Here is a 115,343-nt window from a genome sequence, read left to right as displayed (position 1 = left end):
GGTTCATCAGCGCTACATGGCGTACTCCCTGGATCAGGAGAGCTTCAAATTCCTGATGGATCCGATGCTCACGCACGGAGCCGAGAAGGTATCGGCCATGGGTTACGGCAACGCCATCAACGCGTTTTCCGATCGTGAAGGCGGTGTGGCACGCTACTTCTCGCAGCGATTCGCGCAGGTCACCAACCCTCCGCTGGACAGCATCCGGGAAGCGGACGGCATGACCCTCCGGGTCGCGTTGGGCGCGAAGATGACCGCCGGACAGGGCAAGCAGATCGTCATTTCGTCGCCGATCCTCGGGCATCTGGACATGCTCAAGATCCGTGAACAGAAGCACACCCCGCATCGCCGCTTCGAAATGCTCTACCCCGCCGCGGGTGACGCGCAGGCGATGGTTGACGCGATGACCGCGCTCGGCGACGCCGTTGTCGCCTTCGCGGCCGAACAGGGCGGAATCGCAGTCCTGACCGACCGGCACGTATCTCATGAGCGCGCAACGCTTCCCGCGATCATGGTCGTCGGAGCACTGAACCAACGCCTCATCGACGCAGGCCTGCGATTGCGTGTCTCTCTCATCGTGGAGAGTGGCCAGATCGAGTCCTCGCACCACGTTGCCGCTGCGCTCGGATTCGGTGCTTCCGCTGTCTACCCCTTGTCCGTTCAGTTGCGAGCCGAGGAGAAGTTCGCTGCGGACCCGGATGCCGCCTTCCGACGCTTCGCGAAGGCTGCCGAGAAGTCCCTCATGAAGACGATGGGACGCGTCGGCCTGTGCACTGTCGAGAGCTACATCGGCGGAGAATTCTTCGAACCCAACTTCCTCGATACGTCCGACCCTGTTCTGCGCCAGTGGTTCCCCAACATGAAGTCACCGGTGGGTGGCGTCGGTTTCGACACCGTCGCGGTGACCTCGAAGCAGTGGCACGAGCGTGCAAGCGAAGTCGAGGGTGAAAAGGACCTGCCACTGCTCGGCCTGTTCAAGGAGCGCGCAGACGGCGCAGGGCATTCGTTCGGTACCACCGCAGTCCGCAAGTACGTCGAGCTCACCGAAGAGAAGATCGCGTTCGACAGTCCCTCAGGTACCGAACAATTCGATGCTCTACGCCTGCTTCCGCTCGGGCGACTCGACGATGCATTCCGCCTCGATGCCGGGGCCTACCGGGCGACGAGTTTCGACCGGTTGACCACCGAACAGATCGACGACTTCGACATCACTGCCGGGTACCGTGATTTTTCGACTGTGATGGCCGCGGAACGATCGCGTCGGCCCGCAGCGTTGCGCGACGTCATCTCTGTTCCCGGCGACGTCACGTTTGCGGTCACGACAGCCGAGTTCGCCGAGCAGATCAGCCGATTCTCGGTGCACGGCAACACAACGATCGTGATGCGCGGAGTCCAGTGTGAATCCGCCGCAGACGACCGGTACACGCTTAGCCTGGACGGTCCACTGGCCGGTGACAGCGCGCGAGCAAAAGCGCTCGGCGACGCTCTCTGCGCCACCTTTGCCGCCGATATCACCATTGAAGCCATCACACCGGATCTTGCGCTGAGGGCAACCGGCATCGGGGCAGAGTTCCTGTCCAAGCTGAGGGTCGCACCGGCAGGTGTTCCTCTCTCCGCGGTACAGAGCGCCAGCGACATCACCCCGAAGTTGGCGTCGGGTGCCATGAGTCATGGCGCACTGAACGCTCCGGCGCACGAAGCCGTCGCACACGGCACGAACATGGTCGGCGCGATGTCCAACAGCGGCGAAGGCGGCGAACACCTTTCGCGCTACAACACGATTCGTGCGTCGCGCATCAAGCAGTTTGCATCCGGACGCTTCGGAATCTGGGCGGGATACCTCGCCGACCCGATGCTCGAAGAGATCGAGATCAAACTCGGCCAGGGCGCAAAACCCGGTGAGGGCGGGCAGCTTCCGGCCGCCAAGGTCACCGTCGACATTGCTGCTGCCCGCGGCGGAACGCCCGGCGTCGAACTGGTATCGCCGCCGCCGCACCACGACACCTACTCCATCGAGGACCTCGCTCAGCTCATCCACGACTGCAAGGCAGCGCGCATCCGGGTGATCGTGAAGTTGGTGTCCTCGGAAGGAATCGGCACCATCGCCGTCGGTGTCGCCAAGGCCGGCGCCGACGTCATCAACGTCGCCGGAAACACCGGTGGCACCGGCGCCGCTTCGGTGACCAGCCTCAAGTACGCGGGTCGTGCGGCCGAGGTCGGTATCGCGGAGGTCCATCAAGCTTTGTGTGCCAACGGGCTTCGCCAGAAAGTCGTTCTGCGATGCTCGGGCGCGCATCAGACCGGCAGCGACATCATCACTTCCGCGCTACTGGGCGCAGACAGCTTCGAGTTCGGTACGTCTGCGCTGATGATGATGGGCTGCGTCATGGCCAAGAACTGCAACATCAAGTGTCCGGCCGGTCTGACCACCAACCCGGAACTGTTCGACGGCGATCCCCGCGCCATGGCGCAGTACCTTCTCAACATCGCTCACGAAACTCGGGAACTGCTCGCGAATCTGGGAATGCGATCCCTTCAGGAAGCGCGGGGTCGAACTGATCTCCTGCATCTGCTCGATCACCCGTCCATCGTCGGCAATCTGAAACTGGACGCGATGTTCGAGTCCGCCCCGAACATCACCGTCGACAATCCCGTGTACCTCGAGCGTGAGTACGCGCTCGACGAGAAGATCATGGACGAGGTTCGTACGGTGCTCTTCAACCGTGGCGAGGCCTCGGTCGCCGTGTCCGGACCTGAATTCGCCGAAGGTGCACTGCACCTGGGTAACCGGAACAAGAGCGTCGGTGGGCAGTTGGCGATCGACCTCGAACGCGAACTCAACTACGGAGCGGCCGGCCTTCTCGCTCCGGGGGTACTGACTGACGAGCGTGGGCGACGATATCTGGCTCCGGGCAGCGTGCGCGTCCTGACGACCGGATCTGCTGGCTTGTCGTTCGGCGCATTCTGCAACGACGGCATGCACCTGGAACACACCGGGACATGTAACGACGGTGTGGGAAAGAGCATGAGCGGCGGCGTGATTGCCGTGCGCAGCCCAGGCGGCGGCTCCAGTGACGCCGGCGGAAACGTGTTGATCGGCAACTTCGCGCTCTTCGGCGCCACCGGCGGACGAGTGTTCGTCGAAGGTGAAGCAGGCGATCGCTTTGCAGTTCGCAACTCCGGCGCCAGTGCTGTCGTCGAAGGTGTCGGCGACTTCGCCGGCGAGTACATGACCAACGGTGCTGTCGTGAATCTCGGCGAGTTCGGCAAGGGTGTCGGCAACGGCATGAGCGGCGGGTTCTTCTACCAGTACGACCCTCGCGGCGAACTGGCACTGCGAGCAAGTACCGATTCCGTACTGCTGGGTTCGATCACCGCTGCGACCGATCCTCTGGCCGCCGTCCACAACCACGCGGTACAACTCCTGCTCGAACTGCATGTGGAAGCAACGGGATCCGCGCTCGGAACCCGACTACTCGAGAACTGGGAAGTCGAACAGCACTCGTTCGTCTACGCCATGCCCAAGGCATTGATGCTTTACCAGGACAGCGATGCAATCCTGGCTGCGAAGTCGCACAAAGAGCTTCTCGAAGAATTGGCGTCCGCCATCGCAGCACGTCAGGTCCGCACGTTCAAACTCGCAGTGCGCGATGGGCGCCCCGCACTGAACGGAGCAGTCCCCGCCTACGGCGAGACCGATACCGCGACGATGTATGCGCTGCTCAGTGCGTACACCGTGCTTCACTTCGCACAACAACTCGCCGCCGCCCGCACGCCGGGTGCGTCCGGACCCGACGATCCAGCAGTGCAGAAGGCGGCCCGAAACCTGGTGCTGACCGAGGACTTCGCCCTCGTCCAGCACTTGGTCAAGTACTCGAAAGAGATTCTCGCCGGCTACGACGACGAACAGTTGGCTGCGTTGATTGCAGCCAAGCGCGTCGACGACTACAAGCAGGCGCTGAGCCTGCGCAACGTGTTGGCCATGGACAGCCCGGCGACGTACGGCTGGATTCTGTTTCAAGACAACAAGAATCGGGACAAGCTCGGATCACTGCCGAACTTCGACGAACTGTTCGCTTCGCGCACGATCCCCGACCTGGTGTCCTGACCTCCTCCCCCGAACGTAGGTGAGCTTCAAAATGGAAATCCCGTACATCCCCGAATACGCACCGTTCAACGGCGACCAACGCGCGTGGCTTTCCGGATTCCTGGCCGGTCTACACTCACGAACTGTCATGCCCGGTCAAACCGGTGCTGCAACAGCGACAGTGGAGAGAACTGCCGGCGCGGCAGTGCACATCCTCTACGGAAGCCAGACCGGCAACGCGGAGTCCGTGGCCGAAGACGCGGCCGCAGCTGCTCGTGCCCACGGTCTCGAACCACTTGTCGCGGGTCTGGACACCGTGGATATCAATGCACTTTCCGCCATGCGCCGGGTGCTCGTCATCACCTCCACCTACGGCGAGGGCGAGATGCCTGACAACGCGCAGCTGTTCTGGGATGCAGTCGAATCCGAGAGTGCGCCCCGGCTGGAGGGTCTCTACTTCGGAGTACTCGCACTCGGTGACACCAGCTACGACGGCTACTGCCAGTCGGGAAAGAACATCGACGCCCGCTTCGAAGCGCTCGGCGGGTCCCGGGTTGTCGACCGCATCGATTGCGACGTCGACTACGAGGATACTGCTGCCGAGTGGATCGTTCGGGCCGTCGCTGCGGTGGCCGGTGTCGACGGTGATGCGGGAGCCGCTGCCGCGCCGGTTACGTCCGCTCCGACGAAGACCAAGTCCCAGTGGACTCGCAAGAACCCTTATCCTGCAACCGTCCTCGCCAACCGACTGTTGTCCGGCGAGGACTCCGCCAAGGAAGTCCGCCACTTCACCTTTGCGCTCGGCGAGGACGGTCTGGACTACGAGGCCGGAGATGGATTGGGCATCCGCCCGATCAACGACCCCGCTCTGGTCGAGGCGATCATCCATCAGCTCGGTGCGAGCAGTGACTACGTCGTCACCGCGAAGGACGGCTCGTCCGCACCGTTGGACCAGGTGTTGACCAGCGACTACGAGATCTCGATTCCCTCGCGCGATTTGATCGAAGACATCGCCCGACGCAGCGGCGACGCCGAACTGCAGCACATTCTCGACACGGAAGATCGGGAAGCGCTCGATGCGTGGCTGTGGGGCAAGGACGTTCTCGATCTCCTGCAGTTGGACAACAGCATTCGATTGAATCCCGAAGATCTGCTTGCACTTCTGCGCCCGCTGCAACATCGGGTCTATTCGATCTCCTCCAGCCCGCTGGCCCACGACGGCACCGTGCATCTGACGGTAGCGAGTGTGCGCTACCGCTCGGGCGAGCGGGACCGCGGCGGCGTCTGCTCGACGTACCTGGCGGACCGCGTCGGCGAGGGAGATCGGGTCGGAGTTTTTGTCTCCAAGAACAATTCGTTCCGCCTACCTGCCGATGACACTGCTCCCGTCGTGATGATCGGACCCGGCACCGGTATCGCACCCTTCCGTGCTTTCCTGCACGAGCGTCGCGCACGCAACGCGTCGGGGCAGAATTGGCTTTTCTTCGGCGATCAGCATCAGTCGAGTGACTTCATCTACGAGGACGAGTTGAACGGTCTGACCCGTGACGGTGTCCTGACGCGTCTCGATCTGGCATTCTCGCGTGATCAGTCCGAGAAGGTCTACGTCCAGACTCGTATGCGCGAGCAGGGCCGAGACTTGTTCGACTGGCTCGAAAACGGTGCGCACGTGTACGTCTGCGGCGACGCTACCCGGATGGCAAAGGACGTCGACGACGCGCTGCACGAGGTGGTCGCCGAGCACGGTGGGTTGGGTGCGGACGCCGCCGAGGATTACGTCAACAACCTCAAACGATCGAAGCGGTATCTACGGGATGTCTACTGAGATGTGCCCGCACCGTGGCGAATGCCGTTGCGCGGCTTTGGCGCGCATGTCGGACCTGGATGCACTGCTTGCGCGTCCGGGTTTCCGCGGCGGACTGATCGACACCGCACCTGAGGTAGTCGGCAAAATGTTGCCGCTCTTGGACGACGCCGTAGCGATCACCGTTGCAGGTCCGGTGGCTGTCAACGACTCGGGCAAGTACGCCGTTCCAACAGTTCCCGGCGATCCGCTGGTCTGCACGCCCGGACTCGTCTCTCTACGTTTGAACCCTTCTACCCTCGGTTCGGTGGTGACCACTGACGCAGAACAGCACCTGCCCCCGACGCTTCGGATGTTCGATACCCACGGATCGAGTTCACACACTACGTATTTGACCCCGACCTCGGATCGTCTCGCCTTCGAAGCGATGCGAACTGCACCGAGCACTGTGAGGGAAACAAGCCCTCCCGCCCAGACATCGAATACTCCCGCCTTTTGGGCCGAGGCCGATCAGCTGACACAGCTCGACTTCATCCTCGCGGACAGCGGCAGCGAACGTCGTAGCGGCTTGGTCGCTCTGGGTGCCCTCGGCTACCGGAGAATCGATCCTCACCTCATGGCTGCCGGGATGGAGCACCTGTCCTACCATCAACTACCCGTCACGACAGTCGTCGCCGGCAACGGCTGCCTGCAGATTCACCGCGGTCACCTCGACGCCGCAGCCATGTTCGGCGGGACATTGACTCTAGCCTCGGACACCTGCCGAACGATGATCGATCTGAACGGCGTCTCGGAGTGTTGGCTGACCCGCACCCACGGAGTGCACGGTTTGACGACGTCTGTCGAGGTGTACGACTTCCGCCGCAAGTGCGTAGCCGTGTTCACTCAGACTGGCCCAACCGAATCCGCGGTCATGAGCGTATGGGAAGACGTCATGAGTTCCATTTCGGCCACATCCTGAAGACCGAAGTACGACCCATTCGGGTGTAAGAAATCGGCGCATCGCGATAACTGGACGTGACGACCGAAGCCTAGCCTTGGGTTTCGGTCATTTGTCGTGTCTGCACCCGGACGCTGATTCAAGGAGTTATCCATGCCCCGCCCTCTCGTCGAACCGTCGCTGGTCCCGGCTTTGCGCCCGGCGCTGCCTGCATTGGCCGCCGGGGTGGTCGCGGCGGCAGCGTCGGGGGTCGCGATGCTCGGTGCGCTCTGGAGCGTCGTGCAACTCATCGGTGAACCGTCGATGACTTGGGCCGGGTGGGCATGTGGGCTGTGGCTCACCGGGGTAACGCTCGCGGCCACGTCGTCGTGGCTCTCGCATCACGCCGAGTCGCTCTTCGAGGCCAGGCTTCGACGCCAGCTCGCAGCTCATCTCGTTCGACTGCCCGCAAGCACGCTGTCCCGCTACAGCGGAGACGCACTGAGGAGGCTCGTTTCGGACGACATCTCGGCGCTGCACCATATGACTGCACACCTACCGGCCGAGTTCGCGACACTGATCGTGGTCCCGGCGGTCACGATCGCGGTACTGGTTGCCTCAGCCGGCCCCGTAGCGCTTCTCGCTCTCGCTCCCGGCATCGTGGCAGCACTGTTCTACTTGTTCGTAATCCCCAGAATGGCCGCTCGGCACAGCGCCGAAAGTGCGGATGTCATGGGCGGCATCGTGACCGCCGTGGACGACTATGCCCGCGGTATCCACGTCTGCCGGATCTACGGCGCGCAGACCGGCGCTGCCGCCGACTATGCAGAATCGACAGCACGGTTCACCCGGGGAATGCAGGAGCGCGTTCGACTCGTGGCTACCCCCGCGGCCGTCGCGGTTGCCCTCATGCAGGCGACGGCGACGTTCGCGATCGCCTATGCCGTCGGATATCGCTGGGATGCAACGACATTGGCCGCCACTATTCTCTTCAGCCTCGCAATCGTGACACCGGCCCTGCGGCTCGGGCACGGCCTCGACTACGTCGCGGCTGGACGCGCTGCTGCAGTCCGGCTCGCCGCTGCCCTGGACGAACCCACCCTCCCTGCCGGTGAAGCACTCACCGTTCCGGCGTCGAGTCCCTCCGACCGCCTGGAGATCGTCGACCTGACTGTCATGATCGCGGACCGCAGAGTCGTCGACGGCGTCACGCATGCATTCCGCCCAGCCGCGATCACTGCGATCACGGGACCGAGTGGAGCGGGCAAGTCGACGCTCCTGAAAGCACTGGCCGGCTTCGAGATCCCGGAACTGGGTACCGTCCGCTACGCGGGCCAGAGCGTCCTCACGATCGACGAGAACCTGCGGCCACAGTCCATTCTGCTCACACCCCAGGGCGCAGACGTGTTGCCGGCCACGGTGCGCGAGAACATCGCACTGGCCGCCCCCGATGCAACGGACGCAGAATACACCGCCGCACTACGCCGGGCACAGATCGACATCAGCCTCGACACCGACGCCACTTCACTCTCCGGCGGAGAACGTCAGCGAGTCGGGCTCGCTCGGGTATTCCTCTCGCCCGCAGCAGTACTGCTGCTCGACGAGCCGACCAGTGCGCTCGACGATCGGACAGCAGCCGAACTGCTGAAGGAACTGCGCCACTTCGCGCACGCTGAAGGGAAGACGATCGTGATCGTCACCCACGACCCTGCTCTTGCAGACGACGCCGACGATCGACTCGACCTCGACAGTCCCAACTCGCACAACGCCGCCTCGCGTAATGCCGCCCTGACTGGAGCCTAATAATGAACAGCGCCAATGCAGCCCGTCGCCGCTTGATCACCATCGGATTCGGTTGGGTGTCCGTTGCTGTCCTCGAGGCGATCGCGTACACCACCCTCGCCCTCTCGATCGCTGATCACCGGTCGCCGGTTCTCGTGCTGGCCACGGCCGCAATCGCTCTCTTCGTGACCGTCCTGGTCTCGCGGGGTGGTTACTTCACCGGGGCTCGACTCGTCGGCGATCTCTACGATGCGCTCGGCGACGCCTTCGCCCGCACCAAGCTGTCGTGGTTCACCGACGACAACCGGGCGCTGCTCGCCACCGTCGCCGGGCGCGGAATCCCGTCACTGATGAGCGTTCCCGCGCACCAACTTCAGACCTTCCTCGTTACGCCACTGATACCGCTGCTCCTACTTCCTGGAGTCGCGGTCGTCGCGGGGCCCGGCGTTATGCTGCTCGTCGGCGGACTGCTCGCCGTGTCGCTCGCGGCTCAGACGCTCGCCCAACGCGCTCTCAGCCGAGCGGACGCGCGCCGGCACGAGGCCGAACTCGCAGCAACGCAGTCGACTCTCGAGCTCACCGATCATCTCGAATTACTGCGCACGGCAGCCGGTCCCACACGTTCCGTCGAACGTATCGAGCGAAGTTGGCGGGATCAGGAAACCGCGCTTGCACGGACCAATCTCGCCGCGGCACCAGCGACATTCATCTCGGCGATCGCCACCATTGTGCCGCTGGCAGGCGCAGTGATCTTCCTCGCCGCCACCGGATTCGACGATCCCGCAGCCGCTCTCGCGCTCGTCATCCTCACCGCCCGCGCCGCTGCCCCGCTCGACGAACTCGCTCTGGCCGGAATCGGAGTCAATGAACTGCGTGCAACGGTTCGCGATTATCGGGCCGCGACTTCGGCTCCCGCACTACCCGAGCCCGCGTCCCAGGACGCCGCGCGCCCTGTTGGAACTGACATCAAGGTCGTCGGAGTGGACCACGCTCCGGTTCTGCGCGGCATCAACGCGGAGATCCCCGCCGGGGAGCGTGTTCTCGTCGCAGGGCGCTCGGGTACGGGGAAGAGCACCCTTCTCGGGCTGCTCATGCGCTTCGACGACCCGGACGAAGGCAGCGTCACTCTCGGCGGAGTTTCATTGCGCGACTTGCCATACGACGACCTGGCTGCTCACATCGGCTATGTGCCGCAGGATCCACTCGTGTTCTCGGGCACGCTCGGCGAGAACATCGGACTGGGAAGACCGGGCGCTACCGAAACCGAGATCGAGGACGCCGCAAGGCGCGCTGCCCTCGGCGCCGTTCTCGACCGCTCGGCGCTCGGCATTCATCAGGACATCGGTCACCAGGGAACCGCTCTCTCCGGTGGCGAACGTCAGCGGGTGGCGATCGCTCGCGCCTTCCTCAAAGACGCTCCCGTCCTGGTACTCGACGAGGCTACTTCGGCTCTCGACGAGGGCACCGAGCGCCGCATCGCTAGCGCTGTGCGGGAATTGGCGGCTACCGTCTTCGTCGTCACCCACCGCGACCCCGCCATCTGGGAGCCCACCCGCACGATCACGCTCTGACATCGCAAGCCCTAGTGCTCGCGTTGCAGTCCTTCTACTTCGGCAGGTGTACGACGGACAACCCTTGCAGGCGATCCAGCAGCAACGACGTGATCGGGAATGTCATGCAACACCACACTTCCGGCACCGATCACGGCGTTATGACCGATCGAAACTCCTGCACCGACGGTGACGGAGGCACCGAGCCACGTGTTCTCGCCGATGACGATCGGAGCGGCTCGCTCCCATCCCTCGCGACGCCGTAGATGGTCATCGACAGGGTGCAACGCTGTCATCAGCTGGGCTCCAGGCCCGATCCTCACGTCCGCACCGATCGTGATCAGCGCATCATCCATGAAGAACCCGTTCGCGTTGACGAATGCGTTGGCTCCGAGCCGAATGTTGTATCCGTAGCTGCATTGGAACCGCGGCACCACCAAAGCTCCGTCACCTACCTCACCAAAAAGACTAGCGAGAGCCCGTGAGCGGACAGCGTCGTCGTCCGCCGCAGCCCCATTGAACGAGTCGAGTCGACGCCAACACTCAAGCCGCCGCTGCCGCAGCTCGTCATCATCGAGATACCACTCACCACGAGCAAGACGATCCGCCTGTTCTCCCACCCGCGGATCGTCGCACACCGCGCCACCGCACTCCGACTGGGCACACCGCACCCCATCGAGCGCTATAACAGGGAGGCTCCAATGCAGCCCGGACGGCGAACGAGATCGCACACCTTTACCGCCGGACCGATCACCCCAGGTTGCGCGGCTTTTTTCGTTCCATCGGTGACCCCAACCCGGGACACCTGCTGTACGAACAACCCGTCGCCACACAATCATGTGGCGACGGGTGAGTGCTTTCCGTTCTCCAGTTGTCCGTCTACAGCTTCGCGCTGATGAGCGGCACGATATGTTCAGCCGCCCACGTCGTTCCGATCGGGCCACCGCTCGTGATTGCCCACAGAACATCCCCGCCGTCGGCGGTGCGAGGAGGCAGGCCAACCCAATGACCGGAGGACACAGCGCCGAGTGCTTGGAAGAGCTTCCCGCCGGTCAGCTTGTCGAAATCCTCTTCGCTGCCGGCGGCACTGCGACCGATCAGCAGGAAATCCGCATCGATGTTCTCGAGAAGTTCCTCTCCGACCGTGCTCTGGGTGACGAACTCCTTCGCACGCGGATTCTCGGCGAAACCAAGCTCACCCAGGAATGTTGCCGGCGCCGAACCTGGCGCTGAAAGATACTGCAGCCCATTGCCGGTGCCGTAGAAGATCGCCCAAGTCGCAGTCAGACCCGCGAGTTGCGGGTTCTCCTCACGCACTTTGGCGAAGTACTGATCATGCTCTGCCACAACCTTTTCAGCCGCATTCGAGAGATCGAGGGTCTCGCCCAGAACACGGATCGACTCCTTCCACGGCACGAGCATCCGCGACTTCGTGTCGGGGCTCGTCACAACCGGTGCGATGGAGGACAAACGCTCGTAGTAGTCGCCCATGGACAAACCACCCAGGCCGTCAGCCCAGCCGACGGCGACGATGAGGTCCGGTTCGCTCGCGGCGATGGCTTCGACGGGAAGTGTTCCGCCCATCGCGAACTCGAAGGTGTCGAGATCCTCTGCGTCGTAAGGCAACAAGTACGACTGGGAAGCCGATTCCTTCACCATCGACGAGGAGAGCACGGGTTTGACGCCGAGCGCGAGGAGGATTTCCGTGTCGACGGCATTGGGCACGATGGCGGCGATCCGCTCCGGTCGCTTCTCGAGAATACTTGTACCGTATGGCGATTCCAGGGTCAGCGGGTAGGTAGTCGTTCCTTCCGCAGCGGGCAGGGCGTTCCCCTCCGAACCGGGAGAGGATGCCGTTTTCGAGTCTTCGGCCGAGGCCGAGCACCCGGTTACGAGTAGCGCTGCGGCGAGCGCGGCCCCGATCAGTCCGGTGATCCGTGATCGTCTGGTGCGCAGGACTGTCATTTCTGCCTTTCGGTGTTATCGAGCACTTTCGGTGTTGCTGAGGTGAAGGGTGTTGGGTGAGCGATGGAGCCAGGTCAGGAATCTGCGCGCACGGCCCCGCCGCGTTTCCAGTAGCCGGTGAAATCGATGTCGGTCTTCGCAATTCCTCGATCACGAATCAAATGACGCCGAAGCGAGCGAACCGTCGCCTGTTCGCCTGCAAGCCAAGCGAATACGCGTCCGTCAGGCCATTCGGCAGCACTGACCGCGTCGAGCAACAAAGTAGTAGCGCCGGGCTCGGCCCCCTCGCGTGGCAACCACGTGACACTCACCCCGGACAACTCGCGCACCGATTGGATGTGAGCCGAGTCCGCAATTTCGACGAACACATGCCCCCTGGCATCGGCGGGCAATTCCTCGAGCAGACGTGCGATCGCCGGCAACGCGGTCTCGTCACCGACGGCCAGCAGATACTCGTGATCTTCCGGGAGTCCCTGCGATACAGAGGGGCCCGCGATGTGCATTCGGTCGCCCGGGCTGGCGTCCCGCGCCCAGGTGGTAGCCACTCCGTCGCCGTGAACGACGAAATCGACGTCGAGTTCCCTTGTTTGCGGATCGTAGCGGCGCACGGTGTATGCGCGGGCAAGCGGACGGCGCCCCGCAGCGAAAGTCACACTGCCGTCGACCATTACCGGCAGGACCGGGTCGGATTCGCCGGGGTAGGTGAACAGCAACCGGATGTCGTCGTCGAAGCCCGTACTCGCGAAGGCGGGTTCGGCAATTCCGTCGGCGTTGGTGAAGGTGTCGAGTTGGGCTCCGGTGAGCGTCACTCTCCGCATGCCCGGCGTCACCTCTGTCACCCGATGTACCTCGAGTTCACGCAAGGTAACGGGGTACGCCGTTGTCGGACGGGTGTTTCGGGGCACGGAAAGTCTCCTCGGAAGCGCACAGACGGGGGTCCGGCCCACGTTCGATCACGACGGGAGGGCCAATAAATAAAGCTAGCCTGCCCTAATCAGTTAGGGTTATCCGTGCGTGCCGACTTCTTACACTCATCGGTCGGCTGGAAGAGAATGCATCGACGTCGGGAGGGCATCGTGGGACCACGGCTGGTGTTCCCCGCAGGCGAAGTCCCCGAGATCCCCGCTGCTCGGCTCGCCGCGATCGCGAATGAACGCGAGCCACTGCTGTTCTGGGTACATACCGGGCGCGCAGAACTGCAGATCGGCGGCCGTACCCGCAGTGTGACTGCGGGGGCGGCAATCTGGGTACCGGCGGGAATCGCGTACAGCATCCGGGTCGATCCGGGCACGGTCGCATTTCCCATCCCACTGCCCGCGGCCGACCTGCCGCCCGCGTTGAACCGGGTCATCGACTTCGAGATCCCAGCAGACTGGCAGGACTGGCTCGTCCACCAATTCGCGCACAACTTGGGATTTCTTCGGGGTGAGACGGCAGCGGGAGCCGGACTGATCGAGCTTGTCGCGGGTGTTCACTCCGACGGGGACGACAACTCCCCGTCATACTCGCCACCGCGCTTGCCACGCTCGGCCGAAACCCTCGAGATCGCACGCACGCTGCTGCGGACGCCATCCGACGACATCGAACTTTCCCGGTTCGCCCAGCAACTCAAGATCGGTGTCCGCACCCTGCAGCGCCGATTCACCGAGGAAACGGGATTGTCATTCGTGCGCTGGCGTACTTCGGCCCGGATCGCGGCAGCGACCTCATATCTGGCCGCCGGCCGCGAAATCGGCTGGACGGGTAGCCAGGTCGGATTCGCGACACCCGCGGGCTTCACCCGCGCCTTCCGAGAACACACCGGCATGACACCCACCGACTACGCACGCGCCAACCGGCGCCCGACGCCGCCCCGTGAAGACGAGACCCTGGCACAGGGCGTTGCATTGTTGTCCGAAGAAGGCGCCCGGTCAGGATCGGCACCAGCACCCCCGACGATCCCCGCAAGTGGAACGTGGGCACGGGTCAACGACTTTCACGTCGTTGTCTGGATCTACCGAGGCTCCGCCCGGGTCACTTTCGGCGACCGAACCTGGAATCTGCGACGGGGTGACGCGATGTGGCTTCCCGCTGGAGTGCGCAACAGCGTCGAGATCGCCGAAGGCTCTTTGTTACTTCCCCTCGGATCCCAGCCGGGTGCCTCTCCAGTTACCGCACCGCCCCCACGTGTGCTGCACTTCGCGCGCGAAGCGCAGGCGTATCTGCTGCACACGGTGGTCGCGAATTACACCCACCTGCGCCCCGAGATCCACGACCCCGCCCGGATCGCGAGGCTGATTCGAAGTGCCGCGGCAGTGCCCCTACCCAGCGGCGATCAGGCCGATCCAGTCGAAACGATCCTTGCCGCACTCCGGAAGAACCCCGCCGATTCGCGCACGCTGCCGGATTGGAGCGCTCGGCTCGGCGTCGACGAGGACATGCTCCTCAAAGACTTCGTAGCGGCCACCGGCCAGAGCTTCCCGCGCTGGCGCGGTCAGTTGCGGATGACCCTCGCCCGCGCTTATCTCGAGGAGGGCCTCGCGGCCGGAGAGACTGCCCGTCGACTCGGCTACGCGCACGCGTCCGGATTCACCAAGGTCTTCATCGCGGCTCACGGCATGTCGCCGCGGGATTACCAACGCCGCGGTTGGCGGGGCGCTCCCGAAGGACTCATCGACCCGTGAACCTCCGTCGGATTCACATCTACCGCTCGTCGCCGCCCTTGGATTCCGGCGACAGGGCCGGGAACCAGATGTCGGTCAGAACCTCGGCCGCCTGCATCCGAGTCACGTCGATCGTCCCCTGCACGGCCCAGCGTGTGAAGAATCGCTCCAGCTGGCTCACGAGCAATTCGACGCGCAACCTCGCCTCGTCATGCTGTTCCACCGGCCACCGACCCAGATACTTGGGCATGGCATTCGGTAGTTCGGTCATACCGTCTCGCGCTGTCTCGCGGAACTCCGGTTCGAGTGCCACGGCCTCGTCCCACGCCGGCAGCAGGCGCTTGTTCTCGTCGAACCAGTCGAAGGCACGCTCCAGCCATGCGGTGAACTCCACGCGAGAGTTCGTGTCGAGGACCCGATCGAGATCGATGTAGAAAGCGAACGCACTCGCCGCCATCCCGGCCGCGCCGATCGTCTTGAGCATCTCCACCTTGCTGGCGAAATGCACGTAGAACGTGGCTCTACTGCATCCGACGACCGAGGAGATGTCGTCGACCGTGACAGCCGCGTATCCCCGTTCCTCGAACAGAGTGCGTGCGGCGTCCACGAGTTTGGCCCGCGTCGCTCGTTTCTGCTCGTCGCGAAGGGTTCCCCGCCTGTTCTTCGGGCCATCGGTAGTCGTGCTCACGTCGCCCACCTTGCTCGCATTTCGACTTCCTGGCAAATCACCGACTCACCGTCATCAAAAAACATTGCGTCATTCATTGACACATCGTCAGCGAATGGCGCACTATGACTCAAGTCACTTCTCGGGCTTCGATTCTTCTTCGCGCACGCCCGAGACAGAACAGAAAGCGATGGCGAATGAGCCCCTCCCCCTTGCCGAGCGTCTGCATCATCGGCGCCGGGCCTACCGGAATCACGACGGCCAAGCGAATGAAGGAATTCGGAATACCCTTCGACTGCTACGAAGCGTCCGACGAGGTCGGCGGAAACTGGTACTACAAGAACCCCAACGGAATGTCGGCCTGCTACCAGAGCCTGCATATCGACACGTCGAAGTGGCGCTTGGCATTCGAGGACTTCCCGGTCTCTGCCGACCTTCCCGATTTCCCCCACCATTCCGAACTCTTCCAGTACTTCAAGGACTACGTCGAGCATTTCGGCCTGCGTGAGTCGATCATCTTCAACACCAGTGTTGTTGCTGCAGAGCGTGATGCAAACGGACTGTGGACCGTCACGCGCTCGGACGGCGAAGTCCGTACCTACGACGTCCTGATGGTCTGCAATGGTCACCACTGGGATCCCAACATCCCGGATTACCCGGGCGAGTTCGACGGCGTCCTCATGCACAGCCACAGCTACAACGACCCGTTCGATCCGATCGACATGCGCGGCAAGAAAGTTGTCGTGGTCGGAATGGGGAACTCCGGCTTGGACATTGCTTCCGAACTGGGGCAGAGATACCTCGCCGACAAGCTCATCGTCTCGGCACGCCGCGGCGTGTGGGTGTTGCCGAAATACCTGGGCGGCGTGCCGGGAGACAAACTGATCACCCCGCCCTGGATGCCTCGGGGGCTGCGCCTGTTCCTGAGTCGTCGATTCCTCGGCAAGAACCTGGGAACCATGGAGGGCTACGGACTACCCAAGCCGGACCACCGCCCCTTCGAGGCACATCCGTCAGCCAGTGGCGAGTTCTTGGGACGCGCCGGGTCCGGCGACATCACCTTCAAGCCGGCGATCACCAAACTCGACGGAAAGCAGGTTCATTTCGCCGACGGCACCGCGGAGGACGTCGACGTGGTCGTCTGCGCCACCGGCTACAACATCAGCTTCCCCTTCTTCGACGACCCGAACCTGCTGCCGGACAAAGACAACCGATTCCCCCTCTTCAAACGCATGATGAAGCCCGGAATCGACAACCTCTTCTTCATGGGACTCGCCCAGCCCATGCCGACGCTCGTCAACTTCGCCGAGCAGCAGAGCAAACTCGTTGCCGCCTACCTGACCGGGAAATACCAACTGCCGTCCGCGAACGAGATGCAGGAGATCACCAAGGCCGACGAGGCGTACTTCCTCGCCCCCTATTACAAGTCACCGCGCCACACCATTCAGCTCGAGTTCGACCCGTACGTCCGCAACATGAACAAGGAAATTGCCAAGGGCACCAAGCGTGCCGCGGCCTCGGGGAACAAGCTACCTGTTGCGGCGCGTGCAGCCGCACACGAACTCGAGAAGGCGGATCGCGCATGAGCACGGTGAACGGTCACTGCAACAACGAGTTCGAAGCCGTCCGCACCGCCTTCGAGGCGCAACTCGAATCCGGTGAGGAGTTGGGTGGCTCCATCGCCATCACCGTCGACGGAGAAGCAGTAGTAGACATCTGGGGCGGATACGCCGACGAATCCCGTACCACTCCTTGGGGTCCGGACACCATCGTCAACACCTTCTCCATCACCAAGACCATGACGGCTCTGTGTGCGCTCCTGCTGGTCGAACGCGGCCAATTGGACGTGTACCAGAAGGTTGCTCACTACTGGCCCGAATTTGCGGTAAACGGCAAGGAGGACATCGAAGTTCGCCACCTCCTATCGCATACGTCTGGCGTCTCCGGTTGGGAGCGCCCGATCGAACTGACGGACATCTACGACCTCGAGACGTCCACCGCTCGCCTCGCTACCCAGAAGCCTTGGTGGACCCCGGGTACGGCGTCGGGCTATCACGCGATCAACTACGGCCATCTCGTCGGTGAAGTCATTCGTCGCATCGACGGTCGGACCCTCGGCAGGTTCTTTGCCGAAGAGCTTGCCGGTCCACTGGGAGCCGACTTCCACATCGGCACGTCCGCAGAGCATTTCGGTCGAATAGCCACCATGGTTCCGCCGCCCGCGTTGGAGTTCGACCTGTCCACGCTCGACCAGGACAGCATCTTCATCAAGACCCTGACCTGCCCACTGCTCGACTACCCCGAGGTCAACACCGCGCCCTGGCGGGAGGCCGAGATCGGCGCAGTCAACGGCCACGGCAACGCACGTTCTATCGCTCGGATCCAATCCGTGATCTCGAACGGTGGTGTGCTCGACGGCCAGAAGCTGCTCTCGCAGAGCACCATCGACCTGATCTTCGAGATCCAAGCCGACGGTATCGACCTCGGGATCATGACTCCGCTCAAGTTCGGCATCGGATACGGACTGCCGCACCCGGATACCGCACCGCTGGTTCCCGACGGACGCGCCTGCTGGTGGGCCGGTATCGGCGGCTCGATGCTGGTCAACGATCTGGACCGTCGGCTAACTTTCGCCTACGTCATGAACAAGATGGCACCGGGTCTGATCGGATCCGACCGCAGCAACGCGTACCTCAGCGCCGCGTACAACTCCGAGATCAGCGAGGCCAGTTCATGAAGGCAGCTCAGCTCATGGGGCCTGGTCTCCTCGAGATCAACGACGTGCCGATCCCCGAGATCAGTCCATCGGAACTGCTGATTCGGGTGGGCGCAGCGGGAATCTGCCACTCCGATCTGCACCTCCTGCACTTTCCGTACAAGATGCGCGAAGAACCGCTGACCATCGGCCACGAAATTGCCGGAACGATCGAAGCCGTCGGGAGTGGCGTCGACGGCTGTTCCGTCGGAGAGCGTGGCGTCGTCTACCTCTGTTGGTCGTGTGGCCAGTGCCGAGAATGCATGAGCGGCAACGAGAACATGTGCCTCGCCGCTGGACGCACCGCGATGCCGCCCTGCCCCGGGCTCGGTCCCGAAGGCGGAATGGCCGAGTACGTCAAGATCCCGGCTCGCTCCTTCGTACCCATCGGAGACCTCGACTTCCTGCAGGCCGCACCACTCGCCGATGCAGCACTGACGAGCTACCACGCCATTCGCGGCGCACGCGAACATCTCCAGCCCGGTGCCACCGCCGTCGTGATCGGCGTCGGCGGACTCGGTCACGTTGCAGTACAGATACTTCGGGCAATCAGTGCCGTGCGCATCATCGCCGTCGACGTCGGACAGGATCAACTCGATCTCGCCAAACGTTGCGGCGCCGACATCATGCTCGAATCGGGACCGGACACCGCGCAGCACATCCTCGACCTCACGTCGGCCAGAGGCGCAGAAGTCATCTTCGACTTCGTCGGTATCGACGCAACTGCACAGATGTCCGTTCAAGCGGTTGCGCCGAACGGCGCGTATCGCATGGTAGGTCTCGGAGGCGGAAACCCGGGAATCACAGCCGAAGCTGCCGGCGGACCGGGCTGGCCGTGGGGCGCATCGATCCGGAAGTCCTATGGCGGCACCAGAAACGACCTCGTCGATTCCATCGCCCTGGCACAGGCCGGTCTGGTAACGGTAGAAGTAGCCCGCTTCGACCTCGCTGATGCCCGCGACGCACTCGACCGTCTCGAACACGGCAAGGTCACCGGACGCGCAGTGCTCGTACCCTAATCTTCGAAAGGCACTTCACGTGACTACTTCCGCTGATACACAAGCATTCATCGCGTCCGTCATGGCCGGGCTGACCGGCCCCGGTGGTCCTTTCGAGATGCAAGTCGAGGATGTACTCGGCAGCTCGATGCCCGTCATGAAGAACCGTGACAAGGCACTCGGCGATGTGCTCGCCGCATCCTTCGATTACGGATCACGCGACTACCTGGTGACCAAGGAACGACGCTTCAGCTACCTCGCGCACGGCGAGGCCGTAGCGGCACTGGCCACGGCGCTGCGCGAGCGTTACGGCGTTCGCAAGGGCGATCGGGTGGGCATCCTCGCCGCCAATACGCCGGAATGGGTGATGACCTTCTGGGCGGCTCAGTCGCTTGGCGCCATCGCCGTCGGGTTCAACTCGTGGTGGGTGGCCCGTGAAGTGCAATACGGCATCGATCACACCACTCCCACCGTGGTGATCGCCGACGCCAAACGCGCACAAGTTCTTTCCGAAGTGAACACCGATGTTCCCGTGCTCACGATGGAAGAGGATCTACCGGCCTTGATGGAGAAGTATTCGGGTTCGGCACTGCCCCGCACGTCCGTCGACGAGGACGATCCGGCCGTCATTCTTTACACGAGCGGAACCAGCGGCCGCCCCAAGGGCGCTGTTCACACTCATCGAAACGTGTTGGCCGTCATCGACTACCACCGCTACAGCGATCGCCTCGCTGCGGCGTTCACCGGCCGACCCAGTGACGGCCGACCCAGTGACTTGCGGTATCTGCTGACCGCGCCGCTGTTTCACATTGCAAGCCTGCATAACCTGGCGATCCCACGACTCGCGACGGGCGGAGCCGTGGTCATCCATCAGGGCGCCTTCGACGTCGACGAAGTCCTTTCCCTTGTCGAACGCGAGAAGGTCACCAACTGGGCGGTGGTCCCCACCATGGCAACCCGTCTCCTCGAACATGGCAGTCTCGAGAAGTACGACCTGACCTCACTGAGCGCCTTTGCACTCGCGTCTGCGCCGTCATCTCCGGCTTTGCAAGACCGCCTGCGCGCACGAATGCCTTTTGCGCAGCACACCTTGGTCGACAGTTACGGGCTCACCGAATCCTCCACCGGCATTTCGGTTGCCACGCCACCAGAACTCGCCGCGTTCCCCGGAACTCTCGGACGGCCCATCATCGGTGTGAGTGTGGAGGTCCGTGATCCATTCGGTGTTGCGGTTCCCGACGGCGAGGAGGGCGAAATCTGCGCTCGCAGTCCGTATGTGATGTCGGGATACTGGAACGACGAGACTGCAACTGCTGCCGCCATCGGTCCCGACCGATGGCTCCGAACCGGCGACTTCGGAGTTCTCGAAGACGGCCGACTCCGCCTGACGGGCCGCCGGTCCGATCTGATCCTGCGCGGCGGCGAGAACGTCTACCCTCTCGAAATCGAGCAGACTATCGACGAGCATCCCGCGGTACTCGAATGCGCTGTGATCGGCATTGATTCGGCAGACCTCGGCCAAGAAGTGGCGGCCGTTGTCGTTCTTCGCAGCGAGGGAGCGGCGACCGAAGAAGAACTACGCGACTATGTCGCCAAACGACTGGCCTACTTCAAGGTGCCGGTGAAGTGGAAACTGAGCACAACTCCTCTGCCTCGCAATGCAACCGGGAAGACGATACGCGCAAAGGTGGCTATCTCATGACCTACGACGCCGTGATCAACAACGGTCTGTGGTTCGACGGCACCGGGGCGAAACCAGCTGTCCGCAATCTGGGTATCAGTGGCGGGCTGGTCACTGCCATCTCCCTCGATCCACTCGACGAAACCGACTGTCCCCGTGTCATCGACGCGCGGCGCAAGTGGGTGATCCCGGGCATCGTGGACATCCACACTCACTACGACGTCGAGATCCTCGAAGGCCCGGCGCTGAGCGAATCTCTCAGACACGGGGTCACGTCGATCTTTGTCGGATCGTGTTCCCTGTCCACCATTCACGCCAGCCCGTCGGACGCCGGCGACCTTTTCGGCCGCGTCGAAGCTATCCCACGCAAGCACGTCGTCGAAGCACTCACGCGGGCCAAGACCTGGAACTCCGCGAGAGAGTATGTTGCTGCACTCGAGGCGCTTCCGCTAGGTCCCAACATTGCAGCCTTCATCGGACACTCCGACATGCGAGCCGCCGAGATGGGACTGGATCGTGCTACCCGGAAGGGCGTGCACCCCACCGACACCGAACTCGCGTCGATGGAAGCACAGTTGACCGAAGCTCTCGACGCAGGATTCGTCGGGATGTCCAGTCAGCAATTGTTGTTCGACAAACTCGACGGTGAGACCTGCCGCTCACGCACGCTGCCGTCGACGTATGCAACCACGAAAGAACGACGCCGACTCAATGCGATCCTGCGCCGCCGAGGACGGGTATTTCAGGCCGGACCTGACCTCTCCAACCCGATGAGTACCGGAGCTATGGCGTTCTCCAGCGCGGGTATCTGGCGTAAGCGACTCAAGACGAGCATGCTTTCGGCGGCCGACATCAAGTCCAACAAGTTGGCCGTGGTGATCCTCGGCCCACTGGCACACTTGGTCAATCGACTCGGCGGCGACCTGCGCTGGCAGCACCTGCCAGTTCCCTTCGAGGTATATGCCGACGGCATCGACCTGGTTGTCTTCGAGGAGTTCGGATCCGGCGCTGCAGCACTGCATCTGACCGACGAGATGGAACGCAACGTTCTGATGCAGAGCGAGAAGTACCGTCGGCAATTCCGCAAGGACTACGATCAAAAATTCGGCGTCAAAGTCTGGCACCGCGACTTCTTCGACGCCGAAATCGTCTCCTGCCCCGATGAATCCCTTGTCGGCAAGAGCTTCGGGCAGGTCGGCGTCGAACGAGGCGGCCTCCACCCTGTCGATGCATTCCTGGATCTGGTCCTCGAACACGGCACGAAAGTGCGTTGGCGCACAACCATCTCGAACCACCGGCCGGAGATTCTGGACAAGTTCGCCCAGGACAACGGCGTCCAACTCGGGTTCTCCGACGCCGGAGCGCATTTGCGCAACATGGCGTTCTACAACTTCGGCTTACGACTGCTACGACGTGTCTACGATGCCCAAAAGGTCGGCCGTCCCTTCATGACCGTCGAGGCAGCGGTGCATCGCCTCACCGGCGAACTGGCCGAGTGGTACGACGTCGATGCCGGGCACCTTCGATTAGGTGACCGCGCCGACCTGGTTGTGATCGATCCCGCCCATCTCGACGATTCACTCGAGGCGTACGCCGAAAGTCCGGTCGTGGAGTACGACAACCTCTCCCGCATGGTCAATCGCAATGATCAGACCGTCACCGCAGTGTTCGTCGGCGGCGAGTACGTCTTCGGCGACGGAGAAGCAGCACCCGTTCTCGGCAACCGCCGAACCGGAAAGTTCTTGAAAGCAGGTGCCCATTAACACGTCCAGATTTGCCGGCAAAACCGCGGTTGTCACCGGCGCAGCATCAGGTATCGGTGCAGCCATCGCACTACGACTTATCGGCGAAGGCGCACAGGTAGCCGGAATCGACATCGATGCAGAGGGTTTGAAGGAGATAGCCTCCCAGCACGGCGCGTCTTTCCTCGCCGTTCCCGCTGACGTCACCAAGGAATCCGATGTTGCCGAGGCAATTGCCGCTGCGGCAGCGGAATTCGGCGGTATCGATCTGGCTTTCAACGTTGCCGGGGCGTCGAGGGTGGGGCAGATCGTCGACCTCGACGAGGCCGACTGGGACTTCACCATCGACCTGGTGCAGAAGGGCGTCTTCCTCTGCACCAAACATGAAGCGCGGCATATCCGAGAGCACGGTCGCGGTGGTGCGATAGTCAACGTGTCCTCATTGAACGCGCACGTACCGAGCCCCTACGGGAGCGCGTACGCGACAGGCAAAGCCGGGGTCGAGATGTTCAGCAAGAATGCCGCGATCGAACTCGCTGCGTCGGGGATCCGGGTCAATGCCGTTCTACCCGGCCTGGTCGACACGCCACTGGTCGCGCCGGTCATGAACTACGAACCCGCCCGCGACATGTTTCTCAGCCGAATCCCCATGTCCCGAGCGGCAACTCCCGACGAGATCGCGGGCCCCTGCCTCTATCTCGCCAGCGACGACGCCTCGTACATCACCGGAACCAGTCTGGTCGTCGACGGCGGCTGGGAGGTCTCGAACTACCCGGATCTGACGACGCTGGGCAACTAGGTTCAGTTGCCGGGCAACACACATTGAGTGTCGAGGCCGAGGACGTGGTTGAGCCGGCCGAAGGCCAACCACGATCCGAGGCACATGCTCAACTCGACGATTTCTCGCTGGGAGTAGTGAGCTGTCATACGTTCCCAGAACTCGTCGTCGAGCCCGTGGTGGTCGAGGGCGTATCTCTCGGCGTATTCGGCAGCGAGGCGCGTCCTATCGTCGAAGGCATCTGTGGTGCGCCAGTCGGTGACAGCCTGATCGAACGTCGACTCCACAGTCTCGCCGTCACGCTCGGTGCGCCAGTCCTGACAGAAGATGCACCCGTTGATCTGAGCGATCCGAAGCCTGGCCGCCTCGAACTCGCGGAGTCCGAGAGTGCCGTCCGTGTAGACCTTTTGGGAGAACCCGGCGGCCGCGGGCCCGATGCCGGGAACCATCTCGCCCCACACGTAGCCGATCGGGTTCTTGCCTTCGGGTATGTCGATATTCATGTGAGTACCTCCGAGTTTCGGGCACCGAGCTTGCCGACGCCGGGTGTGAGCGGAACGTCCAGCGCGTCGTAGAGGCCGGGTTCGGCCTGACGTAGCCACGGAATGGCGTTGACGAGACGTCCTACGGCCGTGGCATTTCCACCGGCCGCGCGGTTTCCACCTTCATCGGTGGCTTCGACGTTGATCTCGATTCGTGGTCGTCCTTCGACGATCACCTTGTGCGCGCCGTCGCCTCCGTCTGGCGGGAGCGGCCAGTCGCGGGCACAGGACGGATGAATACGCGTGACGTGTTCGATCACGATCAGGGGTTCCCCGCCGACGATTCCCTGAACCTCGAATCGCAGTGCGCCTTGGGTGCCGGCCGCGAACTCCCCCATATGTTCGGTCGACACGGTTTCCTCGAGCCGGCGGCGCAGCAAGGTCTCGCGGATCTCGTCGAGTTCCACCCCGAGCGCTCGGGCGATGAGCCGAATCTGCCCGCCCCAGACCATGGTGGGAACACTGGGCGCGACCATCGGAGGTTCGTAGTCCATCGGCTGACCCATCCCGATCAGGTAGCGGACAGAATCCGGCTGTTCGTAGGTCGTGTAGTCGAAGATTTCCTGACACCGGATCTGGTCGATTGTCCCCGCGAGCCCGCTGACGAGAATCGGCAGGATGTCGTTGCCCCAGCCTGGGTCGATACCGGAGACGAACAGAGCGCCGCCGCCCGCCTTGGCGGCAGCTTCGACGGGATCACGAAGTTCGGGAGGCGCAGATTTCGGGTCGTACAGCGCATATACCGACGGCGTGACCACTACAGCTCCGGCGGCCAGCGCCCGCGTGATGTCGGCAACCGCGTCATCGGGCCGAATGTCGCCGGACGCCGCGTAGACCACCGCGCCGGGAGACGCTGCGAGCACGGCATCGGCGTCGTCGGTAGCCGCGACGCCCAGGTGCACTCCCAGATCGGCGAGGTCACCGGCGTCTCGCCCGACCTTTGCGGGGTTGGCAACGATGACGCCGACAAGTTCGAGGGCAGGATTGGCTGTCACAGCGCGAATCGATGCACGCCCGACGTTGCCGGTACCCCACACGACAGTCGGAATCTTGGACTCGGCTTCATTCGAAACTGCACCCATCAATCGGACATTACCCAGCTCAGCGCGTCAGGTCAGCAGAACTGCAAGAATTCGTTTCACTTCATCCGGTCAAAAATGCCATTGCCTGCGCAGCCAGTGCGCCGTCACCCCGCCTCCGGTACGTCTCGGCGGGTCGGCCGTTACCTGGTCTGCTCATCTCGCCGGTACTTTCGATCGCGTCGAACACCTGTCGGCGGAAGCTGTCCTTCTGGAACGGACGATCGAAGATCACCTCGTACAGTCCCCGAAGTTCGGCGACGGTGAACGTCCCGCCCGACAATCCGTCCGGATCCACGTACGACGCATACCTCGCGCGTAGGTCCGTGACCGCGAGTCGCACCATGTCGGCGTGATCGAACGCGAGTCCGCTCACTGCCTCGTCGTCGTACACATCGACGAGAAGCGCCGAATCGGGCAGCGCCGATTCCGGTAGGCAAGCCGTGTGTGCGACCGACAAAACCCATCCACGGTCGTCGCGGTCCGGTCGGTCGAAGATCGCCAACTGGTGAAAGCTCGTCTGGGCCAACTCGGCCTTGACCGACAGGGCACGATCGGCTGCGGCCGTGAGCAATTCGCGTTCGTGCAGAAACGTTCCCGGTAGCGCCAGCGCCCCGAGGCGGTGCCGAACGACCAGAACTTTCAGAGATCCACCGCTGTACGTCAGCACCGCGACGTCCACTGCCACAGACGGACGCGGATAGTCCGTCAATCCCTTGCCGCTCGTGTCTGTCCATTTATTCACCCTTGCATGTTATCTCAAACATGATCTATGGTTAGCGCAAAGTTGATCAAACGATCGTCGCGAACCGAAGAGGTGGCTATGAAACTCACCGCACAGCAGTCCGATCGAGCGGCCGGCGTTCTGCTCGGCACCGCAGCAGGAGACGCACTCGGCGCCGGCTACGAATTCACCTACCCGAAGGCCGAGGTCACGATCGACATGATCGGTGGCGGCCCGTTCGACTGGGCGCCGGGAGAATGGACCGACGACACCTCGATGGCAGTTGCGATCGCCGAGGTGGCCGCCACCGGAATCGACATCGGAAGCTCTGACGGTCTCGATGCCATTGCAGCACAGTTCATCCGGTGGTACGACTCGAAGCCCGCGGACATCGGCAACCAGACGCGAGCAGTGTTGTCCGTCCGCTCCGAAAGCGCAGCGGCGATGGCGGATCGTGCGCGGGCGATCAGCGGCCGCAAGGCCGGCAACGGCTCGCTCATGCGCACCGCTCCCGTCGCCCTCTCCTACTTGGACGATGCAGAAGGTGCCATGGCGGCCGCGCACCGGATCAGTTCACTCACGCACGACGACCCGCGTGCCGGACAGGCGTGCGAGTTGTGGACCCATGCCATCCGCCATGCCGTTGTCGCCGGCAACTTCGACGGCGTTCGAGGCTTCCTCTCCGTTGCCGATCAGGAGGTAGCCGAATACTGGGGCCCGCTGCTCGATCGGGCCGAAACCGGGAACCCGCAGGACTTCTCCAAGAACGGTTGGGTGGTGCATGCACTTCAGACTGCTTGGTGGGCCATCACTTCCACGGACAATGCCGATGCTCGCCACCTCCAGTACGCATTGGAAGCAGCCGTACGAGCCGGCGGGGACACCGACACGACGGCGGCCATCGCGGGTGGCCTTCTCGGCGCCCGTTGGGGAGCGTCGGCGGTTCCCGCCCGCTGGCGCCGAATCATGCACGGCTGGCCGGGATACCGTTCCTCCGATCTGGTTCGCCTGGCGATCAAGACTGCTCGCGGCGGTACCGACGACAAGAACGGATGGCCGTCGACCGCAGAACTCGATTACTCGAAATTCCGCGGAACCCACCACCTGACCACACATCCGCATGACGACGGCGTCACGCTCGGCGGCGTCGATGCGGTGTCCACGGCGGACTACGACGCCGTGGTCAGCCTGTGCCGCATGGGAACACGGCAGGTCAGCTCCGATCACGTCGAGTTCTGGTTGGTCGACGACGGTCACGATTCCAACGCCAACCTCGAGTTCGTTCTCGACGACGCAGCGCGCACCGTCCAGGCGTTGCGGGCCGAGGGAAAGCGCGTACTCCTTCATTGTGTTCAGGCGCACAGTCGCACACCGTCGGTTGCGGCGCGATACTCGATGTTGATCGGACGTGATCCCTACGACGTACGCTCGGCTATGCCGTGGGCTCGCCCGAAGCGTGAACTCTGGAACACAGCAGTCGGACACACAGCCGTCGGACACACGGCCGTCGGACACACAGCCGTCGGGTACCCAGGAGGATCCATGCCCGCTATTACAGTCGTCGAAGGTGACATCACGACGCTGACCGTCGACGCCATCGTCAACGCGGCCAACTCCAGGCTCCTCGGCGGTGGCGGTGTCGACGGCGCGATCCACCGAGCCGGAGGACCGGAGATCCTGAAGGCCTGCGAGGTATTGCGCAACACCAGCCTTCCCGACGGTCTCCCGGTGGGTGCGGCCGTGGCCACCACCGCGGGAAAGCTCCACGCCAAGGCCGTGATTCACACCGTCGGCCCGAGGTATTCGCGCTCCGAGGACCGATCCGGATTGCTTCGGTCGGCGTACACCCGCAGTCTCGCCGTTGCCGACTCGATCGGCGCACGAACCGTCGCCTTTCCGTTGATCTCGGCAGGGGTCTACGGCTGGCCGAAGGAAGATGCGGTCCGACAGGCCGTTTCAGCGATTCGCGCGGCGAAGACCGAGGTCGAGACGGTCACACTGGTCGCATTCAACAAGGAGACGGCAGAACTGATGCGCCGCGCGATCGCCTGACCGTTTACCGGGCCCACTTCACGCCACGTCAAAGCAGTGCAGAGCGGTCAGACAAGTGGAGAAATTTCGCCGGTTGGACGTTTGTCCAACAATTTGTCCGAATCGCATATTTCGCGGCTCGCTCTGTGTTCTACTCCTCTCCAGGGTTTGAGCTGGTGGTGAGCAAACGACGAAGACGTATTCGCTTCTCTGTCAGCTCGAGGCCGGTTCCCGGACCCGGCTTCAAGCCGAGAGCTCGATCTTTTCGAGCGCTACTCAAGGAGAATGTGAATGGTGTCGACGTTGATGCGCCGAGGAGTAGGGGTGGCCGCATCCTTGACCGGATGCGTTGCCCTGGTCGTCGGCGGAGCGGGAGTTTCATCCGCCGCTGATGTGAACCTTCCGTTCACGGCATCGTGTCACGGGTGGCAGTTCCCCGGTCCGATCACACACAACGAGACGCGTGATTCCGGCGTCACGATCAGTGCCCCGACCGTGGTTCCGCCGAACTCGACCTTCACCTACCGACTCGCCCCCAAGCCGATGACGGTCCCCAATGACGGCTACGACCTCAGGTCCGTCGTGAACTGGACACGTCTCAAGTTCGATTTCGACATCCCTGCAGGCACCTCTTACGTGGGGGCGCAGATCGTGGCCGGCACCAGCTCGAATCTGGGTGGGGTCGCCCCGACGATCACGCGGGTGAACGATGCCGGTTCACCCGATCCGAATGGGACGCATCTTCGTATCTCCGGCAACAACATCACGGCGGGCAACGGACCCAACACCGACGACAACGGCGGCGGCGGAATCGAGGTCGGTGGAGGAAAGACGTTCCAGCTCCCGGCAGTCGACGTCACCGTCACGTCAGGGGCTGTGGGAACCCAGATCAAGCCCATGCTCCGCGTTTCCGACACCAACTCCGGTTCCTACGACAGTGCCGCCAACTACCTGACCTTCCTGCAACAGGAAACCCTGCTCGGCGGCGTCAAATACTGGCTGACCACCAATTGCTCACCACGCGACAATCGTTCGGCCGGATTGAACGCAGGCGGCCAGCCGCTCGCCGTGATCAATGTCGACTCCAGCCTCGCTCAGACACAGACGCGAATCGACGCACCCGGTAAAGCTGTCGTCGGTGACTCCGTGGAACTGACGGCGACGGTCACTCCTTGGCCGTCGGGAGGAACAGTGCAGTTCCGTGACGGAGGGGTCGACCTCGGCGCTCCGGTGGCCGTCGTCAACGGCGTCGCGAAGGCCAACCGCACGATGACAACAGTGGGCGACCACAACATCACGGCGTACTACACGGGATCTGCAGGCTTCATGGAGTCGATGTCGGGCGCCGTGACGATCAACGTCGTCGAACCGTCCGAGCCCGAGCCGGGCACCGGTAGCCTCGGCAGCCTTGGTACCCCGGGATTCGGGTCGTGAAAACTGTGAACAGAAACCAGGATTCGTCGATGAACTCGAAACTGTTACGCGGCTCTGCGATTGCAACCGTCTCGGTACTGGCCGGCGGGTTGTTCGCGATCGCCGGCGGCGGGACCGCCTCTGCTGCCCCCGAGACCAAGAGCGTGGCCTTCACAACTGCATGCCATGTGCGCGAGATGGACGGTGCGGCAAGCCCGATCACGTTCAACGAGACGCTCGGCTCGGGGGTCACCATCACCGCGCCGACCACCGCGGCACCAGGTGAGACCGTCACCTACCGCGTGCAGCCGAACGAGATGAAGGCAAACGGCGGCGGCCATGCCAGCCGTGGAGTCGTGCATTGGGCCCGGATCAAGTACGACTTCGACATCCCGTCGGGCGTCGAATTCGTGAGTTCGCAGCTTGTGGCGGACAGTGCGTACGGCCTCGGATCCGACAGTGCCACTCCAACAGTCACACAGATCGACGACGGCGGTAATCCATCGGCATCCGGTACGCACCTGCGTATCTCCGGATCGAATCGGACCATCGGAAACGGTCCGTCCTCCGCGGTTCGATCGAGTGACGGCATCATCGTCGGTGCCAACACCAAGTTCCGACTCCCCGCAGTCGACGTCACAGTCAAAGCCGGTGCGGCTGGTAGCGAGATCAAGCCTTCGCTGCGAGTTTCCGATCCCGGCTCCGCCAACTACGACGACGACCGAAATGCGCTCACATTCGTCCAGCGCGAGAAGGATGTCTTCACAGTCAACTACTGGGAGCGCTACAACTGCTCCCCGCGGGACAACAGGAACTCCGGCCTCAACGCCGGTGGGCAGGCCCTGACCACCATCTACGTCAGCCAACCGACAACCACCACAATCCAGATGCCCGACTCGATCCAAGCCAGCACACCGACAGAGCTTGTCGCAAAGGTGGATCCGGCTCCGGTCAACGGAAACGTGCAGTTCAGGGTGGACGGCGCTGACGTCGGTACACCTGTCACGCCCGGTGCCGACGGCACTGCCCGGCTACCGCATACCTTCTTCACCGCCGGAACCGCGCGGGTCTCCGCAACGTTCCAGGGAGTCAACGGATTCCAGAGTTCCAACTCGACAGAGACGATGGTCACGGTGACTGCCGCACCTGTCGTCAAGCAGACCGACACTGCCGTGAACGTTCCTACCGATGCAAAGACGGGCGTATCGGTGTCGCTGAGGGCGCAGGTCACGCCGACCCCCACTGGTGGCACTCTCCAGTTCAAGGATGGCGCTGCAAACATCGGTGCCCCGATCCCGGTGGGCGCTGACGGAAAAGCCACTCTGGAACACGCATTCACCTCGGCCGGATCTCATGCAGTGTCGGCCTACTACTCCGGCGCAACAGGATTCATGCCGTCGATGGCATCGGCCCAAACGGTCACCGTGTCTGATCCCGCGCCGTCCGATGTCACCACCTCGACCTCACTGGCAGCTCCCGCGACGGCCAAGCAGAATGTCGCGGCAGAACTTTCCGCAACGGTCAGTCCTAATCCGGGCGGGGGTTCGGTTCAGTTCTTCGACGGTGACCAACCCATCGGACAACCCGTTGTCGTCGGAGTCGATGGTGTGGCGCGACTGACGCACACTTTCGCATCGACGGGCGACCATCCGATCAAGGCGGCATACGCCGGGCGAAGCGGATTCACGCAGTCTGCGTCGGACGAATCCGTCGTAAAGGTTTCTGCTGCGCCTGATGATGGCGGAAACGGCGGCTCGGGCAGCCTCGGTTCGCTGGGCGGTCTCTTCGGTTCCTGATCGCATTTCTCTCGACACTGTTGCCGCTGCACCGATTCGGAGCAGCGGCAACAGCATGTCGCGGCCGTAGTCATAGCACTGATTGATTGATCGATGGAGCACAAGTGTCCAGGAATTCCTTTTCTCGACGGTCGTTTCTCGCCGCCGGGGTCGGTGCGACTGCAGTCGCCGCCGCTTCCCTTCTGCCGCCGTCGCTTCAACGTGCACTGGCGAGACCCGCAAACTCCGGCGGGCTCGATTCGATCGAGCATGTTGTCCTCGTCATGCAGGAGAACAGATCTTTCGACCACTACTACGGCGCTCTGAGGGGTGTCCGCGGCTTCGGGGATCCGAATGCGTTGCGTCTACGCAGCGGCCAAAGCGTCTTCGAACAACCCGGACCTACCGGTCCTGTGCTCCCCTTCCCCATCCGCGATTCCGCTGCAGCACAACGCATGGACACCCAGAACGTCACCGGGCTGGATCACAGCTGGGCGGGCGGACATGCCGCACTCGCCGACGGCTGGCACGACGGTTGGATTGCGGCAAAAACCGGTACGACGATGGCGTACTACGACCGGCAAGACATTCCCTTTCATTACGAACTGGCGGACTCGTTCACAATCTGCGACGCCTACCACTGCTCCGTTCCGACGTCGACGAGCCCCAACCGGAACTATTGGGTCTCTGGATACACCGGATACGAGCCACTTTCGCCGAATCCAACCGAGTCCGTCCTGCCTTCGGATCCGCCCGGCCCCGAGGGAAGAGCTGTAACCAATGCGGCCTACAACCCCTGGCACGCCGGCTACGGATGGACGACGGTTCCCGAGCGGTTGCAGTCCGCCGGCATTTCCTGGAAGACCTACCAAGAGTGGGACAACTTCGGAGACAACAACCTCGAATACTTCACTGCCTTCAAGAAAGTGGCGGCAGGGCTGCTTGGTCGGCCAAGCCTGCTCCCCTACGAACTGCAGACCTTGGCCGGGTTCTATCTCGCCCTGCCGTCGATGCCGGCGCCGGTCCAGGACGCAGCGGTACTGGCCCTCGAGAATGCTGCAGACCAACTGTCGCCTGCTGATCGCCAACTCTACGATCGCGCACTGTACCGATCCCGGCCCGGCACACTGGCCGCCGAGTTCAGGAAGGACGTCGAGTCGGGCCGACTGCCGCAAGTCAGTTATCTCGTTCCGTCCGAAGTGGATTCGGAGCACCCATCGGGATCGTCACCTGCGGCGAGCGCAACACTGCTATATCAAGTGCTCGACGCCGTCGCCTCCGATCCCGATCTGTGGGCGAAGACGGCCGTGATCGTCAACTTCGACGAGAACGACGGGTACTTCGACCATGTACCGCCACCTCGACCACCGCGCTCGGTCGAAACCGAATGGGTCGGCAATCAGCCGCTCGGCCTCGGCCCGAGGGTGCCGATGACGATCATCTCGCCGTGGACTGTTGGCGGTTTCGTTTGTTCACAAGTGTTCGACCACACGTCCGTCACACAATTCCTGGAGAAGCGGTTCGGAATCACGCAGCCGGAAATCGACCCGTGGCGACGCACGGTGAGTGGCGACCTGACGTCGGCGTTCGACTTCGCCAACCCGCGTAGCCGACCGACTTTGGCGCGCCCGCAGCCCACTCCGCCTCTGGAACCGCGGTGGACACCGACCCCACCCACCGAACAGAGAATGCCCCTGCAGGAAAGCGGCACTCGACCAGCACGGGCCCTTCCCTATCAGCCCGACGCCTACACGACGGTGAACCCGGAAACCGGCTCGTTGACGGTCCATCTGGTCAATGCCGGTGCCGCATCAACTCACCTGGCCTTGTACCCGTACGCAGGTGAGTTCGACGAGCCACGGCATTACGACCTCCTGGGCGAGGTCGATGACACCGTTGCGCTCAGTGATCGCGTCTACAGCCTGACCCTGGTGGGTCCCAATGGTTTCAGGCGCGAGTTCAGTGGAGCTACAGACAGTGCGGCAGCCTCGCTCGACGTCTCGACAACCATCGACGCAGGGTCGCGCGCGCTTGTACTGACCGCGAACAATTCCGGAAGTCGTGCACTCTCCGTCGACGTCGACGGAGACCGACGGAAGCTCGCTGCCGGCGCACGCGGCCGGTGGGCGGTGGCGTCGGTGGACGGCTGGTATCAGGCCACCGTGACGGTCGACGAAGATCTTGAATTCAAGCGCGTGCTCGTCGGACACATCGAAAACGGGCGTACCAGCGTAAGCCAACCGACGTGAATCGACACCGAGTGATCAAGACCAGGGCTGAATCCTCAGTCGGACAAGTCAATCCATCCACACATCCAGGAGGAGTTTCCGTGCGCCGTATCCCGCTCTCAGCATTGATAGTCGCGGGCTCACTGATACTGGGCGGCGGCATTGCCGCGGCTCAGGGCAGCCTGCCCACGTCGGGGAGCGCCGGTGGCACTTCGATGTCGCCGTCGTACCTGACCGATGACGCCGGCCGCTCCTTGATCCTGCGAGGGTTCAACACGGCGTCGAGCGCAAAAAGCGCACCCGACGGCATTCCGAAGTTCACCGAAGCCGACCTCGAGCGCGAACATGCAGACATGGGAACAAATTTCGTGCGGTTCCTGATCTCCTGGCGTTCGGTCGAACCGGAACCAGGACAGTACGACCAGGAGTATCTCGACCGCGTCGAGGACCGGGTCAGCTGGTATGCCGAGCGCGGCTACAAGGTCATGCTCGACATGCATCAAGACGTCTATTCCGGCGCGATCACACCAGAGGGCAACAGCGGCAACGGCGCAGGCAACATCGGCAACGGCGCACCGGCCTGGGCGACATACATGGACGGCCTTCCGGTCAGCCCTCAAGACCGCTGGGAGCTGTACTACATCCAACCCGGCGTGATGCGCGCATTCGACAACTTCTGGAACACCACCGGCCAACACCCCGAACTGGTCGAGCACTACGCGAACGCATGGCAGGCGGTGGCCGAACGTTTTGCAGGCAATGACACCGTCGTGGCATACGACCTGATGAACGAGCCGTGGGGCGGTTCCCTCCAAGGCCCCGCATTCGAAGGTGGGCCCCTCGCTGCCCTGTATCAGCGAACCACCAACGCCATCAGGGAAGTTGATCAGGACAGCTGGGTGTGTGTGGCCCCGCAGGCCGTCGGCGTCAACCAAGGTGTCCCCAGCGGACTGACGAAGATCAACGACCCACGAGCCGGCGAACAGCGAATCGCCTACTGCCCACACCTGTACCCACTGCCCCTCGACCTCGGTGACGGATACTCCGGCCTCTCACGCACACTCACCGACGCGACCATCGACACCTGGCGCGACAGCGTCGAACACATCGCCGGAAACGTACTCGGCGGCGTCCCGGTCATTCTCGGCGAATTCGGGCTCGACACAACACTGCCCGGCGCAACCGACTACATCGACCGCGTCTACACGACCGCCCGAGAACTCGGCGCGGGTGTCTCGTACTGGTCCAGTGATCCCGGGCCTTGGGGCCCGTACCTGCCGGACGGAACACAGACACTCCTCGTCGACACCCTGAACAAGCCGTATCCGCGTGCCGTCGCGGGCACACCCACCGAATGGTCCTCGAGCGTTGACCGCCTTCAGTTGACGTTCACCCCGAACCCCGCGGTGACGGCGCCGACGGAGATCTACCTACCCGAGAGCGGCTTTCCCGGCGGCGTCGACGTCGCAGGCGCCGACATCGTGAACTGGAACCCCCAAAGTCGTCTTCTCACAGTGGAAACCGCGGACGACGCGGGCCCCGTCACAGTCACGGTGACGCCGGCAGGTTGATCGCGAGCGTCGAAGTTCCTGGATATTTGTCCAGTTCTTTCGTAACGTACAAGCGACGGGTGATCAGCCGACGGAAGGCGAGTATGTCCACGGAGAAGATGTCTGTCCAAGATCGTGTTGCGCGGGTGGTGCTCGATGTCGTTGGCGCCTTACCGACTGGCGCGCAGCGCATTCTCGGTGGCAAGCCGAAGGAGATCGACGGACAGACTCTGCACCCCGAGATCCAGCTTGCACTGCGATTGCTCTCGGCAGTGGAAGGTACGAGCTTCGAGCATCTTCCGGTCGAAGAGGGACGAGCTCAGATCGACGCCGAATCGCGACTGTTCGGCGGTACGCCCATCGACATCGAAACGGTTCGCGACCTCGAGATCCCGGCCGGAGACCACGCGATTTCCGCTCGGCTGTATCGCCCGGCCGGGGTCTCCACGCCCGCTCCACTTTTGGTGTACTTCCACGGCGGCGGGTTCGTCCTCGGCAGCCTCGAGAGCGGCGACAGTGTGTGCCGCTTCCTGGCCCGCCACGGCGAAGTCAGTGTGCTGTCGGTGGACTACCGGCTGGCACCGGAGTTCCCCTTTCCCGCCGGGATCGACGACGCCGTCGCCGCATTCCGGTACTGCGTCGAACATGCCGCGGAACTGGGCGCCGATCCGAAATCCATTGCAGTGGGCGGAGACAGCGCCGGCGGGAACCTGGCTGCCGTCGTCGCGCAGTCCACGACCGAAGACGACGTCAAACCCGCATTCCAACTGCTCTTCTTTCCCTGGGTGGACCTTTCGTCGAAGCGCCCGTCGCACAAGATGTTCGGCACCGACTTCTTTCTCACCGACGCCCAACTCGACTGGTATGCAGCCCATTACCTGTCGGGCGGCACTTCGGCTCTCGACCCGCGAGTCTCACCGCTGCTCACTCCGGACCTGGCCGGCCTACCGCCCGCGTACGTTGCGGTCGCCGGTTTCGACCCACTACGCGACGAGGGCGAAGCGTATGCGAACCGGCTGCGAGAGGCCGGAGTCCCGGTCGCACTGAGGCGTCACAGCGGTTTGATCCATGCCTTCGTCAACACCACCGGCGTCGGCCACACCGGACAAGACGCGATGTTCGAGGCCTGTGGCGCTCTGCGAGTTGGACTTTCGGGCCCGCGCTGAGGGCACCTCAGGAAACGGGGAGTGCCAGATCCGCCCACTCGACCATCGCTTCGAGCACGGAGCGCAGTTCCATCCCCGTCGCGGTGAGTTCGTACTCCACTCGCGGCGGCACCTCGGCGTAAGCAGTCCGGGTCACCAGGTCGAACTCCTCGAAACGTTTGAGCCTGGCCGACAGTGTCCTTGGACTGATGCCGGGCAAAGCGCGTCGTAGTTCCGTGAAGCGCATGGGGCCGTGCGTGAGCTCACGAACGATCAGCGTTGCCCACGGCCCGTCCAGGACCAGCAGGAAGCGCGCGACGCCGCACTCCGGAAGCACGTGACCTGATTCACTCATCGATTCCCCATTAGTTCACTTGAAGTAACTGGTTCCCGATGTGAACTATAGGCGTCATGACTTACACAGTGCATGGCGCCACCGGCGCACAGGGCTCTCCCGTTCTCGCAGGACTGGTCGCGGCTCTCGCCGGATCGGCAGGGGCCGAAGTCCGAGCAATTACCCGTAACCCTGACCAGACGTTCGAGGGTGCGAACACCGTCGTCGCGGACAATGCGTCAGTCGACTCTCTCGCCGACGCTTATCGCGGGGCGGACGGGGTGTTCTTTCACCTGCCACTCGCCGGCGACACCGAGACGCTAGCTGGTTATGCCCACAATGTTCTGGCTGCAGCGAGAGCGGCACGCCCTTCGCGGTTCGTGATCTCTACCAGCGGCACGGTGATCGGCGACGCTACTTCGCCGCTTGCCGGTCCCAACACACCCGTTCTCTCCGAGCTCGTCGACGGACTTCGCGCCGAAGGCATCGCGGTGACCGTTCTGACCCCACGTTTGTTCCTCGAGAATCTTCTTCTGCCCACTGTGCTGTCGGGAGTGAAAGACGAAGGCGTCCTGCGTTACCCACTGCGTGCCGATCTCGCGGTCGCATGGAGTTCACATCTCGACGTCGCTGATGCAGCCGTCGCGGCCCTGACTCTCGACGTAGCACCGGACGCGGTCGACGTCGGACAGATTCCGGCGATCACCGGTATCGAATTGGCCGAGGCATTCGCCGAACACTTCTCGCGCGCGGTAACTTTCGAAGCCGTGACACCCGATGCCTTCGGTGCATCGATTGCGCCGATCATCGGAGCGGGTGCAGCAGCCGGGGTTTCCCAGCTCTACACGGGACTCGAATCTGCCGACAGCGTCGCGTTCGACTCCGCGACGGGTTCTACTGCTGCCTTGGGTATCACTGCCCGCAGCACGCGGGCCTGGCTGGCAGATCTCGGGGTGAACTGACCGGACAACGCAAAAGGCCGGCTCCGCGAAGTATCGCGTGGAGCCGGCCGATTTCCGGGGTTACCGGTGCGTGCGGGTCTTCAACTGGCGGTTAAGCTGCCGACTCCCGAAGTCCAGACCGGCACCGTCACTGGTGGCCAGCACGGTGAGTCCAGCGGCGACCAGCAACGAAATAAGCACAACGCTCATGGTGAGTCACCTTTCTTCCTGTCGTGAAACGGTTTTGCGCCTCCGGGAAATGCCGACATACCCGGCACCCCACTTCAGCTGACCTCAAAGTATCTGTAACTATGGGTTACGCGCAATGTGTGGTCCCTCACCTGAAAGCGCAGGGTGATGCGCAGATCACGCTGCATTCGATGGCGGACTTACCCGGCCAGAACCATGCTCACGAACTCGTCGGCGAGCGCGTGAGCGTCCGCACCGCTGCCAGGAACCACATCTGGCGCACTGTGCACCAATTGCATCTGCCCCAGGTACATCGAATAGGCAAGTACGCCACGATGTTCCGCTTTCTGCCTGTCCATCCCCAGATCGACCAACAACGTCACGATGTAGGCGACTCGACGCTCGGTGACACGTCGAACCGCCGCCGAAACCACAGGATGGTCGATCCCGGCAAGCAGTTCCAACTCCGCACGGCGACCGGGCAGTCCGGTTGTGACCGCGTCGACCAGGCGACGCAACCTCACCTCTGCCGGTTCGCCGGAGGCCTCGACGGAAGAGATCAGTCGCTCGGTTGCCAGAACTTCCCATCGATCGAGCGCAGCCTGCAGCAATTCGTCACGGTTCGCAAAGTGCCAATAGAAGGAACCCTTGGTCGATCCCAGCGTGCGTGCCACCTTCTCCACAGCGACGGCACCTGGCCCGTGGCTGGTCAGAGCCTCGAAAGCAGCATCGATCCACTGATCGCGGGAGAGTCGGGCGCGGGCATTCGTCACCTCCGTACGGTACCGTATGGGTAAGTTCCATACGGCACCGTACGGAGGATGAAATGACACTCGCATTCAAGGCAATGCCTGCACCGGACTGGGCAGAAGCCACCACGATCACCATCCCGTCTGTTCCGACCCATACATCCGAGGAGTGGGCGCAGGCCGTCTTCGACGTCAGGAATGTCCCCGCACCAGTCCTCGCGATGTTCTGGCTCAGGGAGCGGGTAGTCGGACTGCTCGGCATCGCCAAGGGACGCCCGGACACCTTTACCGTCGACAAGATCGCCGACGGCGAGGCCCTCATCGAGGCGGACGAGAAACACCTACGATTCGTCGCCTCGGTTCAGGCCGACAACGACGCCGGTCTCCTGCACGTCGTCACTGCCGTGGAGCTGAAGAACCGCGCGGGCCGAATCTACTTCGCACCAGTTCAGGTACTGCACGGCGTGATCACGCGGGCAATGATGACGTCTGCTCGAAAGAGACTGTGCACGTGATCAACCGTCCGGACCGCCCTTGAGTTCGAGGCTGATCTGATCGGCGTCCAGCGCGGCCAGTGCCGATCCGAGCATCCGTGCGTCGAACAGGCCGTCGTCCCGCGCGTCGAGTAGCGCTTGGCGCTGCGCGTCGATCACGTCGAGCCGGGTCTTCTTCTTCGACTGCCCCTCGGGTGGAACGAAACTCGCAGAAGCATCCTCGAGGAGAGCGAGCAAACGTCGATGTTCGTCGAGTTCGGAATCGGTGAGGTCCTGCGCTCCCGGACCGACCGCCACTACGACGCGCTTCAACGTCCCACCCTGAAGGATCAACGAGCCGGCTGCGACCAGGAACGCCACCAAGATCAGAAGCGATCGACTCGGAGTGTCTTCCGGAAGAGTCTGCGCGGCAGCCAGAGTGACCGCTCCGCGCATACCGGCCCAGATGACGATCGCCCCTTCACGCCATCCCAACGGCGCGGCAAGGTAGTAATCGATATCGGCAACCGTCCGCCGCACCCGAATCTTGAACCGTTCCATCTGATTCGCCGAAGGCGCCCGGCGCCTGCTACGCCGCCCTTCGTCCGGTGGGTAATCCTCTGGATTGTCGAGACGATTCGCGATGTCGGAGAGTCTGGGTTTCATGCGTTCGCGAAAGTTTGCCCGCGCTTGGAGTGCTCGCAGTAGCGGCGCGACGTACAGAGCCCGAACCAAGATCGTGAGGAACAGTGCACCCGCAGCGACGAAGAATGCGGTGGGTATTCCCTCGTGGTCGACCCGGACATCGTCGACTATCGACGAGAGTTCGAGGCCCATCACCAGGAAGATCGCACCTTCGAGGACCAGTTCGACTGTGCGCCAGTTCTGGGAGTCCGACAACCGATGACGCGGCGAGAGCTTCCGAGGAGCGTCGTAGCCGGTGACGAGCCCGGCCACGACGGCAGCAACCAACCCCGATGCACCCAACTCTTCGGCGGGGATCGCGGCCAGAAACGGCACCGTGAACGAGATGACCGTGTTTACCGTCGAGTCGGTGACACGGGCACGAACCATCAGGTTGACCTTGCCGACGACAACACCGATGACCGCGGCCACGACGACGGCAAAAGCGAACTTGCCCAACACACTCCACAGCGATACCGACGCGGCCGCTCCGGCGATGGCAGTACGCAACAGGACCAGAGCGGTGGCGTCGTTGAGCAGGCTTTCGCCTTCGAGGATCGACACCACCCGCGGCGAGACCGGGAGTTTCTTGACGATGGACGTCGCGACGGCATCCGTCGGGCTCACGATCGCGCCGAGTGCAATGCCCCACCAGATGCCGAGTCCTGGTATCACCCACGAGAAGAACACACCGAGAACAAGCGCACTCACCACGACGAGGAGAACTGAGAGCCCACCGATAGCACCGAATTCACGCCGAAACTCCATCGACGGCATCGAGACCGAAGCTGAGTACAGCAGCGGCGGAAGCACACCCGCGAGAATCCATTCCGGATCGATGTCCACCGCTGGGACAAAGGGGAGCACGCTGACAACGATCCCGGCCATCACCAGAATCAGCGGCGCCGCGACTCCGATCCGCGCCCCCAGCGTCGAGGCGGCGACGATTCCGAGTAGTCCCAGCACAACGATGATCAGCGCATCCACAGTTCCCCCGCACTCCGGCTTGTGTACCCCGCTCTTTTTACACCTGTGCCGGCGCCGCGGGCGAGACCCGCCACGCGACGGCGATCAGAAGAACCGTGAATGCCGAAGCAGGCCACAGAGCGTGAAGGCCGATCCACCGATGAACCAGCGCACCGACTACCGCGCCCGCGATCAACCCCGCGCACATCCCGAAGTGCTGCAGCCACGCCCACTTCGGGCCGCCCAGAAAGGCTCCGGTGAGACGCTGGCCCATCTTGACCAGCGCACCGGTCATGTACGTGACACCGATCGTCACCTCACCGTCGCGCTGGAACACCGAGTTGACGGCTCCCATCGCCAGGGCCATCGCCGAGATCGCGCCTGGGGTGACGTCGAGGCTGCTCATCACCGAACCGATGGCCAGCAGTCCAGCCACAACCGCAAGCACTGTTACCTTGCGGGTCCGGACGGAGTACCGCTCCGTGAAGTGGGTGACGACGGTTCCCAGCGCGATTCCCAGGAGGAAGAGCACGATGATGCCGCCTGCCACCCGCGCGGTCGACCACACCCCGTCGGCAAATGCGACGCTCGCCTGCGTCATGTTGCCGCTCATGAACGAAACGAAAGGCCCACCGAGCGTGATGAATCCGAGCGCGTCGACGTAACCGGCCAACCCGGCGAGCGCTGTCGCCAGGCCGATCAGCGACCTGCTGTATCCCGTCACCCGACGAGCTCGGTTCAGCTCAGCTTGCTGGTGCGCAGCTCGTGGCCCTTGGACGTCTTGCACCGGCCGGTCTCGAGATCCCACTGCCAGCCGTGCAGATCGCAGGTGAGGTTGGTGCCGTCGACGACACCGAACTTCGACAGGTCAGCCTTGAGGTGGGGGCAACGACGCTGAATCTCGTAGCCACCCAACTCGATAGACGCGCTGTCGTCGTGCGCCTCGGCGAACCAGCCGTCGGCGTATGCGATGCGTTCGTCGGTGAGGCACTTGAAGAACGTGTAGAGGAACTCGTTGTACCCACCGATGCGCCACGCCGTGAAGCGTGTCGACAGGAAAATGGTGTTGACCCAGTCTGGCTCGTCGTCACGCAGAACGGTGCGAACCAGTTCGGGAGCAATGCGGAAGCCGTAGCGGTACTTACCTTCTCCGTCGATGGGCTCGCGAACGATCCGCTTCGGGAAGTCGAGGACGACAGTCTCCTCTCCCATCACGAGTCCGACGGGGTAGCCGATTCCGTCGCAGATCAGATCGGACTGCGCCATGATCGGCTCGAACTTGGCCTTCAGACCGTCGAGCAGCGGCTCGCCTTCGGTCGGAGCCCACGTAGCCTTCTGCGCGGCGATGACCGGTGCCATCTTCTGCGCCATCTTCTCGATGTACTCGGCCTTGTTCGAGAAGATCTTGTCGACGTCCGCGTCCGGGATGGGATGCGTCAGGGCGACCTTCTCGCTCCCCCGAAGTTCGACGGCCGAGCCGGGGATCATCAGCAGACCACGATCGTTGCCGTTGATGCGCATCTGCTCGAGGAACGTGATCTGGTCGGGGAAGATGTTTCCCTCGTCGCCGTGATCGTCGTTGAGGTAACGCAGGTCGTCGTCGAGGAAGACCGGCGGGCCGGCCGACGGGACAACCCAGGCAGCGTCGACCTGGGCGATGTAGTTGCGGCAACGGTCCATGCCGCGCTGACGCTTCTGCTTCCCGAAGTTGCGCTTGGTGCCCTTCGGGATGTCGTAGACCATCGGGTACCAGATCGCGCCCGAGTACTGCAGCAGATGGATGTCGACCTTCCCGAAGGCGTCGGTCAGCGGGTCCAGGTCGACGGGCCTGGCGTCGTTCATGTTGAAACAGGTGGTCTCCCCGTCCGAGACGACCAGGCCTGAGTCACCGATCGGACCGTCCGCGGGAGCGCGCAAAGCGATGATCATGATGTCGAGATCGCCCTTGGGACCGCTGACTGTGTGCTTGACGGAGTCTTCCGTCTCGAAGAACTTGTGGAAGCCGAGCTTCTCGAGCTCACGTTTGAGGTCCGGCACCGGGTAATCGGGGAGCAGGACGGTGGCGTCCTTGTTGACGTGCGCGATCAGGTTCTTCGGATCGAAGTGATCCTTGTGCAGGTGCGAAACGTAGAGGTAGTCGCAATTGCCCAGCGCGTCCCAGTCCAACTCGGTGTTGTCGGGGAACGGCACCCAGGACGCGAAATACGTCGGGGTCACCCATGGATCACACAGGATGGATCCGGCCTCGGTCTGGATGTGAAATCCTGCGTGGCCGACGCTGGTGATCTGCATTGCAACCTCCGAAATCGTACTGCTGGTGCACCCAGCATAGTCGGCGCCATCAGGGCCAAATCGCGATCGAGGAGGCGGCCGGTTGTGACGTCATGCACGTCAAAGGTCGAAAGTGGGTTGTGATTCAGGCGGGCCGGTGACGCCGACAACACTCTGCGCGCTGGCGTGTTCGCCGTATTTCTTGGCGCTCATGGGAGCTGTTTCGCCATTCCCGAAGGCAGCCCCTAAGGCTAACCTAACAAACATGACTCGACTTCTTTCTCACTCCACGACCGATCGCGACTACTGGGCGATCGTGGACAACCTGACGCGGCGCGGTTTCTTCGGCGTCGGCGCGGGCGTCGCTGCGGCCGCGTTTCTCGCCGCCTGCAGCAGCACGGAGAGTTCGACGCCCGATAACGCGGAGACCTTCGAGTTCACACGCGGCGACGAGAAGCTGACCATTCCGACGGACCCTCAGAACGTCGTTGCCCTCGATCCACGCGACGGCCTCGAATTGTCGATCCTTGCGGGGTACCCGGTGACCGCCTACCCGACCGGCGCCGCCGAACACCTACGCCGCGAGGTCCCGGATGCCACCGGTGTCGAGATTTTCGCCGAAGGTGCTTCGGATCCCAACTTCGAATACATCTCGACCCTCGGCGCGGACCTTCTCGTCCTCAGCGCCGGCTGGTGGGACACCGGGTCGTACGGCAACGACCGGATGCAGCAGATCGCACCGGTCCTGCCCGTCGGCAAGGACTTCACCCCGGAATGGCGGAAGGTCATGTCGGACTTCCTCACCGGCATCGGGCGCAGCGATCGCGCCGAAGAAGTACTCGCCGAGTACGACGCCCATGTAGCTCAGGTCCGCCCGACCGTCGAACCGCTGATGGCCGGCAAGAAGGTTGCCTTCGTTGCCGCCGCGGAGGATCAGATCGCGTGGTTCCAGAACGATTTCCGCACCGCCGTCGCCGAGGACCTCGGGTTCGAGGTGCTCCGTGAAGGCCCCGACCTTCGCGTGATGCTCGGGTCGGAGCAGTTCAACCGTCTCGAAGAAGCCGACGTCATCTTCGCCTTGGATCGCAGCGCCTCCGGCAGCGCGTACACCTCGCCGACGTGGCAGCGCCTGCCCGCCGCACAGGCCGGTCGCGTGATTCCGTTCGACTACTACAAGGCCGCGGGATACGCCTTGACCGCCAAGGTCCTGGTCGACGACTTGGCGGCCGGGGTCAAGCGGTAGAACCCGACCTTCGTCAACCCGACGGGGCCCCGATCATTCGGCACCGGCGGCTCGTCCTGTCACGCGGTCCCGAAACTCGCGGAACGCTTGGAAACCACCGGTGAGCGCCCGCGCCAGTTCCTCGGCGCTTTCGACCCAGACGACGTCCTCCAACTCGGAAACGTCGTCGGGCTCGTGATTGCGCTGGGGAACGAGAAACGTCGGGTCACCCTGAGGGTTGACGATCAGGAACCCAGCGGCCGCGCAGAGGTCGTAGACGAACGCGCACTCGGCAGGCGACAGCGTCGCGTGGAAGATTCCACCACTGAGTGGATCGCTCTGCTCGAGCGAGTCGAGATGAAGGTCGGAGAAGGCCCCGTCGATCGTCAATGCCCTGTCGTCACGGTCGACGATCTCGCCTCCGTACGGGCTCTCGACCACGCGCAGCCCGTGCTGATCGAGGAAAGCGGCGACCGCCGCCCGATCAACATCGAGTTGCACGTCTTTCGTCATACGCATGAAGTGCAGCGAGAAACCCATCGATCCCCCTCGTCCATTCGCGACGCACGTGATGCGCTCGCCAGTACCTCGACAGCCGAGAAGCGTCAAAACTACCTCTCGAGTAGGGTCCGGATCGCCTCGACCACTTCGGCAGGCGCCTCTTCTGCCATGAAGTGACCTGCGGACAGCGTGCGGTGCTCGAGATCGGGCGCCCACGCTTTCCACAGGGCCTCGGCGTCGTAACCGAGCATCGAACCCCAGTCCTGCTGAATGACCGTGACCGGCATGTGCAGTTGGTTGCCCGCCTCCCGATCGACCTGATCGTGTTCGATGTCGATGCCTGCCGACGCCCGGTAATCGGCAACGATCGACGGCACGGCCTCCCGTGAGGCGCGCAGGTATTCCGCCCGCACGTCTACCGGAATCGCTTCGCGGTTCTGCGTCCACACGTCGAGAAAGTACTCGAAGAACGCGTCGGCGCTGGCGCTGATCATCTGCTCGGGGAGACCGGGTGGCTGAGCCATGAGATAGAGATGGAACGCCACAGCAGCATTCGATCCATGCAGGATGTCCCACATATCCAGGGTGGGGAGCACGTCCAGCGAACCGAGCTGTGTGATCACATCCGGGTGGTCCAGCCCAGCTCTGACGGCAACCAGCGCACCACGATCGTGGCCGACGAGGGCGAACTTCTCGTGTCCCAGCTTCTTCGCCACCTCGACAATGTCGGCAGCCATTGTTCTTTTGGAGTAGGTGTCCGGGTTTTCCTCGACCGGTTTGTCGCTGGCTCCGTATCCGCGGAGATCCGGGCAGATGACGGTGTGATCCGACGCCAACGCAGTGGCGACGTGACGCCACATGAGGTGTGTCTGGGGGAAACCGTGAAGAAGGACGAGTGGTGTTCCGTTTCCGCCGACCGCGACGTTGAGCCGCACCCCGTCTGTTGTGGAAATCTGCTGATAGTCGAAGCCTGGAATGGTGATCGTCATCGGTCGCTCTCGTTGGTCGGGGTGATGGCAATCAGCTTCGCCGTAGTCGATGAGCATTCGATGAGCGCGATAACGTGGGGAAATGCGAGACCACATATTTTTCGGAGTTCTCGGACCCGTGGTCGCGTGGAACGATTCGTCAGGGTTGATCGATCTGAAAGGTCCACGACACCGAGCGGTCCTCGCTCGTCTGATCATTGCCCGAGGACGTGTTGTTCCGGTGGACGTGATTGTCGACGACTTCTGGGTCGATCCTCCGGCCGGGGCTACCAGTGCAATACGTACGTTCGTTTCCGCACTGAGGCGCGCGCTCGAACCGGATCGTGCCCCGCGAACGAAGCCGAAAGTCATTGTCACCGAAGGCCCTGGCTACGCCTTTCGCGCTGCACCCGACGCGGTCGACGCTTGGGAATTCGAAAGACTGGTTCGTGAAGCCGCCGATTCGACGCCGGCGCAATCACTCGAACTGCTCCGAACCGCGCTCCAACTGTGGAGAGGGCCGGCCTACGCGGAGTTCGCCGAAGAACCGTGGGCTCGATCTGAGCGGTCACGCCTCGAGGAACTGCGTCTGACTGGCGTCGAACGCTTCGCATCCGCGCAACTCGATCTCGGGCGAACTGCCGAAGCGATTCCCGATCTGGACGCCCACGTCACGGAACACCCTTGGCGCGAGGACGGTTGGCGACTACTCGCTCTCGCGCTGTACCGGTCCAACCGTCAAGGCGATGCTCTGGCAGTCCTACGTCGCGCACGCGAGCTACTCGCCGAAGAGTTGGGCATCGACCCCGGGCCACGACTGACCGACCTCGAGTCCGACATTCTCCGCCGCGAAAACCACCTGGATCCTGTAGCGGCAGAACAGATCTTCACTCAGGTTTCGGCAGCGTACGACCGGACCGTAGCGGCAGGATCGAAATCGAGATTGGAGTCAACCGTCGGTCTCCTCCGAAGTTTGGCAGTTACGGGCGGAAGCGGACTCGAGACTGCCCGAAACCAACGACTGACAATCATCGGTGCCGCTGAACAATTGGACGATGTCGAACTCACCGCACGGATCATCGGCAACTACGACGTGCCCGGAATCTGGACACGATCCGACGATCCTCGGCAGGCTGCGCAGATCGTCGCGGCCGCTCAGCGCACCCTCGATCGACTTCCGGTCGGCAACGAACCCGCTCGGGCCAGACTGTTGGCGACAATTGCACTCGAATCGCGCGGACTGTCCGGTCATCGTGGGCTCGAATGTGCCCGCGCTGCAGTGCAGATCAGTCGTTCTCTCGACGATCCAGGTCTCCTGGCTTTCGCTCTGAACGGATTGTTCATGCAGACGTTCTGGACTACCGGTCTGGCCTCCGAGCGCGACGGCATCGGCCGTGAACTGGTCGACCTCTCCGCTCGACACGGACTGTCCACCTTCGAGATTCTCGGACATCTCATCCGTATGCAAGCCCTCAGCGCACTGGGGCAATTCGACGCAGCCGAGCTACACGCCGAGACAGTTGATCGATTGGCCGGACGTCACGAACGGCCGTTGGCAGCGGTGTTCACCACCTGGTTTCGCGCTATGCGAACGGCCACTACCGGCGCAGAAGCGGCGCACTGCGAGAAGCTGTACGAAGCTGCGGCGGTGAACCTTTCCGGTTCCGGCATGCCGGGTCTCGAGGACGGCATACTCCCTCTCGCAATTCTCGCCCTCCGTGTGTGGCGGGGACTGCCGGCAATTTTCGACCCGGCTACGCAGTGGGGCCCGTACGAACCCTGGGCCCGGCCACACCTGCTCATCGCACAGGGGCAGGCGAACGAAGCTGCGAAGGCCGTCGAGGCATTGCCGGACCCGCCCAAAGACCTACTCTCCGAGGCACTGTGGTGCTTGACTGCCGCGGCGGCCACTGCAGTCGGCGACAGTCGAGTCAAGGAGCGTGCTCGAGCGGCGCTCTTACCTGCCGCCGCCGAAATTGCCGGCGCCGGAAGCGGAATGCTCACAGCGGGACCCGTCTCGCACTATCTCGCCACACTGCAGTAGACCGGAACCATCAGGTGAATGCAATCACCGTGTCGCCCCACGCCTCCCGGATTTCGCAATCCAGATCAGCGACGACGGCATCGTGCTTGTCGATCAACAGTGTCGAGCGTGTGTCGGTGTCGTAAGTTGGCCATCCCGGGTCCGCACCCAGTTCACGATCGGCCCCGGTGCCGTAATCACCTGCAGCTCTGGCGAAATCCAGCCACCTCGCCTGCATGCGCTCTGACACGTGACGCGCCGCGCTCAGCCCACCCAATTTGTAGGTGATGTCCCGCGCTCCGTGATTGATGTTGCCGAAGACGTAGGCAAGTTCGGTCCCGTGGGTCGCACCAATTTTCAGCGCCTTGAGCATCGGCGGCGCGTAGTCGAATCGGTACAACCAGGTCGGTGCAATCTTGCTGTGCGCCTCGGCAATCCACAGCGTGGGCAAACGAAATCCGAAGTCACGGGTCAGCCCGAGACCAGCGCCCAGCTTGGACAGCCCCGAATACGCGCCTTCGATCTGCGAATGATCGGGTAGCTCGAGCCCAGGGTGCTCGTCGGCGATCTCCGCGAACATCGACGTGATCACGACGGGATCGATCGGCATCAACGGCGATTTCATCATCCGGAAGAGCGAAGATTCGTCTTTGTTGGTTCCGATGATCAGCGGAATCGGGTGTGCACTGCCGTGACGGAACGCGCGCACCGGGTAATCAGGGAGCAGATCACCGTCGACGATCGGCGCGAACGCCAAAGTGCCGGGCGTCTCCTGAGGGACGCGAGCAAACAGTTCGTCTGACGGCCCGATCATGTCTTCGGCAGACGTGGACCGCAATAGACCCAGATCGCCACCGCCGCTGAAGATCTCCAGAAACAGCTTCGCGACGATCTCGCCACGTTCACTCCCGTACACCGAAGTGGCGGGGGAACTCTCGGCGATAGCGCGATGAAACAGGCCACGGGCGGACGGCACGGTCATCAGCGTCGTCACAGCGCCGCCACCTGCCGACTCGCCGAACAACGTCACCCGATTCGGATCACCACCGAAGGCCGCGATGTTGCCTTGAACCCATTGCAGCGCTGCAATCATGTCGCGGAGAGCGACATTGGGTTCGAAGGTGTGTTCTTCCGAGTTGAAGGACGAGAAATCGACGAAGCCGAACACACCGATGCGGTAGTTGATCGAGACGACGACAACGTCACCGTTCTCAGCCAATGTGGTTGCGTCGAAAAGTGGTTGGCTGGATGCTCCGCGAAAGTACGCACCGCCGTGAATCCAGACCATGACCGGTTTACCCGGCGCATCAGAGCCGACGGGGCCCGGCGCCCATACGTTGAGAAACAGGCAGTCTTCATCCATCGGAACGTTCTCACCGAGCGGGATCATCGCAAGTCGACTTTGCGGTTCACACGGACCGAATTCTGTTGCGTCTTGAATCTCGGTCCACGGCTGTGGCGGAACGGGTGCGCGGAAACGCAACGACCCGACCGGAGGTGCCGCGTAGCGGATCCCCTTCCAACTCGATACCGCACCTTCCGTGGATCCACGAACCGGCCCGTACGTTGTCTCGACTACCGGCGCTTCGCTGGGTGTGATCGTCATTCGATTGCTCCTCGAGGATCCGTACCGGCCCTCAATGCTGCCAGCATCCGGTGCAAATCGGACATGTTTGCCGGATTCACTCTGCTGGCAGTCATGCAAGGCTATCGCCAGGTCATGCGCCGGATTTCGTGAACTTAGCCAACTCTCGCAATCGGACCAGATCCCAGGCATGCCTGGGCCTACGGACGCCCGGACGGTCTCGGGGGACTCTGACTCTCAGTGCCTGCGGGCTGACCGTGCACCTGACGGGAGTCGGCATCACCAGAGCCTCACCGTCGACGCCGACCGGAATCTCGTCGGTGTCGGCGTCGATGATCACCTCGAATCCGGTGCCCTGAGCCAGGCCTCGTTGATGCGCCCGATGGAGTAACCCGACGGCCTGACGGGCGCTGCCGACGGAGATCGCCACGATCCCGAGAGTGCCCCGGTCCAATCGCGGGCGATGACCGAGCCCCGCCAAGTCGTTCATCTCGTACGGTCCGTTGCTGACCAGAACCGCCTGTGGACCCACCGCGGACACGCTCGGGGAGCGCGCGGTCAGCACCGCTCCGGCGCGTCCGGCGAGCAGATCCGGGAGTTTCTGCAGGAAGGTGCTGGTTTTGGCGTCGCGGTACTCCGGACTCTGGACAACTTCGGCGTATGCCCCGAACGATGCGTTGTTGACGAAGGTTCGACCGCCGACATTACCCAGATCCACCGTCACCTCGACGCCGTCGACAAGAGCGTCGAGGCACCGTGACGGATCGTCGAGGTCGAGACCCAGATCCGCGGCGAAGTGATTGCGCGTCCCGGCGCTGACGACCAGGAAGGGCAGATCGTGTTCGGCCGCGACAGCGGCAACCAACGCCTGAGTTCCGTCGCCACCGGCAACACCGAGTAGGTCGGCGCCGTCCGCGACCGCCTGCCTGGCCAAGGCCGTCACGTCGATCTTCTCCGGCCCCTCGAGCAGTACGACCGTGGCCCCTCGTTCCTCGGCCTTGCGTTTCAAGTCGAACTTCTCGACCTTGCCACCGCCGGAGTTCGGATTCATCACGAAGAACGGTTTGGCGGGCGGCGGCGCCGGTCGCTCGACCACCGGCAGTTCCTTCTCCTCCCCCTCCAAAGCGGCGCGGGCGCAGATACCGGCTATGACGAACAATCCGATCGAGAGCAGCACCACCCACAAGAGGCGTTCTCGGATCAGGAAGGCGAGCACCACGATCGGCGTCAGAACCGCCACAGCCAACGAGATCCAGCGGAGGAATCCGCGGGTGGTCAGAAACCAGTACACCGCTACGACGCACACGACCACCCCACCGATCCCCAGGATCAGCATGGTCAAGGTTTTCAGTCCGGCGAAAATCAGGAGCACCACGACGGCAAGAACCAGCGCAGCAAATGCCGCGCGCGCCAACCAACTCTGTTTCGACGAGGGCCGATCCGTGCGGACAGGGGTCGTCATCGAGCCACCTCCCGCAGTTCGCCTCGTCGGATATTCAACTGTTGATATTGCCGTGTCTGTCTCCTCAGGACTAGCCAATTACCTACCCTCGGAAACCCACTTTTCCAGCGCTGATACTTTATGACGACACCTCGTCATAAAAAGGAGAAGGCCCGTGACAACACCGACGTCCGCAGCATGGGGATCTTCGGAGGAGCCTCTGACCGTGGTGCGGAAAGCCGGTCTTCACGGACTGCGGTGGACGGCCTGGCTGGCCGGCGCGACGGGCCTCGCACAATTGGTGTCGATCGGGCTGAACCTAACCGACACCGTCCACGGAATCGTCCCGACCACGTACCCGCCTGTAGACGTGGCCTGCAGCGTTGTCGCGCTCGTTCTCCTGGTCAGCCTGCTTGTCGGCCGACCCGACGGCCCCGCGATGTTGTCGGGTCTCGCCCTCCTCATGGCCATGCTGATGGCGCCGACCCTCCACAAACATGCACCCGAGTCGCTCTGGCTGGCGGGTGCACACGCCGTTTCGGTCGTCGCCGTCATCATGCTGTCCGTGATGACTTCGAGGTTCTCCAGTGCCGAGTTGGATCGGCCGTGACACCGGATTCACCTCTCTCACTTGCAGCCGAAGAATGGATCACCGATCTGACTGCCGCGGAGATGGAGCGATTGCGCAAACGCACGACGCTCACCGCCGCCGAGGCGCAGGAAGTCTGCCGATCCGTACGCTCGATCGCGCAGCAGATGATGCTTGTACCCGTCTCGATGTGGCAGGGTGATCCACGCCTTGTTGCGGATCTGTTCGACCTCCCCGTGACCATGAATCAGACACAGGAGGATCGACCATGCCGAAGCTGACCGGTGGCGCGACAACCGCAGAACACAAGATCGCGACCCGAGAAGCCATGTTGGACGCGTTCATTCGCGAACTTCACGAGCAGGGCTGGCAAAACGTGAAGCTGCAGACTGTGGCCCAGGCAGCCGGTGTCTCACGGACCGCGGTGTACAACTACTTCCCCGACAAATCTGCGTTACTGCTTGCCTGGTCCACCCGGGCGATGGACAGATTCCTGCTCCTGGCCGAGCGTGAACTCGCGGATCGCGAGAATCCTGTCGACCGAATCGAAATCCTCGTCAAACTGACGCTCGTCGAGTTCTCACTGCAGCGATTCACGGGAATCGCGTTGGTCGAATTGCTGTCTGCGCAAGATCGCGAAAGTTTCCTCGAACATATTGTCCCGCTGTCGGTTCTGGTAGAACAGCTCGTCCAGGAAGGTGTCGACGCCGGCGTCTTTGTCGATTCCGATGCTGCCGCGTCCGCGCAACTCATCCTCGCCTGCGTGGAAAGCCGTCGCCCGATGCTCATGGCCGGCGACCGAGTGGACACTGTCGTGGCGACCACCGTCCCGTTCATCATGCGCGCGTTGGGCGTCTCGTGGCCGACTTCCCTCACCGCCGATCCCACCGATCGGCCTGCTCACGATCGGTAGGATCGCAGGTATGCACTTCGACCTCCCGCCCATCGATCAGCAGGCCGAACGATTGATCGAACTCGGGGTACACGAGATGGCCGGGCTTTCTGCCGGCGACGTCAGGGCAGCCGCCGCAGCCGGACAAGGTGAGGTGGGACTGCTTACCGTGCACGAAAAACTCGCTCCAGCTTCCATTTTGACTCCCCTGCTCGAGCACAAGAACAAGCGGGGCTTCATTGTCGTCGACATGGCCGACGTCGATCTGTTCGCTCCTACCGAGCCGGCCGCGTTGCCTGATACCGCGATGTATCTGCTCGGTGAAGTCGACCGCGGGGATCACCTGGCCAATTGGAGCCCGGACGAAGCACTTCCCGCGATCGTTGATGCCGACCGTACGCCGCTGACCCTCACCGAAGGCATTCACTGGCTGTTGCAGCGCCCCGACGTCCTCGAACGCGGAAAGTGCTTCATGACGATCGGCTCCCGATTGCGTAAGCCTGACGGAACTTTCGACACCAGAACCCCGGCTGTGTGGATCAGCAACGGAACCGGCCGGGACGGCAAAGACAACCGCAACGCCCCGAAAGTCGGGTGGTGTTGGTGGGGTAACCGCCACACGTGGTTGGGGTTTGCATCGGCCGGCGGGCGGACGTCGCTCCCGGGTTAGAGCACGGTTGCGCGGTCGAATCGGTATCGATCCTTCCACGGCATCGCGTTCTCCAGCATTGCAGCGGCAGAGAGCAATTCTGCGTCGCAACCCCATTTCGCCGAGATCATCACGCCGAGTGGAACACCGTCTTCCGTCCAACCGAGCGGCAAGCTGATCGACGGGAATCCAGTTGCGTTGGCGACGATGGTGTTTCCCGTGAAAGCGACCATGTCGATCAGTTCGGTCGCGGGGTCTTCGTCATTGCGTAGCTCACCGACTGCCAACGGCGGTGTTGTCACCGTCGGAGTGACAACAAGATCAGCGTCGGCGTAATCCAGGCTCCACCGCCGCGCCCATGCCTGAACAACTCCGATTGCCGCGGCCAGATCGCCCGACGGCACTTCGTTCGCTCGAACACGTAAGTGCTGCACTATCGGACGGAGAAGGTGTTCGTACTCTTCTGGAATGGGCTTGGTGCCGGCCAAGGACGAGAACATCGTGGTGAAGGCATCGACGAAGGCGGTGTCTCGGACCTGAGGACGTTCGAATACGTTGTGTCCCAGGCTCTCCAGAACAACGCCCACCCTCGATACCGCCTCGGAGACTCGTGGGTCCACCGTACCGCCGGATACCGAGCCATGAGCGAGGGCGACGGTCAGGGGGCGAGAGTGCGACCCTTCTGCCTGGACGACAAACTCTTCGAACGACTTCGGCCGGGGCGGGTGAATCGTCCCGGCGCCAGGTCGCGTCGCCAGAACATCCAGCAGTGCAGCGGTATCGCGAACCGTTCGGGCGATCGGCCCCTTGCTCGCAAAACCGAAGTTGTCGTGACCTGCCACCCCCATCGTGATCAGACCGCGACTCGGCTTGAGGCCCACGACTCCGCACGTACTTGCCGGTGAACGCAACGAACCGGCGGTGTCACTTCCCTGAGCAAACGGCACCAGACCAGCGCCGACGGCGGCCGCGGCGCCACCACTGCTACCGGCAGCACTGCGTGTGCGATCGAACGGACTGCGCGCGGGCGGAGCAACTTCCGGCTCGGTGTAACACGCTGCCCCGAACTCGGGCACCGTCGTCTTGCCGATGTCGATCAGACCACCTTCTCGGATCGCCTCGACGATCTCGTCATCGGCGTCCGGCACGAAGTCCCGAAAGAGCGCCGATCCGAAGGTCGTGCGGATGCCGCGAGTCGCGTCGAGGTCCTTGATAGCCGTCGGGACGCCGAACAGGCGCGGAAGCGGTCCGGCGTCCCGCGCGTCCAACCTGCGCTGGGCCTGCTCGGCGAGTTCGATCGCATGTTCCCCGGCGATCGTCGTGAATGCACCCACGTCATCGGAAGTGGTCGCACGATCGACGAAGTACCGTGCCACATCGGGGATCGAGACCTGCTTCGCGGCGATCACTGCGGCGAGTTCGACAGCGGACAATTGATGGAGATCAGTCATGGGGCAGCACTCCTTGTAGGTCAATCGGCACTTGTAATTTCGATACGCGTATCGCTATTGTTGTCAGCATGGTATCCGAATCCGTCGGCTCTGCAAGGGCCGGTCGACCAAAAGCATTGAGTCACAGACAGATACTCGATGCTGCGGCCGAGATCGCCGATACGGACGGCCTGGACGCGGTCTCATTTCGAGTGCTCGCCGAGCGACTGGGCATATCGCCGATGTCCGTCCACCGCACTACCGGCGGCATCGACGCGCTGAGGCGAGACCTGATTTCCACCCTCGTGGGAGAAGCCGTCTCGTCGATCGACTGGCCGACCGACTGGCGCGGGGTTGCCCACACGTTCGCCTACGGTCTACATGACCTTCTGATGAGGCATCCCCTCGTTCTGGAAGCCCATCGGCAGGCATCGCTGGAAGCACCCGGTGCCGACGATACCGCCCACCGAGTCGTGCGAGCGCTTTCGCAGGCCGGCCTCGATGACGAACAGGCCACTTACGCATACGGCGCCGTGCATGATTTCGTGACCGGACACGTCGCAATTCAATTGGGACGCGGAGCTTTCGACAATGCACCCGCCGATCGACGCGAGGCATCGGTGTTCGCGCTTCATCACGATCCCGCCCGAAGGTTCGAATTCGGAGTCACGCTCATTCTGGATGGCGTGGCGTCGATCGCGCAGCGAGGAAGCACAACATGACAAGTAGCGTGGCGACAACCGAAATTCGTGGCACCCCGGGGCGCCGTATCGCGTTCTGCGAGTACGGCGATCCGACTGGCCGGCCGGTAGTCGTGGTTCATGGATCACCTGGCAGCCGATACGAGGGGCTCTCACTCGACAACGCGGCTGCGACGGCGGGTCTACGGCTGATCGTCCCCGATCGTCCCGGTTTCGGGCGCACAGATCCACACACGGACAAGGGATTTCATTCCTGGGACGACGACTACGTCACTCTGATCGATCATCTCGAGTTGGACTCGGCCGCACTGATGGGCTTCTCCGGAGGCGGCGGTTACGCGCTCGCAGTCGCTGCGGCCGTACCCGAACGAGTCTCGAAATTGGTGCTGGCGTGCGCCATGATTCCCGGAGCCCCACGAGATACTTTGCGGCGCAGGATAAAACTGGTATCCGCGCTGTACTTTGCCGCCAACTGGGCTCCCCGCATGGCTGGCGCAATGCTTGCGGGAACCGGAGTGTTCTCCAAGTTGCGCAGCGACTCCGTCTCGATCTGGCCGGCCGCCGATCAGGCCGTCATGACCGACGAGTCGCATCGCCCTGCTCTCCAATTGGATTCATCCGAAGGGATCGCACAGGGCGGATCCGCAGGGGTTGTCGACTTGGCTCGGTATCGCCACGAGATGCCAGGGTTGCTTCAATCCATCTCGGTACCAACGGTTTTCCTGCACGGAACCAATGACAGGAACGTACCCATCGAAGTTGCCCGCTGGGCCCACTCGATGATCCCCCACTCTCGCTTCGAAGAGGTCAGCGGGGGCGGCCATTTGTTCGTAGTCGCGGACCCCACTCCACTCATTCGCGCCCTCACATAACCTCTTGACTCGAACTGATGTTCGAGTATTGTTGGGGGTGGGGATCGGGGGATTCAATGAGTGTTCTGTTGTCGGATGTGGTGTCGGGTTCTGCGGTGGGGTTGCGCGCACGCCTGTGGCGGTTGCCTGCTTCTGAGTTGCGTGCTGCTGCGGTGTCGGCGAGCGCGGAGATTCTTCGTCTCGAGGCTGTTCGGGTGGCGGTGGTCGACGAACTCTCAATGCGCCCGGATGATCAGGTGATTGCCAGCCGCGGAGTGGGGTCCTGGTTGGCGGCGAACACGATGCTGCAGATCCGGGACGGGAAGAAGATCGCCGCCCTCGGTGCAGCGCTACGGCCGTTTCCCGCGGTGGCTGCTCGGTTCGATGTCGGGGACTGCTCGTTCGAGCATGCCGTGTTGATCGTGGCGTTCTGCGAATCACCACCGAAGGGAATGCCGGACGAAGCGCTCCCTCGCTGTATCGACCTACTGTTGGCGGCCGCGTCCGGAGTGGAAGCGACGACCACGAAAGTCCGGAACGTCATCGCGACCTTGGAGCGAATCTTCGAATCGGATGAGATTCCGCCCGCCGAAGATGTGGATCGGAATGAGTTGCGGATCGCGTCGACGTTGAATGGTCGGGTGGTGGTGCGCGGGGATTTCGATGCTCTCACCGGGGAAATGTTGCTGTCGGCGTTGTCGAATCTGACGATGCCGACCCCGGCACCGGATGGAACTCCGGATTCTCGGTCGGCGGCGAAGCGGACGGCGGATGGGTTCACCGAACTGATTCGCCGCTACCTCGACTGCGCGAAGACCGGTGTCGATGGTGGTCAGCGTCCGCATGTGAACGTGCACATCAACGCCCGCGATCTGGCGGAGCATTGTGACTGCGCCGCCGCCCCCTCGCCCGATGGTGTTGCTGTGGCTGTGTCGGATCTCGATGTCGGGCACATGCCCTGGCTGGGGCCGCTGTCGGTGTCGCAGACAAGGCTTCTCGGGTGTGATTGTTTCCTCTCGACCGTGCTGCTCGACGGTCACGGCGCGCCTCTGGATGCGAAACCCGGGAAACGGTTGGTCTCTGCGGAGCAGCGCGTGGCGTTGATCGCCCGGGACAAAGGCTGCGCGTTCCCTGGTTGTGCGTGTGTTCCCGCGTGGACCGATGCGCACCACATCCGGCACTGGGCCAACGGCGGCCCGACCGTGATGAACAACCTTGTCCTACTGTGCCGTTCACATCATCGATTGATGCACCGCAAAGCCGGGTTCGTCGGGAAGTGGGTGATCCGCATCGGCGTCGACAACAAACCGTGGTTCATCCCACCACCCTCGATCGACCCGCAGCAGCACCCGCGGCCGGCGAACACCACCTTCAAAACCTGAGGACGAACCTCAGGCACAACAGAACACGGCCCGGCACCGCATCGAAGGAGTCCTCGATGCGGTGCCGAAAGCCGTGCTCAGGCCTAGCCGGTGATCGTTCAGCCCAAGTCGGCGACGATCCGCTCGGCGAGCGGCTTCGACGAAGCCGGATTCTGGCCGGTGTATAGCTTCCGGTCCACCACGACATAAGGCGACCAGGCGTCAGCCTTCGAGAATTTGCCGCCCAACTCGCGTAGCCGAGTTTCGAGCAGCCACGGAGCCTTGTCCGCCAGACCAGCCTGCGTCTCCTCTTCATTGGTGAACGCCGTCAGCTGATAGCCGTCGAACAGCCAGCTTCCATCGGATCTCTGGGCAGGCAGAAGTGCCGCCGGTGCGTGACAGACCGCCGAAACCACCTTGTCGGCGTCCAAGAACTTCACCAGAAGCTCGCCGAAGGATGCCGACACTGCAAGATCTTCCATCGGTCCATGTCCACCTGGCACAAAGACCACGTCGTAGTCGGCAGCATCGGCGTTCTCCAGAATCTCCGGCGAATCCAGCACCGGCTGCAGATCGGCGATGTACTTGCGCATACGATCAGCGCCTTCTTGCCCGCCGTTGACCTCAGGCGCCAGGCTTCCCTCATCCACAACGGGGGCTTTACCGCCAGGCGTCGCGATCACGATGTCGTAGCCGCCCTCGACGAAAACGCGATGCGCCTCGACCAGTTCTTCCGCCCAGTATCCGGTTGGGTGGGCTGTCCCGTCGTTCAGCGTCCAGTGATCTGCAGAAGTGACTGCAAACAACAGCTTTGTCATCGCGCAACCTTTCGTCGGTGACAGGAACCCAATTGTGACAAGAAGCCAGTTGTGACAAGACTCCATTGTCAAGGCCCGATCAGTGAAACAACGTCCAGTCAGTGCAACACCTTGCCCCTGGGAGAATTCCTCACCACAACATCACGTCCCCCGCTAGTTTCCGATCGGCTTGCCGAACAGGCCTGCGACAAGTTCGCCCACTGCGTCTTCCCAGACCGGCCACGTTCTCTGATCAAGCGCCATCGATCCAGCATCGAAGGTGCTGCACCCCTGTTGGGCCGGGACGCCGGCGAACCGATCACGAAGCCACAGCAGAGCACTCGGCAATGCGACGACTTCCATGCTGACATGCTCACTGAAGTGGTCTCTGGTGTAAACGACACTCGCAGAAGGATCTTGGCAATAGGTATCGACAAGTTTGTTCACCGGGCCCACAGGCACCAACCAGTCGGGATTCGACTGGTAGATGTACATCGGCACGTCAGGAACGGACTTACCCATGGCAGCTCGAGAGAGCGCGGCTCTCACCGTGGGATGTTGGACGGGATCTCCCGGTACATCGAGGAAACCTTTGATGTTGAGGAAGGGCACGGCAGCCGACGTCCAGAGCATGCACAGGTTGTCTTTGGCAGCGAAAAGCGCTCGGCCGGCGGGGCTTATGTGCTGATCTATGAAGCCTGCGAGTTCAGAATCTTCTCGGCTCACTCCGATGACACCGGCAGCGACGATCCCGGCCCCTAGAGCGTTGTTGGCATTGTCGAGCAAAGCACCGAGATCGGCTGCAACACCGCCTTCGGCGACTCCGACGACATTCAGTTCCGGGGCATAGGTGCGCCGTATTTCAGCCGCGTGACCAGTAGGAATCGACCCTCCCGAGTACCCGAGCAGCCCTACTCGAGTCGACCGACCTTGCAGATCCATGGGTTCGAAGTTCTCGGCCGCACGAATACCGTCGAGCGTGATCCGCGCGGCTACCGGGCCGGACGCGAAAGAAGAATTCGGCCCCTGATGATCGGGCACCGATAGTGCCCAGCCCTGCGCCAGCGCCGCTTGCACTTCGAGGAACTGCGCCCCACCAGTGGCAGCGCCCGTCACCAGCCACGGCAATGCGCCCTGCTGCATGACATACGAAGGTGCGCAGTAACTTCCGAGCGAGTCTTCGGCCATCTGAAAGGACAGCAGCGGACGCGGCCCGCCGTCGCGAGTGTCGCCGCGAGGCTTGATCACTGTGGTGACAGCCGGAATCGCCTCACCCGCAGCGTTATTGGAACGATAGGAGATCTGCCACGCATCAACATTGGTCGGAATCAGATTGAGAGTACCGAGATTCACTGTACGCGCGGCAATGATCTCACCCGGCTCCTTGGATTCGACGACCCCGGCGGGCGGTTCATAAAAGGCCTGGTCCAGCGCAGGCAATAGCGGCGCAACCGCAGGCGGCAGGGCAGGCTGGACCTGAACTTGGGTAGGAACACCTCCGTCCGGTGCCGCTGAGGCAGGTGCCGAAAGTGCGATCTGCCCGATTACTGCAATCACGGCAATCGCGAAGCCCCCGCATTGTCGGTCAGTTGTCCAGCGTCGTCCCATACCAATTCCTCCCCGAAAAAGCACAGATTGCCTTGTGTTGCCGCAGTTCTCATCACGGGCGCACAAGTTAGATGCGAGTGTCTAACATATTGAGGACGAGAGTAGAGCGTTGTGGGCTGGATTACAATCCCCGGTGTTCGTGACCTATTCGCCGGCACGAAGGGGCGCGTCGTCAATCAACGCGTTCAGGAGCACCGTCATCAGATCCACCAGTACCGACACAGGGGGACGAGGCTCCGTAGTGCTCCACTGGTGCACCAGCGCGGTAAGCGCACCGATGAAGGCAGTGGACGCCCACCGGTAACCACCCGGCGGTTCGTAATCGTCGCCCACAATCCCTTTGATGATCGACTCGAAAAATGTTGCCCAAACCGAACGTTGGTCCACACGATGCTTTTCCACTCGAGGACTGACACCCACGACGTCGATGAAGGCAACGTGTGCACGTCGCGGGTCACTTCCGACCGACTCGACGAAGGCAGCCATGGCCGTTGCTGCCTTGTCCCGCAGATTGACCGAAGGCTCCGCGTCGAGTGCGTCGACCATTGCAATTCTGGCGTCGAGTTGAATCTGGTCATACAGCGCCAGGAGTAGATCCTCGCGGCTACCGAACTCGTCGTAGAACTGCCTTCTGGCCAAACTCGCGGACGCACAGATATCCGCCACCGAACTTCCGGCATACCCCTTGTCGGCAAACACACTGAGAGCAGCATTCAAGAAGAGGGAACGGCGCTCGGCCTTGCGTGCCGCGACCGACCTTCCTCCATAGTTCCTGTCTGTTTCAGCAATTGCCACGCCTGCCAGGGTATGCGGCATCGCGCTGCAGACAAAACGTACCTGACCTGCTGCGCAGTTCAGTCGCCGACGCTGGCGCGCTCACGCCGAAGTGCGATCAGGCCAGTACGAAGGCCACGGCAAAAAGTGTCCAGGCGGCAGCAAGAACCGTCGACGCCGCAGTAACTGCCCCGGTCACGGCAGGTCGAGTGCTGCAGTTGCGCGCCGCGATGATCCCGACCGTCATCAAGGTCAGCGCCATCAGGAATGACAGAACCACGATCTTCACCAGCAACCCCTTCGACGTCGGCCAACAGAACCGAAGGCCATTTAGATAGTACACAAATAGATCGGGCATTAATCAAATGGAATCAGTCAGGTATCTCTTGACAACATTCGATTGAAACTGTCAGGCTAAACCTGACGAATGGAGAATTTCTTATGCAAGATCTGATCGAGACCGCCCTGACCGCAAAGATCGAGACCGCCGCAACTTCGACGGTCAACGCCGGAATCGCCGAGGCCGGCGCGCAGGCGGACAAGATTGTCGGAACGGATCCATTACCTGGCAGCCCCGAATGGGAGGCAGAACAGGACACCGACATCCCGGCGCAGCGTCAGATGGCTTGGCAGTTGGCAAGTTTCCGGATCCAGCTCGCCGCAGGCATCGATTCGACGGCAAGCGTCATGAGCCTGCGAAGATTCGGCGCAACATGGGCAACCATCGGCCGCGCTGCCGGAATGACCCGTCAGTCCGCGCATGAACGGTGGGGTCGACGTGTATCGGACATGCTCGATCCTTACGGGGTCGGGATGCCGCCCATGGTGCCGAACGATGATCCGACTCAGCCCTGACTACCAAGCGTGTGACTACTGATCCGACAGCAGCGCATCTGCTTTCGCGACCAATACTGCACGCTCACGCTCGTTCCCGGCCAGCCTCGCTGCTTCGAGGAGTTCGGTTCTAGCCTCCTCGGATCGGCCGAGCTGACTGAGCAACTCCCCCCGAACACTGGGAAGCAGGTGGTAGTCGGCCAATTCACCTGAAGCGACAAGCTTGTCGACGAATTCGAGCGCAGGGCCAGGACCGTATGCCATGGATACCGCCGCCGCATGATTGAGGTCGACCACGGGCGATGGGGCCAGTTGCGCCAACGCCTCGTAGAGGATGACTATCTTCTTCCAATCGGTGTCATCGAAAGTTGCTGCTCGCGCATGACATTCGGCTATCGCTGCCTGCAAACCGTACGGGCCACGTCCACGCCCGACGGCGTCAGCTCGTTCCAGCGCCGCAAGCCCACGCGAGATCTGTAGGCGGTCCCACCTAGTCCGGTCCTGGTCCGCCAGCAGGATGGGCTCACCTGTCGAGGTTGTCCGAGCGCCGAATCTCGAGGCTGTCAGCTCCATCAACGCGACAAGGCCGTGTACCTCGGATTCCCCGGGGACCAATTCGGCGAGTATTCGCGCGAGCCGCAGAGCTTCAGCACTGAGGTCCGCCCGCATCCACTCGTCCCCCGAGCTGGCTGCATAACCTTCGTTGAACACCAGGTACAGGACTCCGAGGACGGCGCTCAACCTGCTCGAAAACTCTTCTCGTCCTGGAACTTCGAAAACCGCTTTCGAAGCGGTCAACGCCTTCTTCGCACGCACTATCCGCTGCTGAACTGTCGCGGTCGGCGTCAGGAACGCCTTCGCAATTTCTTCGGTGGTCAACCCGCCCACAACCCGAAGAGTCAAGGCCACCTGCGCTTTTCGATTCAACACCGGGTGACAGGCGATGAACATCAGCCGGAGGACGTCGTCGTCGATCCGATCCGGATCCCAGCTGACGTCGTCGAAATGCGAAGCGTCGTTCTCGAGTTCACGCGCAAAGTGGGCGTAGCGCTCGTCCAGCCTCTCACGTCGTCGCCACCCGTCGATTGCTCGACGCGTCGCAACGGAAGTCAGCCAGGCAGCGGGATTTCGGGGAACGCCGGTGGCAGGCCACTGCTCGACAGCTTCGAGCAGAGCCTGCGCTGCCAGGTCTTCGGCGAGATCAAGATCTCCGACGGTGCGAGTCAACGTGGCGACGATCTTCGCGGATTCGATTCGCCAGACCGCGTCGACAGCCTTTCTCGTTTCTTCTCGCACCGCCTCGTCGGTCATGGTTCAGCCTGCGACCGGACGATCGGTACCGAGCTCTTCGCGCCAGCCGGCTTCCTTCTGGATGTACTCGTTGTCCTGATCGAAGTCCGACATCTCGCTCACGCGGCGCACCTCGAGCTTGCTTCCCGGCCCGAGCGGGCAGCGCTTCGCCCATTCCAAGGCTTCGTCTTTGGTCGACGTCTGAATGATCCAGAATCCCGAGAACAACTCCTTCGTCTCGCCGTACGGGCCATCGGAGACCAGCGGCGGATCGGACTCGAAATCGACGATGAATCCCTCCTCCATCGCCAATCCCTCACCCGCCAGCAGCACACCGGCCTTGATCAAGGATTCGTTGTATTGCCCCATCGCGGCGATGATCTCGTCGAAGTCCATGTCCTTGGATGCTTCGATGGCTTCGTCGGTGGAACGCATGATCAGCATGTACTTCATGAGAATCTCCTTCGTTTGTGGACCGCTCATTCGGTCCCTCTGCCTACACGTCGAACGGCAAAGACGCCGATCGACAAACTTCCGAAACTAATTTTCGAAGGACAAATCCGCCGGTCGAATACGTTGCCCACGGTATCGGCAGAAAGGTCGTCTGGCAGCTCAGAAATCGAGAAATCCTGGCACGACTTCAACGGCGTGCCCGGCCGCGTCAGCGCTCCCGTAGAAATACACCGAGCCGTAGCCAAACAGGTATTCCTCGACGAACTCGGGTTGCGGCTCGGCAACCACCGGCCATCCCTCTTCATTGATCTGGAACAGGAAGCGATGCCCGTCCGCCTCGACGGTATCGGCGTAGGACGGTTCATTTTGTATGAGTACCGGTTGCGGCGCGATCAACACCAACGGCATCACTTCGTCGTCTGCGGGAAGATTGACCAACGCCGCGCTCCCCAGGCCCTCGTGAGTGCCGGCCGATTCCGCACTTCGTGATGACGGCGGGTGCAGGACTGCACTGAACCCGATGTCCGGGTATTCGAGGTCGTCGTCGCCGATGGAGAATCCCCGACGGATGAAGACGGAAAGCTCTCGCGCACCGAGCCACGAAGCCGTGTGCGCCTCGAGCGTCAAGAGATACTCATGCGTCTGCAAAATCGGCTGACCAGCGAAAACCTGCGGCGGGCGTCCACCGATCCTGGACCCAACTTCCGAATCGCTCGAACCCACCCCGAGATGTACGCTGTCCACCGGCGTCATCCTAGGGAGATCCGACGCGCGTCGGAAGAAGACTTTCCGATTTCCTACAAACCACTGGTGACGTAGGCCACATTCAGGATCGATGATGAGTGCATGACAACATTCCCCACTCTCGACCCCGAACTCGCCGCAGCACTCACCATGCTCCCGAAGGTGGACTTCGCTGACCTCCCCAACGCGCGGGCCACCTACGACGCTCTGATCGGCGCCATGTTGGCCGACCTGCCATTCGACGGAGTCTCGCTTCGGGAACTGTCCGCTCCTGGCCTGGACGGCGATCCGGAAGTCACGATTCGTTTCTTCACCCCGGACAACACCGCCGGCCCTGTCCCCGTTCTGCTCTGGATCCATGGCGGCGGATTTGCAATCGGCACCGCTGAGTCCAGCGATCCATTTTGTGTCGAGGTAGCGCGCGAACTCGGATTCGCCGTTGCAAACGTGGAGTACCGCCTCGCCCCCGAAACCTCCTTTCCCGGTCCCGTCAACGACTGCTACGCCGCACTCCTCTACATCCACGCCCATGCCGAGGAACTGGGGGTCGATCCCAGCCGCATCGCAGTGGGCGGGCAGAGTGCAGGCGGCGGATTGGCCGCAGGCACTGTCCTCAAAGCCCGCGACGAGGGCGTTGTGCCCGTGGCATTCCAATTCCTCGAAATTCCTGAACTCGACGACCGTCTGGCGACTGTCTCGATGACGAACTTCGTCGACACACCGTTGTGGCACCGCCCCAACGCCATCCTGTCGTGGAAGTACTACCTCGGCGAGTCGTATTCAGGTCCCGAAGATCCTGACGTCTCCATTTACGCTGCGCCGTCCCGGGCGACCGACCTCACCGGTCTGCCGCCGACCTACCTGTCCACCATGGAACTCGACCCGCTCCGCGACGAAGGAATCGAATACGCCCTTCGACTGCTGCATGCGGGAGTCAGCGTCGAATTGCACTCCTTCCCCGGAACCTTTCACGGGTCGGCACTAGTGGCGACCGCAGCAGTCAGCGAAAGAAGTGCCGCCGAAGCCCTCACTGCGCTCCGGAGAGGGTTGCGTTCGCTGTCGCCTGTCTCGTAGCGTTGCGAGATGCAAGGACTGATGTACCGGCTTGCCGAGCTCGATGCAGACTCGGCAGGCCTGGTACGTGTCATCGATTACTTCGACACGCTCGTGCGGCACGGCTCCGACACCGCATCTCTGCTTCGCGCGAGCGCGCAGTTGGCGGACTGCGTTGTAGGTATCGAGATCGTGGAACACGGTAGAAGCAAGAAGAATTTGCGCCGTTGTGACCCACGCGGCCGATGGTCGCCCGAACCCCAGTTCCCTCCGAGCATGGCCAGGGACATCGCTGTAGACGACGAGGTTCTCGGGAAAGTATGGATCGAGCGTCCTGGTGCGCACTTGCCGCTCGACGAAATGCTCGTCGACCGAATGGCCCTGACCGCGGCGATAATCCTGCAACCCCGACGCTTGCCTACCGAAGCCGAGCACACTCGAAATCTGTTGTTCCCGATGGATGAACTCGCGGTGCTCACCTCCTGCGCCGGTCTCGGTATCGAACCCCAAACCCCAGTCCGCGTCATGGCAACCAAGGCAGTCTCAGACACGGCCGGCGGCACTGCACACCTTGTTATTTCGCAAGATTGCACACCTGGCAAAGCTGTTGGGATAGAAGCTGATGGCGAGTATCTGAATCTCGTGGCGGGTTCGTTTGCACCGACACCCGAGCTGTCCGAGTCAGCACTGTCGTCATCCATTCGCGCCGGAATATCTTTGGCTGCTTCCGCTTCCGAAGTGAATACAATACTCAGCACTGCACGATTCGCTCGTGCACAGGCGTCAGCAACAACACCGATCGTGAACGCAGACGATCTCGGCGCCCTCAACCTCCTGGCACCGGGATCACACATCGATCACTCGCGAATACCGGATCTGGTTCTTGCCGAAGAGATCGGCGATACCAAACAGGGATTGGAACTACTCGAAACCTTGAGGGCATACCTGCAATCCGGAACATTGAGGGCCGCAGCCGATTCCATGCATCTTCATCACAGCAGCGTCGCGCACCGATTGGCGAAGCTGTCCCAGCACGTCGGATTCCACGTCGACACCATCGAGAACCGGGCACGCGCAACGGCCATGATGCTGGTCCTCGATGGCGGATAGGGCCCACCGCGCATCACTTGTGCTACACAGTGGTTGACGATCTTTCGCGTTCGGCGAGCGCAACGAAGGGTGCAAGCGCGGGATTCGGGTTGTCCGGACGGTAGGTCACGGCAACTTCGAGAGTCGGCTGCATACCGGCGATCTCACACAGATGAATACCCGGGATTCGGAGCATCCGGGCCCGCCCCTGCGGGATCGGCGCAATTCCCACCCCGTCCGAGACGGCGTGCAAAACCTGCTCGTCGTCAGCCTCGAATCGAACGATATTGGGAGCGCTGTCGGGCCAAAGTTGTTCGAGCGTACGCGAATACATCCCGGGCGCATTCGCCTCGGGCCAGAATACGACGGGGATGTCCACCAGATCTCCGAGTTCGAGTGTCGTTCGATCCCCGAACGGATGATCCACGGGAACGGCGACCAGGATAGGTTCGGTGTCGAGGACGATCAGGGGAAGTTCACGATCGTCGTCATCGAGCGGCGGTCGCACAACCGCGATGTCGACGGCTCCGGTTCGGACGAGGTCGACAGTCTGCGCCGAAGTGCCCCGGTGCACGACAACTTCGACGCCTGGATAGAGCTTGCGATAAGTGCTGACCAGATCCCCGACGGCGCCACCCGCCCACGACCGGGTGTACGCGATGCGCAGTTCCCCGTCCACACCGCGTGCAGCCAATCGAATTCGTTCGACCGCCCGGTCTGCGCACCCGAGCAAGAAGCGTGCCTCTCGTACCGCTACCCGCCCCGCGTCGGTGAAAGTGAACTGCGGACCTCGGCGGTCCACCAGAGGAACTCCGAGTTCGCGCTCGAGAACCTTGATCTGCTGACTGAGTGCAGATTGCGCCACGTGGACGTTCGCGGCGGCGCGAGTGAAGCTGCCGTGATCCGACAGAGCAATCAGATAGCGTGCGCGCTGCAGGTTCATACGGTGATTATAAGAAGAACAGATGGTGGTGTCACTACTTGGTCTTGGACAGCGCATCACCTGAGGTCGGAGGATCGAGTGCAGGTTGTTCCACCGCTCGCCTCCCGAAAAAACTGTCCCCCGAACGATCACAAGGTTGAACATGAGCCCCCGAACACTCGTCGAAGCACGCGAACCTGCAACGGACGCGAGGTTCCTCGACGCCCTCGCAGAGATCGTCGGCGAAGCGCACGTCCTCACCGATCCAGAGCTGATCGAGGGTTACACACGCGACTGGACGGGACGTTGGATCGGTGACGCAATAGCTGTGGTCCGTCCGGCCGACACCGCCGAAGTGTCCGCCGTCGTCACGACCTGCTTCGAGGCCGGGATTCCCATCACCCCACAAGGTGGAAATACCGGACTGGTCGGTGGCGGAATACCGTCGGCTGGATCAGTGGTGCTGAGCACCAGGCGCTTGGATTCGATCGAGACCGTCGACCCCATCGGCCGGACAATCGCGGCCGGTGCGGGCGTGACCGTCGCTCGCGCCGACCTGGCGGCCTCCGCACACGGCCTCCGATTCGGAATCGATTTGGCATCAAAGGAATCCGCGACCCTCGGCGGCATCGTCGCAACCAACGCCGGTGGTACCCGCATGGTCCGATACGGAAATACACGGGCACAGATACTCGGGATCGAGGCAGTACTTGCCGATGGTTCGGTACTGAGTAGATGGACTCCACTCGTCAAAGACAATGTCGGATACGACATCCCAGGGCTTCTTGCGGGCAGTGAGGGAACGCTCGCGATTGTCACCAAGGTCCTGATGAAGTTGGTCACCCCGGCGACCGACACCCAGGTCGTGCTCGCGGGTGTGCGCGACGTCGATCAAGCGCTGCAGCTGTGTAATCGAGTGCGCCAGAGCGGGTTGACCGTGGAGGCCGCCGAGATCATGACCGACGACGGCATCTCCCTCGTCTGCGCACACACCGATGCCCGTCGCCCGTTCGGAACACCGTCACCGATGTACACCCTGATCGAGGTGTCATCGCCGCGCGAGACGGAAGAGTCACTCCTCGAAGTTCTCTCCGCCTCTGCCGATCTCATCGAGGACGCGACAGTCGAGCCTGGCCCCGCTCGAAAGCTGTGGACTCTGCGAGAAAGCCATACCGAAAGCATCAGCGCTTCATCGACGACTCCGGTGGTCAAACTCGACATCTCCGTCCCCTTGTCCGTGATGGGCATGTTCATCGAGAGCCTCCGCGAAGTACTCACCGAACGATTCGTCCATGTGCGTCCAATGTTGTTCGGACACTTCGCCGACGGGAATATCCATGTGAATCTTCTTGACGCCGAACCGAGCATCGCCCACGAACTGACCGATACGGTCTTCGAACTCGTCTCCGCCCATCACGGAAGTATCAGCGCCGAGCACGGGATCGGTCGCGCGAAGTCACCGTGGATAGCGCTGGGGCGCACGGAAACCGACATCGCCGCCATGAAGCTGATCAAATCGTCCTGGGATCCGCGTGGAATCCTCAATCCTGGAATACTGTTGCCCGAAACGGTCGGGTAACAAAAGGGGTCTCGTGCAGGATCTTTACGTCGTCACTCATCCTCATGCCGAACACACAGCACAGGACATCGTCGGAGGTTGGCACAATTCGGTTCTCACGCCCGCCGGCAGGCGCGATGCAGAGTTGATCGCCGAAGAGTTGAAACGTCGACGCACAGGAACTTCGCGCCCGATCCGCATCACCTCTTCCGACCTCGAACGGTGCGCCGAGACATCCGCGATCATCGCCCGGACACTCGATGTTCCGGCGACAACAGACTCTCGATTGCGCGAAATCAGCTTCGGAGAAGCCGAAGGGCGCCCGAACTCGTGGCTGACCCAGCGGCAGGTTCCGGCTCCTGACAACAACCGCCTCGATCACCGTGGCCCCGTTGCCGGTGCCGAAACCCGCCGCGACATCGCATCAAGGGTCGGCGAGTGCATTCGCGAACTGATGACCGAACTCGATCACGATCACATCGTCGTAACACACGGATTTGCACACACATTCGTCGTCTCCGCCTGGCTGCAGATCCCCGTCGAAGCCACAGGGTTTGCGAACTTCGCGACCACGCCCGGGGCCATCACACATCTCCAACACGACGACTACTGGCGCAATCGAACTCTCGCGCAACTAGCCGATACGACGCACTTGGCCTGTGGCACGATGGCCTGATGCGCCATGTTTCCGACGACGAACGCCGTGCACGCATAGGAGTACGTCACGCGCTGGCGCCTTCGTTCCGCGTCGATTCTCCGGAAGCTGCCACGCGGGCGATGACGGTACTGCACGCCACCGAATCAGCGACTGTCTATCTGTCTTGCTGGGCGAGGGTTCGGTCATTGGACGCCACTGACGTCGACAACGCCTTGTACGACCAACGCAGTCTCGTGAAGCAATTGGCTATGCGCCGCACGCTCTTCACCTTTCCCCGAGACTTGCTGCCGGCCGCGTGGTCGAGTGCGTCCGCCCGCGTCGCGAACACCGAGCGCGCACGAATGGCCAAGGATGTCGTCAAGGCCGGAATCGCCGTCGACGGCAACGACTGGCTCGATCGCGCGCGGGCGGAGGTTCTGACACTGCTCACCGATGCCCCTGAAGGACTTTCCGCACTCGAGGTCCGTCAGGCAGTACCGATGATCGACGTCAAGGTCGAGGGTTCGGCAGGCGAAATCTGGTCGGCACCCAGGGTTCTCACGCACCTCGGGGCGACCGCAGACATCATGCGCGGCAACAACACCGCCCGCTTCCCCGTCTCACGCCCACTGTGGACTCTCACTCGACACTGGCTCGACGACGCCCCCACCGATCTCGAATCTGCAGACGGATACAGAGAAATAGTCCGACGCTGGCTCCACTCCTTCGGACCGGGGACGGAAGACGACATCGTCTGGTGGCTGGGCTCGACCAAGACGGTCGTCCGGGCCGCCCTCGCCGAACTCGAAGCCGTTGCAGTCTCACTCGACAGTGGCGACACCGGCTGGTTACTACCGGATGACGTCGCCACGGTGTCTGATCCAGGTCCTTGGGTGGCACTCCTACCGGTGCTCGACCCGACGATCATGGGGTGGAAGAACCGTGACTTCTATCTCGGCCCGCACCGCAACCAACTCTTCGACACCCGAGGTAACGCCGGCACCACAGCTTGGGTCGACGGTCGTGTCGTGGGCTGCTGGATCCAAGACGCCGCCGGAGTGGTCCACGTTCGAGTACTCGAATCCGTGTCCGCGGATGCGCAACGGGCGCTCGACGCCGAGGCAGTTCGCCTGACCGAGTGGCTGGGTGGCGTCAAGATCGGCACCGGTTATGTCTCGCAGGCTATGAAGCAAGCGGTTGGAATTGCTGCAGCTACGCCTTGACGACGTAACCAGAACACTGTTCTAGCTGGTCTTTCTGCTGACGCCATCCATGGGCGGTAAGGCAACCATCGACAAGTGTACGAAACGTACAGTACACTTTGTCAGTCAGTGATTGACCGATCTAGGAGGTTCCATGGAGGGTCAAGCAGTTCGTGAATACGGTGCGTTCATCAACGGAGCGTTCCGAGCCATGGGCACATCCACATTCGAGGCGCGTGACGCCGCTTCCGGCGCTCTACTCGCCACACTGTCTCGGTGCGGGCCCACAGAGATCGACGACGCGGTCGAAGCCGCCAGGCGGGCATTTCCTGCATGGTCGAACCTGACCGCTGAAGAACGATCCGCCAAAATCTTGCAGTTTGCCGCGCTCGTGGAGGATCAGGCCGAAGAGCTTGCCCAGCTCGAATGTATGGATACCGGGCGCCATATCAGTGAGATGCGCGAGGACTATCGAGCCGCCGTCTCACATCTGCGATACTTCGCGTCAATCTCGTTGGCCCACCATGGCTTCGGCCGCGAGTTGGCATCGGGATACCTGGTCGCGAAGCGAGTGCCATTGGGCGTATGTGGACAGATCATTCCCTGGAACGATCCCGTGGTAATGACGGCGTTCAAGATTGCACCTGCTCTGGCTGCGGGAAACACAGTGGTCCTCAAACCTGATGAAAATGCTTGCGTTTCCGTCATGGAGCTGGCCAGGATCGCCGCCGACGTGTTTCCCGCAGGCGTTTTCAATGTTGTCCCTGGTCTTGGCGAGGAAGCCGGCGCAGCCCTGATAGACCATCCGAAGGTCAGCAAACTCGCTTTCACCGGAAGCACCGAAGTCGGCCGACTCGTGGCACACGCCGCAGCCTCACGGCTGATCTCGACCACGCTCGAACTCGGAGGCAAAAGTCCCAGCATCGTGTTTCCTGAAATCGAGGACATCGATGCAGTGGTCGCCGATGCCACCGCAGGTGTCCTCATGTGCAACGGCCAATCCTGCTTGGCCGGAACACGTCTCTTCATCCACGAGGACATCTATGACACCTTCGTGGAAAAACTCGTCGCAGGATTCCGATCGTTGCGAGTCGGGCCGCCACTGAACGAGGACACCGAACTGAGCGGATTGATCCACCAGGAACACGCCGAACGTGTGATCTCCATGATCAGATCCGGTATCGACGAAGGCGCACAACTACTTACAGGCGGTGATCTGGTAGAAGTGCCGGGATTCGAAGCCGGAAACTTCGTCGCGCCGACGATTCTCGAGGTCGCCAACTCGATGCGAATCGCACAGGACGAAATATTCGGACCTGTCCTGTGCGTCCTCAGATGGAACAACTACGAGCACGTGATCGCAGAAGCCAATGACACTCCGTACGGTCTCGCTGCTGGGATTTATACCTCCAACCTGAAGAACGCGATGGAAACCGCGGATCGTCTTGATGCGGGCTGTGTCTGGATCAATCAGTACTTCAATCTGGGAGGCGGTGTCCCCTTCGGGGGATTCAAGGAAAGCGGCCTGGGGCGAGAGTTCTGCCTCGAGACGCTCAACGAATACACCCAACTCAAATCCATCACTGTCGCCACGTCGACGCCCACGACAAACCAAGGAAGCACAAATTGAAAATCTCGGGAAATACCATCTTCATTGCCGGCGGAACCTCCGGTATCGGCCTCGCACTTGCAGTGGGATTGCAGAACGAGGGGAACAAGGTAATCGTCGGAGGGCGTCGATCCGCTCTGCTCCAAGAGATCTCGGACAAGTACCCGGGCATCAGCACGGTCGTCATCGACGTGGACGACCCGAGATCCATTCGAACCGCACATGAATCCGTCACGGAGGAATTTCCCGATCTGAACGTCCTCGTGACGATGTCGGGAATCATGTACCCGGAAGACTTGAAGAACCCGGACTTCCTCGACATCGCCGAGAGAACGGTCACGACAAACCTTCTCGGAACAATTCGCTTGGCCGGCCAGTTCATCCCGCATCTGATGACGAAGCCCAATGCCACCATCGTCACCGTCTCATCCGCCGTCGGCTTCGTCCCGCTGCCCGTCACGCCCACGTACAACGCGACAAAGGCGGCGGTTCATCTCTTCACCGAGAGCATGCGCGTACAACTCGCCGATACCTCGATCCGGTGCATCGAACTCATCCCGCCAGGAGTCCGCACCACGCTGATGGGTCAGGAGAACTCGGAATCAGCTCTGCCACTTGATGACTACATTGCCGAGACCATCGGCCTACTGAAGGCGCACGACGACGCCACGGAAATCGTGGTCGACGCCGCCAAGCCGCTTCGCAACGCCGAGATCAACGGTGAGTACCAGCTAGTACTGAAGATGCTCAGCTGACACCCGAGTGTTGAGGCACATCGCAGTGCGGGGAGGGCAATTCGCCCTCCCTGCGCTGCGGATTCTCAACGGAGAACCCGTCTATGCACCACTGCGGAGTCCACGAACTGCGTGATCGATGATCGAGCGCACAGTGTTGTCGTCGATACCCGCGTGCCCGACCAACATCCGGTAGATCAACGGCCCGAAGAACAGATCGATCGCTTCCTCGGTGTCGATGTCTTCGCGAAAGTAGCCGGAATCCACACACCGCCGAATCAGTGCGGCGAAACCCCGACGACGTTCGTCGAGGAAGAAAGTGCGGAAGTATGCCGCCGTCGTCGGATCGTTGGCACACGCGCCGACAAGTTCGGCAAAGATCGACCCGAGTGGACCTCGGTAGAACTTTCCGATGTCACCTAGATAGTCGTTCAAATCGGCTTGCGCACTATCGGTCTCGGGAAATGTCAGATGACGAGCCATGAGCACGCCGAATGCTTCAGCAGCGATAGCTTGCCGCGACGGCCAGTGCCGATACAGAGTCACCTTGCTGACACCGGATTGTTCGGAGATCGCATCGATGGTCGCGGCCTTCATTCCACCGGATTTCAGAAGAGCTTCTGCTGATCTGAGGGCCTTCTCGTGAGCCGCCTCACTACGTGCACCGCTCGGAGGAGTCAGCAATCCCGTCTCGGCATCACCCGATCCCCGAAACACGCCGTCGTCGGGAGCGCGCTTACCCATGTCCACTCCTTAGTCCTTCAAGACCTTGCAGCACAGAGCATTTCCCGGCATCGGAGGACCCGGCACAGCCCAAGGCAGCAACTTGTCGCGATAGCTACTAGTCGTATCGTACACATGGCGCCCTGGACCGAATCAGCATGGTCACAACAACAAGCCCAATCTGATTGCGTCCGCGCATGATTCAAACAACCAGCGCAAGCCTCTCGTTTATTACTCAAAAGTAAGATAGCGTGTGGTCGTCATCACACCAGCCCGTCAAGTACCGAGAGACATACGAAACCGAAGGGTCGATCGTGGCATCGAGGATTCTCTTTCAGGGAGCGGTGGCGCTGACAGCCATTGCACTCACAGGCATCACGGCACCTACTGTCGCCGCGCAACCGTCGGCGGATTCCTTCTATCAGTACGACGGTTCGGCACCGCTGTCGTCGTATCAGCCTGGGGCCGTTCTCAAAACGAGGACCTTGCCCTATCACGTCGTCAACATTCCGACCCCGTTGCAAGCCGTGCAGGTGTTGTACCGGTCGACCGACGCTCTCGGCCGGCCGTCTGCGAATGTCACATCGATTCTTCGACCACCCAATGCCCAGCCGGACAAAGTTGTCTCGTTCCAGTCGGCCTACGATTCGCTGAACCCGGAAGACGGTCCGTCACGAGCTGTCGCGGGGGACACCCCGATCGGCAGCCTGACCGCCAGCGGACGGAACGTCGCCTTCGGCGGGACTCTCGCTTCCGGCGAAGCTGCCATGTTCGGTCCCCTACTGGCACTGGGCTACACCGTCGTCATTCCCGACACCGAAGGGCCGAACGCAGACTTCGCGGCGGGACCCGAATACGGAATGATGACTCTCGACTCTCTTCGCGCCGCCCGTAACACTCCCGAGACAGGTATTGCCGACTCAGCCGAGATCGGCCTGATGGGATACTCGGGCGGAGCAATCGCCACCAACTGGGCGTCCATCCTCGCTCCGGACTACGCCCCGGACATCAACGAGGACCTGATCGGCGCCGCCCAGGGTGGACTGTTGGTCAACCCGGCGAACAACCTCCGGTACGCAAACGGAAGCATCGGCTGGGCAGGCGTTGTCGGGATGGCAGTCGTCGGACTTGCCCGTGCCTACGACATAGATTTCGATCCGTATCTCGGCGATCGCGGACGCGAACTCCTACCTCGCATCGAGGATGCCTCGATCGGGAACGTCATCCTGCAGTACCCGGGGGTGACCTGGCAGGACCTTGCCAAACCAGAGTATGCGAACCCCAACTCGGTGCCCGAGTACGTCGACGTCGCCAACAAAATCAACATGGGCAACGCGCCGATACCCACCATCCCTATGTTCATCGCTCAAGCCGCAAACGGAGCCCTCGAGGGCACCCAGCCAGGTGGACCCGGCGTCGGCCCTGGCGACGGAGTCATGGTTGCCGGGGACGTCCGCACACTCGCCACTCGTTATTGCGACGCAGGTTTGTCGATCCAGTACGACCAGTACGACACCATCAGTCACGTTCCCGGTGGCGCGCTTTGGCTCCCCGGCGCCATCACCTGGCTCAACGACCGTTTCAACGGGAATCCGGCGCCGAACAACTGCTCGAACATCGCACCGGGCAATTCACTGGCGCCGGAAGAACACGCGGCGAGTTGAAGTATCCAACCGCCGGGTCAGATCCCGATGGCGAGATCGTCGATATCCGCGAGTGTGCCGCCGTTTTCGAGGATGCTCGTGTAGTTCCGAAGTCTGTTCTGATCTATTTCGGTAGTGCTGACCCCGCGCTTCCAGTACCCGAAGACAACTACATCGTCCTTCGCCAGGCCGACTGTCTTACGGAAATGCGCTCGGATGGAGCGCATTTCATCCCGTTCCCCGGCACCCCACACCGCATAGTCTCCTGGGTTCTCGAGCTCGAGGGCATATTCGGCGAGGCGATCTTCGACATGATGCAATTCGAGGCCGGGGATCACGGGCAACTCCGCGAAAGCCTCGGCGTCACCGGTGGCGACCCAACCGACACCGGTCACACCCTCGGGCCACTGAAGCAGAATCGAATAGAGGGCAGGTATCGCGGTGTCGTCGGCGAACAGTGCGACGCGGCGACCAGCGATCTCGGGAACGAGGAAGTGCGGGCGAGGGCCGGTGAGCGAGAACGTGTCACCCACACGGCGGTCGTCGGCCCACCGCATCATCGGGCTGGTGTGACCGTGCAGCACTACGTCGAAGGTCATCGAACCGCTCGACGCATCGAAGGTGCGCACCGTGTAGACACGAGAGACGTCGTCGTACTGCGGGCCCAACTGGATGCGGAATGCGACGTTGGGACGCAACCAATTCGGGTCGTCCGCCGACGAAGTCAGCTGGGCGGTGATGCGCAAGATGCTCTCGGTCGGACGTTCGACGCGTTCGACGACGGCAACCACGTCGTTGAGACCGCGGTCGTGATCTTCGCCGCGTGGCGCCTTTGCCGACGCAGAGGTTTCAGTTTCTTCAGGTCGAGATGCGGTAGTCATTGATATCTCCTGATCGGTGGTTCAGTTGTGGACGGGTAGCTGGCTGGCAGGTCTTCGATCACGCGGAACAACAAGTGGCCGTCCGGTTTCGGGATCTTCGAGGACCAGAGCCTCGAGGTCGAACACTTCACGCAGTAACTCAGGGGTGAAGACGTCCGAGGCACTGCCCTGCATGACGATTTTTCCGGACCGCATGGCAACTACGTGCGTGGCATATCGAGCCGCGAGGTTCAGGTCGTGCAGGACCGCGACCAACGTTCGACCAGACTGGTGCAGTTGGGAACAGAGGTCGAGAACCTCGATCTGGTGGGCGATGTCGAGAAAGGTGGTCGGTTCGTCGAGCAACAACACCGGGGTGCGCTGCGCGAGTGTCATGGCGATCCATACCCGCTGCCGTTGTCCACCGCTCAGTTCGTCCACCAATTGATCTGCTGCATTGCGCATTCCGACCTCGGCAAGCGCTTCGGCGACAACACGCTCGTCTTCGGGTGACCATTGGCGCAGCATGCTCTGGTACGGATATCGGCCGCGAGCCACGAGGTCTGCCACGGTGATCGCTCCGGGTGAGAGCGGAGACTGCGGCAGCAGAGCGATGCGCCGAGCCACTTCCTTGGTGCGGTAGGACCGAATGTCGTTACCGTCGAGCAGAACCCGACCCGATCGCGGCGCGAGCATTCTGCCGAGCGCACGCAACAACGTCGACTTGCCGCACCCGTTCGGTCCGACGACCACGGTGAAACCGCCGTCGGGGATCTCGAGACTCAACTCGTCCACGATGGTTCGATCGGCGTACCGGAGCTCGATCTTCTCGGCCTGTAGCCGCGATACCGGAGTAGCTGTAGTCATGAATCTCTTTCGTAGCAAGGTTTTCAGGCCTGACGGGCCAGCAGCCAGATCAGATAGGCACCGCCGAGCAGACTGGTGACAAGACCGACCGGAGTTCGGAGACCGACCTCGACCGCTTGGGCAATCAAGTCGGCGCCCGCCAACAGAACCGCGCCGAGCAGGAAGGAGGTCGCGACAAGAACACCGCTGCGCCGAGCCAACCGTCGTGCGATCTGGGGAGCTGCGAGCGCCACAAAGGCGATGGGACCGGTAGCTGCAGTTGCTGCTCCGGTGAGCGCGACCGCAAGCAGGATGCCGGCGAATCGGTATCGCTCCACGGAGATTCCGAGCGAAGACGCTGCGTCGTCGCCCATTTCCATCATGGTGACGCGCCTGGACACCACGACGAGAGCAGGAACGAGAACACCGACGGCGATCGCAACGCTGATCGCGTGTGGCCAACCGCGCCCGGTCAGCGAACCGGCCGTCCACTGCTGCACCACGGTGGCGTCGTCGATATCCGCGCGTACCACCAGGAACGACATCACGGCGCTCAGCATCGCCCCAACTCCGATGCCGACCAGGACGAGTCGAAGACCGCCGCTGACTCCGTCTTTGCGTGCCAGCGCGTACACGAGCATTGCGGTCAGCATGCCGCCGAGAACAGCAGCGCCCGCGGTCTGCAGTACCCCGCCGCCGAAGAACACGATCTGGACCACCGCCGCCGTCGCAGCGCCGGTGGTGAAACCGATGATGTCCGGCGAGCCGAGAACATTGCGCGAAAGCGTCTGGAAAACCGCGCCGGCCACACCGAGGCTTCCACCCACCCCGATCGCCGTGATCAGCCGCGGAAGACGGCGATTCTGGACGGACCGAACCGCCGCTGGGGTGCCTTCGCCGTTCAGAGCGCGCCACACCTCGCCCAAGGACAGGTCCAAGGTTCCGTACATCAGCGTGGCAAACGAGAGCGCCGCCAATGCCGCGCTGATTGAGATGGCTACGAACAGCACTCGCGGGACTATTCGCCACGACCACGACCCGATTCGAACCACCCAACCGCGAAAGAGCGGTGGGACCGGCTGCGCTGCAATCATGTTCACAGTGACGCCACCCGCCGTGAGCGAACGAGCGCGACAAACAACGGTCCGCCGAGCACAGCCACCGCGATCCCCGTCTGCAGATCTCCCGGCGAGGTGACAACGCGACCGAGAACGTCGGCCAAGAGCAGAAACGCCGGCGCGACGACGAGCACGCACGGCAGAAGAAGACGCAGGTCCGGTCCGACCACGCCGCGCACGATGTGCGGCGCAGCCAGCCCCACGAATCCGAGCGGGCCTGCCGCCGCGGTGGCTGCCCCCGCGAGCAGGATGACTGCTACAGCGGATCCGGCCCGGGCGGGGCCAGTGCGGGCGCCGAGCCCTTTGGCAACGTCCTCACCAAGAGCAATCGCATTGAGTGGACGAATCAGCAACAACGACAACACGATACCGATCGCGATGAAGGGAAGAACGGTGACGATCACGTCTCCGCCGCGCCCCTGCAACGAACCCACTGCCCAGAATCGAAACTGATTGAAGGCAGCCTCATTGCTGATGAGAACCATGCTGGTGAGCGCCGTGATCGCCGTTGCCACAGCGGCACCGGCGAGCGCCATGCGCGCTGGGGTCGCGGCGCTGCGATGCGCAGACCCCAACATGTACACACCCACCGAGGCAACGGCCGCGCCGGCGAGCGCGAACCACAGATAACCGCCGACCGAAGTCACCCCCAGATAGGCAATCGCAATCACGACTGCCGCTGATGCTCCGGCGTTCACACCCAGTAGCCCCGGATCGGCCAGTGGGTTGCGGGTGATCGACTGCATCAGCGCGCCGGCCAGTCCGAGCGCAGCCCCGACCACCAGGCCGAGAATTGTTCGGGGCAGGCGTGATCCGATCACCACGAGGTGTTCGTTGTTGCCGGCGTCGTAGGAAAGGATCGCGTCGAGCACGGTGGCGACGGGGATGTTGCGAGAGCCGAGTACCAGCCCACCGACGGATGCCAGCACGATCACGACCACGGAGGCCACGACCAACAACCCCGCACGCGCGGCTGTCACGGACCGCAGCGGTGCTTCGGTCCGGGACTGTGAAGAAGCGCTCACTCCGTCATCCACCGAACGTGGACACCAGCGACTCGACTGTCTGCTTGGCACTGAAGTAGTCGAGGCGGAAAGCCGCCGTTCCCATTGCGTAGACCCGATCACCCTTGACAGCAGGTTGATTCGCGAGAAGCGGATCGGCGGCAAGTTGCTTCTCCACGTCCTTGGGTCCCATCGAGACGGCAAACAGCGTCTGTGAGCCGTCAAGGGCGGCAGACATGTTCTCGGAGCTGACGATCGCGACGCCGGAGGCGCCCCGCTTGTCCGGGGCGACAAACTGCTCAGCGGGCTCGGCATAGGTGAAGCCGAGCGAGGTCAGCAGATTGCCCTGTGGGCTGTCGGCCCGGAACGTCCAGACACCGTCGGCACCCATGTAGACCAGCGCCGTCACCGGCTGCTCGGGAAGTTTGATCTTCCCGGCCTGCGTCGTCACCCAGCTGTCGTACTCGTCGACGGTCTTGTCTGCCTCGCTCTCGAGTCCGGTGACAGTCCCCAGCTGATCTGCGAGCTCCTCCCAGGAGCTGGCGCCGTAGTCGAGAAGAACGGTGGGTGCGATGTCGCTCAGCTGCGCGTAGGCGTCGAGCGTCGAGTCACCTCCGTTGGCGGACCCGATGATCAGATCTGGTTCGAACGTCTCGATCGCGTCGAGGTTCAGCTCGAGTTTTCGGTAGAGAACCTCTACTCCACGATCAGCTGCCACCTCCGACCACTGGGAGAAGAACCCCTGGTCATCGGTCATTCCCGACGGCGTTGTTGCCGCGCTGGCCACGACCGGCGCACCGATTGCAAGCAGCGTGCCGGTCAACGACGGCGAGGTGGACACGATTCGGGTCGGCTTCGAGGTGATCTCGGTACTGCGGTCGCCGTGATCGACGGTGCGCGGCCATCCCTCGGCAGAACCTGAGATTTTCTGGGTGCCCTCGGTCCCGGTATCGCTATCTGACGAGCTGGAGCAGCCGGCAAGAGCGAGGGCGACGACCGCGGCGAGTATTGCCGCCGTCGGGCGAAGTGATCTGCGCATGAGTATGGCTTTCTGAAGGTACGAGAGTGCGCCGCTGCGAACGCAGACAGCAGAGGTAAAGTTAGCCATACTTAAGTAACAAGGGTTGTCCAGGAGCGCCAACGTGTTACCACTATCAGACCCGGACGCGATCGGGTTAGGGCCGGTCCGCGCGAGCGCCACCGAGCCCAGCACCGCCCGCTCACCGCTGTTGTTCTGGGTTCTTGCAGGCAGCGGACGCGACCGAGTCGGATCGACGGTCCACGAGATACCAGCTGGCGAATCGCTGTGGATCCCGGCGGGTGCGCGATACGCAATGGAGACGGACTCGGATTCCGTCGCGTTTCCCATCCTGCTTCCGCCCTCGAACGGCGTCAGCGCCGGGCCGGCTACCGTGACGCGCCTGCGCGTTCCGCCCGGATGGGAAGACAGACTGATCCACGAGTTCGTTCACAACCTGGGCTATCTGCGCGGCGACGCTGCACACCCGTCGTCCTTGTTCGAGATGATCGCCCGGGCTGACGACGGGGCCACCTCGCTGCCGCGATTGCCGCAGTCACGGGAAGCGTTCGAGATCGCGCACGCCCTTTTGCGAACACCTGGCACCGACGACACCGAGGGACAATTCGCGAAGCGTGCCGGGATCAGCATTCGAACGCTCCAGCGGTACTTCGTGGAAGAAACCGGCCTCACCTTCACGCGCTGGCGGCTACGAGCTCGGATCGCCGCCTCGTTGGAGTACCTGAAGCAGGACCGCGAGATCGGTTGGATTGCAAACGAAGTCGGCTTCGAAACAGGAAGCGGATTCACCCGCGCGTTCCGGGCCCAGATGGGAGAGAGCCCGAGCGACTACCGTCGACGGGCCCTCTCCGGTCCAACCGATCGCAGCGTGGACACCGACAACGATCAAGCATTGGTCCGCATGCTCGCAGAGCCCAGGCAGCCCGGAGAAACTGCGCCGCCGATACCGGCCAACGCGACGTGGCCGCGCGTCAACGGCGCCCACGTCGCAGTGTGGGTTTACCGAGGCCAAGCCCGGGTGGACGTCGCGGACCGCAGCTGGGAACTGCGCACCGGCGAGGCCATGATTCTGCCTGCGGGCGTCCTCAATACCGTCACGGTTCCGACGGGTTCACTGCTGCTACCGCTCGGCTTCCGCTCCTCGAACGGGTCGACCGTATCTGCCGACGCCCTCGAGACCGTGCAGTTCTCCCCCGATGACGAATTGGCATTGCTGCACACTTTCGTCGCCGCCTACACACCCTTGCGCCCGCGTGGCCACGACAGCGCCGCAGCATTCGACATCATCGCCACCGGCCCTCTCGCACAATCGGTTTCGAACGGGTCTGCCGCCGATTCGATTGCCACACTTCTGGCAGCGACAATCGCCGCCCGACCGGCCGACCCTCGCACTCTGGACGAGTGGGCGCAAGAGTTCGGTACCGACGCGGCCAGGCTGCGCCGGGAGTTCCGTATCGAGACCGGCACTACGTATCCGCAATGGCGATCGCTTTCACGGATGACCCAGGCACGCACCCAACTCCAACTCGGGGTTGCACCCGGAACGGTGTCGAGGAACCTGGGTTACGCGCACCTGCCCGCATTCAGCCGAGCGTTTCGCACTGCGCACGGGATCTCACCGCAGCGCTTCCAAGCTCAGTCCGTCGAACGCGCCCTCTGGTTACGTTCTGTGCCGCGCGCCGCCGAGCCGAGCGCTCGGGTTCTTCACACCCACTGAACGAGCTGCCACACGATGCCGTTGGGATCGACGAACTGGCAGTAGCGCTCGCCCCACGGTTCGGTCTCCGGCTCTGTGACGACGGAGGCACCTTCGGCAGCGATGCGGGCGAACTCGGCGTCGACGTCATCGACCACGAATGCGATGAGCATGCCTTGCCCGGCCGAACCTGCAACGAAGTCCGGCTTGAACGTACCGAGACCGGTGCGAAGGAAGACCACGTTGACCCCGGCATCCGGATGATTCAGAGAAACGAATCCATCGTCGGACATGGCCTCGGTGAAGCCGAAATGGGTTTTCGCAAAGTGGGCCGACGCGTCCGTGTCGGCAACGTTCAAGGACAGAGCAGTGCTGGTGATTTTCATCGTGGCCTCCATGATCATAAACCTTGTGCAGTGCATACAGTATGCACCGTATAAGGTATACCACTGTTGAGGTATTCCCGATTTCTGGAGACGGCTGATGGCACGCGAACTGATCGACCTACTGTGGCGCGATCACCCCCTCGCACCGAAGGGTGGCGCCCGCGGCCCGCGCGCGAAGGTCACCACTTCACAGGCGGTCGACGTCGCTCTCGCCCTCGCGGACATGGAAGGGCTGGACGCGGTGACGGTGCGCCGATTGGCCGCCGAGCTCGGAATCTCGGGCATGGCGGTGTACACCCACGTCGGGTCCCGTGACGATCTCCTGGTGCTCATGGTCGACACCGTGCGCAGCAACAGTCCGCGCCTGTCGTACGGGAACATGACGTGGCGCAAGCGCGTGCGCCGGGTAGCCGAGGAGGAACTTGCCCTCTACTCGGAGCACTGGTGGCTCCTGGACATCACCGATCAGCGCTCCGCGTTGGGTCCGGGAACTATCGCGAAGTACGACCACGAACTACACGCGTTCGACGGCACCGGGCTGAGCGACATCGAGCGGGATTCCGCGCTGACGTTTGTCGCCGACTTCGCCCGGTCCTCGGCGCAAGCACGGCGCCCCGACCCCCGAGCGGCCGACATGGCCGAGGTGTGGTCGTCCTGGAACCAGCGTCTGGCTGCCTATCTCGGCGACAACTTCCCGCTGGCGCAGCGAGTCGGAGGAGCGGCCGGCGAAGCCAAGAACACCCCGTACAGCCCCGAGGCAGCGTGGAAATTCGGGCTGGACCGGGTCCTCGACGCCCTGGAAGGTCTTGTTCACATCGAATGACATTCCTGCAATTCGAAACCGCGAGAGCTGTTGCACGCCTAAGAGAATCAATCGACCCGAGAGGTACGGGGTTCCAGTGAGCTTCTGATCGAGATTCCGCTGCGCGACGCAACCAGCTAGCCCCGACTTCAACGGCATATATCCGCGGAGAAGGGGTAGACGAGTAGATACCGGCGGCACATCGACTCAACTCCAGGCGTGGTGGACAATGTTTCTCAGCGACCAGTCAATTCGTCATCACACCCGCCGTTTCGGTGCAGCTCTGTCGCCTTCTCACAAATGGCCTCCCCCGACCGAAACACAGCGCGTCGCACGCTGGAGTGAGAGGTCGGAGATGCTCGGCGCGCTGTCAGTACTCCTGTTCTGGGCTTTCGGCTTCGGCATCCTTCTGGGTGCGGGCGCGATTACAACAGGAATCTTTGCGCTCCGACGTCACCCGAAGAAGTCTGGCGGGCATCTGTTCTCGAATGCCCGCCAGCTGCCGTGGGATGCAATAGTCGGCCTCTTCACCGGCGTCATCGGTCTTGCCCTGAGCGGTTGGTTCTTCGTCGTGGTCCTACCCAACATGTAGGCGTCTGCTAGCCAAGGCCGTTCGCGTCAGTGGCCAATGTTCGGAGTTCCCGTCGTAGGATCTTGCCCGTGGTGGTGAGCGGCAAGCTGTCGATGAAGGTGATCTGCCTGGGGTACTGGTAGAAAGCAAGGCGGCTTTTCACGTGGGTCTGCAACTCCTGGCGAAGCTCTTCCGAAGAGTTCGTTCCTTCGGACAGAACGACAAAAGCGTGAACGGCTTCCCCGCGCAACGGATCCGGAACACCGATGACGCCGGCCATAGCTACCTCGTCGTGCGAGAGCAGGCACTCTTCGATCTCGCCGGGGCCGATCCGGTACCCCGCGGACGAAATGACGTCATCGGCACGCCCCTGGTACCAGAAGTTCCCCGCTTCATCGGTCCGACCCAGATCACCGGTATGAATCCACCCGTCGTAGACCTTTTCATCAGTCTTCGACGGTTGGTTCCAATAGCCGAGGAACTGTCCGGGGTTGCCTGCCTTCACACAGATCTCGCCTACCTGCCCCACCGCTACCGGCTCGCCGAGCGGATCGAGGAGGGTGACGTCGAAGCCCGGAAAAGCGCGACCCATCGAGCCGCTCACGGGCGTCCACTTCGAACGCGAAGTGCCGATGGTCAGATTCATTTCCGTCTGCCCGTAGAACTCGTTGACAGCTACGCCGAGTGTGTTTGCAACCCACGCCTGCAATGCGTCACCGAGGGCTTCACCACCAGTTCCCAATGCTCGCAGCCGAATACCACGCGCAGCGGTGCCGTCGACGCCGATACTCCGCATCTGCTTGAGCGCAGTCGGAGGAATGAAGGCACCCGTTACTTTGTGACGGCTCAGAATCTCGACCGCACGCGCCGGTGTGAATTTGTCGGGCGTCGCAACAACGGGGCACCCCAACGCAAGGGCTGGAAACAGAACGTCGAACAGACCGCCGATCCAGGCCCAGTCTGCCGGCGTCCAGAAGACGTCTCCCCGCTGCGGCGCATTGTCGAATGCCGTCCGCATACCGGGCATGTGCGCCAAGAGAATTCGGTGCCCGTGGAGGGCGCCTTTCGGATTCCCCGTCGTTCCCGAGGTATAGATGATGATGGCGTGTGAATCGGGGCCCGTCGCCGCCAATTCCGCGCTTTCTGCGGCACTGTCGACGAGGCTGTGGAAATCGAGAAGTCGAACGGGGGTCGAATCGGAGGGCTGATCCGTCTTTCCGACAACGATGACGGCTTCGATGCCGGGTATCTCACCTATTCCGTCGGCAACTCGTTCGTAACAGTCCTTGTCGACCACAAGCACTTTCGCTCCCGAGTCACGCATTCGATGAACGACCGCATCCGACCCGAACTTGACCGAAAGCGGAACGGTGACCATTCCGGATCGGAAGGCGCCCAGATGTGTCGCGAGAACCTCGATCCCCTGTGGGACCATCACACCGACGCGATCCCCTGAGACAAGGCCGAGATCCGCAAGCACGGTTGCGAACTTTCGGCTTGTCGTGGCGACTTCACCGAAGGTGTACCGACTCCAGTGTCCACCGGTGTCTACGACGAGGGCTAGATCATCGGGATTCTGCACATCGACACAGGCGTGCGCGATGTTGAATTGCTCTGGCACAGTCCATTCGAAGTCTTCTGCTTCGAGATCCTGCCACCATGACATATGCGGCCGAGAACTCACCGAGCACCCACTTCGAGGTCGAGGGAATGGGTCTCGCCTACCAGGAAAGAGAATTCGCCGGAGAAAACAAGGTCTCCGTCTTGGTTGACGAGTGAGCCTTTCGACGTCACGATCGCGGTCTCACCGTCCGAGCGAGGACGCACCGACAGCACTTCCGACACCGCATGCACCGAGTCGCCGAGGTAGGTCGGCCGGTGGAACCTGACGTGGTCAAGTCCGTAGAAGCACTGGAGGTAACGGGGATCCAACTCCACCAGGCCGAGCAAGGTGGACAGCATGAGTGCGCCGTGGGCGATCTGGCGACCGAAGCGCGTCTGCTGCGCGTAGTCGGGGTCGAGGTGCAGAGGATGGCGATCCCAGGTGAGGTCGGCGAAACTTCGCACATAGTCTTCGGTGACGACCCGCGGGTCCGTTACCGCAATGTCTCCGACAGAGATCTCTTCGAAACTCTTTGTGATCATTGAAGTTTCCTCTACTAGTTGACAACCGTTGAGCGTTGATCGACCGGCGGTAGATAGGCCCCGTTGTCATCGATGTACATGTCGCGGCTTCCTTCGTCGAGGTCGGTGTCACGGACGAAGTAGACGCTGATCAGCGAAATCACCGACAGGGCAGCGATATACACAGCCACCGCGAACGATCCACCTGTCGCGCGGACCAACATGGCCGCGACCATCGGCGCGATTGCTCCACCCAAGAGCACACCGATCTGGAAAGCGATCGAGGCCGCGCTGTAGCGCACCCGGGCGTCGAACAATTCGGCGATGAACGTCGCCTGCGGCCCGTACGAGATGCTGAGCATGAAGGCGCCGACCGCCAATGCGCCGGTGGTGATCCAGAAGTTGCCGGTATCTATCGCGGCGAATGCAACGAAGACCCACAGACCCATGCCGGTGATCCCGACCATCAGGATCCGGCGTCGGCCGAACTTTTCGGACAGTTGACCAAAGATCGGAATGAAGATGACGGCAACGAGCGCGGACACCATGACCGCGCCGAGCATGAGGTTTCCGGACAGCAGATCGAATTGATCGGCGTACGTCAGGCTGTAGGTGTTGAGGATGTAGAAGTAGGCGCCGGTGCTGATCATCGAACCTGCGGCAAGAATGATCTGGCGAGGATAGTTCTTGAACGCGTCGACCATCGGGATCTTGACCGCGGTGTTCTGCTGCTTCACGCGAGCGAATGCCGGAGTCTCTTCCAACGCCGTGCGAATGTACAGCCCCACTGCAACCAAAGCGATACTCAGCAGGAACGGAATTCGCCATCCCCACACCAGGAATTGGTCTCCGGTGAGCGCCTTGGTGCCGAACATGACGGCCGTCGCCAGCAGAAGGCCGGCGGGCACACCCACCTGCGGCATGCTGCCGTAGAAGCCGCGGCGATTCTTGGGTGCGTACTCCACAGCAGTCAAAACTGCACCGCCCCACTCGCCGCCGACGCCGAATCCTTGAATCAGCCTCAACACAACGAGAAGAATCGGGGCCCACACACCGATCTGGGAAGACGTCGGAAGGACGCCGACCAGGAATGTTGCAGCTCCCATCAAGAGAAGTGCAAGCACCAAGACCTTCTTGCGTCCGATGCGGTCACCGAAGTGGCCCATCACAACACCGCCGAGTGGCCGCGCCAGAAAGCCGACCGCAAAGGTAGCGAAGGAGAGAATCGTCGCCAGCGCGGGATCTGCGCCCGAAAAGAACAGCGGCGCAAAGACCAAAGCGGCGGAGGCGCCGTAGATCTGAAAGTCGTACCACTCGATCGTGGTGCCGACCAGAACTGATCCGGCTACACGCCGCAGGGCAGGCCTGTCGACAGTTGCGGGAGATGGAGGATTCGCGTCGTTCATGTCATTGCTCCTTGTATGGAGTGCCCTGTTAGCTCGCGCACCGAGGGGAGGCTCGACAAGAACACTATGCAGTGACCCAACGCACAGTCAAGCATTTTTCAATCGATCGATTGATGAATAGATATGTAATTTGCCAGTACACAGGCAGCTATCAATCAATTGATTGACGGTCAGTCGATTTCGGCGGCGATGCTAGCATGATTGGGCAACCAACCGAAATGAGGATCATGGACCTGGGGCGCGTTCAACGGGCGGCAGTCACGCTGTTCGCGACGAAAGGGTTCGCCGCTACCGGCATTCGTGAACTCGGAGCAGAAGCCGGCATCAACTCGGCAACGCTCTATCATTACGTCGGCAGCAAAGAGTCACTGTTGGCCTCGATCATTCGGTCGTGCCTCGACGAGCTGACACAGTCGGGAGAGCGGGCGATGCGTCGCAGCGCCGATCCCGTGGTCCAGCTCGCCGGCCTGGTGTCGTCGCACGTCGGCATTACCGCTGTCAACCAACTGACTGCCCGCGTCGCCGAGTACGAGATGCGCGGATTGACCGGAGACAACCGCATCGAGTTGCAGACGCTGCGCGACGAGTACGAGCTTCTTTTCGGACAGATCCTCGAACGCGGACAACGCGTGGGCGCCTTCGACATCGAAGATCTGGCATTGAGCCGACTCGCGATACTGGAGATGTGCACCGGGGTTGCGCACTGGTACCGGCCCGGTGGGCGTCTCGAGTTGGAAGATGTCCAGCGATTCTTCGTCAGCACCACATGCAAGCTTCTGTCGGTTCCGTCCGACGAACTGAACGGAGTGGACTTCATTCACGAAGTTCGAAAGCTGGACAGCGAACCCGAGACTCAGTCCTCCGAAATTTGGGGCACCCACGCACAGAGCGACTTCGTACGCCAGTCCGAACTGTAATCACACCAGAACTTCCGCGCTCTGATACGAACTGAACATGCAACTACCCGCGGACAGTCATGTTCACAGCGAGTGGTCGTGGGATACCGGCGGGCCACAGTCCGACGCTTCCGGGCGAATGCAACAGACTTGCGCACGTGCCGAAGCAATCGGATTGCCCGCCTTGGTGTTCACCGAGCATCTCGACTTCGATGCTCGGTGGCGCACAACCGCCGCAGATCTGATGCCCCATCAACATCACCTGCTGAGCACCGACGGCTACGTCCGCGCACCCATCCTCGACCTCGACGGCTATCTCGACAGCATCGAACGATGTCGACACAGTTTTCCTGAATTGAGGATTCTCACCGGAGTCGAGTTCGGACAACCGCACCTGCACGAAGCGCAGGCGTCGCACCTCCTTGATCTCGGTGTGATCGACCGGGTATTGGGTTCCTTGCACACGCTCGAAGTCGGCGACGATCGGAGTGAACCGAACACCCTGTTTCGAAAGTGGGGCGCCGACGAAGTGATGTGGACTTACCTCGAAGAGATCCCGCGTATGGTGGCTGGCTCTCAGACCTTCGAGGTGTTCACCCATATCGACTACGCAGTGCGTGCATGGCCGACCGAAATCGCCGGACCTTTCGATCCCCGCCGATTCGAGGACGGATTCCGAAATGCGATGCGCGCTATCGCCGAAAGCGGTCGGGCGCTCGAGATGAACACCCGTCGACTGTGGTCCTGGATACCCCAGTGGTGGAGCGAAGAGGGAGGCAAAGCGGTGACATTCGGAAGCGATGCCCATGTGCCCGAGGCTCTGGCGGCGAACTTCCCGGAAGCGACAGCGATGCTCGAACACTACAGATTCCGTTCAGGTCGAAGGCCCGAAGATTACTGGACCCGCTGACCTTCTGTTCTCCTGGCCGACATTTCCGTGAGCAAAGGTTGCCGGAGGCGGATCTACCCGCAATAGTCGATGTATGGATCGGTACAAGATCACGATGCCCGACGGCTCCTCGACCGAGGAACCTTTCGACTCCGACAAGGAAGCAATCGCGTGCGCCGTGGATGCCAATCGAGGCGTCAGCAAGCACCTTGTAGTCGAGAAATACGCGGCCGACGGCCGTCTGATTCCTACTGCTCAGGCTCCTGCGAAACACAAGGGACATCACAAGAATCGTTCGAACAGTTGAATTCTCGACTACACCACGCCTGTCGAACTTGGTGTGCGACGACCCGACGCGTGACGCAAAAGTAGATGGATCGCATGCTCGACGGTTGCTCCCAGGACGGCTTCGGGGTCACCTGAGAAGACCTGTTTCTCTGTTTCAGCGGTCCCATGGTCGACGACTCCGAACCACACAGTTCCCGGTGGGACGTTCTCCTGGGTATCCGGACCGGCTTCGCCGGTGACGGCCAGTGCCAACGTCGCGCCGAACAGTGTGGCAGTGCTGTGTGCCATGACCCGAGCAGCGTCCTCGCAGACGACTGGGCCGTCAGGAACATGAAGAACGGAATGCTTGACCGCTCGGGTATATGCGACGATCCCGCCACAAAACCAGGAACCGGCGTTCGGCGCCTTTCCTAGATGTGCGGCGATGTTCCCGGCGGTCAACGATTCCGCCGTCGCCACCGACAGACCGTGTTCCTCTACTACTGCGGCCAACTGCCTGCACATATCGTCGAGATCCTTGTCCGACGCAAGCTCGGGTCGTGGATCGCCATTCATATGTTCCTCCTCCTGCCGTCCGATCGGTGACCTCGATAAGAAATTGGAGGTCTTGGAATGCCAATTCCAACCGTGCCCTACAGCTCACTGCCACCTTGTGAACTGCACCCTTCGAAAGTGCGTCGGGCGCACTCGTCGATCACATCGGCCACCCGTGACCGGCGTGCGAGTTGCCGGCGCTGCACGATCGCCCCGTTTCCGTTGCTGAAGACCTTGTCCAAGGAAGCCGTGACCTGCTCGAACTCTCCGAATGCGGTCAGAGCAGGTTCGACATGATCCACCAACCGCCGAACCGCCTGGTGTGCAGTCAGCAAACGCACGGATTCCACGTCCAGCGACCTGCCGTCGAGTCCGTCGCGTGCTGCACGCCAGCAAGCCGCGCGGAGTAGCTCCTGATCGACGGCAGGCGCAACCTCACCTTTGGTGATCGCAGCGGATGCGGTGCCGACGAGTGCCTGCACCAGTGTGGCCAGAGTCATCGTCTCCTCCACGGTGGCGGGCACGTCGCTGATCCGAATCTCCACGGTGGGAAGGTGATCCGACATGCGCACGTCCCAATAGACCATGTGCGGATCGAGAATGACCCCCGTCTCCAGCATCGCTGCAACGGCATCTTCGTAGTGCCCCACGGACTCGAAGAAGGGTGGCGGACCCGAACTGGGCCATCTGCCGAACAGAACGTAACGCCAACTCGCATAACCGGTATCGCGTCCCTCGCTGATCGGGGAGTTCGCCGTCAATGCCAACAAAGTTGGTAACCATGGACGCAGATGATTGATGATCTGGACCGATCGTTCTCGATCTTCGACACCCACGTGAATGTGGCAACCACACATCACACCTTCGGTGATTGCACCGAATTGACCGGCCATCCGTTGGTACCGCGACTTCTGCGTGATCTCGTCGACCGGTGGATCGTAGAAAGGCGTCCCGACTGCTATGAGTTGACATCCCACGCGGGCAGCGGCATCGGCGGTGAGGGCACGAGACTCACAGAGTTGGTCACGAAGGTCACGAATGTGGCTGCCGATCGAAGTGGAAGTCTCCACCTGACAACGTGTGAGTTCGAGTTGCAACGAGATACCGAGTTCTCGCCCGGCAGCAGCAACCTCGGAGTTGCGCAGACTGGGACGCCCAGTCTGCGGATCGCAGAGCAAAAACTCCTCCTCGACACCGAGAGTCGGTGTACCTACCGAGAATAGGTCAGGAGTCGGCTTCCCATTCATAGGCCTTCCTCGCACCGGTTTTCCTCCACACCCGATACTTCGAGCGTACGGCTTTCTCCGCACTTCGGCACTACTCCATCTGTTTCATTCACCCATCGATCGGGTAGTTGCCCTGTGAACCGACGACGAGCGAAGAATCGCAAGTCTTCATTAGCGAAGGATGGAGTGCGCCGTGACCAACATGAGCGGGAGTTCACCGGTAGATGACGAACACACCAATCGATCGCACGTCGGGGAGGCAATCAGCGACGGGCGCAACTATCCCGGATACCTGCTGATCGGGCTGGGTCTGGCAACACTCGGATTGACCTTGGTGGCAGCAGGTTACGGATTTCGCGGATGGGCAGTCATCGCCGGCGCGGTGTGCGTCGTGTCCTTCGTCGTCGGAACAGGGGCCATCTTGATGGAACACCGTCGGGTCAAGCGACTGGAAGGTCAGGAACTCTTCGATCAAGAAGGGCACTGAACCGAACGCTCGAGTTGGATTCTGCACAAGCAGAATACAACTCGAGCAGAATCCGGCTCAGTGATCGCGGAGTTTCTCGATCAGCTCACCCTTGTTCAGTTTCGAGTACCCGTGCAGATCGAGTTCCTTGGCGCGTTTCTTCAGATCGTCGACCGTCCACTCCTCGTACGGCGAAGATTGTCCGCCGGACTTGGCGACAGTCGACCGCCCTCGATTGGCGGCCGCATTGGAGATTCGAGCCGCCTTCTCCTTGGAATCACCCTTCTCACGTAGCTCTTCGTAGAGTTCTTGATCCTTGAGTTGAGGTTGTGAGTCCTTGCGAGCCACTGTTTCGTCCCTTCACTCGTGTCTTCACTCCGACGGTGTAGGCGGCACCTCGAAACGCCCCCACACGCGGTGTGTCTTCAGAAGCTGAGCGAGTGAGGCGAGCGCTCCTTCCGCGTCAGCATCGACGACGACTCCCAATGCAGACTCGTCGATACCGGCGGCAGCCAGCGCACTCATGCTCTCACCCCAACCACCAATTGCCTTGCTGTGACGATACATTTCGTTCAGCAGAGTCTCCACCCGTGGATCCAACTTGCCCTCGCCGATCCGAGAAACGTCGCCGCTCAGCAGGATTGCATCGAATTCGATCGAACGAGCCGTGAGGTACGTTCGCTGCACCGTCACCGCGTCGTCACCGTCCCCGATCGTTCCGCCGTGCGGGCCGAGGATCAGCGGCACCATGCCGGCGTCGAAGATCTTGTCTCGAATGGCGACCACGGTGTCGAGATCGGAGTTCTCGTCGACCAGTAGCGCGATGATCCTTCCGTCTACCGGCCATTCCGCACCAACCTGGGACAGTGCAGGGCTGAGCTCAGGATCACTCAACGGCTCCGTCGGTTCTGGAACCGGAAGGCCAAGCCCTCCTGCGACAATCGACACGAGGCCCGCGTCGATGTTCGCCAAGATGCCCAGATTCCGGGTCTTGATGTTCTCCTCGTAGCACTTGCCCAATTCGAAGGTATACGCCTGCGCGACGTGCTCCTGTTCGACAGGGGAGAGACTGCGATAGAAGAGTCGAGCTTGCGAGAAGTGATCGTCGAACGATGCCGGCGCCTGCCTCACCTTTCGCCCTGAAACTTCCTGGGGCACCTCGATATAGGCCGCGCTGTCCGCCGAGGCCATGAACGGGCACCCACCGTCCAACGAATTGGGATGGTACGGCGCGACTCCGGTATGCACACCGTCCTGATGGAAGCCGTCGCGAAGCATGTCGTTGACAGGCGCGTGAGGACGGTTGATCGGAATCTGGTCGAAGTTGGGGCCACCGAGTCGCGTGATCTGGGTGTCGAGGTACGAGAACAAACGCGCCTGCAGGAGACGATCGTTGGTGATGTCGACGCCCGGAACCAAGTGGCCCGGATGGAATGCAACCTGCTCGGTCTCGGCGAAAAAGTTCGTCGGATTGGCGTCGAGTGTCATCGTTCCGATGACCTGAACCGGCGCGAGTTCTTCGGGCACGATCTTGGTGGGATCCAATAGATCTATGCCTTCGAACATTTCGTCTTCGGTATCAGGGAACACCTGCACGCCCAGATCCCAGGACGGATATGCGCCCGCCTCGATGGCGTCGGCAAGATCGCGTCGATGGAAATCCGGATCCACACCGCCGGCGATCTGCGCTTCCTCCCACACGAGTGAATGCACTCCGGCGGCCGGCTTCCAGTGGAATTTCACCAGATTCGTCTCGCCGTCGGCATTCACGAGCCTGAACGTGTGAATGCCGAAGCCTTCCATCATGCGATAGGAGCGCGGGATGCCTCGATCGGACATGTTCCACAATGTGTGCGCGGTGGCTTCGGTGTGCAGCGACACGAAATCCCAGAACGTGTCGTGCGCGCTCTGCGCCTGCGGAATCTCCCGGTCCGGGTGGGGTTTCGCGGCATGGATGATGTCTGGGAACTTGATTCCGTCCTGGATGAAGAACACCGGGATGTTGTTGCCCACCAAATCGAATACACCTTCGTCGGTGTAGAACTTGGTGGCGAAGCCGCGTGTGTCTCGGACGGTATCCGCCGAACCGCGTGAACCCAGAACTGTCGAGAAGCGTACGAATACCGGGGTTCTGGCACCTGAAGCGAACAACGAGGCTTTACAGATGTTTTCGGCTGCGCCATTCGCCAGGAACGTGCCGTGCGCGGCCGCCCCGCGGGCGTGGACGACACGCTCCGGAATTCGCTCGTGATCGAAGTGTGTGATCTTCTCACGCAGATGGTGATCCTGCAGAAGAGTCGGGCCCCGCTCGCCGGCGGTCAGTGAGTGGTCAGTCTCGTAAAGCCGTGTACCGGTGGCGGTGGTGAGGTACTCCCCCCGCTGGCCACGTCCATTTCCCTTCACCTTCTCTTCGGCACCCGCGACGGTACGCACCTCCGGCTGCCGCTGGTCATCCTTGGGCGGCAACGGCTGTCGAGGCTTGACCGGTTCTTTCAGGTCCGGCGCTTTCGGGGCCGGTGCACCTGGGACGGACTGAGATGAAGGCATCGAACAGCTCCTCTTGATCGTCATGCTGGGCGCACGAATCTTGTTACGCCCTAAGTAAGTAGAGATTTCAAACTGAACGCGGAGCCACGACTCACCCTCGGGCTGGGATCAATCCCAGGCCGAGGGTGACGAGTGCGTCAGGGCTATTGCTCGGACTTCTGTCGCGCTTCGTCTGCGGCCGCTTCGGCGCGAGCCTTCTCGGCTTCTGCCTCTTTCTTCGCGACTTCTCGCTGGCTTTCGGCCTTGTCCTGCTGGGCGCGGCCCTCTCGGGTCAAACTGTCGTTTCCGGAAACCGCACCAACGGCTTCCTTAGCCTTACCCTTGACGTCCTCTACTACGCCTTTGATTCCCTCGCTGGGACCGCTCTTGTCATCTGGCACGTTGACCCTCCAATACGTTTCGGATTCTCGCTCAGGGTTCCCACACAGACAGGACTCCCACACAGAAGGCCCTACCCCGTCGAAAATCGCATAAACATCCGTGCACCGACCAGGCGCAGACCATGACTCGTCGTAGCCGAACGACGAGGTCGTTCCTCGAGTAACGATCAACCGTTCTCAGAAACTGTTTACCGGGCACAGGAATTGGCGGGACTCGTTCCAGAAGGGGAAGAGATCGGTGGTGGTTGCCGTGGGGTGGTCGATCTCGGCGAGAGTGTAGAAATCGAGAATCGTCCGAGCAGCTGCGGCGCTGACCTCGCATGCTTGCAAGCTCAGCTTTGCCTCCGCCACGAAGCCGATGCTGCGGGCGAAGGGACCGAGAGTTCCCGCATTGACGAAACTGTCGAGGTCTTGTCCCCACTGGTTGTAGTCCGACTGCAAAGCGAAGCTGCACGTTTCGCCGAACAACTCGCCGCAGGTGGTCGGCTTTCCGCCGATCGTGTGCACCGTATCGGCAAGCTCGTGTGAGGTGCTTTCGCGCGGAGATCCGGAAAGGAAAAGCAAGATGGCGACGGCCAAGGCAACCACCAGAAGGATGCTTGCGGCCGTTGCCAGTATCGCCTTCACAATCCCTCGATCCACGTAAGTTCATGAGGGCAACCGATTTTGGAGCACCGGCCACTAGATTTGTACCCGTGGCGTTCAGGGTCCAAACATCGACCAGGCTGGGAGCCGTACGTCAGTCTGGGGGATCTGTTACAGGAACTGTGAGGGAGGATCAACACTCCCTTCCACTATCAATATATATCCCACTGGGGGCCTTGCGGCAAGGCCCGGGTAGTGCCGCAGAATGGCTCTTCCGATCCCGCACGACCGACTACGGGATCGGAACAGCCAGCGGAAGTGAGGGCACGTGCCAACCCAGGGATACGAAGAAGAACTGCGATCCGAGCGGAACTATGTGGAGGGGCTCTACGCGCGCCTCGATGCGGAGCGCGCCCGAGTCAAAGGCAGGTACAACACCGCTCTGCGCGGAAACGGCGAAGCACTCATGGAACGCGACGCCGAGGTGCGCGCGCTTGCCAAAGAGGTGAAAAGGCTGGACGTAGCCGACAACGGACTGTGTTTCGGCCGGTTGGACTCGCTTTCGGGCGAGACCTCCTACATCGGCCGGATCGGCCTTCTCGATGCGGACAACGACTACGAACCGGTGCTGCTCGATTGGCGGGCGCCGGCGTCTCGCGCGTTCTACGTTGCCACCGCTGCCAACCCGGAGAACCTGCGTCGACGCCGTCAGTTCCGCACCCGGAGTCGAGGCGTGGTCGATTTCACCGACGAGGTACTCGGGCGCCCCGACGGCGTAGAACACGACACGCACAGCGATTCCGCCCTGCTCGCGGCAGTCAACGCACCCCGCGGTGAGGGAATGCGGGACATCGTGGCAACCATCCAGGCCGAACAGGACGACATCGTCCGACTCGAACACCCCGGGGTGCTGGTGATCGAAGGTGGCCCAGGTACCGGGAAAACCGTCGTCGCCTTGCACCGCATCGCCTACCTGCTCTACACCCAGCGAGAGCGGATGGAACGTCACGGCGTTCTCGTGGTCGGGCCGAACCCGGCGTTCCTGAACCACATCGGCCGCGTACTGCCCTCGCTGGGAGAGTCCGACGTGGTGTTCATGACCACCGGTGATCTCGTTCCCGGTCTACGCGTCACCTCCGAGGACACTCCGGAGGCCGCTGGGCTCAAAGGTTCGCTGAAGATCCTGGACGTTCTCGGCGCAGCGATTGCCGATCACCAGCAATTGCCCGAGAACCCACTGTTGATCGAATTGGCGGACGTCACGGTGCGGATCGACGCCGAAACCGCGGAGTGGGCCCGAGAAGAAGCCCGTTCGAGCGGACTCCCCCACAACGACGCACGCACTGTGTTCACCGAAATCCTCACCTGGGCGCTGACCGAACGGGCGATAGCGCGGATCGGCAAGGGGTGGTTGACACGCAGTGACCGTGAAGCCTGGGAGCAAGTGCGGACGGACCTGACCGCAGAGCTGGTGGAAAACAGCGCATTTACCGCGGCGCTCGACACGCTCTGGCCGATCCTGACTCCGAAAGAGCTACTGACACAGCTGTTTACTTCTCCCGCGCGACTACGCGCGGCAGGCGCGGACGAGAAGCTGCTTCGCCAGGACGGTGACGCCTGGACTGTCTCGGACGTTCCGTTACTCGACGAGTTGGTGGACATGCTCGGCCGGGACAAGCCCGTCGACCAGAGTGCCGAACGTGAACGCCGCGACGAGGCCGCGTATGCAGCGGGCGTGCTGGACATGATGATCAGCCGCGAGGATCTGATGGACGACGAGGACCACCTTCTCGCCCAGGACATGCTGTACGCCGAGGACCTGGCGGATCGTTTCGTCGAACGCGATACCCGGGAACTCGCCGAACGCGCTGCTGCTGACCGAGACTGGACGTACCGGCATATCGTGGTCGACGAGGCCCAAGAGCTGTCCGAGATGGACTGGCGAGTCCTGATGCGCCGCTGCCCAGACCGATCTTTCACGGTGGTAGGTGATCTCGCGCAACGCCGTTCACCCGCAGGTGCCCGCTCGTGGGCGACGATGATGGAGCCGTACGTCCCCGGCCGCTGGATCTATCGATCCCTGTCGGTGAACTACCGCACCCCCGCCGAGATCATGAGCGTCGCCGCCGCTCTGCTCTCCGAGTTCGCGCCGGACGTGCAGCCACCCGAGTCCGTCCGCGCCTGCGGGATCGCGCCGTGGTCCAGACAAATATCCTCCGACGAACTAGCCTCCGCCATCGACGAATTCAATCAGGACGAGGCCGGGCGCGAGGGTACGAGCATCGTCATCGGACCTGCGGACGTGCCGGGCGCTGTGCCTGTTTCGGAAACGAAGGGTCTGGAGTTCGATGCCGTGCTCGTCGTGGAACCGGAGCGAATCATCGCCGACGGCCAACGCGGCGCGTCGGAACTCTATGTCGCCCTCACCCGCGCAACCCAACGTCTCGGCGTCTTACACGAGGGGCCTTTGCCGCAGGCATTGACCGGGCTCGTCCAGGCCGGGACGGCCGGATCACCGCAGTCGTTCGCGGCGAGCGATGGTGCTGTGTAGGCCTTCGGCAGCGGCGCGAACGTAAGGCACTTGGCTCTCGGGAACGAAGCGGCTGGTGGGACCGGTGACACTGATGGCGGCGACGGGTTTGTCGTTGGTCCCGAATACCGGCGCCGCAACGCACGCGAGACCCGGCGCTGATTCCTCGCGCTCGAACGCAATACCGGTCTCGACCACTCGGTTCAGTTGGGTATTGAGAATGCCGGGCGCAACAATTGTGTGCGGGGTTCGGCGCGTCATCGGTTCCGACAGCACCTCGCGACGAAACTCGTTGTCGGAGAATGCCAGGAGTGCCTTGCCGATTGCGGTGCAATACAGCGGTATCCGGCCACCGGTCCGGGACGGCGAGTTGGCTTGCCGGTGTCCGCCTATCTTCGCGACGTATACGACGTCGTGGCCGTCGCGAACTCCCAGGTGAACTGTCTCGTGGGTCCGCTCGTACAAGTCTTGGAGGAAAGGCATCGCCATTTCCAGGAGGCTGCGTTCGAGGGAGGCGAGCATGCCGAGTTCGAAGAGGCCGCCGCTGAGCCGGTAGCCACCGTCGGTTCGGTCGAGTAACCGGTTCGCGACCAGTTCGTTGGCCAGGCGGTGCACCGTTGCCTTGTGCAGCCCGGTCCGTTGGACCAGGGTGGCGAGAGGCAACACGTGGTCGTCAGCCCGGAAGGCACGCAGGATCGTCACCGCCTTGCCGAGCACGGTGTCGAGGTTTGCGCCGCCAGTCACCTGCCCAGCGTATCGCTGAGTGAGACAGTTCCCTGGCGCAATCTCGGCGCCACGGCGAAAGTAATGGCCATGAGCCAGCCCACGAATACCAGTACAGCGAGCGAGACGGACATCTCAGCTGCTGCTGACCGCCTCGCAGCCGCCATCGCGAGCGGTACTCCCTGCGCACCGGTGCGCGATCTGATCGGCGCCGACGATCTCGTCGCTGCCTACGCTGTCCAGCGCCGCGTCGATGAAATCCGTCGGCAGGCGGGTGCCGTCGTCGTAGGCCGCAAGATCGGCCTGACCTCGGTGGCAGTCCAGCAACAGCTGGGCGTCGACCAGCCCGACCTCGGCGTTCTGTACGCCGACATGGAGTTCCCTGCCGGCGGCACCATCCCCATGAGTCGTTTGATCCAGCCCAAGGTCGAAGCGGAAGTGGCCTTCGTACTCGGTGCCGACCTCGTGGACGGACCGCTGGACAGTGCGCAGGTGCGCGGCGCGATCGACTACGCCGTCGCAGCGATCGAGATCTGCGACAGCCGCATCGCGTCGTGGGACATCAAATTCGGTGACACCGTCGCCGACAATGCGTCCTCGGGCGTGTACGTCCTGGGAACCGAACGTCGCACCCTCGACGAGGTGGAACCCGCCGGCGTCGTCATGTCGATGTCCGTCGACGGCACCGAGGTGTCCACCGGCGTCGGAACCGCTTGCCTGGGCGATCCGATCGAAGCAGTCGTCTGGCTCGCCCGCACGGCGCGCGAGTTGGGGCAGCCGCTGACTGCAGGCCAGGTGATCCTGTCCGGCGCACTCGGCCCCATGGCACCGGTCACCGCAGGCAACGAAGTCACCGTGACCGTCTCCGGGTTCGGTTCCGTCACCACCAGTTTTTCCAGCGAAGAGGACAACGCATGAGCAAGGTCAAGGTCGCGATCATCGGATCGGGCAACATCGGCACGGATCTGATGATCAAGGTGCTGCGCAACTCCGACTACCTGGAGATGGGCGCGATGGTCGGCATCGACCCGGCGTCGGACGGCCTCGCCCGCGCAGCGCGTCTGAACGTGCCGATCACGGCTGAAGGTGTCGAGGGTTTGATCGGTCTGCCGAACTTCGACGAGATCGAGATCGTCTTCGACGCCACCTCGGCAAAGGCTCACGTCGCCAACAACGCGCGGCTGGCTCCCCTCGGCAAGCGCATGATCGACCTGACGCCTGCCGCCATCGGCCCGTACGTCGTGCCGGCCGTCAACGCAGACGAGCACCTGGACGCACCCAACGTCAACATGGTGACGTGTGGTGGCCAGGCCACGATCCCGATGGTTGCGGCTGTTTCTCGGGTCGTCCCGGTGGCGTATGCGGAGATCGTCGCGTCCATCGCCTCGAAGTCCGCCGGTCCCGGAACGCGCGCCAACATCGACGAGTTCACCGAGACCACATCCGAGGCGATCGTGGCAGTCGGCGGCGCCCGCCGCGGCAAGGCCATCATCATCCTCAACCCCGCCGAGCCGCCGCTCATCATGCGAGACACGGTGTTCTGCCTCGTCGACGCCCCGGACCCGGCTGTTCACGAGGAGATCCGTCAGTCCATCGAGAAGATGGTCGGCGACGTCTCCGCCTATGTTCCGGGGTACCGCCTCAAGCAGGAAGTCCAGATCACCGAGATCCCGGCCGACCAGCCCGTCGAGACGTTGCTCGTCGACGGCAATCGCCCCACCCATCAGGTGTCGGTGTTCCTCGAGGTCGAGGGTGCTGCACACTACCTGCCTGCGTACGCCGGCAATCTCGACATCATGACGTCCGCCGGAATGCAGATCGCGGAGCGCATCGCCCAGCAGAAGGAAGCAACCAAGTGAGCAACCGCAAGATCTTCGTCCAGGACGTCACCCTTCGCGACGGCATGCACGCTGTCCGCCACCGTATTTCGCCCACCGACGTCAAGCGGATCGTCACAGCTCTCGATGCTGCCGGCGTCGACGCGATCGAAGTTGCACACGGTGACGGCCTCGCCGGCGGCTCGCTCAACTACGGCCCCGGCTCGAACACCGACTGGGAATGGATCGAAGCAGCGGCCGAGGTACTCGAGCACGCTCGTCTCACCACGCTGCTGCTTCCGGGTGTCGGCACGATCAGTGAACTCAAGCACGCTTACGACCTCGGTGTTCGCTCGGTTCGCGTTGCCACGCACTGCACCGAGGCCGACGTCTCCGCGCAGCACATCGAAACCGCCCGCGAGATCGGCATGGACGTCTCGGGCTTCCTGATGATGAGCCACATGGCGCCGGCCGAAGAACTGGCGAAGCAGGCCAAGCTGATGGAGTCGTACGGCGCGCACTGCGTCTACGTCACCGACTCGGGTGGACGTCTGGTGATGAACGACGTCGCGGATCGTGTTCGCGCATACCGCGACATCCTCGACGACGGCACCGAAATCGGTATCCACGCCCATGAGAACCTCTCGCTCTCGGTTGCCAACTCCGTTGTCGCAGTGCAGAACGGCGTCACCCGCGTCGATGCTTCGCTTGCCGGTCACGGTGCCGGCGCCGGCAACTGCCCCCTCGAAGCCTTCATTGCCGTCGCGAACATCGAGGAGTGGGAGCACGGCTGCGACCTGTTCGCCTTGCAGGACGCCGCCGACGACATCGTCCGTCCGCTGCAGGATCGGCCGGTTCGCGTCGATCGAGAGACCCTCACGCTCGGCTATGCAGGCGTGTACTCGAGCTTCCTGCGCCACGCCGAGGCCGCTTCGGAGCGCTACGGAATCGACGTTCGCACACTGCTTCTCGAAGCCGGCCGCCGCCGTCTGGTGGGTGGCCAGGAAGACATGATCGTCGACATCGCACTCACCCTCGCAGCGCAGGCGACAAAAGAAGCTGTCTGACGCGCTGCCGAGTTCGCTGATACCCGAGTCCCGCTCCCGTCTCCGGACGGGGGCGGGACTTGCCACTTCGGCCGAGAGAGCCCACCGACACGGCACTCGAAAAGCTGGCAAAGTTCGTCGCACGACATCTCTGACGCTCAGAGTAGAAACTTCTCCGCTACAGACGAATTCAGGAAACCAGCTTCATCGATGCAAGACCTGCAGGGTGATACCTTCGATATGCTGAGCCCGTGGAACCTACCGAATACCGTGACGAATTGAGATCTGTCCTCGATACCGCGTCGGGGGTAGTGAGCGATCGACTGGCTGCGATCCACAACGCGGCAACCCCGCGCACCGAAGGGATCGTCATCGACGTCTCGCTCGACCAAGACGGCGAGGGAACATTCGGCGTCTGGGCACGATACGAGGGTCCCGACGCATTCAGTCTGAATCAGCAGATCGGTGACGAGAGAGAGCTATTCGGCGTGATCTGGGGCGAGGAGGGCTGGGAACCGCCGGTTCCGCATCGACCGCGAAAGTGGTCACGTGGGGAACTCGAGAAAGTGGTCGTCGGTGTCGTGGCCAAATGGATCGACGGGCTCATTCCCTCGACCGCCACCGAACTACCCTGGGAAGTAACGACTCCCGACGGAACTGTCGACGCTGTACTCGTGGGCCCAGAGATCAGCCGTGGACATTCGCCTCGATGAAAGCGCGGAAGCATCGGCGAACACGTTGCAGCGTCAGCGTCCGGTCGAACCGTCGATCAATTCGCGGAGGATGTCAGCGTGCCCGGCATGGCGTCCGGTCTCTTCGATCATGTGCACGAGCGCCCAGCGGACACTGGGAGCGGGTCGTTTCGCCCCCGGTCGCGGGATGGGCGCGGCAAGATCTGTGCATCCGTCGAGAACTGCGTTGGCGCGCTCGACCGTCTCGCGATAGCGACTGACGACACCGTCCACGCTGTCTTCCGATGACGGTTGAAACGTCGCTTTCCAATCCGTCACGTTTTCTGCAAGGAACATCGATCGTTCGACAAAGGTCAGATGATTGACCAGCCCGAGCAAGGTTGTTCCCGACGGAACAATTGTGTTGCGCACCTGAGGTTCCGGAGCACAGTCGACTTTGGCGGCAATCGAATCACGGAGGTAGTCGAGAAACGCTCGTAGTGTGGCTGCCTCGCTATTGCCGGCCCGGGGTGGTGGGGCATCTCGGCGGCTGCGACGCGACATTGCCATGGTGGTTCTCCTTCCTCGGCGAAGAACGATGAAGAGGCTTCATTCCTGGATGGGCAGAACCGATCCTTCCGAACTCACTCCGATCCCGCATCAAATATTGCCGTTACAGCAAAGACAACTTGGTTGCCGGTGTCAGCGTGCCGAGTTCAGGTCGCGCACAAGTTGGGGTCTCCGCCACTTGCCGACCTCGAAAGGCCACCGCCGCAGCGGATAGGCGAGACGAGCCACGAAGTAATTGACGTACTCGACGACGCCGAAAGCCCACACCGCCACGACGCCCACCGCCGCGCCGGAGTGATCTGGTAACCAGATGACAACGCCGAGAAGAGCTATCGCCAACAAGAGAACATCGAGAACCCGAAACACGCGGTAAAGCGCTGCGAGGCGGGCCGGTATCGACTCCAACTCGACCCAGCCCCGCGCAAGCAGCCAATAAACACCTGCTTGCACGAGGATCACAAGCAGTGGGGCCAGCGCCGACCACAACGCCGCGGAGTCTTGCGAACCTTCGAGCCGGGGCATCACGACACCGACCGCCACAGCGGCAAATACGGCCGCGGCAGCCAGTTCGCCGAGGCCGAGGCTCAGGTACCTGCGTCTCAAACTCTGTCGCCGTTGATCCACCACGTAAGAACCCTATCCGTTGATCACCATCGCTTGCCACGTGGCGGTCGGACCGATTCTGCAGCGCGAGTAAGGAATACACTTCATCTTGCTCTGTCAGGAGGTGTTCCGGCGCAGGCCCAGAGTTTTGCGTCGGCATCGGAAAAGGTTCCTGCGAAAGCTACGGATGGGGAGCGCGAGCAATGAACGACGAGTTCAGCGAATTCGACGGTGAAGGGCTCGAAGACCACCTACCTACGCGGGTGTACCGGTGGAAAGACCTCGATGGAGAACAGGCTGCGGAGTTGTGGGCCGAACGCTTCGCATGGGTGAGCTGGTTCCGCCGGCGCTACTCGGTGACCGGATCGGATGCGGTGATTCCGCCGTGCTGGTACCGCCATCCTGTCGCGGTCGAGGAGTTGACCGCGCTGATGGTTTCGCACCAAAGCGCCTACACCCTCGACGAACCGGGATCGGAACTCTCGGCATTCCATGTGCAGTGGCTTTGGCTGACGTTACGTGGCCTTGCGGAGCGAGCCGGATACAAACGTTGCACTGATGTGAAGTGCTCGTTCAAGGCTCCGGAAGTAGTCGATGACCCCGGCGGCTTGGAGGAGTGGATCAGCGACGACATTGCGTCCCGCCACTGATCTACCCGGCCGAATACGAAAAGGTGGCCGCTCACCCCGGAAAATGGGGTGCGCGGCCACTATCTGTTTCAGGTGGGACTTAGCTGATCAGGAGCCGAAATTTCCGAGCGACCCGAGTGAACCTGTCGCAGGGGGTTCAGGAGCTGCGGTGATGGTGATGGTTGCGTCGAGGGTGGCAGGAGTACCGATGCCGTTGGAGGCGGTGAAAGTGACTGCGAAAGACCCGGTCTCAGTGGGTGTTCCGGACAGCACCCCGGTTTCGGTGAGTGTCAGACCGGCGGGCAATGCACCGCCTGCGGTCACGGTGGGGGCCGGTTGTCCGGTGACAGTGAAGGCGTGAGTGTAGGGCTGGCCGACGACGCCGGCGGACGGGGCGCCTGTCAGCGTGGGAGCTATTTCGATGGTGATCACCGAGACTGTGGCGTTACCGCTGTTGGTGACGTAAGCGCGCAGTCCGTCGGTGCGGGCCTTGCCTGTTGGTTAGCCCAACTGCGTGTTCATCTTGTTTGCGAGCCATTCCGCGTCCGACTGGACCATCGGTCCGCGTAGGCAGTAGCGGCCGCCGTTGTCTTGGACGTAGTGGGTGAAGCAGTCGTAGCGCACTCCTGCAAGTATCGCGAGAAAGGGCGCGGCAGCGAGCGCGGTACCTAGGGCTGGCGGATGCACTCGTCGAGTATCTCTGCCGGCGCTATCGAACACCTGCCTCCTCCTTCTTCGATCCCCGATCGTCGATCCTTTGCCCACCCCACCATTCACCGACGGTTGAGAGTAACGGAATCAATTTGCCTAACAATGGTTTCGACCTGATCCACCCGGCAACAGCGTGGCCGCGCGGAGGCAGGGTGGTTCGGTCGTTCACACCCGTTCGGTTCCAGGAGTTCCGGCCGCAGCCAGCCAAGACCTTCAGACGATGGCCTTTACAGCCAGCGTTTGCGGCGGAACAGGGTGAACAACGACACCGCGCCGGTCACCGCGATGATCCACCACAGCAGGTACCCGTATCGCCATCGCAGTTCCGGCATGTCCTGAAAGTTCATGCCGTAGATCCCGGCGAACGCAGTCACGAACGCCGCCAACGACGCCCAGGCGGTGATCTTGCGCAGATCGGTGTTCTGTTGGAGATTGACCCGGGCGAGGGTCGCGGCGACGAGAGAGCTGATGACATCGTCGAATTCGACGATCCGTTCCGCCACCGCGGCGTGGTGTTCGGCGACGTCGCGCAGATGCCTGTGTACGTCCTTCGGAATCGGCTCCGGCAACGCAGTGGCGGCAGCGAGCGTGGACAGCGCCGCCGCGAGCGGGTTGACCGAACGCCGCAATTCGAGCACTTCGCGTTTGACGAGATAGATCTGCTCGATAGGGGTGTGACGATCGGGGCTGAGCAGTTCCACTTCCAGGGTGTCGATGTCGATGTCGACGGACCCGACGACGACGAGGTATCCGTCGACGATCCGGTCGATCACCGCGTGTAGGACAGCCCACGGTCCCATTCGCATGTGTTCCGGCGATCCTTCGAGTTCGGCGCGCACGCCCGCCAACGCGGTGTGAGCACCGTGCCGGACGGTGACGATGAAATCCGACCCGACAACAGCGAGAATCTCACCGGTTTCGACGATGTCGTCGGCGGTGCCGATCGAGGTCGGTGAAAGGTAGTGGGCCGTGCGCATCACCAACACGGTCACCTCGTCGTACTGTTCGAGTTTGGGGCGTTGATGCGCGTGCACCGAGTCCTCGGCGACCAATTCGTGCAGGCCGTATACCTGTGCGACGGCCGCCATCTGCTCGAAGGTGGGGTCGAACAGCCCGAGCCACACGAACCCCGAACCCCGACGCCGTACCTTACCCAACGCGCTTTCTGGCGTGTGAGTGCCGGGGAGTCGCATCCCGTCGACGTAGACGGCGCAGTCGACCACAGCAGCGGCCGTAATTGATGCTGGTTGCCGATCCATCGCCGCAGCTCACCGTCTCCGTAGATTCCTGCCCGCGAAGTGGTGGGCGACTCAGGATAGCCGCTCGACCGCGGGCGGAGCCTGATCAATGTTGCAACGGAAGTCCATCGGCTGCAGAGGAATGATCGGCCGGACAGTTGGCGGCAGGAAAGCGAAGGATCAATTGCTCGACCAGACGATGAACTCGGTGAAGGTCCTTACGCAGGGCCGCCGCGTCGGTGCGCGCTGCCGATGCCTGAGCCGATCCGACCGGACGCTTTCCCCGCACCAGTCTCAGTGCGGATTCGGTACGCTCGGACAGTTCGTCGATCTCCGAATTGAGCAGGGCGAGAAACACTCTCGCCTGCGCGATATCGGACTCTTCTGCGGCTGACACCTTCGCTACGACGGGACCAGTGAGGCGAGCTTTTCCCCTGCCATGCGCTCGACGAGCAGAGGAACGAAGTCACGCACCCGATGTCCGTCGAAATGACCATGAGCAGACGCCACAGCGTCCGCCACGACATCTGCCGAGATCGAGGGATACTTCGCAGACAACCTACTCACCGCATGAGCGATGAGTCGTTCTTCCTCTTCGGTCTTCATCTGTAAATACTGCGCCCCACCTGCCCATTGTTCAACAGGAGAGACGACTATCGGCCGCGGCGACAATCAGCACGTAGCGGGGCTGTGTTGCCGCGAGTCGAACCCGACCGGCCGAGTTCGTCCCACGCCGGCGACGGGTGCGCGGAACCGGGATGCGATGTTCACACAATCTCCTACCCTGAAAACCATGAGCACCGTCCCTGTCGTCGTGACCGAACCCGGCCGCAACTGCACCCGATGCGGCCAACCCCTCACGATCACGGTGCTCGAATTCTATGCCGAACCGCACCCGACACCCGTCGCTACCAGAGAAGGGTTTGTGGACTGCCCCAGCGGGTGCACCGGTGCCATTGACCCTCACGCGCGGTAGGTCCCGCGCTTTCCGCCTCGTGAGCCCCTCTCCTCGATGAAATTCACCCACGGTAGCCGTCCGCTTAGACCGGAATACCCCTGATTAGAAGGATCCGACCGCTGTCATCCACGCAACCCCGATGTCTCAGGGGTTCGGAGTCATTGCTGGCAAGCAGTAGGTTGGCGCTATGGACGAAGCGGCCAGAACAGCGGGTACGTGCAAGTTACGGGCTTTTTCATGGATCGTTGTCCTGGCTGTGACTCTCACAGCATTAGTCCTGCTGGTGCTGGCGCGGGGTCATTGGTGGCCGCGGGGAAGCGACTGGTACTTCACGACTGCGGCGGCGGGACTGCTTCTTCTGGCGACCGGGTGTATCTGGGTCATCTCCACGATCGTCGTCCTACGACGGTATCGCCGTGGGGCATGGTGGATGCTCGCTTGGCCGCTGACGACGGCACTTGGGGTGATCGTGGCACTTGCCAGCGCCCCACAGTTCGACAACGATCGTCCGCAATTCGAGAACATCGCCCAGCAACTACTCGCAACCCCGGACTCCGAAACGCTCGACATGCAGCGTATCGGCCGCTTCGAAGTAGATCGCGTATACGAGATGCCTACGGGCGAAGTGTATTTCACCGACGCAAGGCGAGGTTTCACCGATGAGTCGGGTTGGGTCTATTCTCCCAGCCATATCCCTGCCGGCCGCGAGGGCGATCTCACCGTTGAGAATCTCGGTGGACCTTGGTACCGATATCGATTGGTAATGAGCTTCTAGATCTTGCTGCTTCGCTCGCGAGTGGAGCCCGGCCCCGGACGAGGGCCAGGCCGGCACGGTGCTGACTTCGGATGGTCGGTGGGCTTACCGGTACAAGGACGGCGCGGAACTGATCATGATGACGATGCCGGAGCGTCCTGCGCCGGCATAGGAGCGCAGCAGTGAGGCCCGCACCGAATCCGGTGCGGGCCTTGTTGGTTGGCTAGTCCAACTGTGTGTTCATCTTGTTTGCGAGCCATTCCGCGTCCGACTGGACCATCGGTCCTCGCAGGCAGTAGCGGCCTCCGTTGTCCTGGACGTAGTGGGTGAAGCACTCGTCCTCGCATCCGTCGTGTTCTTCGGTGCGGGGTATCGCGACAAAGCGTGTGGGAGCGGCTGTTTCAGTCATGTGGCTGCCTTTCTGAGAGTCGGTAGAGTCGCTCCCCTGTCACCGGTCGAGTGCTTCTATCAACTTCGCAAGCATCAACGGCCCCCGGACACCTCTGATCTCAGTATCCGTCGGTACCGGCGAAGACAAGTTCAGGCGTGCCGACAACCGGCTGTCCGGGGTGTAGTTGCTGCTGTAGGGACTCGATCCCGGCAGCGTCGAGTGTTCCGCGGTGAATCTGACAGGCCCAGTCGAAATATTCTGTAGACCAGCCGATCTGATATCCGTAAGTCTTGGTTTTCCACGGCTGGTTCGATCGCGGCCGCCGGGTGATCCAACCCGCATTATCACCGAGTTCGGCTGCGAATGCGCCGGATTCGGGTTCGATCGAGTGAACGAAGCGTGGAGTCAGGTCCGTCAGCAGGGGCACCCCGATGGGTTCGGCCGTGATCTCATCGCGGAACCAGCGTATCGATTCGTGCCGCGGTGTAGTTGGCGGTCCGCCGCAGCCGGCGAGGGTCCTGGATTCGGCGTCGGTGATGACCGGACCGTCCCAGGTGAACAGGGAGGGGTCGAGGCGCTCCCCCACGGTGAGGTCGGAGTATGAGGCGCCGTCGACACCATTGCCGGAGTGTTGGGCAAGTACCGCACCGGTTTCGGCGTCGACAACAAGCCGCAGCGACGGCTTCGGCAGATTCCGGCTTTCGCGTGGGGCGAGATCCACCGACCAGCATCGACGGCCGAGGAACTCGACGTCTGTCACCGGCCCTGTCGGGCGTGAATGATGGTTGCCGACCCAATGCTCAACCTGCGGGGTGATCGCAAGGTATCGACCCGCGCCGGGTGAGTGCACCTGACGGAGTTCGGTGCAGCGCGGATGGTCTGGGTCGGCGGTGAAGTCCCAGGCGGTGGTGCCGTCGCTGACGAACATCACCTGTCCGTCGAGCGATTCGATCCTCGACCGGCGTCCCCACCGATACAGATGCACGCCAGGGAGACGAACGGGAAGAAACACAGGTTCTTCCCCGTAGCTTCCGTAGTAGTAGTGAAAAGGTTCGTCGGAATTGCGGTACGGGACCACGACCCCGTGGACCGGTTGCCGCGGGCCATCTGCCATGGTCACCAACATCTGGACCCATTCGGTCATCACTGCCTCCACTACACATTCGGGTGTCGGGCGTCTTCGTCCCAGGTCAACGCGTCTCCCACCGGTCATTTCGGTGAGCTTTCCGGCTCGATCGCCTCCGCTGCTCAGCTCAGACATGCAGGACTCTCGCGATGGCTTCGGAGACCGGCGGGTATGCGCGGGTGTCGGCTTGTTCCCCCAACTCTGCCGAGGCGTAGGACAGGAGATTGTCGAGTCGGTTGCCTTGCTCGTCGTACAGATTGAGACGAGCTGTCAACACCAGTCCCGGGTAGTCACGATGCCGGAATCGAACATGGATCCGGCCGCTCGGCCACTGTCCGACGTACGTGGCGCTCACCTGATCGACTTTGTCCGAAAACTGCATTCGGTCAAGACCGCGCAGGCAGTACTGCACGTACCCGTGATGGTCGAGTGGCTCGGGACCGACAGGCCAGCACCGATCGGTGATGTCGATGCCACCGGTGATCAGCGAATGGATCCCGCCATCGAACCCGGTGGAGAGTACCGACCGACCGACGGCAGGACGGGTAGCGGTCCTCGCAACCAACCACAGCCTCCCGCCCCCTGCTACCCCGTGTGCGACATCGATCCCAGGCAGCATCAAGGTCGTCACCGGCGACGGATCCTCACCCCGCAAGGACCGTACGATCGTGGCACCTCGCGTACTGGGGTCTTTACCCCAGTACCAGCGCACGTCGCCATCGAACGCCCGCTGGCGACGGTGATTTTCGTTGTACGACACATCGGCGTACTCGCTCGTGTACCCGACCTTCCGATTTTCCGCGTGCGGGTAGGTGTCGCGGTCGATCCGCTGCGGTGGCGGATCGTGCAGAGGTATCTGCAATACCGATGAGCTGTAACGTAACTCGAACCCGGCCCGCTTCCCTCCGGCGCCGCCCACACGCGGCACCCGTTCCCACGGATCGTGTTCGACACCGAGATACAGCGAGCATTCGTCGAGTTCGGCCGACACGATCGCCGTGGCATCCACTTCGACACGACGCATCCCACCACCCGGCTTCGTCACCAGCAGTGCCAGCTTCCGCCGCAGCGTCCGTGGCGGAATGTCCGAGGAGGGTGCGATGTCGTTGTTCCTGCGTGTAGTCGTCCTACACCAGGCGCCGAAGCGTCCCGCGCCGATCAGATGGTGCCCTTCGGTGTATTCGGAACGGTCGATGCCGTCGGTACCGATGTGAACCAAGGGACCGTCGCGGTGATTCTGTATCCATAAACCGGACTCGTCGGCCGCGATCTGTACTGGTCCGGAGCCCGGTGGTGCGGGAGGAAGATCAGTCCACGCCACCAACCCCGCCAACGATTCTGTATGCGGATCAATCAGTGCCGCAACGGGTTGACGCTCGTCGACCACCCACAGGTGAGCCGCGGTGAAGAAGACATATCGAGGGCGCAGGAACCTGCGCCCGAGGTGGACGCTCACGCGCCTTTCTGCAGAGTCATGACATTGACGGTACCAGCGAAGCAGGTCGTACACCGCAAAGACCGCCGACTGGTTCGAATTCAGGGCTGCCGATTGCATCGCGGACAAGTGTGGCTCCGATGTTCGTATAGTTATACGCTACTTCGGGACGTCTCTCATTCGTTCGTTTCTCGGACACTGCCGGACTCACATCGGGAGGCTCGGTCGTGTGACTCCCTGAATTATTTGGCAGGTTTTTCACCGAATTATTTGGCACGAGGGATGACTGTCCGGTTATTCGAAGTGGTGTTGCCACCTGATCGGTATTGTCGCGGTATGACTCGTTCGGATGTTTCCTGGCAGAGTCGAGCGATGGCGTGGCCGCTGATCGTGGGAGCCGTATTCGGAGGTTACTTCGCGCTTCTCTTCGCAGATTCCAGCGAGTTCAGCAGTGTTCTCACCGCGATCTGCCTCGGGTCGTTGTGCTCGCTTCCTGCCGACGCGCTGTTGGGAATGGCAGCAATCCTGACGGGGAAGGGCGTCCTCGCGGTCGGCGAGCGAAACGTCCGCGCCGCGGCGCCGATGACGTGGCGGCTCGCATTTGCAACGGCGACGGCTGTGGTGGTTGCGATGATCGTCACTGCTGCGCTCTCCGTCGCAGGGGCCGATGGGTGGAGTATCACCTGGCCTGCGTTGACGATCTCAGCCATTTCCTTCGGCGCAGCGTCCGCCTACTACCCGCGGCCACACATGAGGACATCGCTCACCCTCAAGGGTGCGAATGAGTAAACCTCTCAGCCCTACCGCAACGAAGGGACGGGATGTGCGACCGGCCATCTTCGGTGCGATCGGGCTTCTGACAGGAATCATCGCAGCAATACCGTCTCGGGGAGCCCACGAAGCACCGCTCGATTTCGCGGCCCGATGGTATTGCCTGCCGCTCGCGATGGTCGTGATCGCTTCCATCGTGGTTGGCCAACTCCGGGACCGATCTGAGCGGTATGTGATGGCGGCCGGGACCCTATTCATTCTCAGCGGATTTGCACAATTTCGCTATTTCTTGATCGTCCTCATGTATCGAGACCTCTACTCCATGGTGGGAATGATCAGTGCGGGATGTCTCTTCGCTGCAGGCGTGATGGCCCTGCAGCGCCAAACCAGCCAACCTGATCAGTAACATCCGCGAATTCTGCACACTGATTGACTACCCAGTCCGGATTCGTCGACCTCGACGACCGATACGTTCTCAGTTCGTTTCTGCGGGTTTGGGTGTGCGTTTTGACCATCGCTAAACAGGACGAGATCTGTACCGACTCAGTGTGGAAATCGCCTACTCAGGCTCCGCCGACTTCCACACTTGAAGCAAATAATTTTCTGGAAGCGCTGAACTCGCTTCGTTTCGATTCGCTAGCCGCCCTCTGGTAGAAACCCGCATACCGTACTCACCCGGCCCGTCGAAGGTGATCGGCCGCTCGAAACCACTTGCATACGAGAACGATTCCATGTCATACAAGTACATCTGACCGTCGACCGTCGAAAACTCGAGATCGAACGATTCTTCCCAACCCTCTTCGTCGACCGGTTGCGATTGCACCGAACTGACGGTGACCTCCACGCGGGGTCCGTACTGATTTCCAGTATGGATGATGACAACGCCGTCATCAGCAGATGCACCGATACGCGCGTCATCGGCAGAAAAGATTGCATACGGAAGTTGTGGCATCCCCGTAGGTCCCTCGACCCATGACGAGATCGGCCCGGCGATCATCAGCTGTCCATCAGGGGTTTGCACCGAACCCGACTGGATGTACCGACTGTCAGACGATTCGACTTTGTTTTCGTCTGACGAACAGGCCACCAGGGTCCCTGCCAACATCAGGACCGTCCAGGCCGTCGTGGCACCCACCGAGATTCTCATTTCAGTGAGTTTGCCAGGTCGGGAATGCACACGAAGTCAGATAATCCGCCGATGGGCGAGAACCGACCGAAACGCGCTGAGCGGCTTCCTACAGGTTTGGGTGTGCGTTTTGACCGTCGACAAACGGACAGTTCAAGCCTCGACGGGAAGAGCGGCGTTCCGACGCGGAGTCCACGGACCGCTGCGCTACGCCGACAGCTGCCTTCAGGCTCGTCGCACCACCCCTTCAGGGCGGCGGGGGCCAGGGCTCACTCACCCTCGATCAATGGATCCTCTAATTTGAGAAGCTCGGCTTCCTCTGGGTGCAGGTTTTCATACGGATCCACCGATCTGGTCAGTAAATAATCAGGATCGAATTCGCTCGGGACCTGAACGATCTGAAGACCTCGTGCCAATATCTCGACCTGTTCACCGCTCTCGTCGCTCGAAAAATCTGCGGCGAAGGCAGCGGCTACCGCGTCACGCGCCACAGCCTCCGCCAGATCCCAATCACGTACGTACTCCTCGACAGAGGAGTTCACCTCTCGCTGCGCCAACGCGGCCAAAGTGCATTGCTGAAAGTAAAAAGCGACTACCTCCTGCGCGCCGTCCCATTCCGCCTCGAATCCGAGGGCTACCGCCTTCCCCCGCAACGCAGACCGAATGTCGAGCGCATCGGCTGCTCTCATCGCAGGTGATGCGCGCACCATGCTCACGTATTCGTCAAACCCATTCGCCGCGACAGTTCCGATGACATCGATTACCGCCTGCCAATTCGGTCCCAGATGATCAACGAGGTCGAGATCCGAGATCGTGGTCGAATCGATATGGCGCACAAGTGAATCGAGCGACTGATCGGGGCCATCGTAGAGTCCGTCTCGTTGCGCCTGACGTAACCATTCCATTTCTGCGACCATCGCATCTCCCGGAACCGAACCGGCATGCTCGAACGCTTCCTCAATAGACAGCTCACTGCCGACGGCGACTTGGGGACCCCAAGCCGCTCCATTAACTCGCAGGAGATCCGCAGCGGTCTGCACTATGTTCGTCAATCGTGTCGATGTGTTGGCAGTGTCGGGCGATGTAGCTGCTTCGGAGTCCGAGAGGAGGGGTTCACATGCCGGATTGCGTTGTTCACGTTGCCCTGAACTGCTGTTCTCCTCGACGACCACAGAGGGTGAGTTGGCCGTGATGAACTTCGATACTCCGATAGCACCAGCAGCCGCTACAGCGATAATCAGCCCCGCCGCAGCGAGTTTCGTCCTTCGACCCCGTGCTGAATCCACGCGTTCGACACCCCCTCGATATGCCCCACGACGATGCGACCGAAAACGAGGCTAGATCACAAACGCTACCGGCTCACGAAACTTCATCCCTCGGTTGAGGCACCGAGGGATGACAAACTTCAACCCCATCAGCCAGCACGGGCTCAGTTCGTTTCTGCGGGTTTGGGTGTGCGTTTTGACCATAGGCAAACGGACGATTTGCGGGCCTCTCACACGATGCTCCAGCTCGTAGCTGAAGATCAGTACAACACATCACCGATTGGGCTGTCGGACTGCGATCTGACGACAGTACTTCGGGAAAATCATTACCGAATGCCGGCGACTACTCTGACAACCGACGAATCATGACCGCAGCCGAAATCGGACCAATATTGCTGGGGGACGATCTCGTTGCCCTCAGTGAGAGCTTGAGCAGGACGGAATCGTTCTGGTCTGGGACGACAAATTCCGGTCTGGGACGACAAAGGAGACAAGGGTGAGCGGTCATCGTGGCAACGAGAGTCTCAGACCCGGTACACCTGGACTTGGGTTCGCGTTCGCCGCAGTCCCGTTCCTCGCGGTGCTTGCTGGGGTGCGCTACGACTGGTGGAGATACCCCCGGCCAGCGGTTCTCCTCCTCGAACCGGCGACGGTGGGATCAGCTCTCCTAGGTTTGGCCGTTGTTGGCACGCTCTGGATCTTCCGGTCCTACGGTTACTGGAAACGTGAGCAGCGGTGGTCGTGGAGAACTGGACTTGCCCCGATGGTTGTGGCGACGACGGCTTTGGTGTTTGTGCTGGTGCCGACCCCGAGGGAAGGCGCCTTCGACCGGGCCCGGGGCGGGATGGAGGCGGTCGCACACTCAATACAACAGAACCCGACGCCATATGCCGGCCAAAGAACCGTGATTAACGAACTAGAATTTCACGTGTATATCAAAGAGGGCTGCGTGTTTTTCGCCGACCTCGAGCAGAGCGTCGTACACAATGCCGGGTGGATATACACGGCGAACTGCACCCTGAACCCGGACGAATCCCGTCGTTATAAGCCCGTCGCCGAAAACTGGTACGCATTCCTGTAAGGAATGGTCACACATTCACATCGTGCAGATCCCAAATGGGCAGGTCAGCCGAGCATTTGACCAGGCTGGAGGCGTTGCCGGCGCCAACGTAGAGCCTGGCGAATCCTGTCGGTACGAACGGAAAGAACACGACCCCCGGAAAGTGGAATCCGGCAGGATCCCGGCTGCACACGGGTCGACCGGTCATGTCCGGGATGCGTATCTAGGTGCTGCTGGTGAAAGATTGAGGTTAGTAGTGAGCTGTATAACTAACCGACGAGAATCTTCGCCATCCGTAGCCGCTTAGCACTGACCTTGCTGCTGCGATGGTTGTGGTTGTGGTTGTTGTGGTGGTGGCTTTGTAGTGGACGAAAACGATTGCTTTCACAAAGACAGCGGTAGTCGAATTCAGCACCCACCAGCCCTCCGACGGTTCGGTAAGTTTCAATCTGATCGACGTCGAAGCTGCACCAGACGATCTGACTAAGACTGCTGAATTGCTTGCACAAACTCGTGGTGGGAGCTCTTCTGACTACGAATCCGACCTCACGATCACGTCGGCGCCGGACGTATCGGGCCTGGCGGTGAGGGCGCGAGGTCGTACACCAGACGCGGCACGGTCGTTGGCAACAGACGCTGCCGTCTTGCTCACTTCGTATCTCACGGAAACCAACGCCACGCATCCCCAACCGCTTCACCTTCACCGTCGTCCCTGCGCGGTAATAGCCAGACGCTCTCTGCTCGGTACCGGCGGTCATTGTCGCGGGTCACTAACTTACAAATTTCCCTTTTGGATTACGGCGCACCAGAGAGCTGATAGCTGATGTAGCTGTCACCCCACTCGAGATAGGCACTTGACGTTGCCGAGCCTCGGATCTGGTCGTTCTGCCATTGATATACGGGCAGGCCTAGAGGAACCGGAAAGGAGCTCACCCGTTCGAAGGTGTAGCTCGTGCCATGGCCCTGCGAGTAGCGCCGCTCAAGCTCTTCATGACTGCGTGGCGGAAAATTGCTGATCAGGTATGTTCGCCCGAGCGACGTGATGCGTTCGGGAGGCGCGAAGACATTGGCGCTTCGATATGCGGAAGCAAAATACAGGTAGGACACCGCGACGACGGCTACTAGCGATACCGCGACGATCTTCAACGCACGACGGAACGATAGCGGCATGGTTCAGAGTACATCGGGCCGTACATGTCTCTGATATTTGTGACAGCGCGTGCGTCATCCTCCGAGCGGAGACGCCCCTCGAAATAGACACACGCTCAGTTCGATCCTGCGGGTTTGGGTGTGCGTTTTGACCATGGCCACGCCGGACGATCTCGGATACAAATCCTCATAACGACGGGTACGGCCTTTGCGGACGCACTCGGGCAAAACGAGTGCTTCTGCTGCTGCTAGTCCAGATCCCAGTCGAGATAGCCTTCGGCTACTACCGGGTGGAAGGACCAGAAAGTGCTACCGTTCTCGAGGGCGGAGGCTATGTCGCCGACGAACGTGGCGAGGTTTTCCCACTGCGGTGATGAGTCGATTCCATCCTCCCCGTAGTAGAGTCCTACCGATCCGTGGGTGGCTCCAGGTCGAAGATCGACGACAAAGAGTGAGTCTGTATTGCCAGCGATCGGAATGAATCCCTTCACGAATCGCCGTTGGAAGGTGCCGGCCTCGCCTGCATCCTCATCGGACTGATCGGACCATGCCTGAAGCATCGCTTCTCGATACGTTCGCATTTCGTCGAGAGATAAGAACGGTCCGAGTGGGGTGATCATCATCCCTCTGGTCCCGTTGTGGACTGTGTAGAAATCGACGAGTTGTTCCGGCCACGTCACCGAGGTCGCGGCGGCGTACCGCACGCACAATTCTGCGGTCGAAGGAGCGAATTCGGTGTCCCAACCGGGCGTCGACGCGT

At 62.0% G+C, this 115,343-nt stretch carries 112 protein-coding genes and 1 pseudogene (2 of these 113 running past the window's edge); 55 read left to right on the top strand and 58 right to left on the bottom strand.

The genetic code is table 11. The features are described 5' to 3' along the window. The 5 genes from EEB12_RS17150 to EEB12_RS17130 all read left to right on the top strand — a co-directional run. Nucleotides 1-4,108: the 3' portion of a glutamate synthase-related protein gene (locus EEB12_RS17150; RefSeq protein WP_141488196.1), read on the top strand. It extends 1,361 nt beyond the left edge of the window; only the last 4,108 of its 5,469 coding nucleotides appear in the window; its start codon lies off the left edge, out of view; its stop codon occupies nt 4,106-4,108. A gap of 31 nt (nt 4,109-4,139) precedes the next feature. After that, complete coding sequence (locus tag EEB12_RS17145; protein ID WP_141488195.1) at nt 4,140-5,912, top strand: sulfite reductase subunit alpha; 1,773 nt, start codon at nt 4,140-4,142, stop codon at nt 5,910-5,912. Between the two features lie 46 nt (nt 5,913-5,958). After that, nucleotides 5,959-6,852 carry a hypothetical protein gene (locus EEB12_RS17140; RefSeq protein ID WP_141488693.1) on the top strand — a complete coding sequence of 298 codons (894 nt, stop codon included), beginning with the start codon at nt 5,959-5,961 and terminating at the stop codon, nt 6,850-6,852. Nucleotides 6,853-6,984: 132 nt separating this feature from the next. Continuing rightward, nucleotides 6,985-8,613 (top strand): ATP-binding cassette domain-containing protein, encoded by a 1,629-nt coding sequence (locus EEB12_RS17135; protein ID WP_141488194.1) that lies wholly within the window; start codon nt 6,985-6,987, stop codon nt 8,611-8,613. 2 nt (nt 8,614-8,615) lie between these two features. Further along, nucleotides 8,616-10,163 carry an ABC transporter ATP-binding protein gene (locus tag EEB12_RS17130; protein WP_141488193.1) on the top strand — a complete coding sequence of 516 codons (1,548 nt, stop codon included), beginning with the start codon at nt 8,616-8,618 and terminating at the stop codon, nt 10,161-10,163. An 11-nt stretch (nt 10,164-10,174) separates the two neighbouring features. Here the strand turns inward: EEB12_RS17130 and EEB12_RS17125 are convergent, their stop codons facing one another. The 4 genes and pseudogenes from EEB12_RS17125 to EEB12_RS17115 form a co-directional block, all read right to left on the bottom strand. After that, nucleotides 10,175-10,579: a sugar O-acetyltransferase gene (locus EEB12_RS17125; RefSeq protein ID WP_306294065.1), complete on the bottom strand. Its 405-nt coding sequence runs from the start codon at nt 10,577-10,579 to the stop codon at nt 10,175-10,177. 24 nt (nt 10,580-10,603) lie between these two features. Beyond that, nucleotides 10,604-10,981, bottom strand: a pseudogene (locus EEB12_RS31050) (maltose acetyltransferase domain-containing protein); the annotation flags it as partial. Between the two features lie 40 nt (nt 10,982-11,021). Further along, on the bottom strand, nt 11,022-12,107 hold the full coding sequence (locus EEB12_RS17120) for an ABC transporter substrate-binding protein (RefSeq protein ID WP_070795476.1): 1,086 nt from the start codon (nt 12,105-12,107) through the stop codon (nt 11,022-11,024). 74 nt (nt 12,108-12,181) lie between these two features. Further along, nucleotides 12,182-13,012: a siderophore-interacting protein gene (locus tag EEB12_RS17115; RefSeq protein ID WP_141488192.1), complete on the bottom strand. Its 831-nt coding sequence runs from the start codon at nt 13,010-13,012 to the stop codon at nt 12,182-12,184. A gap of 171 nt (nt 13,013-13,183) precedes the next feature. Here EEB12_RS17115 and EEB12_RS17110 point away from each other — a divergent pair, with 171 nt between their 5' ends. Beyond that, nucleotides 13,184-14,770, top strand: coding sequence for a helix-turn-helix domain-containing protein (locus tag EEB12_RS17110; protein WP_141488191.1), 1,587 nt, complete (start codon nt 13,184-13,186; stop codon nt 14,768-14,770). A gap of 19 nt (nt 14,771-14,789) precedes the next feature. On the opposite strand, the gene EEB12_RS17105 is transcribed toward EEB12_RS17110, so the two are convergent. After that, nucleotides 14,790-15,446 carry a TetR/AcrR family transcriptional regulator gene (locus EEB12_RS17105; RefSeq protein WP_021333340.1) on the bottom strand — a complete coding sequence of 219 codons (657 nt, stop codon included), beginning with the start codon at nt 15,444-15,446 and terminating at the stop codon, nt 14,790-14,792. A gap of 167 nt (nt 15,447-15,613) precedes the next feature. Here EEB12_RS17105 and EEB12_RS17100 point away from each other — a divergent pair, with 167 nt between their 5' ends. From EEB12_RS17100 to EEB12_RS17075, 6 genes are read left to right on the top strand one after another with little or no spacing between them, the layout of a single operon-like run. Next, nucleotides 15,614-17,002: a flavin-containing monooxygenase gene (locus EEB12_RS17100; RefSeq protein WP_020971222.1), complete on the top strand. Its 1,389-nt coding sequence runs from the start codon at nt 15,614-15,616 to the stop codon at nt 17,000-17,002. Beyond that, complete coding sequence (locus tag EEB12_RS17095) at nt 16,999-18,153, top strand: serine hydrolase domain-containing protein (RefSeq protein ID WP_141488190.1); 1,155 nt, start codon at nt 16,999-17,001, stop codon at nt 18,151-18,153. Before EEB12_RS17100 ends, EEB12_RS17095 begins: the two co-directional genes overlap by 4 nt. Further along, nucleotides 18,150-19,190, top strand: coding sequence for an NAD(P)-dependent alcohol dehydrogenase (locus EEB12_RS17090; protein WP_141488189.1), 1,041 nt, complete (start codon nt 18,150-18,152; stop codon nt 19,188-19,190). The genes EEB12_RS17095 and EEB12_RS17090 overlap by 4 nt, the downstream gene beginning before the upstream one ends. Nucleotides 19,191-19,209: 19 nt before the next feature. Continuing rightward, complete coding sequence (locus EEB12_RS17085) at nt 19,210-20,871, top strand: class I adenylate-forming enzyme family protein (RefSeq protein ID WP_141488188.1); 1,662 nt, start codon at nt 19,210-19,212, stop codon at nt 20,869-20,871. Then, entirely contained in the window at nt 20,868-22,613 is a 1,746-nt protein-coding gene (locus EEB12_RS17080) for an N-acyl-D-amino-acid deacylase family protein (protein WP_141488187.1), read from the top strand. Before EEB12_RS17085 ends, EEB12_RS17080 begins: the two co-directional genes overlap by 4 nt. Beyond that, nucleotides 22,603-23,391, top strand: a complete 789-nt coding sequence (locus EEB12_RS17075; RefSeq protein WP_029256589.1) for an SDR family NAD(P)-dependent oxidoreductase — start codon at nt 22,603-22,605, stop codon at nt 23,389-23,391. The genes EEB12_RS17080 and EEB12_RS17075 overlap by 11 nt, the downstream gene beginning before the upstream one ends. Before the next feature lie 2 nt (nt 23,392-23,393). Here the strand turns inward: EEB12_RS17075 and EEB12_RS17070 are convergent, their stop codons facing one another. The 3 genes from EEB12_RS17070 to EEB12_RS17060 form a co-directional block, all read right to left on the bottom strand. Continuing rightward, nucleotides 23,394-23,873, bottom strand: a complete 480-nt coding sequence (locus EEB12_RS17070; protein WP_019745891.1) for a carboxymuconolactone decarboxylase family protein — start codon at nt 23,871-23,873, stop codon at nt 23,394-23,396. After that, nucleotides 23,870-24,994 carry a dihydrodipicolinate reductase gene (locus tag EEB12_RS17065; protein WP_141488186.1) on the bottom strand — a complete coding sequence of 375 codons (1,125 nt, stop codon included), beginning with the start codon at nt 24,992-24,994 and terminating at the stop codon, nt 23,870-23,872. Before EEB12_RS17065 ends, EEB12_RS17070 begins: the two co-directional genes overlap by 4 nt. Before the next feature lie 61 nt (nt 24,995-25,055). Beyond that, a complete protein-coding gene (locus EEB12_RS17060; protein ID WP_141488185.1) occupies nt 25,056-25,736 on the bottom strand; it encodes an NUDIX hydrolase in 681 nt (226 codons plus the stop codon). A 78-nt stretch (nt 25,737-25,814) separates the two neighbouring features. Here EEB12_RS17060 and EEB12_RS17055 point away from each other — a divergent pair, with 78 nt between their 5' ends. The 6 genes from EEB12_RS17055 (at nt 25,815) to EEB12_RS17030 (ending at nt 35,878) form a co-directional block, all read left to right on the top strand. Continuing rightward, complete coding sequence (locus tag EEB12_RS17055; RefSeq protein ID WP_141488184.1) at nt 25,815-27,767, top strand: O-acetyl-ADP-ribose deacetylase; 1,953 nt, start codon at nt 25,815-25,817, stop codon at nt 27,765-27,767. 270 nt (nt 27,768-28,037) lie between these two features. Further along, complete coding sequence (locus EEB12_RS17050; protein WP_046379547.1) at nt 28,038-29,180, top strand: Ig-like domain-containing protein; 1,143 nt, start codon at nt 28,038-28,040, stop codon at nt 29,178-29,180. A 29-nt stretch (nt 29,181-29,209) separates the two neighbouring features. Beyond that, on the top strand, nt 29,210-30,955 hold the full coding sequence (locus EEB12_RS17045) for an Ig-like domain-containing protein (RefSeq protein ID WP_232816835.1): 1,746 nt from the start codon (nt 29,210-29,212) through the stop codon (nt 30,953-30,955). A 104-nt stretch (nt 30,956-31,059) separates the two neighbouring features. Continuing rightward, entirely contained in the window at nt 31,060-33,183 is a 2,124-nt protein-coding gene (locus EEB12_RS17040) for a phosphocholine-specific phospholipase C (protein WP_141488183.1), read from the top strand. An 80-nt stretch (nt 33,184-33,263) separates the two neighbouring features. Further along, complete coding sequence (locus tag EEB12_RS17035; protein WP_141488182.1) at nt 33,264-34,733, top strand: cellulase family glycosylhydrolase; 1,470 nt, start codon at nt 33,264-33,266, stop codon at nt 34,731-34,733. Nucleotides 34,734-34,816: 83 nt separating this feature from the next. Further along, nucleotides 34,817-35,878 carry an alpha/beta hydrolase gene (locus tag EEB12_RS17030; RefSeq protein WP_021333328.1) on the top strand — a complete coding sequence of 354 codons (1,062 nt, stop codon included), beginning with the start codon at nt 34,817-34,819 and terminating at the stop codon, nt 35,876-35,878. Nucleotides 35,879-35,885: 7 nt separating this feature from the next. On the opposite strand, the gene EEB12_RS17025 is transcribed toward EEB12_RS17030, so the two are convergent. Then, nucleotides 35,886-36,212, bottom strand: a complete 327-nt coding sequence (locus tag EEB12_RS17025; RefSeq protein WP_019745900.1) for a winged helix-turn-helix transcriptional regulator — start codon at nt 36,210-36,212, stop codon at nt 35,886-35,888. 56 nt (nt 36,213-36,268) lie between these two features. Between EEB12_RS17025 and EEB12_RS17020 the strand changes: the two genes are divergently transcribed. Next, on the top strand, nt 36,269-37,153 hold the full coding sequence (locus EEB12_RS17020) for an SDR family oxidoreductase (protein WP_080910276.1): 885 nt from the start codon (nt 36,269-36,271) through the stop codon (nt 37,151-37,153). 60 nt (nt 37,154-37,213) lie between these two features. On the opposite strand, the gene EEB12_RS30865 is transcribed toward EEB12_RS17020, so the two are convergent. Both EEB12_RS30865 and EEB12_RS17015 read right to left on the bottom strand, forming a co-directional pair. Next, nucleotides 37,214-37,342: a hypothetical protein gene (locus EEB12_RS30865; RefSeq protein WP_003943237.1), complete on the bottom strand. Its 129-nt coding sequence runs from the start codon at nt 37,340-37,342 to the stop codon at nt 37,214-37,216. 179 nt (nt 37,343-37,521) lie between these two features. Then, entirely contained in the window at nt 37,522-38,094 is a 573-nt protein-coding gene (locus EEB12_RS17015) for a TetR/AcrR family transcriptional regulator (protein ID WP_069145352.1), read from the bottom strand. Nucleotides 38,095-38,147: 53 nt separating this feature from the next. Between EEB12_RS17015 and EEB12_RS17010 the strand changes: the two genes are divergently transcribed. After that, the gene (locus tag EEB12_RS17010; RefSeq protein ID WP_019745903.1) at nt 38,148-38,585 is read left to right on the top strand and encodes a DUF2867 domain-containing protein; all 438 of its coding nucleotides are present in this window, start codon (nt 38,148-38,150) and stop codon (nt 38,583-38,585) included. Here EEB12_RS17010 and EEB12_RS17005 read toward each other — a convergent pair whose 3' ends face one another. From EEB12_RS17005 to EEB12_RS16995, 3 genes are read right to left on the bottom strand one after another with little or no spacing between them, the layout of a single operon-like run. Continuing rightward, nucleotides 38,586-40,214, bottom strand: a complete 1,629-nt coding sequence (locus EEB12_RS17005) for a cation:proton antiporter (protein ID WP_141488181.1) — start codon at nt 40,212-40,214, stop codon at nt 38,586-38,588. It lies immediately after the preceding gene. A 37-nt stretch (nt 40,215-40,251) separates the two neighbouring features. Next, on the bottom strand, nt 40,252-40,917 hold the full coding sequence (locus EEB12_RS17000; protein ID WP_042953275.1) for a YoaK family protein: 666 nt from the start codon (nt 40,915-40,917) through the stop codon (nt 40,252-40,254). 14 nt (nt 40,918-40,931) lie between these two features. Further along, complete coding sequence (locus EEB12_RS16995; protein WP_141488180.1) at nt 40,932-42,485, bottom strand: MBL fold metallo-hydrolase; 1,554 nt, start codon at nt 42,483-42,485, stop codon at nt 40,932-40,934. Nucleotides 42,486-42,729: 244 nt separating this feature from the next. Here EEB12_RS16995 and EEB12_RS16990 point away from each other — a divergent pair, with 244 nt between their 5' ends. Beyond that, the gene (locus EEB12_RS16990) at nt 42,730-43,707 is read left to right on the top strand and encodes an ABC transporter substrate-binding protein (protein ID WP_141488179.1); all 978 of its coding nucleotides are present in this window, start codon (nt 42,730-42,732) and stop codon (nt 43,705-43,707) included. A 33-nt stretch (nt 43,708-43,740) separates the two neighbouring features. Here EEB12_RS16990 and EEB12_RS16985 read toward each other — a convergent pair whose 3' ends face one another. Together EEB12_RS16985 and EEB12_RS16980 are read right to left on the bottom strand one after the other, a co-directional pair. After that, nucleotides 43,741-44,226, bottom strand: coding sequence for a hypothetical protein (locus tag EEB12_RS16985; RefSeq protein ID WP_020971240.1), 486 nt, complete (start codon nt 44,224-44,226; stop codon nt 43,741-43,743). 71 nt (nt 44,227-44,297) lie between these two features. After that, complete coding sequence (locus EEB12_RS16980; protein ID WP_141488178.1) at nt 44,298-45,176, bottom strand: alpha/beta fold hydrolase; 879 nt, start codon at nt 45,174-45,176, stop codon at nt 44,298-44,300. A gap of 82 nt (nt 45,177-45,258) precedes the next feature. On the opposite strand from EEB12_RS16980, the gene EEB12_RS16975 reads away from it, so the two are divergent. After that, nucleotides 45,259-47,199 carry a BTAD domain-containing putative transcriptional regulator gene (locus tag EEB12_RS16975; protein WP_141488177.1) on the top strand — a complete coding sequence of 647 codons (1,941 nt, stop codon included), beginning with the start codon at nt 45,259-45,261 and terminating at the stop codon, nt 47,197-47,199. Nucleotides 47,200-47,209: 10 nt separating this feature from the next. Here EEB12_RS16975 and EEB12_RS16970 read toward each other — a convergent pair whose 3' ends face one another. Both EEB12_RS16970 and EEB12_RS16965 read right to left on the bottom strand, forming a co-directional pair. Continuing rightward, nucleotides 47,210-48,784: a carboxylesterase/lipase family protein gene (locus tag EEB12_RS16970; protein ID WP_020909603.1), complete on the bottom strand. Its 1,575-nt coding sequence runs from the start codon at nt 48,782-48,784 to the stop codon at nt 47,210-47,212. 112 nt (nt 48,785-48,896) lie between these two features. Then, a complete protein-coding gene (locus EEB12_RS16965) occupies nt 48,897-50,225 on the bottom strand; it encodes a diacylglycerol/lipid kinase family protein (protein WP_020909604.1) in 1,329 nt (442 codons plus the stop codon). A 154-nt stretch (nt 50,226-50,379) separates the two neighbouring features. Here EEB12_RS16965 and EEB12_RS16960 point away from each other — a divergent pair, with 154 nt between their 5' ends. From EEB12_RS16960 to EEB12_RS16945, 4 genes are read left to right on the top strand one after another with little or no spacing between them, the layout of a single operon-like run. Next, a complete protein-coding gene (locus EEB12_RS16960) occupies nt 50,380-50,814 on the top strand; it encodes a hypothetical protein (protein WP_031331451.1) in 435 nt (144 codons plus the stop codon). Next, nucleotides 50,811-51,074, top strand: coding sequence for a hypothetical protein (locus tag EEB12_RS16955; RefSeq protein WP_019745914.1), 264 nt, complete (start codon nt 50,811-50,813; stop codon nt 51,072-51,074). Before EEB12_RS16960 ends, EEB12_RS16955 begins: the two co-directional genes overlap by 4 nt. Then, a complete protein-coding gene (locus EEB12_RS16950; protein ID WP_141488176.1) occupies nt 51,062-51,706 on the top strand; it encodes a TetR/AcrR family transcriptional regulator in 645 nt (214 codons plus the stop codon). Before EEB12_RS16955 ends, EEB12_RS16950 begins: the two co-directional genes overlap by 13 nt. A gap of 10 nt (nt 51,707-51,716) precedes the next feature. After that, nucleotides 51,717-52,355, top strand: coding sequence for a DUF5701 family protein (locus EEB12_RS16945; RefSeq protein ID WP_141488175.1), 639 nt, complete (start codon nt 51,717-51,719; stop codon nt 52,353-52,355). On the opposite strand, the gene EEB12_RS16940 is transcribed toward EEB12_RS16945, so the two are convergent. Continuing rightward, nucleotides 52,352-53,785, bottom strand: a complete 1,434-nt coding sequence (locus EEB12_RS16940) for an amidase (protein WP_141488174.1) — start codon at nt 53,783-53,785, stop codon at nt 52,352-52,354. The genes EEB12_RS16945 and EEB12_RS16940 overlap by 4 nt on opposite strands. A gap of 68 nt (nt 53,786-53,853) precedes the next feature. Here EEB12_RS16940 and EEB12_RS16935 point away from each other — a divergent pair, with 68 nt between their 5' ends. From EEB12_RS16935 to EEB12_RS16925, 3 genes are read left to right on the top strand one after another with little or no spacing between them, the layout of a single operon-like run. Then, entirely contained in the window at nt 53,854-54,486 is a 633-nt protein-coding gene (locus tag EEB12_RS16935) for a TetR/AcrR family transcriptional regulator (protein ID WP_258537277.1), read from the top strand. Beyond that, nucleotides 54,483-55,337: an alpha/beta fold hydrolase gene (locus tag EEB12_RS16930; RefSeq protein WP_141488173.1), complete on the top strand. Its 855-nt coding sequence runs from the start codon at nt 54,483-54,485 to the stop codon at nt 55,335-55,337. Before EEB12_RS16935 ends, EEB12_RS16930 begins: the two co-directional genes overlap by 4 nt. Before the next feature lie 56 nt (nt 55,338-55,393). Beyond that, entirely contained in the window at nt 55,394-56,698 is a 1,305-nt protein-coding gene (locus tag EEB12_RS16925; protein ID WP_141488172.1) for an HNH endonuclease signature motif containing protein, read from the top strand. A gap of 98 nt (nt 56,699-56,796) precedes the next feature. Here EEB12_RS16925 and EEB12_RS16920 read toward each other — a convergent pair whose 3' ends face one another. The 4 genes from EEB12_RS16920 to EEB12_RS30515 all read right to left on the bottom strand — a co-directional run bounded on the left by EEB12_RS16920 (nt 56,797) and on the right by EEB12_RS30515 (nt 60,145). After that, nucleotides 56,797-57,495 carry a type 1 glutamine amidotransferase domain-containing protein gene (locus tag EEB12_RS16920; RefSeq protein WP_060937762.1) on the bottom strand — a complete coding sequence of 233 codons (699 nt, stop codon included), beginning with the start codon at nt 57,493-57,495 and terminating at the stop codon, nt 56,797-56,799. 153 nt (nt 57,496-57,648) lie between these two features. Next, nucleotides 57,649-59,082, bottom strand: coding sequence for a lipase family protein (locus tag EEB12_RS16915; RefSeq protein ID WP_181447546.1), 1,434 nt, complete (start codon nt 59,080-59,082; stop codon nt 57,649-57,651). Between the two features lie 144 nt (nt 59,083-59,226). Then, a complete protein-coding gene (locus EEB12_RS16910; protein ID WP_081051136.1) occupies nt 59,227-59,898 on the bottom strand; it encodes a TetR/AcrR family transcriptional regulator in 672 nt (223 codons plus the stop codon). Between the two features lie 76 nt (nt 59,899-59,974). Further along, on the bottom strand, nt 59,975-60,145 hold the full coding sequence (locus EEB12_RS30515) for a hypothetical protein (protein ID WP_175470379.1): 171 nt from the start codon (nt 60,143-60,145) through the stop codon (nt 59,975-59,977). A gap of 152 nt (nt 60,146-60,297) precedes the next feature. Between EEB12_RS30515 and EEB12_RS16905 the strand changes: the two genes are divergently transcribed. After that, nucleotides 60,298-60,711 carry a hypothetical protein gene (locus tag EEB12_RS16905; RefSeq protein ID WP_046379562.1) on the top strand — a complete coding sequence of 138 codons (414 nt, stop codon included), beginning with the start codon at nt 60,298-60,300 and terminating at the stop codon, nt 60,709-60,711. A gap of 15 nt (nt 60,712-60,726) precedes the next feature. Here the strand turns inward: EEB12_RS16905 and EEB12_RS16900 are convergent, their stop codons facing one another. From EEB12_RS16900 to EEB12_RS16890, 3 genes are all read right to left on the bottom strand, one after another. Further along, the gene (locus tag EEB12_RS16900) at nt 60,727-62,001 is read right to left on the bottom strand and encodes an RNA polymerase sigma factor (protein ID WP_046379563.1); all 1,275 of its coding nucleotides are present in this window, start codon (nt 61,999-62,001) and stop codon (nt 60,727-60,729) included. Nucleotides 62,002-62,004: 3 nt separating this feature from the next. Further along, complete coding sequence (locus EEB12_RS16895) at nt 62,005-62,433, bottom strand: YciI family protein (protein ID WP_007735729.1); 429 nt, start codon at nt 62,431-62,433, stop codon at nt 62,005-62,007. Between the two features lie 159 nt (nt 62,434-62,592). Beyond that, nucleotides 62,593-63,186, bottom strand: coding sequence for a hypothetical protein (locus EEB12_RS16890; protein ID WP_070385071.1), 594 nt, complete (start codon nt 63,184-63,186; stop codon nt 62,593-62,595). 93 nt (nt 63,187-63,279) lie between these two features. Here EEB12_RS16890 and EEB12_RS16885 point away from each other — a divergent pair, with 93 nt between their 5' ends. After that, nucleotides 63,280-64,251: an alpha/beta hydrolase gene (locus EEB12_RS16885; RefSeq protein ID WP_021333307.1), complete on the top strand. Its 972-nt coding sequence runs from the start codon at nt 63,280-63,282 to the stop codon at nt 64,249-64,251. 9 nt (nt 64,252-64,260) lie between these two features. Beyond that, the gene (locus tag EEB12_RS16880; RefSeq protein ID WP_229756694.1) at nt 64,261-65,340 is read left to right on the top strand and encodes a helix-turn-helix domain-containing protein; all 1,080 of its coding nucleotides are present in this window, start codon (nt 64,261-64,263) and stop codon (nt 65,338-65,340) included. Nucleotides 65,341-65,362: 22 nt separating this feature from the next. Here the strand turns inward: EEB12_RS16880 and EEB12_RS16875 are convergent, their stop codons facing one another. Then, entirely contained in the window at nt 65,363-66,262 is a 900-nt protein-coding gene (locus EEB12_RS16875) for a LysR family transcriptional regulator (RefSeq protein ID WP_141488171.1), read from the bottom strand. 142 nt (nt 66,263-66,404) lie between these two features. On the opposite strand from EEB12_RS16875, the gene EEB12_RS16870 reads away from it, so the two are divergent. From EEB12_RS16870 to EEB12_RS16850, 5 genes are all read left to right on the top strand, one after another. Beyond that, entirely contained in the window at nt 66,405-67,820 is a 1,416-nt protein-coding gene (locus EEB12_RS16870) for an FAD-binding oxidoreductase (RefSeq protein WP_141488170.1), read from the top strand. A gap of 13 nt (nt 67,821-67,833) precedes the next feature. Further along, entirely contained in the window at nt 67,834-68,475 is a 642-nt protein-coding gene (locus EEB12_RS16865; protein WP_141488169.1) for a histidine phosphatase family protein, read from the top strand. Continuing rightward, nucleotides 68,475-69,659, top strand: coding sequence for a winged helix DNA-binding domain-containing protein (locus EEB12_RS16860; RefSeq protein ID WP_141488168.1), 1,185 nt, complete (start codon nt 68,475-68,477; stop codon nt 69,657-69,659). The genes EEB12_RS16865 and EEB12_RS16860 overlap by 1 nt, the downstream gene beginning before the upstream one ends. A gap of 133 nt (nt 69,660-69,792) precedes the next feature. Next, nucleotides 69,793-71,268, top strand: coding sequence for an aldehyde dehydrogenase family protein (locus EEB12_RS16855; RefSeq protein WP_141488167.1), 1,476 nt, complete (start codon nt 69,793-69,795; stop codon nt 71,266-71,268). Continuing rightward, nucleotides 71,265-72,002: an SDR family oxidoreductase gene (locus EEB12_RS16850; protein ID WP_021333299.1), complete on the top strand. Its 738-nt coding sequence runs from the start codon at nt 71,265-71,267 to the stop codon at nt 72,000-72,002. Before EEB12_RS16855 ends, EEB12_RS16850 begins: the two co-directional genes overlap by 4 nt. 81 nt (nt 72,003-72,083) lie before the next feature. On the opposite strand, the gene EEB12_RS16845 is transcribed toward EEB12_RS16850, so the two are convergent. After that, nucleotides 72,084-72,725 carry a TetR/AcrR family transcriptional regulator gene (locus EEB12_RS16845; RefSeq protein WP_021333298.1) on the bottom strand — a complete coding sequence of 214 codons (642 nt, stop codon included), beginning with the start codon at nt 72,723-72,725 and terminating at the stop codon, nt 72,084-72,086. 293 nt (nt 72,726-73,018) lie between these two features. On the opposite strand from EEB12_RS16845, the gene EEB12_RS16840 reads away from it, so the two are divergent. Beyond that, the gene (locus tag EEB12_RS16840) at nt 73,019-74,368 is read left to right on the top strand and encodes a lipase family protein (RefSeq protein WP_020909627.1); all 1,350 of its coding nucleotides are present in this window, start codon (nt 73,019-73,021) and stop codon (nt 74,366-74,368) included. Between the two features lie 17 nt (nt 74,369-74,385). Here EEB12_RS16840 and EEB12_RS16835 read toward each other — a convergent pair whose 3' ends face one another. The 5 genes from EEB12_RS16835 to fepB are packed head-to-tail and all read right to left on the bottom strand — an operon-like array spanning nt 74,386 to nt 79,214. Continuing rightward, nucleotides 74,386-75,228, bottom strand: coding sequence for a siderophore-interacting protein (locus EEB12_RS16835; protein WP_141488166.1), 843 nt, complete (start codon nt 75,226-75,228; stop codon nt 74,386-74,388). A gap of 21 nt (nt 75,229-75,249) precedes the next feature. Next, nucleotides 75,250-76,074: an ABC transporter ATP-binding protein gene (locus EEB12_RS16830; RefSeq protein WP_141488165.1), complete on the bottom strand. Its 825-nt coding sequence runs from the start codon at nt 76,072-76,074 to the stop codon at nt 75,250-75,252. A 23-nt stretch (nt 76,075-76,097) separates the two neighbouring features. After that, the gene (locus tag EEB12_RS16825) at nt 76,098-77,147 is read right to left on the bottom strand and encodes a FecCD family ABC transporter permease (protein WP_256921926.1); all 1,050 of its coding nucleotides are present in this window, start codon (nt 77,145-77,147) and stop codon (nt 76,098-76,100) included. A gap of 2 nt (nt 77,148-77,149) precedes the next feature. Beyond that, nucleotides 77,150-78,196: a FecCD family ABC transporter permease gene (locus EEB12_RS16820; protein ID WP_258537278.1), complete on the bottom strand. Its 1,047-nt coding sequence runs from the start codon at nt 78,194-78,196 to the stop codon at nt 77,150-77,152. Nucleotides 78,197-78,200: 4 nt separating this feature from the next. Beyond that, on the bottom strand, nt 78,201-79,214 hold the full coding sequence (gene fepB, locus EEB12_RS16815; RefSeq protein ID WP_141488163.1) for a Fe2+-enterobactin ABC transporter substrate-binding protein: 1,014 nt from the start codon (nt 79,212-79,214) through the stop codon (nt 78,201-78,203). Nucleotides 79,215-79,317: 103 nt separating this feature from the next. On the opposite strand from fepB, the gene EEB12_RS16810 reads away from it, so the two are divergent. Further along, the gene (locus EEB12_RS16810; protein WP_141488162.1) at nt 79,318-80,931 is read left to right on the top strand and encodes a helix-turn-helix domain-containing protein; all 1,614 of its coding nucleotides are present in this window, start codon (nt 79,318-79,320) and stop codon (nt 80,929-80,931) included. Here the strand turns inward: EEB12_RS16810 and EEB12_RS16805 are convergent. Beyond that, nucleotides 80,919-81,296 (bottom strand): VOC family protein, encoded by a 378-nt coding sequence (locus tag EEB12_RS16805; protein WP_092765721.1) that lies wholly within the window; start codon nt 81,294-81,296, stop codon nt 80,919-80,921. The two genes, EEB12_RS16810 and EEB12_RS16805, sit on opposite strands and share 13 nt — an antisense overlap. Nucleotides 81,297-81,393: 97 nt before the next feature. Here EEB12_RS16805 and EEB12_RS16800 point away from each other — a divergent pair, with 97 nt between their 5' ends. Together EEB12_RS16800 and EEB12_RS16795 are read left to right on the top strand one after the other, a co-directional pair. After that, nucleotides 81,394-82,119: a TetR/AcrR family transcriptional regulator gene (locus EEB12_RS16800; RefSeq protein ID WP_141488161.1), complete on the top strand. Its 726-nt coding sequence runs from the start codon at nt 81,394-81,396 to the stop codon at nt 82,117-82,119. Between the two features lie 334 nt (nt 82,120-82,453). Beyond that, nucleotides 82,454-82,690, top strand: a complete 237-nt coding sequence (locus EEB12_RS16795) for a hypothetical protein (RefSeq protein WP_134999369.1) — start codon at nt 82,454-82,456, stop codon at nt 82,688-82,690. Between the two features lie 7 nt (nt 82,691-82,697). On the opposite strand, the gene EEB12_RS16790 is transcribed toward EEB12_RS16795, so the two are convergent. Genes EEB12_RS16790 through EEB12_RS16780 form a run of 3 tightly spaced genes read right to left on the bottom strand, consistent with a single transcriptional unit; the run spans nt 82,698 to nt 86,199 of the window. After that, nucleotides 82,698-84,353: an AMP-binding protein gene (locus EEB12_RS16790; protein ID WP_232816832.1), complete on the bottom strand. Its 1,656-nt coding sequence runs from the start codon at nt 84,351-84,353 to the stop codon at nt 82,698-82,700. Continuing rightward, a complete protein-coding gene (locus tag EEB12_RS16785) occupies nt 84,350-84,814 on the bottom strand; it encodes a MaoC family dehydratase (protein WP_020909637.1) in 465 nt (154 codons plus the stop codon). The genes EEB12_RS16790 and EEB12_RS16785 overlap by 4 nt, the downstream gene beginning before the upstream one ends. A 14-nt stretch (nt 84,815-84,828) precedes the next feature. Continuing rightward, a complete protein-coding gene (locus EEB12_RS16780) occupies nt 84,829-86,199 on the bottom strand; it encodes an MFS transporter (RefSeq protein WP_019745950.1) in 1,371 nt (456 codons plus the stop codon). 218 nt (nt 86,200-86,417) lie between these two features. On the opposite strand from EEB12_RS16780, the gene EEB12_RS16775 reads away from it, so the two are divergent. From EEB12_RS16775 to EEB12_RS16765, 3 genes are all read left to right on the top strand, one after another. Then, complete coding sequence (locus EEB12_RS16775) at nt 86,418-87,116, top strand: TetR/AcrR family transcriptional regulator (RefSeq protein WP_232816831.1); 699 nt, start codon at nt 86,418-86,420, stop codon at nt 87,114-87,116. A gap of 37 nt (nt 87,117-87,153) precedes the next feature. Beyond that, complete coding sequence (locus EEB12_RS16770) at nt 87,154-88,005, top strand: PHP domain-containing protein (protein ID WP_141488160.1); 852 nt, start codon at nt 87,154-87,156, stop codon at nt 88,003-88,005. A 73-nt stretch (nt 88,006-88,078) separates the two neighbouring features. Beyond that, nucleotides 88,079-88,291, top strand: coding sequence for a hypothetical protein (locus EEB12_RS16765; protein ID WP_029256626.1), 213 nt, complete (start codon nt 88,079-88,081; stop codon nt 88,289-88,291). A gap of 8 nt (nt 88,292-88,299) precedes the next feature. On the opposite strand, the gene EEB12_RS16760 is transcribed toward EEB12_RS16765, so the two are convergent. Both EEB12_RS16760 and EEB12_RS16755 read right to left on the bottom strand, forming a co-directional pair. Next, on the bottom strand, nt 88,300-88,827 hold the full coding sequence (locus EEB12_RS16760; protein ID WP_020909639.1) for a CinA family protein: 528 nt from the start codon (nt 88,825-88,827) through the stop codon (nt 88,300-88,302). A gap of 77 nt (nt 88,828-88,904) precedes the next feature. Continuing rightward, nucleotides 88,905-90,053, bottom strand: a complete 1,149-nt coding sequence (locus EEB12_RS16755; protein ID WP_021346024.1) for a glutamate--cysteine ligase — start codon at nt 90,051-90,053, stop codon at nt 88,905-88,907. Nucleotides 90,054-90,213: 160 nt separating this feature from the next. Here EEB12_RS16755 and EEB12_RS16750 point away from each other — a divergent pair, with 160 nt between their 5' ends. Beyond that, the gene (locus EEB12_RS16750; protein ID WP_024487711.1) at nt 90,214-90,519 is read left to right on the top strand and encodes a hypothetical protein; all 306 of its coding nucleotides are present in this window, start codon (nt 90,214-90,216) and stop codon (nt 90,517-90,519) included. A 57-nt stretch (nt 90,520-90,576) separates the two neighbouring features. Here EEB12_RS16750 and EEB12_RS16745 read toward each other — a convergent pair whose 3' ends face one another. The 4 genes from EEB12_RS16745 to EEB12_RS16730 all read right to left on the bottom strand — a co-directional run bounded on the left by EEB12_RS16745 (nt 90,577) and on the right by EEB12_RS16730 (nt 94,067). Continuing rightward, nucleotides 90,577-90,846 carry a Rho termination factor N-terminal domain-containing protein gene (locus EEB12_RS16745; RefSeq protein ID WP_020909642.1) on the bottom strand — a complete coding sequence of 90 codons (270 nt, stop codon included), beginning with the start codon at nt 90,844-90,846 and terminating at the stop codon, nt 90,577-90,579. A gap of 24 nt (nt 90,847-90,870) precedes the next feature. Further along, entirely contained in the window at nt 90,871-93,045 is a 2,175-nt protein-coding gene (locus EEB12_RS16740) for a catalase (protein WP_141488159.1), read from the bottom strand. A gap of 143 nt (nt 93,046-93,188) precedes the next feature. Continuing rightward, the gene (locus EEB12_RS16735) at nt 93,189-93,425 is read right to left on the bottom strand and encodes a CsbD family protein (protein ID WP_003943084.1); all 237 of its coding nucleotides are present in this window, start codon (nt 93,423-93,425) and stop codon (nt 93,189-93,191) included. A 177-nt stretch (nt 93,426-93,602) separates the two neighbouring features. Continuing rightward, entirely contained in the window at nt 93,603-94,067 is a 465-nt protein-coding gene (locus EEB12_RS16730) for a hypothetical protein (RefSeq protein WP_258537279.1), read from the bottom strand. Between the two features lie 271 nt (nt 94,068-94,338). Between EEB12_RS16730 and helR the strand changes: the two genes are divergently transcribed. Further along, nucleotides 94,339-96,561: an RNA polymerase recycling motor ATPase HelR gene (gene helR / locus EEB12_RS16725; protein ID WP_141488158.1), complete on the top strand. Its 2,223-nt coding sequence runs from the start codon at nt 94,339-94,341 to the stop codon at nt 96,559-96,561. Here the strand turns inward: helR and EEB12_RS16720 are convergent. Then, nucleotides 96,523-97,284, bottom strand: a complete 762-nt coding sequence (locus EEB12_RS16720) for an IclR family transcriptional regulator (RefSeq protein ID WP_141488157.1) — start codon at nt 97,282-97,284, stop codon at nt 96,523-96,525. The genes helR and EEB12_RS16720 overlap by 39 nt on opposite strands. Nucleotides 97,285-97,353: 69 nt before the next feature. Between EEB12_RS16720 and EEB12_RS16715 the strand changes: the two genes are divergently transcribed. The 4 genes from EEB12_RS16715 (at nt 97,354) to EEB12_RS16700 (ending at nt 100,839) form a co-directional block, all read left to right on the top strand. Then, on the top strand, nt 97,354-98,181 hold the full coding sequence (locus EEB12_RS16715; RefSeq protein ID WP_060939886.1) for a 2-keto-4-pentenoate hydratase: 828 nt from the start codon (nt 97,354-97,356) through the stop codon (nt 98,179-98,181). Next, nucleotides 98,178-99,122, top strand: coding sequence for an acetaldehyde dehydrogenase (acetylating) (locus EEB12_RS16710; RefSeq protein WP_020909649.1), 945 nt, complete (start codon nt 98,178-98,180; stop codon nt 99,120-99,122). Before EEB12_RS16715 ends, EEB12_RS16710 begins: the two co-directional genes overlap by 4 nt. Continuing rightward, complete coding sequence (gene dmpG, locus EEB12_RS16705; RefSeq protein ID WP_020971280.1) at nt 99,119-100,147, top strand: 4-hydroxy-2-oxovalerate aldolase; 1,029 nt, start codon at nt 99,119-99,121, stop codon at nt 100,145-100,147. Before EEB12_RS16710 ends, dmpG begins: the two co-directional genes overlap by 4 nt. Nucleotides 100,148-100,377: 230 nt before the next feature. After that, nucleotides 100,378-100,839 (top strand): DUF6389 family protein, encoded by a 462-nt coding sequence (locus tag EEB12_RS16700; protein ID WP_141488156.1) that lies wholly within the window; start codon nt 100,378-100,380, stop codon nt 100,837-100,839. 33 nt (nt 100,840-100,872) lie between these two features. Here the strand turns inward: EEB12_RS16700 and EEB12_RS16695 are convergent, their stop codons facing one another. Together EEB12_RS16695 and EEB12_RS16690 are read right to left on the bottom strand one after the other, a co-directional pair. Further along, entirely contained in the window at nt 100,873-101,367 is a 495-nt protein-coding gene (locus EEB12_RS16695) for a DinB family protein (RefSeq protein WP_141488155.1), read from the bottom strand. Nucleotides 101,368-101,499: 132 nt separating this feature from the next. Further along, a complete protein-coding gene (locus tag EEB12_RS16690) occupies nt 101,500-101,994 on the bottom strand; it encodes a hypothetical protein (RefSeq protein WP_141488154.1) in 495 nt (164 codons plus the stop codon). Nucleotides 101,995-102,173: 179 nt separating this feature from the next. On the opposite strand from EEB12_RS16690, the gene EEB12_RS16685 reads away from it, so the two are divergent. Then, the gene (locus tag EEB12_RS16685) at nt 102,174-102,620 is read left to right on the top strand and encodes a DUF4913 domain-containing protein (protein WP_141488153.1); all 447 of its coding nucleotides are present in this window, start codon (nt 102,174-102,176) and stop codon (nt 102,618-102,620) included. An 87-nt stretch (nt 102,621-102,707) separates the two neighbouring features. Here the strand turns inward: EEB12_RS16685 and EEB12_RS16680 are convergent, their stop codons facing one another. The 5 genes from EEB12_RS16680 to EEB12_RS16660 all read right to left on the bottom strand — a co-directional run bounded on the left by EEB12_RS16680 (nt 102,708) and on the right by EEB12_RS16660 (nt 105,154). Then, nucleotides 102,708-103,031, bottom strand: coding sequence for a putative Ig domain-containing protein (locus EEB12_RS16680; protein ID WP_020971285.1), 324 nt, complete (start codon nt 103,029-103,031; stop codon nt 102,708-102,710). Between the two features lie 69 nt (nt 103,032-103,100). Next, nucleotides 103,101-103,286: a hypothetical protein gene (locus EEB12_RS16675; protein ID WP_141488152.1), complete on the bottom strand. Its 186-nt coding sequence runs from the start codon at nt 103,284-103,286 to the stop codon at nt 103,101-103,103. Nucleotides 103,287-103,537: 251 nt separating this feature from the next. Further along, nucleotides 103,538-104,569, bottom strand: coding sequence for a magnesium and cobalt transport protein CorA (locus tag EEB12_RS16670; RefSeq protein WP_141488151.1), 1,032 nt, complete (start codon nt 104,567-104,569; stop codon nt 103,538-103,540). An 85-nt stretch (nt 104,570-104,654) separates the two neighbouring features. After that, nucleotides 104,655-104,945: a hypothetical protein gene (locus EEB12_RS16665; protein ID WP_141488150.1), complete on the bottom strand. Its 291-nt coding sequence runs from the start codon at nt 104,943-104,945 to the stop codon at nt 104,655-104,657. A gap of 5 nt (nt 104,946-104,950) precedes the next feature. Further along, nucleotides 104,951-105,154, bottom strand: coding sequence for a three-helix bundle dimerization domain-containing protein (locus tag EEB12_RS16660; protein WP_141488149.1), 204 nt, complete (start codon nt 105,152-105,154; stop codon nt 104,951-104,953). Between the two features lie 608 nt (nt 105,155-105,762). Here EEB12_RS16660 and EEB12_RS16655 point away from each other — a divergent pair. Then, on the top strand, nt 105,763-106,281 hold the full coding sequence (locus tag EEB12_RS16655) for a hypothetical protein (RefSeq protein WP_258537281.1): 519 nt from the start codon (nt 105,763-105,765) through the stop codon (nt 106,279-106,281). Nucleotides 106,282-106,483: 202 nt separating this feature from the next. Here EEB12_RS16655 and EEB12_RS16650 read toward each other — a convergent pair whose 3' ends face one another. The 3 genes from EEB12_RS16650 to EEB12_RS16640 form a co-directional block, all read right to left on the bottom strand. Then, nucleotides 106,484-106,669, bottom strand: coding sequence for a hypothetical protein (locus EEB12_RS16650; protein WP_181447547.1), 186 nt, complete (start codon nt 106,667-106,669; stop codon nt 106,484-106,486). A gap of 100 nt (nt 106,670-106,769) precedes the next feature. Continuing rightward, nucleotides 106,770-107,795, bottom strand: a complete 1,026-nt coding sequence (locus tag EEB12_RS16645; RefSeq protein WP_141488147.1) for a hypothetical protein — start codon at nt 107,793-107,795, stop codon at nt 106,770-106,772. A gap of 109 nt (nt 107,796-107,904) precedes the next feature. Continuing rightward, the gene (locus EEB12_RS16640) at nt 107,905-109,233 is read right to left on the bottom strand and encodes a hypothetical protein (protein WP_141488146.1); all 1,329 of its coding nucleotides are present in this window, start codon (nt 109,231-109,233) and stop codon (nt 107,905-107,907) included. 315 nt (nt 109,234-109,548) lie between these two features. Here EEB12_RS16640 and EEB12_RS16635 point away from each other — a divergent pair, with 315 nt between their 5' ends. Then, a complete protein-coding gene (locus EEB12_RS16635) occupies nt 109,549-110,001 on the top strand; it encodes a hypothetical protein (RefSeq protein ID WP_141488145.1) in 453 nt (150 codons plus the stop codon). After that, nucleotides 109,994-110,389, top strand: a complete 396-nt coding sequence (locus EEB12_RS16630; RefSeq protein ID WP_141488144.1) for a hypothetical protein — start codon at nt 109,994-109,996, stop codon at nt 110,387-110,389. Before EEB12_RS16635 ends, EEB12_RS16630 begins: the two co-directional genes overlap by 8 nt. Before the next feature lie 153 nt (nt 110,390-110,542). Here the strand turns inward: EEB12_RS16630 and EEB12_RS16625 are convergent, their stop codons facing one another. After that, nucleotides 110,543-111,118, bottom strand: a complete 576-nt coding sequence (locus tag EEB12_RS16625; protein WP_141488143.1) for a hypothetical protein — start codon at nt 111,116-111,118, stop codon at nt 110,543-110,545. Nucleotides 111,119-111,378: 260 nt separating this feature from the next. Further along, nucleotides 111,379-112,395: a hypothetical protein gene (locus EEB12_RS16620; protein ID WP_141488142.1), complete on the bottom strand. Its 1,017-nt coding sequence runs from the start codon at nt 112,393-112,395 to the stop codon at nt 111,379-111,381. A 475-nt stretch (nt 112,396-112,870) separates the two neighbouring features. Between EEB12_RS16620 and EEB12_RS16615 the strand changes: the two genes are divergently transcribed. Further along, entirely contained in the window at nt 112,871-113,455 is a 585-nt protein-coding gene (locus tag EEB12_RS16615) for a hypothetical protein (protein WP_141488141.1), read from the top strand. A gap of 774 nt (nt 113,456-114,229) precedes the next feature. On the opposite strand, the gene EEB12_RS16605 is transcribed toward EEB12_RS16615, so the two are convergent. Beyond that, nucleotides 114,230-114,580, bottom strand: a complete 351-nt coding sequence (locus tag EEB12_RS16605) for a hypothetical protein (RefSeq protein ID WP_261989821.1) — start codon at nt 114,578-114,580, stop codon at nt 114,230-114,232. A gap of 251 nt (nt 114,581-114,831) precedes the next feature. Beyond that, nucleotides 114,832-115,343 carry the 3' portion of an SMI1/KNR4 family protein gene (locus tag EEB12_RS16600; RefSeq protein WP_181447548.1) on the bottom strand. 361 nt of this gene lie beyond the right edge of the window, so only the last 512 of its 873 coding nucleotides appear in the window; the start codon falls outside the window, past its right edge; it ends in the stop codon at nt 114,832-114,834.

Source organism: Rhodococcus sp. WS1 (assembly GCF_003797745.1).
GTDB lineage: Bacteria > Actinomycetota > Actinomycetes > Mycobacteriales > Mycobacteriaceae > Rhodococcus_F > Rhodococcus_F erythropolis.
The sequence above is the reverse complement of the archived record's forward strand: the minus strand, read 5'-3'. Positions and strand labels throughout refer to the sequence as shown.

Bases quoted from the DNA above. Each gene is read 5' to 3' on its own strand.
- EEB12_RS16785 (WP_020909637.1), bottom strand. From the start codon at position 84,814: ATGATCACAAAGAGTTTCGAAGAGATCTCTGTCGGAGACATTGCGGTA.
- EEB12_RS16715 (WP_060939886.1), top strand. From the start codon at position 97,354: ATGAGCCAGCCCACGAATACCAGTACAGCGAGCGAGACGGACATCTCA.
- EEB12_RS16900 (WP_046379563.1), bottom strand. From the start codon at position 62,001: ATGACCGACGAGGCGGTGCGAGAAGAAACGAGAAAGGCTGTCGACGCG.
- EEB12_RS17140 (WP_141488693.1), top strand. From the start codon at position 5,959: ATGTCGGACCTGGATGCACTGCTTGCGCGTCCGGGTTTCCGCGGCGGA.
- EEB12_RS16965 (WP_020909604.1), bottom strand. From the start codon at position 50,225: ATGACGACCCCTGTCCGCACGGATCGGCCCTCGTCGAAACAGAGTTGG.
- EEB12_RS16650 (WP_181447547.1), bottom strand. From the start codon at position 106,669: ATGACTGAAACAGCCGCTCCCACACGCTTTGTCGCGATACCCCGCACC.
- EEB12_RS16910 (WP_081051136.1), bottom strand. From the start codon at position 59,898: ATGCCGCATACCCTGGCAGGCGTGGCAATTGCTGAAACAGACAGGAAC.
- EEB12_RS16980 (WP_141488178.1), bottom strand. From the start codon at position 45,176: ATGACGATCACCATTCCAGGCTTCGACTATCAGCAGATTTCCACAACA.
- EEB12_RS17120 (WP_070795476.1), bottom strand. From the start codon at position 12,107: ATGACAGTCCTGCGCACCAGACGATCACGGATCACCGGACTGATCGGG.
- EEB12_RS16710 (WP_020909649.1), top strand. From the start codon at position 98,178: ATGAGCAAGGTCAAGGTCGCGATCATCGGATCGGGCAACATCGGCACG.
- EEB12_RS16660 (WP_141488149.1), bottom strand. From the start codon at position 105,154: ATGAAGACCGAAGAGGAAGAACGACTCATCGCTCATGCGGTGAGTAGG.
- EEB12_RS16940 (WP_141488174.1), bottom strand. From the start codon at position 53,785: ATGACTGATCTCCATCAATTGTCCGCTGTCGAACTCGCCGCAGTGATC.
- EEB12_RS16945 (WP_141488175.1), top strand. From the start codon at position 51,717: ATGCACTTCGACCTCCCGCCCATCGATCAGCAGGCCGAACGATTGATC.
- EEB12_RS16975 (WP_141488177.1), top strand. From the start codon at position 45,259: ATGCGAGACCACATATTTTTCGGAGTTCTCGGACCCGTGGTCGCGTGG.
- EEB12_RS16740 (WP_141488159.1), bottom strand. From the start codon at position 93,045: ATGCCTTCATCTCAGTCCGTCCCAGGTGCACCGGCCCCGAAAGCGCCG.
- EEB12_RS16630 (WP_141488144.1), top strand. From the start codon at position 109,994: ATGAGTAAACCTCTCAGCCCTACCGCAACGAAGGGACGGGATGTGCGA.
- EEB12_RS16770 (WP_141488160.1), top strand. From the start codon at position 87,154: ATGCAACTACCCGCGGACAGTCATGTTCACAGCGAGTGGTCGTGGGAT.
- EEB12_RS16930 (WP_141488173.1), top strand. From the start codon at position 54,483: ATGACAAGTAGCGTGGCGACAACCGAAATTCGTGGCACCCCGGGGCGC.
- EEB12_RS30865 (WP_003943237.1), bottom strand. From the start codon at position 37,342: ATGAGCGTTGTGCTTATTTCGTTGCTGGTCGCCGCTGGACTCACCGTG.
- EEB12_RS16855 (WP_141488167.1), top strand. From the start codon at position 69,793: ATGGAGGGTCAAGCAGTTCGTGAATACGGTGCGTTCATCAACGGAGCG.
- EEB12_RS17030 (WP_021333328.1), top strand. From the start codon at position 34,817: ATGTCCACGGAGAAGATGTCTGTCCAAGATCGTGTTGCGCGGGTGGTG.
- EEB12_RS16915 (WP_181447546.1), bottom strand. From the start codon at position 59,082: ATGGGACGACGCTGGACAACTGACCGACAATGCGGGGGCTTCGCGATT.
- EEB12_RS16950 (WP_141488176.1), top strand. From the start codon at position 51,062: ATGCCGAAGCTGACCGGTGGCGCGACAACCGCAGAACACAAGATCGCG.
- EEB12_RS16750 (WP_024487711.1), top strand. From the start codon at position 90,214: ATGGAGTGCGCCGTGACCAACATGAGCGGGAGTTCACCGGTAGATGAC.
- EEB12_RS17025 (WP_019745900.1), bottom strand. From the start codon at position 36,212: ATGAGTGAATCAGGTCACGTGCTTCCGGAGTGCGGCGTCGCGCGCTTC.
- EEB12_RS16995 (WP_141488180.1), bottom strand. From the start codon at position 42,485: ATGCAGATCACCAGCGTCGGCCACGCAGGATTTCACATCCAGACCGAG.
- EEB12_RS16795 (WP_134999369.1), top strand. From the start codon at position 82,454: ATGCTCGGCGCGCTGTCAGTACTCCTGTTCTGGGCTTTCGGCTTCGGC.
- EEB12_RS16830 (WP_141488165.1), bottom strand. From the start codon at position 76,074: ATGACTACAGCTACTCCGGTATCGCGGCTACAGGCCGAGAAGATCGAG.
- EEB12_RS16970 (WP_020909603.1), bottom strand. From the start codon at position 48,784: ATGACGATCACACCCAGCGAAGCGCCGGTAGTCGAGACAACGTACGGG.
- EEB12_RS16685 (WP_141488153.1), top strand. From the start codon at position 102,174: ATGAACGACGAGTTCAGCGAATTCGACGGTGAAGGGCTCGAAGACCAC.
- EEB12_RS16885 (WP_021333307.1), top strand. From the start codon at position 63,280: ATGACAACATTCCCCACTCTCGACCCCGAACTCGCCGCAGCACTCACC.
- EEB12_RS16755 (WP_021346024.1), bottom strand. From the start codon at position 90,053: ATGAATGGGAAGCCGACTCCTGACCTATTCTCGGTAGGTACACCGACT.
- EEB12_RS17065 (WP_141488186.1), bottom strand. From the start codon at position 24,994: ATGGGTGCAGTTTCGAATGAAGCCGAGTCCAAGATTCCGACTGTCGTG.
- EEB12_RS16805 (WP_092765721.1), bottom strand. From the start codon at position 81,296: ATGAAAATCACCAGCACTGCTCTGTCCTTGAACGTTGCCGACACGGAC.
- EEB12_RS17080 (WP_141488187.1), top strand. From the start codon at position 20,868: ATGACCTACGACGCCGTGATCAACAACGGTCTGTGGTTCGACGGCACC.
- EEB12_RS16920 (WP_060937762.1), bottom strand. From the start codon at position 57,495: ATGACAAAGCTGTTGTTTGCAGTCACTTCTGCAGATCACTGGACGCTG.
- EEB12_RS16860 (WP_141488168.1), top strand. From the start codon at position 68,475: ATGCGCCATGTTTCCGACGACGAACGCCGTGCACGCATAGGAGTACGT.
- EEB12_RS16890 (WP_070385071.1), bottom strand. From the start codon at position 63,186: ATGACGCCGGTGGACAGCGTACATCTCGGGGTGGGTTCGAGCGATTCG.
- EEB12_RS17095 (WP_141488190.1), top strand. From the start codon at position 16,999: ATGAGCACGGTGAACGGTCACTGCAACAACGAGTTCGAAGCCGTCCGC.
- EEB12_RS16670 (WP_141488151.1), bottom strand. From the start codon at position 104,569: ATGGATCGGCAACCAGCATCAATTACGGCCGCTGCTGTGGTCGACTGC.
- EEB12_RS16635 (WP_141488145.1), top strand. From the start codon at position 109,549: ATGACTCGTTCGGATGTTTCCTGGCAGAGTCGAGCGATGGCGTGGCCG.
- EEB12_RS17010 (WP_019745903.1), top strand. From the start codon at position 38,148: ATGACACTCGCATTCAAGGCAATGCCTGCACCGGACTGGGCAGAAGCC.
- EEB12_RS17135 (WP_141488194.1), top strand. From the start codon at position 6,985: ATGCCCCGCCCTCTCGTCGAACCGTCGCTGGTCCCGGCTTTGCGCCCG.
- EEB12_RS16760 (WP_020909639.1), bottom strand. From the start codon at position 88,827: ATGAATGGCGATCCACGACCCGAGCTTGCGTCGGACAAGGATCTCGAC.
- EEB12_RS16825 (WP_256921926.1), bottom strand. From the start codon at position 77,147: ATGATTGCAGCGCAGCCGGTCCCACCGCTCTTTCGCGGTTGGGTGGTT.
- EEB12_RS16845 (WP_021333298.1), bottom strand. From the start codon at position 72,725: ATGGGTAAGCGCGCTCCCGACGACGGCGTGTTTCGGGGATCGGGTGAT.
- EEB12_RS16695 (WP_141488155.1), bottom strand. From the start codon at position 101,367: ATGGCAATGTCGCGTCGCAGCCGCCGAGATGCCCCACCACCCCGGGCC.
- EEB12_RS17050 (WP_046379547.1), top strand. From the start codon at position 28,038: ATGGTGTCGACGTTGATGCGCCGAGGAGTAGGGGTGGCCGCATCCTTG.
- EEB12_RS16935 (WP_258537277.1), top strand. From the start codon at position 53,854: ATGGTATCCGAATCCGTCGGCTCTGCAAGGGCCGGTCGACCAAAAGCA.
- EEB12_RS17145 (WP_141488195.1), top strand. From the start codon at position 4,140: ATGGAAATCCCGTACATCCCCGAATACGCACCGTTCAACGGCGACCAA.
- EEB12_RS16645 (WP_141488147.1), bottom strand. From the start codon at position 107,795: ATGACCGAATGGGTCCAGATGTTGGTGACCATGGCAGATGGCCCGCGG.
- EEB12_RS17130 (WP_141488193.1), top strand. From the start codon at position 8,616: ATGAACAGCGCCAATGCAGCCCGTCGCCGCTTGATCACCATCGGATTC.
- EEB12_RS16875 (WP_141488171.1), bottom strand. From the start codon at position 66,262: ATGAACCTGCAGCGCGCACGCTATCTGATTGCTCTGTCGGATCACGGC.
- EEB12_RS17100 (WP_020971222.1), top strand. From the start codon at position 15,614: ATGAGCCCCTCCCCCTTGCCGAGCGTCTGCATCATCGGCGCCGGGCCT.
- EEB12_RS16990 (WP_141488179.1), top strand. From the start codon at position 42,730: ATGACTCGACTTCTTTCTCACTCCACGACCGATCGCGACTACTGGGCG.
- EEB12_RS16925 (WP_141488172.1), top strand. From the start codon at position 55,394: ATGAGTGTTCTGTTGTCGGATGTGGTGTCGGGTTCTGCGGTGGGGTTG.
- EEB12_RS16800 (WP_141488161.1), top strand. From the start codon at position 81,394: ATGGCACGCGAACTGATCGACCTACTGTGGCGCGATCACCCCCTCGCA.
- EEB12_RS16985 (WP_020971240.1), bottom strand. From the start codon at position 44,226: ATGGGTTTCTCGCTGCACTTCATGCGTATGACGAAAGACGTGCAACTC.
- EEB12_RS16775 (WP_232816831.1), top strand. From the start codon at position 86,418: ATGAGGATCATGGACCTGGGGCGCGTTCAACGGGCGGCAGTCACGCTG.
- fepB (WP_141488163.1), bottom strand. From the start codon at position 79,214: ATGCGCAGATCACTTCGCCCGACGGCGGCAATACTCGCCGCGGTCGTC.
- EEB12_RS16765 (WP_029256626.1), top strand. From the start codon at position 88,079: ATGGATCGGTACAAGATCACGATGCCCGACGGCTCCTCGACCGAGGAA.
- EEB12_RS17020 (WP_080910276.1), top strand. From the start codon at position 36,269: ATGACTTACACAGTGCATGGCGCCACCGGCGCACAGGGCTCTCCCGTT.
- EEB12_RS16905 (WP_046379562.1), top strand. From the start codon at position 60,298: ATGCAAGATCTGATCGAGACCGCCCTGACCGCAAAGATCGAGACCGCC.
- EEB12_RS16895 (WP_007735729.1), bottom strand. From the start codon at position 62,433: ATGAAGTACATGCTGATCATGCGTTCCACCGACGAAGCCATCGAAGCA.
- EEB12_RS17045 (WP_232816835.1), top strand. From the start codon at position 29,210: ATGAACTCGAAACTGTTACGCGGCTCTGCGATTGCAACCGTCTCGGTA.
- EEB12_RS17090 (WP_141488189.1), top strand. From the start codon at position 18,150: ATGAAGGCAGCTCAGCTCATGGGGCCTGGTCTCCTCGAGATCAACGAC.
- EEB12_RS16880 (WP_229756694.1), top strand. From the start codon at position 64,261: ATGCAAGGACTGATGTACCGGCTTGCCGAGCTCGATGCAGACTCGGCA.
- EEB12_RS17070 (WP_019745891.1), bottom strand. From the start codon at position 23,873: ATGAATATCGACATACCCGAAGGCAAGAACCCGATCGGCTACGTGTGG.
- EEB12_RS16780 (WP_019745950.1), bottom strand. From the start codon at position 86,199: ATGAACGACGCGAATCCTCCATCTCCCGCAACTGTCGACAGGCCTGCC.
- EEB12_RS16835 (WP_141488166.1), bottom strand. From the start codon at position 75,228: ATGACTACCGCATCTCGACCTGAAGAAACTGAAACCTCTGCGTCGGCA.
- EEB12_RS16870 (WP_141488170.1), top strand. From the start codon at position 66,405: ATGAGCCCCCGAACACTCGTCGAAGCACGCGAACCTGCAACGGACGCG.
- EEB12_RS17055 (WP_141488184.1), top strand. From the start codon at position 25,815: ATGAAACTCACCGCACAGCAGTCCGATCGAGCGGCCGGCGTTCTGCTC.